Source organism: Grimontia sedimenti (assembly GCF_011045095.1).
GTDB classification, from domain to species: Bacteria; Pseudomonadota; Gammaproteobacteria; order Enterobacterales; family Vibrionaceae; genus Enterovibrio; species Enterovibrio sedimenti.
In genome coordinates this window covers 1-115,343 of the sequence record NZ_JAALDL010000010.1, presented here as the reverse complement: position 1 = coordinate 115,343, position 115,343 = coordinate 1, and the positions used below count along the sequence as shown (strand labels likewise).

At 49.0% G+C, this 115,343-nt stretch carries 94 protein-coding genes, 4 tRNA genes and 3 pseudogenes (1 of these 101 running past the window's edge); 46 read left to right on the top strand and 55 right to left on the bottom strand.

Features of this window, described 5'->3' with window-relative positions:
* On the top strand, window positions 1-2,329 hold the 3' portion of the coding sequence (locus G5S52_RS14040) for a DUF4238 domain-containing protein (RefSeq protein ID WP_165014865.1). The gene continues 38 nt to the left of window position 1, outside the view; only the last 2,329 of its 2,367 coding nucleotides appear in the window; its start codon lies off the left edge, out of view; its stop codon occupies window positions 2,327-2,329.
* 232 nt (window positions 2,330-2,561) lie between these two features.
* Here the strand turns inward: G5S52_RS14040 and G5S52_RS14035 are convergent, their stop codons facing one another.
* Window positions 2,562-4,292 (bottom strand): hypothetical protein, encoded by a 1,731-nt coding sequence (locus tag G5S52_RS14035; protein WP_165014862.1) that lies wholly within the window; start codon window positions 4,290-4,292, stop codon window positions 2,562-2,564.
* Window positions 4,293-4,541: 249 nt separating this feature from the next.
* Window positions 4,542-5,522 (bottom strand): oxygen-dependent tRNA uridine(34) hydroxylase TrhO, encoded by a 981-nt coding sequence (trhO, locus tag G5S52_RS14030; RefSeq protein ID WP_165014860.1) that lies wholly within the window; start codon window positions 5,520-5,522, stop codon window positions 4,542-4,544.
* A gap of 309 nt (window positions 5,523-5,831) precedes the next feature.
* Between trhO and G5S52_RS14025 the strand changes: the two genes are divergently transcribed.
* The 3 genes from G5S52_RS14025 to G5S52_RS14015 all read left to right on the top strand — a co-directional run bounded on the left by G5S52_RS14025 (window position 5,832) and on the right by G5S52_RS14015 (window position 9,187).
* Complete coding sequence (locus tag G5S52_RS14025; RefSeq protein WP_165014857.1) at window positions 5,832-6,431, top strand: hypothetical protein; 600 nt, start codon at window positions 5,832-5,834, stop codon at window positions 6,429-6,431.
* A 177-nt stretch (window positions 6,432-6,608) separates the two neighbouring features.
* Entirely contained in the window at window positions 6,609-8,582 is a 1,974-nt protein-coding gene (locus tag G5S52_RS14020) for a RecQ family ATP-dependent DNA helicase (RefSeq protein WP_165014854.1), read from the top strand.
* A gap of 83 nt (window positions 8,583-8,665) precedes the next feature.
* Window positions 8,666-9,187, top strand: coding sequence for a DUF2058 domain-containing protein (locus G5S52_RS14015; protein ID WP_002540911.1), 522 nt, complete (start codon window positions 8,666-8,668; stop codon window positions 9,185-9,187).
* Window positions 9,188-9,287: 100 nt separating this feature from the next.
* On the opposite strand, the gene G5S52_RS14010 is transcribed toward G5S52_RS14015, so the two are convergent.
* From G5S52_RS14010 to G5S52_RS13990, 5 genes are read right to left on the bottom strand one after another with little or no spacing between them, the layout of a single operon-like run.
* The gene (locus tag G5S52_RS14010; RefSeq protein WP_165014851.1) at window positions 9,288-10,115 is read right to left on the bottom strand and encodes an ABC transporter ATP-binding protein; all 828 of its coding nucleotides are present in this window, start codon (window positions 10,113-10,115) and stop codon (window positions 9,288-9,290) included.
* Window positions 10,116-10,117: 2 nt separating this feature from the next.
* A complete protein-coding gene (locus G5S52_RS14005) occupies window positions 10,118-10,981 on the bottom strand; it encodes an ABC transporter ATP-binding protein (RefSeq protein WP_165014848.1) in 864 nt (287 codons plus the stop codon).
* 10 nt (window positions 10,982-10,991) lie between these two features.
* Window positions 10,992-12,818: an extracellular solute-binding protein gene (locus tag G5S52_RS14000; RefSeq protein WP_165014844.1), complete on the bottom strand. Its 1,827-nt coding sequence runs from the start codon at window positions 12,816-12,818 to the stop codon at window positions 10,992-10,994.
* 15 nt (window positions 12,819-12,833) lie between these two features.
* Entirely contained in the window at window positions 12,834-13,880 is a 1,047-nt protein-coding gene (locus tag G5S52_RS13995) for an ABC transporter permease (protein ID WP_062663089.1), read from the bottom strand.
* Window positions 13,880-14,905, bottom strand: coding sequence for an ABC transporter permease subunit (locus tag G5S52_RS13990; protein ID WP_063856835.1), 1,026 nt, complete (start codon window positions 14,903-14,905; stop codon window positions 13,880-13,882). Before G5S52_RS13990 ends, G5S52_RS13995 begins: the two co-directional genes overlap by 1 nt.
* Before the next feature lie 426 nt (window positions 14,906-15,331).
* On the opposite strand from G5S52_RS13990, the gene focA reads away from it, so the two are divergent.
* A complete protein-coding gene (gene focA, locus G5S52_RS13985) occupies window positions 15,332-16,174 on the top strand; it encodes a formate transporter FocA (protein WP_002540903.1) in 843 nt (280 codons plus the stop codon).
* 57 nt (window positions 16,175-16,231) lie between these two features.
* Here focA and G5S52_RS13980 read toward each other — a convergent pair whose 3' ends face one another.
* A complete protein-coding gene (locus G5S52_RS13980) occupies window positions 16,232-17,122 on the bottom strand; it encodes a LysR family transcriptional regulator (RefSeq protein ID WP_165014841.1) in 891 nt (296 codons plus the stop codon).
* Between the two features lie 99 nt (window positions 17,123-17,221).
* On the opposite strand from G5S52_RS13980, the gene G5S52_RS13975 reads away from it, so the two are divergent.
* On the top strand, window positions 17,222-17,644 hold the full coding sequence (locus tag G5S52_RS13975; protein ID WP_062660746.1) for a VOC family protein: 423 nt from the start codon (window positions 17,222-17,224) through the stop codon (window positions 17,642-17,644).
* A 13-nt stretch (window positions 17,645-17,657) separates the two neighbouring features.
* Window positions 17,658-18,746 carry an alkene reductase gene (locus G5S52_RS13970; protein ID WP_165014838.1) on the top strand — a complete coding sequence of 363 codons (1,089 nt, stop codon included), beginning with the start codon at window positions 17,658-17,660 and terminating at the stop codon, window positions 18,744-18,746.
* Window positions 18,747-18,824: 78 nt separating this feature from the next.
* On the opposite strand, the gene G5S52_RS13965 is transcribed toward G5S52_RS13970, so the two are convergent.
* The 4 genes from G5S52_RS13965 to G5S52_RS24225 all read right to left on the bottom strand — a co-directional run bounded on the left by G5S52_RS13965 (window position 18,825) and on the right by G5S52_RS24225 (window position 21,833).
* Complete coding sequence (locus tag G5S52_RS13965; protein ID WP_002540901.1) at window positions 18,825-18,965, bottom strand: hypothetical protein; 141 nt, start codon at window positions 18,963-18,965, stop codon at window positions 18,825-18,827.
* Window positions 18,966-19,215: 250 nt separating this feature from the next.
* Window positions 19,216-20,331 (bottom strand): glycine betaine monooxygenase reductase subunit, encoded by a 1,116-nt coding sequence (gene gbcB, locus G5S52_RS13960; RefSeq protein WP_165014836.1) that lies wholly within the window; start codon window positions 20,329-20,331, stop codon window positions 19,216-19,218.
* A 133-nt stretch (window positions 20,332-20,464) separates the two neighbouring features.
* Window positions 20,465-21,718 (bottom strand): glycine betaine monooxygenase oxygenase subunit, encoded by a 1,254-nt coding sequence (gbca, locus tag G5S52_RS13955; protein WP_165014833.1) that lies wholly within the window; start codon window positions 21,716-21,718, stop codon window positions 20,465-20,467.
* Entirely contained in the window at window positions 21,711-21,833 is a 123-nt protein-coding gene (locus G5S52_RS24225; protein WP_256481756.1) for a hypothetical protein, read from the bottom strand. The genes gbca and G5S52_RS24225 overlap by 8 nt, the downstream gene beginning before the upstream one ends.
* A 418-nt stretch (window positions 21,834-22,251) precedes the next feature.
* Between G5S52_RS24225 and G5S52_RS13950 the strand changes: the two genes are divergently transcribed.
* The 5 genes from G5S52_RS13950 to G5S52_RS13935 all read left to right on the top strand — a co-directional run bounded on the left by G5S52_RS13950 (window position 22,252) and on the right by G5S52_RS13935 (window position 27,285).
* Window positions 22,252-23,301: a hypothetical protein gene (locus G5S52_RS13950; RefSeq protein WP_165014830.1), complete on the top strand. Its 1,050-nt coding sequence runs from the start codon at window positions 22,252-22,254 to the stop codon at window positions 23,299-23,301.
* 77 nt (window positions 23,302-23,378) lie between these two features.
* On the top strand, window positions 23,379-24,449 hold the full coding sequence (locus tag G5S52_RS13945) for a hypothetical protein (RefSeq protein ID WP_165014827.1): 1,071 nt from the start codon (window positions 23,379-23,381) through the stop codon (window positions 24,447-24,449).
* A 276-nt stretch (window positions 24,450-24,725) separates the two neighbouring features.
* Complete coding sequence (locus G5S52_RS24220) at window positions 24,726-25,721, top strand: EAL domain-containing protein (protein ID WP_268895527.1); 996 nt, start codon at window positions 24,726-24,728, stop codon at window positions 25,719-25,721.
* A gap of 23 nt (window positions 25,722-25,744) precedes the next feature.
* Window positions 25,745-26,197, top strand: a complete 453-nt coding sequence (locus G5S52_RS23975; protein WP_268895526.1) for an EAL domain-containing protein — start codon at window positions 25,745-25,747, stop codon at window positions 26,195-26,197.
* Between the two features lie 113 nt (window positions 26,198-26,310).
* The gene (locus G5S52_RS13935) at window positions 26,311-27,285 is read left to right on the top strand and encodes a hypothetical protein (RefSeq protein ID WP_235956249.1); all 975 of its coding nucleotides are present in this window, start codon (window positions 26,311-26,313) and stop codon (window positions 27,283-27,285) included.
* 26 nt (window positions 27,286-27,311) lie between these two features.
* Here G5S52_RS13935 and G5S52_RS13930 read toward each other — a convergent pair whose 3' ends face one another.
* A complete protein-coding gene (locus G5S52_RS13930; protein ID WP_165014824.1) occupies window positions 27,312-28,517 on the bottom strand; it encodes a pyridoxal-phosphate-dependent aminotransferase family protein in 1,206 nt (401 codons plus the stop codon).
* Window positions 28,518-28,622: 105 nt separating this feature from the next.
* Between G5S52_RS13930 and G5S52_RS24215 the strand changes: the two genes are divergently transcribed.
* The 12 genes from G5S52_RS24215 (at window position 28,623) to G5S52_RS13875 (ending at window position 44,197) form a co-directional block, all read left to right on the top strand.
* A complete protein-coding gene (locus tag G5S52_RS24215; RefSeq protein ID WP_268895525.1) occupies window positions 28,623-28,757 on the top strand; it encodes a hypothetical protein in 135 nt (44 codons plus the stop codon).
* Window positions 28,758-28,864: 107 nt separating this feature from the next.
* Window positions 28,865-29,188 carry a hypothetical protein gene (locus tag G5S52_RS13925; RefSeq protein WP_165014821.1) on the top strand — a complete coding sequence of 108 codons (324 nt, stop codon included), beginning with the start codon at window positions 28,865-28,867 and terminating at the stop codon, window positions 29,186-29,188.
* A 133-nt stretch (window positions 29,189-29,321) separates the two neighbouring features.
* The gene (gene hdfR / locus G5S52_RS13920) at window positions 29,322-30,170 is read left to right on the top strand and encodes an HTH-type transcriptional regulator HdfR (protein ID WP_165014818.1); all 849 of its coding nucleotides are present in this window, start codon (window positions 29,322-29,324) and stop codon (window positions 30,168-30,170) included.
* Between the two features lie 285 nt (window positions 30,171-30,455).
* Entirely contained in the window at window positions 30,456-32,081 is a 1,626-nt protein-coding gene (locus G5S52_RS13915) for a methyl-accepting chemotaxis protein (protein ID WP_165014815.1), read from the top strand.
* A 229-nt stretch (window positions 32,082-32,310) separates the two neighbouring features.
* The gene (locus G5S52_RS13910) at window positions 32,311-33,501 is read left to right on the top strand and encodes a putative manganese transporter (RefSeq protein WP_165014813.1); all 1,191 of its coding nucleotides are present in this window, start codon (window positions 32,311-32,313) and stop codon (window positions 33,499-33,501) included.
* Window positions 33,502-33,891: 390 nt separating this feature from the next.
* Window positions 33,892-35,199 carry a dicarboxylate/amino acid:cation symporter gene (locus G5S52_RS13905; protein ID WP_002540886.1) on the top strand — a complete coding sequence of 436 codons (1,308 nt, stop codon included), beginning with the start codon at window positions 33,892-33,894 and terminating at the stop codon, window positions 35,197-35,199.
* A gap of 109 nt (window positions 35,200-35,308) precedes the next feature.
* Window positions 35,309-36,862, top strand: coding sequence for a cryptochrome/photolyase family protein (locus G5S52_RS13900; RefSeq protein ID WP_165014810.1), 1,554 nt, complete (start codon window positions 35,309-35,311; stop codon window positions 36,860-36,862).
* A gap of 207 nt (window positions 36,863-37,069) precedes the next feature.
* Window positions 37,070-38,701 carry a BCCT family transporter gene (locus G5S52_RS13895; RefSeq protein ID WP_165014807.1) on the top strand — a complete coding sequence of 544 codons (1,632 nt, stop codon included), beginning with the start codon at window positions 37,070-37,072 and terminating at the stop codon, window positions 38,699-38,701.
* 441 nt (window positions 38,702-39,142) lie between these two features.
* Window positions 39,143-40,777, top strand: a complete 1,635-nt coding sequence (locus tag G5S52_RS13890; protein WP_165014803.1) for a BCCT family transporter — start codon at window positions 39,143-39,145, stop codon at window positions 40,775-40,777.
* 111 nt (window positions 40,778-40,888) lie between these two features.
* The gene (locus G5S52_RS13885) at window positions 40,889-42,772 is read left to right on the top strand and encodes a DUF294 nucleotidyltransferase-like domain-containing protein (RefSeq protein ID WP_165014800.1); all 1,884 of its coding nucleotides are present in this window, start codon (window positions 40,889-40,891) and stop codon (window positions 42,770-42,772) included.
* Between the two features lie 9 nt (window positions 42,773-42,781).
* Window positions 42,782-43,519: a 3'-5' exonuclease gene (locus G5S52_RS13880; RefSeq protein WP_046307202.1), complete on the top strand. Its 738-nt coding sequence runs from the start codon at window positions 42,782-42,784 to the stop codon at window positions 43,517-43,519.
* A gap of 219 nt (window positions 43,520-43,738) precedes the next feature.
* Window positions 43,739-44,197: an FKBP-type peptidyl-prolyl cis-trans isomerase gene (locus G5S52_RS13875; protein WP_002540880.1), complete on the top strand. Its 459-nt coding sequence runs from the start codon at window positions 43,739-43,741 to the stop codon at window positions 44,195-44,197.
* Window positions 44,198-44,405: 208 nt separating this feature from the next.
* Here G5S52_RS13875 and G5S52_RS13870 read toward each other — a convergent pair whose 3' ends face one another.
* On the bottom strand, window positions 44,406-45,824 hold the full coding sequence (locus G5S52_RS13870; protein ID WP_165014798.1) for a hypothetical protein: 1,419 nt from the start codon (window positions 45,822-45,824) through the stop codon (window positions 44,406-44,408).
* A gap of 58 nt (window positions 45,825-45,882) precedes the next feature.
* Between G5S52_RS13870 and G5S52_RS13865 the strand changes: the two genes are divergently transcribed.
* Window positions 45,883-46,464 (top strand): sugar O-acetyltransferase, encoded by a 582-nt coding sequence (locus G5S52_RS13865; protein ID WP_165014796.1) that lies wholly within the window; start codon window positions 45,883-45,885, stop codon window positions 46,462-46,464.
* Here G5S52_RS13865 and G5S52_RS13860 read toward each other — a convergent pair.
* Both G5S52_RS13860 and G5S52_RS13855 read right to left on the bottom strand, forming a co-directional pair.
* Window positions 46,461-46,724 (bottom strand): YkgJ family cysteine cluster protein, encoded by a 264-nt coding sequence (locus G5S52_RS13860; RefSeq protein ID WP_002541050.1) that lies wholly within the window; start codon window positions 46,722-46,724, stop codon window positions 46,461-46,463. The two genes, G5S52_RS13865 and G5S52_RS13860, sit on opposite strands and share 4 nt — an antisense overlap.
* 58 nt (window positions 46,725-46,782) lie before the next feature.
* Window positions 46,783-47,037 carry a hypothetical protein gene (locus G5S52_RS13855; RefSeq protein WP_165014680.1) on the bottom strand — a complete coding sequence of 85 codons (255 nt, stop codon included), beginning with the start codon at window positions 47,035-47,037 and terminating at the stop codon, window positions 46,783-46,785.
* On the opposite strand from G5S52_RS13855, the pseudogene G5S52_RS13850 reads away from it, so the two are divergent.
* A pseudogene (locus G5S52_RS13850) lies at window positions 46,942-47,384 on the top strand (YcgN family cysteine cluster protein). The gene G5S52_RS13855 and the pseudogene G5S52_RS13850 overlap by 96 nt on opposite strands.
* Window positions 47,385-47,389: 5 nt before the next feature.
* Complete coding sequence (dusC, locus tag G5S52_RS13845; RefSeq protein ID WP_165014793.1) at window positions 47,390-48,364, top strand: tRNA dihydrouridine(16) synthase DusC; 975 nt, start codon at window positions 47,390-47,392, stop codon at window positions 48,362-48,364.
* A gap of 78 nt (window positions 48,365-48,442) precedes the next feature.
* Here the strand turns inward: dusC and G5S52_RS13840 are convergent, their stop codons facing one another.
* Complete coding sequence (locus G5S52_RS13840; protein WP_165014790.1) at window positions 48,443-49,117, bottom strand: Rossmann-fold NAD(P)-binding domain-containing protein; 675 nt, start codon at window positions 49,115-49,117, stop codon at window positions 48,443-48,445.
* 202 nt (window positions 49,118-49,319) lie between these two features.
* Between G5S52_RS13840 and G5S52_RS13835 the strand changes: the two genes are divergently transcribed.
* The gene (locus tag G5S52_RS13835; protein WP_165014787.1) at window positions 49,320-49,964 is read left to right on the top strand and encodes a YecA family protein; all 645 of its coding nucleotides are present in this window, start codon (window positions 49,320-49,322) and stop codon (window positions 49,962-49,964) included.
* On the top strand, window positions 49,964-50,350 hold the full coding sequence (locus G5S52_RS13830; RefSeq protein WP_165014784.1) for a (deoxy)nucleoside triphosphate pyrophosphohydrolase: 387 nt from the start codon (window positions 49,964-49,966) through the stop codon (window positions 50,348-50,350). The genes G5S52_RS13835 and G5S52_RS13830 overlap by 1 nt, the downstream gene beginning before the upstream one ends.
* A 57-nt stretch (window positions 50,351-50,407) precedes the next feature.
* Here G5S52_RS13830 and dsbB read toward each other — a convergent pair whose 3' ends face one another.
* Together dsbB and nhaB are read right to left on the bottom strand one after the other, a co-directional pair.
* Entirely contained in the window at window positions 50,408-50,944 is a 537-nt protein-coding gene (dsbB, locus tag G5S52_RS13825; RefSeq protein WP_165014781.1) for a disulfide bond formation protein DsbB, read from the bottom strand.
* Between the two features lie 85 nt (window positions 50,945-51,029).
* Window positions 51,030-52,616 (bottom strand): Na(+)/H(+) antiporter NhaB, encoded by a 1,587-nt coding sequence (gene nhaB / locus G5S52_RS13820; protein ID WP_165014778.1) that lies wholly within the window; start codon window positions 52,614-52,616, stop codon window positions 51,030-51,032.
* Between the two features lie 667 nt (window positions 52,617-53,283).
* Between nhaB and fadR the strand changes: the two genes are divergently transcribed.
* Entirely contained in the window at window positions 53,284-54,135 is an 852-nt protein-coding gene (gene fadR, locus G5S52_RS13815; protein ID WP_165014775.1) for a fatty acid metabolism transcriptional regulator FadR, read from the top strand.
* Window positions 54,136-54,195: 60 nt separating this feature from the next.
* Here fadR and G5S52_RS13810 read toward each other — a convergent pair whose 3' ends face one another.
* The 5 genes from G5S52_RS13810 to gap form a co-directional block, all read right to left on the bottom strand.
* A complete protein-coding gene (locus tag G5S52_RS13810; protein ID WP_165014772.1) occupies window positions 54,196-55,740 on the bottom strand; it encodes a SpoVR family protein in 1,545 nt (514 codons plus the stop codon).
* 43 nt (window positions 55,741-55,783) lie between these two features.
* On the bottom strand, window positions 55,784-57,055 hold the full coding sequence (locus G5S52_RS13805; RefSeq protein ID WP_165014769.1) for a YeaH/YhbH family protein: 1,272 nt from the start codon (window positions 57,053-57,055) through the stop codon (window positions 55,784-55,786).
* 36 nt (window positions 57,056-57,091) lie between these two features.
* Window positions 57,092-59,026, bottom strand: coding sequence for a PrkA family serine protein kinase (locus G5S52_RS13800; protein ID WP_165014766.1), 1,935 nt, complete (start codon window positions 59,024-59,026; stop codon window positions 57,092-57,094).
* A gap of 445 nt (window positions 59,027-59,471) precedes the next feature.
* On the bottom strand, window positions 59,472-60,335 hold the full coding sequence (locus tag G5S52_RS13795) for a D-hexose-6-phosphate mutarotase (RefSeq protein WP_165014763.1): 864 nt from the start codon (window positions 60,333-60,335) through the stop codon (window positions 59,472-59,474).
* A 100-nt stretch (window positions 60,336-60,435) separates the two neighbouring features.
* A complete protein-coding gene (gene gap, locus G5S52_RS13790; protein WP_002541068.1) occupies window positions 60,436-61,431 on the bottom strand; it encodes a type I glyceraldehyde-3-phosphate dehydrogenase in 996 nt (331 codons plus the stop codon).
* Window positions 61,432-61,920: 489 nt separating this feature from the next.
* Here gap and msrB point away from each other — a divergent pair, with 489 nt between their 5' ends.
* Window positions 61,921-62,316 carry a peptide-methionine (R)-S-oxide reductase MsrB gene (msrB, locus tag G5S52_RS13785; RefSeq protein WP_165014760.1) on the top strand — a complete coding sequence of 132 codons (396 nt, stop codon included), beginning with the start codon at window positions 61,921-61,923 and terminating at the stop codon, window positions 62,314-62,316.
* Between the two features lie 72 nt (window positions 62,317-62,388).
* On the opposite strand, the gene G5S52_RS13780 is transcribed toward msrB, so the two are convergent.
* Window positions 62,389-63,255, bottom strand: coding sequence for a DUF2989 domain-containing protein (locus G5S52_RS13780; RefSeq protein WP_165015041.1), 867 nt, complete (start codon window positions 63,253-63,255; stop codon window positions 62,389-62,391).
* Between the two features lie 155 nt (window positions 63,256-63,410).
* Window positions 63,411-65,177: a calcium-binding protein gene (locus tag G5S52_RS13775; protein ID WP_165014757.1), complete on the bottom strand. Its 1,767-nt coding sequence runs from the start codon at window positions 65,175-65,177 to the stop codon at window positions 63,411-63,413.
* A gap of 439 nt (window positions 65,178-65,616) precedes the next feature.
* Here G5S52_RS13775 and G5S52_RS13770 point away from each other — a divergent pair, with 439 nt between their 5' ends.
* On the top strand, window positions 65,617-65,901 hold the full coding sequence (locus G5S52_RS13770; RefSeq protein ID WP_165014754.1) for a YeaC family protein: 285 nt from the start codon (window positions 65,617-65,619) through the stop codon (window positions 65,899-65,901).
* A 72-nt stretch (window positions 65,902-65,973) separates the two neighbouring features.
* Here the strand turns inward: G5S52_RS13770 and ansA are convergent, their stop codons facing one another.
* Complete coding sequence (gene ansA / locus G5S52_RS13765; RefSeq protein ID WP_002541077.1) at window positions 65,974-66,984, bottom strand: asparaginase; 1,011 nt, start codon at window positions 66,982-66,984, stop codon at window positions 65,974-65,976.
* Window positions 66,985-67,080: 96 nt separating this feature from the next.
* On the bottom strand, window positions 67,081-68,937 hold the full coding sequence (gene sppA, locus G5S52_RS13760) for a signal peptide peptidase SppA (protein ID WP_165014752.1): 1,857 nt from the start codon (window positions 68,935-68,937) through the stop codon (window positions 67,081-67,083).
* 161 nt (window positions 68,938-69,098) lie between these two features.
* Here sppA and G5S52_RS13755 point away from each other — a divergent pair, with 161 nt between their 5' ends.
* From G5S52_RS13755 to G5S52_RS13745, 3 genes are all read left to right on the top strand, one after another.
* The gene (locus tag G5S52_RS13755) at window positions 69,099-71,108 is read left to right on the top strand and encodes an NADPH-dependent 2,4-dienoyl-CoA reductase (protein ID WP_165014749.1); all 2,010 of its coding nucleotides are present in this window, start codon (window positions 69,099-69,101) and stop codon (window positions 71,106-71,108) included.
* 97 nt (window positions 71,109-71,205) lie between these two features.
* Window positions 71,206-71,754, top strand: a complete 549-nt coding sequence (locus tag G5S52_RS13750) for an NAD(P)H nitroreductase (RefSeq protein WP_165014746.1) — start codon at window positions 71,206-71,208, stop codon at window positions 71,752-71,754.
* 111 nt (window positions 71,755-71,865) lie between these two features.
* Complete coding sequence (locus G5S52_RS13745; protein ID WP_165014743.1) at window positions 71,866-73,809, top strand: DNA topoisomerase III; 1,944 nt, start codon at window positions 71,866-71,868, stop codon at window positions 73,807-73,809.
* Here the strand turns inward: G5S52_RS13745 and G5S52_RS13740 are convergent.
* The 5 genes from G5S52_RS13740 to G5S52_RS13720 form a co-directional block, all read right to left on the bottom strand.
* Entirely contained in the window at window positions 73,791-75,386 is a 1,596-nt protein-coding gene (locus G5S52_RS13740; RefSeq protein WP_165014739.1) for a GGDEF domain-containing protein, read from the bottom strand. The genes G5S52_RS13745 and G5S52_RS13740 overlap by 19 nt on opposite strands.
* A gap of 218 nt (window positions 75,387-75,604) precedes the next feature.
* Complete coding sequence (locus G5S52_RS13735) at window positions 75,605-76,363, bottom strand: sulfite exporter TauE/SafE family protein (protein WP_165014736.1); 759 nt, start codon at window positions 76,361-76,363, stop codon at window positions 75,605-75,607.
* 95 nt (window positions 76,364-76,458) lie between these two features.
* Window positions 76,459-76,535, bottom strand: a tRNA-Pro gene (locus G5S52_RS13730).
* Window positions 76,536-76,652: 117 nt separating this feature from the next.
* Entirely contained in the window at window positions 76,653-78,527 is a 1,875-nt protein-coding gene (locus G5S52_RS13725; protein ID WP_165014733.1) for a DUF3413 domain-containing protein, read from the bottom strand.
* 53 nt (window positions 78,528-78,580) lie between these two features.
* Window positions 78,581-78,799 (bottom strand): YejL family protein, encoded by a 219-nt coding sequence (locus tag G5S52_RS13720; protein WP_002541087.1) that lies wholly within the window; start codon window positions 78,797-78,799, stop codon window positions 78,581-78,583.
* A gap of 76 nt (window positions 78,800-78,875) precedes the next feature.
* Here G5S52_RS13720 and yejK point away from each other — a divergent pair, with 76 nt between their 5' ends.
* The 8 genes from yejK to G5S52_RS13685 all read left to right on the top strand — a co-directional run bounded on the left by yejK (window position 78,876) and on the right by G5S52_RS13685 (window position 87,622).
* Window positions 78,876-79,889: a nucleoid-associated protein YejK gene (yejK, locus tag G5S52_RS13715; protein WP_165014730.1), complete on the top strand. Its 1,014-nt coding sequence runs from the start codon at window positions 78,876-78,878 to the stop codon at window positions 79,887-79,889.
* 184 nt (window positions 79,890-80,073) lie between these two features.
* Window positions 80,074-81,372, top strand: coding sequence for an Hpt domain-containing protein (locus G5S52_RS13710; RefSeq protein WP_368737474.1), 1,299 nt, complete (start codon window positions 80,074-80,076; stop codon window positions 81,370-81,372).
* 42 nt (window positions 81,373-81,414) lie between these two features.
* Complete coding sequence (locus G5S52_RS23970) at window positions 81,415-82,695, top strand: cache domain-containing protein (protein ID WP_235956247.1); 1,281 nt, start codon at window positions 81,415-81,417, stop codon at window positions 82,693-82,695.
* Window positions 82,668-83,876, top strand: coding sequence for an ATP-binding protein (locus tag G5S52_RS23965; protein WP_235956245.1), 1,209 nt, complete (start codon window positions 82,668-82,670; stop codon window positions 83,874-83,876). Before G5S52_RS23970 ends, G5S52_RS23965 begins: the two co-directional genes overlap by 28 nt.
* Before the next feature lie 133 nt (window positions 83,877-84,009).
* Window positions 84,010-84,333, top strand: a complete 324-nt coding sequence (locus tag G5S52_RS13700) for a nitrous oxide-stimulated promoter family protein (protein WP_165014727.1) — start codon at window positions 84,010-84,012, stop codon at window positions 84,331-84,333.
* Window positions 84,334-84,622: 289 nt separating this feature from the next.
* The gene (locus tag G5S52_RS13695; RefSeq protein ID WP_165014723.1) at window positions 84,623-85,609 is read left to right on the top strand and encodes a TRAP transporter substrate-binding protein; all 987 of its coding nucleotides are present in this window, start codon (window positions 84,623-84,625) and stop codon (window positions 85,607-85,609) included.
* A 55-nt stretch (window positions 85,610-85,664) separates the two neighbouring features.
* Window positions 85,665-86,222 (top strand): TRAP transporter small permease, encoded by a 558-nt coding sequence (locus tag G5S52_RS13690; RefSeq protein WP_165014720.1) that lies wholly within the window; start codon window positions 85,665-85,667, stop codon window positions 86,220-86,222.
* Window positions 86,219-87,622, top strand: a complete 1,404-nt coding sequence (locus tag G5S52_RS13685; RefSeq protein ID WP_165014717.1) for a TRAP transporter large permease — start codon at window positions 86,219-86,221, stop codon at window positions 87,620-87,622. Before G5S52_RS13690 ends, G5S52_RS13685 begins: the two co-directional genes overlap by 4 nt.
* A 74-nt stretch (window positions 87,623-87,696) precedes the next feature.
* On the opposite strand, the gene G5S52_RS13680 is transcribed toward G5S52_RS13685, so the two are convergent.
* The 4 genes from G5S52_RS13680 to nhaC all read right to left on the bottom strand — a co-directional run bounded on the left by G5S52_RS13680 (window position 87,697) and on the right by nhaC (window position 91,823).
* On the bottom strand, window positions 87,697-88,821 hold the full coding sequence (locus G5S52_RS13680; RefSeq protein ID WP_165014714.1) for a M20 family metallopeptidase: 1,125 nt from the start codon (window positions 88,819-88,821) through the stop codon (window positions 87,697-87,699).
* 73 nt (window positions 88,822-88,894) lie between these two features.
* Complete coding sequence (locus G5S52_RS13675) at window positions 88,895-89,356, bottom strand: YjiG family protein (RefSeq protein WP_002541098.1); 462 nt, start codon at window positions 89,354-89,356, stop codon at window positions 88,895-88,897.
* On the bottom strand, window positions 89,356-90,081 hold the full coding sequence (locus G5S52_RS13670; RefSeq protein WP_046302829.1) for a nucleoside recognition domain-containing protein: 726 nt from the start codon (window positions 90,079-90,081) through the stop codon (window positions 89,356-89,358). Before G5S52_RS13670 ends, G5S52_RS13675 begins: the two co-directional genes overlap by 1 nt.
* A 299-nt stretch (window positions 90,082-90,380) precedes the next feature.
* Window positions 90,381-91,823: a Na+/H+ antiporter NhaC gene (gene nhaC, locus G5S52_RS13665; protein WP_165014712.1), complete on the bottom strand. Its 1,443-nt coding sequence runs from the start codon at window positions 91,821-91,823 to the stop codon at window positions 90,381-90,383.
* Window positions 91,824-92,400: 577 nt separating this feature from the next.
* On the opposite strand from nhaC, the gene asd reads away from it, so the two are divergent.
* Window positions 92,401-93,519, top strand: a complete 1,119-nt coding sequence (gene asd, locus G5S52_RS13660; protein ID WP_039850385.1) for an aspartate-semialdehyde dehydrogenase — start codon at window positions 92,401-92,403, stop codon at window positions 93,517-93,519.
* 403 nt (window positions 93,520-93,922) lie between these two features.
* Here the strand turns inward: asd and sodB are convergent, their stop codons facing one another.
* Window positions 93,923-94,507: a superoxide dismutase [Fe] gene (gene sodB / locus G5S52_RS13655; protein ID WP_002541102.1), complete on the bottom strand. Its 585-nt coding sequence runs from the start codon at window positions 94,505-94,507 to the stop codon at window positions 93,923-93,925.
* A 260-nt stretch (window positions 94,508-94,767) separates the two neighbouring features.
* Here sodB and G5S52_RS13650 point away from each other — a divergent pair.
* A pseudogene (locus G5S52_RS13650) lies at window positions 94,768-95,105 on the top strand (Grx4 family monothiol glutaredoxin).
* A gap of 64 nt (window positions 95,106-95,169) precedes the next feature.
* Here the strand turns inward: G5S52_RS13650 and G5S52_RS13645 are convergent.
* From G5S52_RS13645 to rnt, 5 genes are all read right to left on the bottom strand, one after another.
* Complete coding sequence (locus G5S52_RS13645; protein WP_165014709.1) at window positions 95,170-96,492, bottom strand: Na+/H+ antiporter family protein; 1,323 nt, start codon at window positions 96,490-96,492, stop codon at window positions 95,170-95,172.
* 153 nt (window positions 96,493-96,645) lie between these two features.
* Window positions 96,646-98,973, bottom strand: a complete 2,328-nt coding sequence (locus G5S52_RS13640; RefSeq protein ID WP_165015035.1) for a VolA/Pla-1 family phospholipase — start codon at window positions 98,971-98,973, stop codon at window positions 96,646-96,648.
* A gap of 41 nt (window positions 98,974-99,014) precedes the next feature.
* Entirely contained in the window at window positions 99,015-100,271 is a 1,257-nt protein-coding gene (locus G5S52_RS13635) for an outer membrane protein transport protein (RefSeq protein ID WP_165014706.1), read from the bottom strand.
* 443 nt (window positions 100,272-100,714) lie between these two features.
* The gene (locus tag G5S52_RS13630) at window positions 100,715-102,019 is read right to left on the bottom strand and encodes an outer membrane protein transport protein (protein ID WP_165014703.1); all 1,305 of its coding nucleotides are present in this window, start codon (window positions 102,017-102,019) and stop codon (window positions 100,715-100,717) included.
* Between the two features lie 291 nt (window positions 102,020-102,310).
* The gene (gene rnt / locus G5S52_RS13625) at window positions 102,311-102,979 is read right to left on the bottom strand and encodes a ribonuclease T (RefSeq protein WP_165014700.1); all 669 of its coding nucleotides are present in this window, start codon (window positions 102,977-102,979) and stop codon (window positions 102,311-102,313) included.
* Between the two features lie 164 nt (window positions 102,980-103,143).
* Here rnt and motY point away from each other — a divergent pair, with 164 nt between their 5' ends.
* Window positions 103,144-104,022 carry a flagellar protein MotY gene (gene motY / locus G5S52_RS13620; protein ID WP_165014697.1) on the top strand — a complete coding sequence of 293 codons (879 nt, stop codon included), beginning with the start codon at window positions 103,144-103,146 and terminating at the stop codon, window positions 104,020-104,022.
* A gap of 60 nt (window positions 104,023-104,082) precedes the next feature.
* Here the strand turns inward: motY and G5S52_RS13615 are convergent, their stop codons facing one another.
* The 12 genes and pseudogenes from G5S52_RS13615 to G5S52_RS13560 form a co-directional block, all read right to left on the bottom strand.
* Window positions 104,083-106,980 (bottom strand): HD domain-containing phosphohydrolase, encoded by a 2,898-nt coding sequence (locus tag G5S52_RS13615; protein ID WP_165014694.1) that lies wholly within the window; start codon window positions 106,978-106,980, stop codon window positions 104,083-104,085.
* 200 nt (window positions 106,981-107,180) lie between these two features.
* A complete protein-coding gene (gene gloA / locus G5S52_RS13610; RefSeq protein ID WP_165014691.1) occupies window positions 107,181-107,597 on the bottom strand; it encodes a lactoylglutathione lyase in 417 nt (138 codons plus the stop codon).
* A gap of 58 nt (window positions 107,598-107,655) precedes the next feature.
* Window positions 107,656-108,297 (bottom strand): endonuclease III, encoded by a 642-nt coding sequence (gene nth / locus G5S52_RS13605; RefSeq protein ID WP_165014688.1) that lies wholly within the window; start codon window positions 108,295-108,297, stop codon window positions 107,656-107,658.
* A gap of 25 nt (window positions 108,298-108,322) precedes the next feature.
* Window positions 108,323-109,015 (bottom strand): electron transport complex subunit E, encoded by a 693-nt coding sequence (locus tag G5S52_RS13600; RefSeq protein WP_002541120.1) that lies wholly within the window; start codon window positions 109,013-109,015, stop codon window positions 108,323-108,325.
* Window positions 109,012-109,644 (bottom strand): electron transport complex subunit RsxG, encoded by a 633-nt coding sequence (rsxG, locus tag G5S52_RS13595; RefSeq protein ID WP_165014686.1) that lies wholly within the window; start codon window positions 109,642-109,644, stop codon window positions 109,012-109,014. The genes G5S52_RS13600 and rsxG overlap by 4 nt, the downstream gene beginning before the upstream one ends.
* The gene (gene rsxD / locus G5S52_RS13590; RefSeq protein ID WP_165014683.1) at window positions 109,641-110,702 is read right to left on the bottom strand and encodes an electron transport complex subunit RsxD; all 1,062 of its coding nucleotides are present in this window, start codon (window positions 110,700-110,702) and stop codon (window positions 109,641-109,643) included. The genes rsxG and rsxD overlap by 4 nt, the downstream gene beginning before the upstream one ends.
* 2 nt (window positions 110,703-110,704) lie before the next feature.
* Window positions 110,705-113,268 (bottom strand): annotated as a pseudogene (gene rsxC, locus G5S52_RS13585) (electron transport complex subunit RsxC).
* Window positions 113,265-113,849 carry an electron transport complex subunit RsxB gene (gene rsxB, locus G5S52_RS13580; RefSeq protein ID WP_046302845.1) on the bottom strand — a complete coding sequence of 195 codons (585 nt, stop codon included), beginning with the start codon at window positions 113,847-113,849 and terminating at the stop codon, window positions 113,265-113,267. Before rsxB ends, rsxC begins: the two are co-directional and overlap by 4 nt.
* Window positions 113,849-114,430 carry an electron transport complex subunit RsxA gene (rsxA, locus tag G5S52_RS13575; protein ID WP_002541126.1) on the bottom strand — a complete coding sequence of 194 codons (582 nt, stop codon included), beginning with the start codon at window positions 114,428-114,430 and terminating at the stop codon, window positions 113,849-113,851. Before rsxA ends, rsxB begins: the two co-directional genes overlap by 1 nt.
* Window positions 114,431-114,656: 226 nt before the next feature.
* Window positions 114,657-114,732: transfer RNA gene (locus G5S52_RS13570), tRNA-Asn, on the bottom strand.
* Window positions 114,733-114,875: 143 nt separating this feature from the next.
* Window positions 114,876-114,951: transfer RNA gene (locus G5S52_RS13565), tRNA-Asn, on the bottom strand.
* Window positions 114,952-115,095: 144 nt separating this feature from the next.
* A tRNA-Asn gene (locus G5S52_RS13560) sits at window positions 115,096-115,171 on the bottom strand.
* Between the last annotated feature and the right edge of the window lie 172 nt (window positions 115,172-115,343).

The window sequence follows — 115,343 nt, the reverse complement described above, 5'->3', positions numbered from 1 at the left end:
GCATCAAAGGGGCTTCTTTAGTGAAAGAGAAAATGAGCTTTGTCATCTCAAGGAAAAATCAATTGTATTGCCTAATGGGGACGTCAAAATTATCCCTCCATCTAAAAAGTGGCAGACTCCGACCCAACGTTTTTATCAAAAAGACCTATACACGACTTTCTTTGGAGATGAAATCAACGATGAAATTGAGAAGAAACTGTTTGGGTATATTGATGACAATGGCTCACATGCTGTAAGGGCGTTTCTAACTGATGACCCAGCTTTGTGGCATCAGCATTTTGAAAGTTTCTTTTCGTATTTAGATGCGCAGAAAATCAGAACTCCAAAGGGCTTAGATTGGATAAAAAGCCATTACCCAGAGCTTAGCCAAAATGACCTGATGAAAGAAATGCAGTCAGTAAGGTCGTTGCATTGCACTCTGTGGGCTGAGGGAGTACGAGAACTCGTTTCTGCCGAAGATTCAGCGGTTAAATTTATCGTTTCAGACCATCCCGTAACGGTATACAACTGTGCGTGCCCACCTGACTCAAAGTTATGTGAATACCCCAACGATCCAGATATTTCCCTAAAGGGCTCACAAACTATTTTTCCATTGGATAAAAATAGATGCTTAATTTTGACCAATCTTGAATATGCAAAAGCCCCTGAATCAGTAAACCCTTTAGAGCCTCGCACTAACGCTGTAAAGATGCGTCAAAGCATGGTTAATACAATAGAGTTTATCAATACTCGAAAGTTGTCAGATGAAGAAGTAACCAAGATTAACTATATAATCAAAAGTCGTTCAAATGAGTCTGTAGCTGCTGGCTCTGATGCTTGGCTACATCCTGATAAAGAAGTTGATTGCGATTGGGCTGATTTAAAACACGTATTGTTACCACCATCTAGGGAACTTTATCGTTATGGTGGGGAGATGTTTGCAAAATTTGATGATGGCCATGTTCATTATCAAGACGCATTTGGCCGAAAGAATCCCGAAAGTAGTTGTCTCAAAAAGACAATTGATGAAAAAATGCTAGGCCCCAATGAAAATTGTGGGTGCGGTAGTGGTAAAAAGTACAAGAAGTGCTGTAGAGATATACCTATAGAGAAGCGTTCAACTTGGTCGGTGCTAAGTATTAGGGAACGAAATCTAGCATTGTGTAATGCAATCAGAGGTGTGCTCGGGCTCAATAAAGGAAAGTCGTGGGATGATGTTAGGCGCGAATTGTCAGATGAGCAGGTGTCAGAAATCTATAGATTCTATTCCGTACTATGGCCTACCGATACTGATATATATTCTATGTTGCCTAAACCTGATGGTAAGTTTCGTGGACTTTATACTGGTCCACTAGATGTTAGAAGAATAGGCATACACGCACTTACTATTGCTCCTCATTTTGAGGAGTTTCTCATTCAACATCCACTTATTAATCCTAACAATGTAAACCCTAAATTTAGTCCTGTTGAAACACCTAGTAGTTACAAATATCAGGCCCTGAAAGATTTTCACTTTATGTTAATGATTGAACCATATATTGGTTTTGGATTAGTAAATCTCATTCCTGATCCTTGTTGCTTCGACTATGGTTTGCGTCATGAAGTATTAGGTATGGCGACTTCTAGAAAAGGAGTTTTCATTAGTCCGTTAGACCGTCAGGTACATTTGCATTTGATGACAGAAGACCTTTTAAACTCTACATATATGAAGCCTCGAGAAGTGCGAAAGAGAATGCTATTGAATGAGTTTCCTCATTTGACAGACAGGCAAGTTGAAGACGTGAATGATACTTTAGATGATAAATCCAAAATTGATCCCTTAATCCCCCTACAAGAATTAGGAGATCAGTTTATGCCCTTTAGCATAGCTCCAAACTATGAGATGGGTTTATTTCTAGCTCAAGTAACAGGTTCGGTAATTGTAACAGACAGTGAATCTAGATGGGTCGAATTTCATGGCGCTCAACATCGGAACCAAGGAATAGCTAATTATCCTTGGAGTGAAGTTTACGATACAGTCACGATGGTTCCAGTAGACTCTCACGCATCAAATTCGTTTTGTAAATCAACAAGTACGAATTTTGCTATGTACCGAGATTGGCTGAAGTCTTCCCATGAGTTAGTAGCTTCAAATAACTCAGAGCAAAACTCACTATCAGTGAGGAAGATGCAGGCGGTTGAACTAGATAAAAAAATAAAAGCTCATGATCTTGGGGGTGATTCAATTAACTTTAAAGCTTTAGTCCCCGAAGGAGGGTTTTATGACAAAAATGTGCAGCGATTACTTCTAAAATCAAACTGTACTGATTATAACGATAAGGCATTAGCTGTGTATTACTTGTCTTCGTAGCATTTCATTTTTAAGGTATGAATTGCCACCCACTTTGTAGACCTTAACAAGTCGATTTCGCTCAAACTCAGCTTATCAATATCTAACAGTTTAGAGCGACAGATCTAAACTATTTCTGTCCCAAAACTCATTTCGGCACGACGTCTTCAATGCTTGAACAAAAAATCCCCTCGCGTTTCCGCTGAGGGGATTTTAGTTCTGGCCAATCAAACGTAGGCATTACCTTGTTCAATTAGGGTTTAGGCCCGGTGACTCGCGCATAATCTACATTCAAGTCAGTGCTTTCAACGCAGCATGATACAGACGTGTTTGTGATCTGTATTCGAAGGTAGCTTAAGTTAGAAGGTACGGTAAAGTTGAAGTTGATGTTCGTTGAATTACCTTCAGTTAACGAGAAACTTCTGGAGTAGATATTGCTGTTGTTACTACCGTTGGAGATTCTTACTTCACCACCGTGTGTGCCACCCGTACCGCTTCTTTGCGCCCAGAACCTGGTTTGAACGGAATATTGTTGACCCGGAACGACATTGAAGTATTGATAGACTGCTGCCCCTTGGCCTTGACCACCCGTATTGAAATTATACGAGCCGTAACTGTGGTCCAGATTTCTTCCATTCAATCCGTTTTCGATTTCACTCCAAACGCCACGATAATTCATCTCGGGGTTACCGAGTAACTGGGTAATTTGGTAGTCATCGTTCGTTATTGTCGATGAAGCCGATTTCGCATCACTCTCATTGTCGCGGAACCATGCTCTGAGTGAGAAATTCTCGTTACTTTCAAACACGGTATCTTCGATGGTGTTGACCTTGACTTTCAGCCAACCATTGCCGGGTGGTACGCTTACACTTGTAGCGCTATTACTCAGGTTTGCACTGACCGACGAACCATCTTCGAACTCGATAGTCACCGCCCCACTAAAATCACTGTTAATGACAGCGCTGCCGTTATTGAGTGTAAGATTAATATCTGTCGCTGCTGCCGTCTCTTGATCAAAATTGACGGTAAAGGTGGCTGTATTGCCTTCTTCTACCGTGCTACCGAGGACACTATCAACGTCATTTTCACGCTGACTTGGGAATACCGTTGCAGGGTAGCAGGTGTAATCTTCTTGCGTATTTGTTGCCATAGCGCTGAGTCTGGCTGGTATAAGTCCGACTTTCACGACTTCGCCTGTCTCGGGGTGTAAACGCCAGAGGAATGTACTGTTGATATTCCCTGTCACATTCTGATTCTTAGCCGCAATGAGCATTTGGCCATTTTGGTCGAGTGTGGCGCTGGTGATGAAACCAATACTGTGGAAGGCTTTTAGCGTCGCAGCGCCTGTAGAAGTGTTGATAGAGAACGTACGTGTGTTGGTGACAAACAGTAATTCACCTTTGTAAAACACAAAGTCGCCCCAAGAAGTAAAACCACTGCTGCGCAGATTTACATCGAAATCTGCTATCGGCGTTGTGGTGCCATTCGACGGGTCGATAGAGAAGATCTCATTGTTGTTAGAGGCGAAGATTTGGCCCGATGAACTATCAAAAGCCATGCGGAAAGTGTCTTTGACATTGCCAACGACAGTATGCTGCTTCGTAGAGGGATCATAATAGGCAAGTTGAGTGGATTCTGAGGCAGCCGCGTGGAAACTTATATTTTTCAACTCCTCAGCAGTGACAAGATCTTCCAGTCCCTCTACGAAGTATCTCGTAGGGCGTGGTGCACTGACATAATAAATGCGGTTGTTGATGCTGTCATAGGTCATGGCAGAGCTACTGAATGATGCTCTCGACACTGCAAGCGCTCGGCTGCCGTTATAAGAACCTGTTAGCTTTTCATTCTCTTGGATGTCTACCAAAATACCAACGTCTCCTCTGCCAGCATTAAGGGAGTAAACATTTCCAAGGCAGGCGGCGTGTATTGGTTTGGCAAATAAAGCAGTTATTACGAGTGAGGTGAGAATAGATTTTTTCATCATAGGCATCCTTCTCTTATTGCGTTGTTTACGGCGTCAATCATTGAATTTGACTTACCGACTTCGAGATTGTACGAATACCTCTTCGAGAGGAGCTTTCTCATTCGTGACGCTAAGCTATAAATCAGCTTAATTGATGGAATAAGTATGAGGTTGGTGTGTTGAAAGTCTGAGCAGATGCTGACTTAAACCATCAAAAAATCCCCTCGCGTTTCCACTGAGGGGATTTTTGTTTGGGGCAATCAAACAGCCTTACTTTGCTTTTCGTTGCTCTGCCTTCTTCGCCAGCTTTTCATTTCTGCGCTGGGTAATGATTTGGTTAGCTTCGCCGCCAACATGAATTTCGCCGCGCGCCCTTGAGAGCTGCACTTGCTTTTCACGTTCACGGAAACGGGCTTTTTGTTCGTCGGTGTGTTTGTCGATGCACTTAGGGCAGCTGACGCCTTGCTCGAACGCTTCAGACTGCATGTCTTCTTCGGTGATAGGCAAACGGCAGGCGTTACACATGGCGTAACCGCTCTTTTCAAGCTGATGGTTTACTGCCACACGGCCATCAAATACATAGCAGTCGCCTTCCCAAAGGCTTTCTTCCTGAGGTACTTCTTCCAGGTATTTCAGGATGCCGCCTTCAAGGTGGTAAACCTCTTCAAAGCCTTGCTCTTTCATGTAAGCGGTCGATTTTTCACAGCGAATTCCGCCTGTACAGAACATGGCGACTTTCTTGTGTTTGGCTGGGTCCATATTTTGGGCGACGTATTCTGGAAACTCGCGGAAAGTGTCGGTTTTTGGGTTCACTGCATTCTTGAAGGTGCCGATTTCGATTTCGTAATCGTTGCGGGTATCCACCACAAACACTTCTGGGTCAGAAATCAGATCGTTCCAATCTTCAGGTTTCACATAGGTGCCGACCACATGGCGCGGGTCGATGCCTTCTACCCCCAAGGTGACGATCTCTTTCTTAAGTTTCACTTTGGTGCGGTTGAATGGCTGGTTTTCGTCGAATGACTCTTTATAGACGGTATCAGCAAGGCGAGGGTCTTTCTTAAGCCATGCCAACAAGGTGTCGATACCTTCGCGCGTGGAGGCGACGGTGCCGTTAATCCCTTCGTTCGCCAGCAGTAAGGTGCCGCGAATGTCATTTTTCTCCATTAACGCCTTCAATGGCTCACGGAGTTCCACATAATCTTCAAGGCGCACAAATTTGTAGAGTGCGCATACAACGTATTGATTCATTTTATCTTCCATTTAGCGGGCTGGAGCGTAAATCCAGAGCTTCCTTAGTTGAGCGGTTGAAGTATAGCGAAGCAAGATAAGGCTAAATACGGATAGAAAGTGTGGTTACAGGTTTACGCCCATTTATGCTCTCTGTGTTGCGGATAGCCACAGAAATTCCTGGTGTGGCATATAGACAAGACAAAATCGGGCGTGGCGCATTGCTATTGTGTTGAGTCTTATACCCAAACAATCTGAAGATGCCGGATTCAGCCAGTATCTTCAGGTTGCTTTGGTATTACCTCATCGAATTTTCTGAAGGACAAGAAAATGGGCTTTGCACTTTCCTGGGTCGCGGTTAAAACCGAAAATCAAGATGCCGTGTTGGAAACGTTAGGACTCACTGCAACGACTAAAAATGACGAGTACTTTGAATCTGACTTAGCAGGTGTGGCTTTGCGGGATGACTGGTATCTTGTGGTTGGGCAAGGGTCGGACAACCTCATTATTGCCAAAGAGTCGTTGGCTGATCTTTCTCGAATCGGCATGGTCATCGCCTGTTCGGTAGAGGAGCATGTAATGGTGTCTTCCGCCGAGTGTTGGTTCGCTGGCGAGAAGCGTTGGCAGGTGATGCATAATGCACAGGAAAGCCGTATGAACCTTACTGCGGAAGGGCAATTGCCCGCGAGATTTGAAACGTTGAAAGTGCAGTATCTGGCCGATCAGGAAGAAGATGGTGGAGAGTCGGCAGATGTCGACCATGTCTTTGAAGTCCCTTTGGCGTTAGCCAGTACGCTGGTGGGCTTTAAGCACGATGAAGATTGCAGTGATGTGTTTACTAATGGTCTGCCTGTGGTGCTTTCGGGCAACCAAGAGTCAGAAGCGACTTTCACTTTCGAAATCAAAAAGCCATGGTGGAAGTTTTGGTGATAGTTTCCTCAGTCTTGGCATGATTTTTATGCGTTTTTCTGGCAAGTGGATGATGCTGCTTGATTGGGTTTCACCCGAAACCGGAGCGTGCTCGGTCTAAAAGGTGTTTGCACTCGAAGCATAGGGTTGCGCAGTGTAGACTGCTGGCAGAACTGACCCAATGACATGAGGCAAACGATGCACGTACCTTCGCAAGCTAAGAATGCGTACTTGAACACACTCCAAACGGTTTTTGGCTTTGAGAGCTTACGCGGTGGTCAGCAGAATGTGGTCGAAAGGGTGCTGGCTGGGCATTCTGCCGCGGCCATCTTTCCAACAGGTTCGGGTAAATCTCTCTGTTACCAGCTTCCCGCGCTTCATCTTCCTCACCTGACTTTGGTGATTTCTCCGCTGCTGGCGCTGATGAAAGATCAGCTCGATTTTCTGCGTGGAAAGGGCATTGCCGCCGCCTCGATTGACTCTTCCCTGACTTATGACGAATCGCGCGAAGTGATGCGTTCGGTGAAAGCAGGTGAAACCAAAATCCTGATGATTTCTGTCGAGCGTTTGAAGAACGAGCGCTTCCGCCAGTTTATTTCCTCGGTGCCGATTTCTTTGCTGGTGGTGGACGAAGCACACTGTATTTCAGAGTGGGGGCATAACTTCCGCCCTGATTACTTAAAGCTGCCGGCTTACCGCACCCAGCTCAATATTCCTCAAGTACTGCTTCTCACCGCGACGGCAACACCGCAGGTTATCGAAGACATGCGCAATAAGTTCGGCATCGCCCCTGAGAATGTCGAAGTAACGGGCTTCTATCGTCAGAATTTGGATCTCAACGTACTTCCTTGTTCGGAACAAGAGAAAGACGGAGCACTACTGAGCTTGATGCAGAGCGTGCCGCTTCCTCAGCCCACTATTGTTTACGTTACCTTGCAGCAAACCGCCGAGAGTGTGGCAGGAAAACTCAGAGCCGCAGGTGTGGCTGCACAGGCTTATCACGCTGGCATGGCAAGTGATGATCGTCAGCGGATTCAAAACGCGTTTATGCGTGGGGAGATCAACTGCATTGTGGCGACCATTGCATTCGGTATGGGCGTGGATAAAGCCGATATCCGTGCGGTGATTCACTACGATTTGCCAAAATCGGTGGAGAACTACAGTCAGGAAATCGGACGGGCAGGGCGTGATGGTTTGCCGTCGGTCTGTTCTGTGCTGGCTAACCGCGAATCGGTCAGTGTGTTGGAAAACTTTGTGTACGGTGACACGCCGGATTTGATGGCCATTCGCGCCGTGATTGATGAGATTGGTTCGACACCTGCGGGTAGACCATGGGAAGTGATGCTGACCCGCCTTTCCAAAGAATCCAATGTGCGCCAGTTGCCGCTCAAAACCTTACTGGTTTACCTCGAGCTTGCAGGCATCATCGAGCCGCAGTTCAGTTACTTCGCTGATTACCGCTTCAAAATGCTGGTGGAGCCTGAACAAATATTGAACCAGTTTGAAGGCGAGAGAAGACAATTTGTGGAAGCGATTTTCCAATGCTCGCCAAAATCGCGCACCTGGCATAGCGTGGATTTTGATGCGCTTTGGCAGGGCTACAGCGCGGAAAGAAAGCGTGCTGTTACCGCGCTGGATTACTTTGCTGACAAAGGCTGGATTGAGCTTGAAAGCAAGCAGATGATGGACGTTTACCGCGTTACTCAGCTTGAGGCGTGTCAGGGTGAGCAGGCAGCGCAACTGAGCGAGCAGATGCATCAACTCTTCCTCACCAAAGAAGCGTCGGAAATCAACCGCGTGGAAGCCATGCTGTCGCTGTTTGAAACTGACACCTGTTTGAGTCATCGCTTGGCAGCGTATTTCGCTGACCAACATGCGCCAGCGCAGTGTGGGCATTGCTCTGTCTGTCGTGGCAATGTTGCATTGTTGCCAAAAGCCAGCGCTCAGGCAGAATTGGATGCCGCGGAGTTACAGCGTTTGCTCCAGCCTTTGCTTGATGCCGCTGCCAAAGACGGCACGCAAGTCTCGGTAGAGGCGGCGACGAGATTCCTGTGTGGCATTGCTACGCCACTGACCGGACGCTTACGCGCCGGGAAAATCGAAGGGTTCGGAAAGCTGGCTGCCTATCCGTTTGCTCAGGTGAAAGCGCAGGTGTCAGCAATGGGTGTTTAACCCGTTTGGAGGTGCGCCGAATCTGGCTTAAATGGTATGATTCGGCCAACAATTCGGGAAATAGCGCCCGCTACGGAGTCAACATGGCAAAACTATCCCTACAAGAGCAGATGCTTCAAGCTGGTCTTATCGACAAAAAGAAAATGAAGAAGGCCGGTAAGAGCTCGAAGAAATCGCGCACACTGGCAAAAGAAGCCAAAGCCGCCGTTGAAGAAAAGCGCGCTGCGCAGGTTGCGCAAGATCAGGAGCTGAACCGCCAGAAGCAGCAGGAAGCCGAGAAAAAGGCGATTGCCGCGCAGGTGAAGCAATTGGTCGAGATGAACAAGATTGACCGCAAAGACGGCGATATCGGGTACAACTTCACTGACGGCACGCTGGTAAAGAAGATTTACGTCGACAAAGCGACGCAAGACCAACTGGTGAATGGCCGCTTGGCGATTGCCCGCGACGGTGAAGGCTACGCGATCGTTCCTGGTGTGGTGGCGGACAAAATTGTTCAGCGAGATGAAAACACGATCGTGTTGAACAACACGGTGGATGAACAGGCGATGGACGAGGACGATCCATACGCAGACTTCAAGATCCCTGATGACCTGATGTGGTAAGCGTAGCCTGTTGATGAATAAGAAAAAGCCCTGTCTCCGGACAGGGCTTTTTGCTTTTATACCAATCACAGTAGGTAGCAGATACTTACTACGATTGGTATTAGCTGGTGGCTTCCGCAGGCCGTTTTTTCCTGCGTTTTCTCGGGTGATTCACCGGCACTGCCGACAGCAGTGTTTGGGTGTATTCATGTTGCGGGTCGGCATAGAGGGCTTTTGCATTGCCGTATTCCACCATGTTGCCGAAATACATCACCGCGACGTTATCCGACACCTGACGCACAACGGAAAGGTCGTGGGAGATGAAAATCATCGCCAGGTTCATTTCCTGTTGCAGTTTTAACAGCAGGTTCAGGATTTGCGCCTGCACAGATACATCCAGTGCGGAGACGGATTCGTCACAAATCAGTAGCTTGGGCTTGAGCGCAATCGCCCGTGCAATGCCAATGCGCTGACGCTGACCGCCGGAGAACTCGTGAGGGTAGCGACTGGCAGCTTCTACGGGCAAGCCAACTTTTACTAAGAGTTCTTCGACCCACTGTTTACGCTCTGCACGGGTGCCGATGTTATGGATCTCGAAAGGCTCTTCCAAAATCATGCCGACGGTGTGGCGCTGATTAAGGGATTCCAGCGGATCCTGAAACACGATTTGCATCTCTTTACGAAGCGGACGCATGGCGCGCGGGCTGAGGTCTGTGATGTCTTTGCCTTCAAAGAATATCTTTCCACCTGTTGGCTCATAAAGCTTTAGGATGGTGCGCCCAAGGGTGCTTTTTCCACAGCCAGATTCGCCGACCAAACCTAGGGTTTCGCCACGTTTCACGCTGAAGGAAACGCCATCCACCGCTTTGATGGTGTAGCCCTTTTTGAAAATACCTTTGCCGGAAACGAAGTGTTTGCAAAGGTTGTCGATTCTTAGCAACTCTTCCATGTTTAACCTCGAAATTCCGGAAACAGCGCAGGGTCGATCTCAGGGATATCGATCAACTGCTTTGGTTCGGTGGTCAGATCCGGCATCAGGCCGAGCAAGCGCTTGGTGTACGGGTGCTGAGGGTGGTCGAATAGATCGAACACGTCAGCATTCTCGACGATTTTCCCGCCATACATTACCGCCACGTCGTCACAGATTTCCGCGACTACGCCCAAATCGTGGGTGATGAATATCATCGCCATACCGGTTTCTTCCTGCAGGTCATTCATCAGGTCGAGAATGGAGGCTTGAACCGTCACATCCAGCGCGGTGGTTGGCTCGTCACAGATCAGAATGTCGGGTCTGCAGGCCAATGCCATCGCAATCATCACACGCTGTCGCATGCCGCCAGAAAGATTATGCGGGTATTCATTGAGCCGTTTTTCCGGCATCGGAATTTTGACTTTTTCCAGCATTTCAAGCGCGGCAGCCTGCTGCGCTTTCTTGCTCATCTCCGGGTTGTGGAGTGCCAGCACTTCGGTTAGCTGTTTGCCAATGGAATGCACAGGATTCAGTGCGGTCATCGGGTCCTGAAATATCATGGAAATCCGGTTGCCGCGCATTTGGTACATCTCTTCCGGCGGCAAGCTGACTAAGTCGGTGCCACGATAGAGGATCTCGCCAGAGGTGACCTGCCCATAGGGCTTGGGAAGCAAGCCCATGATGGACATGGCGGTGACACTTTTACCGCTGCCCGATTCGCCGACCAAACCCAGGGTTCGGCCTGCCATGACATCGAAATTCACGCCGTGGAGGATTTTCACCACCCCGTCATCAGTAGTGAATTCTGTTTCTAATCCGCGGACGCTGAGAACCGGTTCCGTCATCTTTCCTGCCTTATCGCTTGTAGCGATCGTCAATCACTGTCACGGGTTCAAATGCTTTGCCTTCGTCCATGGCTTCGAGCGTTTCTTTTTTCACATCTGCATCAATCCAGAAGGTGCTCAAGCCATAAATGCGGCCAACGGTGAACAGGTAATCCATTCTTTTTTGCATCGGGTTTTCTGGGTACTGCATCCAGCGCCAGTAGCCCTGACGACTCCATGGCAGAATGTAGCTTGGCACGACGACAGACGCATCTTGGATAATGCGTTGGATTTCATGAGCCAGTTGCTGTTTTTTGGTCAGGTCAAACTCAGATCGGTATTGGGTGATCAATTCATCCAGCTCTGGTGTGCTGAAATTATTGAAGTTATTGGTTTGTGGCTTATTCGCGTTATCAGAGTGAAAGTATTCCCAGTACCCAGGGATCTCTTTTGCGCCCATGTTGATGAAGGCTAGTTGGTGCTTTTTCTCCGACATGTATTTGAAGCCGGTAGCGCCATCAATCAGTTTGAGTTGGAAGTCGAGTCCGGCCAGTTTCGCTTGCTCTTTGAGATAAGCCATGCGTGGTGTCCAGGATGGGTATGGGTAGACCAACTCGAAAGACAGGCGTTCTCCTTTGTCATTGACGCGCACACCGTCACCTCCCACGCTGCCAAAGCCCGCTTTCGTGAAGTGGGAAATCGCTAGCTCCGCATCGAAGGCTGGCGGCGTTGCGCCCTCCCAAGAGTATTTTCCATTACCTGACCCTGTGGCGTGCGGCTTACGGGAATAGTCTCCGCGGATCAGCTTTGCGATCAAGCCGTCCATGTCCGTAGCATGCATGATGCCGCGTCGGATATTGATGTCACCCAATAGCGGCTGAGCGGTGTTGAGCCACAATCCCCCGGCACCTTGAGGCACTTCGTTGTAGCCCCAGAAACGATGAACATAGCCTTTTTGGTAGACTTCGCCATCTGTCTTTTCATGCCAGACTTCTGGCAAGGTCAGCTCGAACACATCCAGCTTGCCTTTTTCAAAGTGTTGGCGGGCAAGATCTTGGTCTCTGATCACTGTGAAGCGTATTTTGTCGACGTTATAGCGGTTCTGATAGTACTTGTTTTCGTAACCCCACCAATCGTCACCGACGTGTTTCAGCGTCAGGCTCTTACCCTTCTTAATCTTGTCAACAAAGTATGGGCTTGCTGTCGGCTCTGCTTTGAAGTTGTATTTACGGACATAGTTGTCGTCCATGCCGTCGCCGTTTTTGTCTTTCCCTCGGCTGAAAAAGTGCGCTGGCTTGGGGTTCAGACCACCAACTGTCAGCATTAACTCTTCCTGATTTTTCTCTTCTACTGTGCTAACAGCAAGCGTGTGGTCGTCGATTTTTACCACATCGGCAATGGTGTTAGTGAAGTAGTCGTTGTAGTAGGGCGCAACAATGTCTTTGGAGCGGTAGAACGTGAGCATGAATTCGAAATCGCTTGCCGTGATGGCTTTGCCGTCGTTCCACTTTGCATCTGGATTGAGTTTGAAATAGACCGTTTTGTTGTCGCCAGCAAATGCCCATTCGGTGGCAATGTCAGGTATCCAGTTCAAGGTATCAGGGTGGCGCGTGACGAGTCCCGGCACTTCATCGAGGAAGTAAGTGCGTAAGCCTGAGTTTGAATCTGGCCCCACGGTGCGAAGCGTGAGTGGGAAGCTGGCGAGGTGAGTACGCAATGTCCCGCCACGCTTGGCTTTGTCAGATGCAAATACCGGATCGTCCCAGTTTGTCTGCCAGTCAAGGTTGGCAGGAAGTTCGGCGGCTTGCGCGGTGAAAGCGAGTGCGCCTAAAGCGGCGAGTGTGGTCAATTTCAACATGGTCACTTCCTTTTGTCAGACATAACGGGTGAATTTTTTCGGGTCAAATGCAGCGCGGACCGCATCGCCAATAAAGGTCACCATGGTCAGTACCAGCACAGTGGCGGTGACCACTGAGGTAACAATCCATGGACTGTCGAGATTCGATTTACCTTGCTGTAGCAGCTCGCCCCAGCTCGGTGTTGGTGGCGCGAGGCCAAGGCCAAGGTAATCCAGAGCCGTCAGCGCAGTGATGTTCGCCACAATGGTAAAAGGTGCCAGAGTGATCACCATGACCATGGTGTTAGGCAGAATATGTTTCAGCAGGATACGTGTGGTAGACGCGCCGAGTGCTCTCGCGGCCATCACGTATTCCCGTGCGGATTCTTTATAGGTCATGGTCCGCATGTACCAGGTTATCCCCATCCAGCCGAATATGACGTTGATGGCGACAAAGAGGGTAAAGGTGGGCTTGGTGATCGAAACCAATATCATGATGACGTAGAGGAAAGGGATCATCGACCAGACCTCAATAAAGCGCTGGCTGATAAGGTCGAACTTGCCACCGAAAAAGCCCATGGCACAGCCAATCACGGTACCAATCGCAAAACAGATGGTCATTGTAGTGAGGGCATACATCATGGCAATTCGGAAGCCATAGAACAGACGTGCTAACACGTCACGGCCAATCACATCGGTGCCGAGGTAGTGCTGTGATTCAATGCTTGGTGCGTAAGGTGGGAATTCCCCTTCGATAAAGTCCTGCTCATAAGGGTTCCAAGGCACCAACGGCATGATCACGAAGTTACCCTTATCTTCTTCCTCAAACAGGGCTTGAAGCTCGCGGTAGTTGGCTTCACTTTGGTAATCCTGTCCAAACTCGGTGCCGAGGCGAACATCGCTCACCACAGGGAAGAACAGCTCGCCGTTATAGCGCACCATCAGGGCCTTGCTGTTAATGAAAAACTCGGCAAACAGGGAAAGCAGCAACAGGGTAGAGAGGACAATGAAAGACCAGTAACCCGGTTTGATTTCCTTGAAGCGTTTGATCTTCTTTTGCGTCAGTGGGCTGAGAGTCATCATCATTCACCAAACCTTACCCGCGGATCCACGAGTGCCACACAGATATCTGAAACGATGTTACCCACCAGAAGCATGGCAGCGTTCAGTGCCACAATGGCCATGACTACCGGATAATCCCTTTCCATAATGGCTTCATAGCCAAGCAGGCCAATCCCGTCGATGTTGAACACCACTTCGATCAGGAAGGAGCCCGTCAGGAAGAACAACAGCGAGTTACCGAAATGGCTCGCCAGAGGAATCAAACTGTTCTGCATCGCGTGTTTGCGCACCGCATCTTTAAAAGGCAGGCCCTTGGCAATGGCTGTGCGGATGTAGTCAGCGGAAAGGTTCTCCATGAGGTTGTTCTTCATGGTGATGGTCAGGGTGGCGAAATCCCCGATGATGTAACAAATCAGTGGCAGCACTGCATGCCAGAGCACGTCTTTAATCATCTCGCCTTTGGATTCTAAATCGTCAAAGTCATCAGAGGTAAACCCACCCATGGGGAACCAGTCGAGATGGAAGGAGAAAACACTCAATAGCAGGATGCCGACCACGTAACCCGGAAGGGCATAGCCGACGAAAATCAGCACGGAAGAAGCGTTATCAAAGGCGGTGTTGTGCTTAACAGCTTTGTAGTAGCCGAGAGGGATAGAGACCAAATAGGCAATCAGGAAAGTCATACCGCCGTAGAACATGGAGACGGGGAGCCGTTCGATAATCATATCCAGTACGGGTTCGTAGTAGCGGGTAGATTCACCAAAGTCCAGCACCAACAGGCGGTTCAGCCACTCCCAATATGCTTCCATCACCGGCTTGTCGAGACCATAGAAGGCGTTCAGCTCTTCCAGCTGATATTCATCGAGCGAGGAGTTGTCCTGAAAGCTCTGGGTTTGCGCAGACCCTTCCTCCATAAACTGGGATTGGGCGAGCATGCGCTCAACGGGCCCACCCGGCACAAATCGGGTGATGGCAAAGATCACTAATGTGATGCCAAGAAATGTTGGAACGACGAGCAATAACCGTCGCAATAAATAGGCTAACACTGAATGACTCTCTCCCTGTCTACGCTGGTCACTTGACCTTCTCGCCCGAAAATGATGGCAAATCTTTAAAATTCAGAGTGATATATACAGAATGTTATGTTTTTTCCAGCAGATTTGTTGATGACTCAAACCCTGATAGTGAATTGTGTTATGACTTTGTGATGATTTCATAGCTTGAAAGTCTTATTGCGAATTAACTCAAAGATTCACTCAATGGTTGATGCTAGGCGAACAAAGGGTTTGACACCCAGTGCTTCAACAAAAAACAGGCATCAATTGTCATTAAATCGAGACATTCTCGAACAAAATACCGACAGAAAGACGCCAAATATTTTGATGGTATTTGGTATGAAATTTCCCCTTGAAAAAATGCGGAAATGGAGAGATTATCCGCGCCCTCCCTGTTCACACTAAGTGCTATTAACCATGAACTTTACTCAGTTTGACTCTCTGCCACCGCCGCAGATCGCGGAGCGTGCTGCAGAAATTGGTGTAGCGAAAGCAACCAAAGACCCATTCAAATCGTTCCTTCTGGCGATATCCGCCGGTATTCATATCGGTATTGCATTCATTTTCTATACGACAGTAACCACAGGTGCTGGTGACATGCCTTGGGGTATGACACGCTTTGTTGGTGGTCTGGCATTCAGTCTGGGGTTAATCCTGGTGATCATTACCGGTGGCGAGCTATTCACGAGTTCAGTACTCACTTTGGTGGCGCGAGCCAGTGGTAAGATTACCTGGGGCGCGTTGTTTAAAAACTGGCTGGTGGTTTACGGCGGCAACCTGATTGGCGCGATTTTGCTGGTGATCTGTATGTTGATCGCTCAGCAATACATGTTCGGCAACGGACAAGTGGGCATTAACGCCATGAACATCGCGCAGCACAAATTGCACCATGGTTTTTTCCAGGCGGTGGCACTCGGCATTATGTGTAACGTGCTGGTGTGCATCGCGGTATGGATGACCTACTCAGGCCGCACTCTGACAGACAAGATCCTGGTGATGATTCTGCCCGTGGCGATGTTTGTGTCAGCAGGTTTTGAGCACTGTATTGCGAACATGTTCCAGGTGCCGATGGCGATTGGTATCAAGTACTTTGCGCCTGAGTCTTTCTGGGCAATGACAGGCATGAACGTGGCAGACTTTGCAGATCTGACCTTTACCAATTTCTTCATCAACAACCTGGTGCCAGTGACCTTGGGTAATATCATAGGCGGTGGCCTGTTTGTGGGCATGTGGTATTGGATGATTTACCTGCGCGACTGAGTTTCTGCTCGCTAAACCAAGTTCTAGTAAGGCCGTAGGTGAAAACCTCCGGCCTTTTTATTGCTGACATTTTTCTGTGAGAAACACTTGGAGTGCTTTCACAGCGGGGCTGAGTAATCGCCTGTCTGCGCAAATCAGATTGAGCGGCGCATGTTGTCCTTTCCACTCAGGACACACATGAACGAGCTCTTTACTGTCCAACTGCGCCTTTATGTCTAACTTGGATTTATAGGCAATACCATGTCCCGCCAGCGCCCAGCGGGTGACGGCTTCACCGTCGTCTGAGGTTCTGTTTCCTTTTACTCCAACGCTCACATAAACGTCATCTTTCCAAAACGGCCACTGGCTTTGAATGGTTTCACCGACCATAAACCGTAAGCATTGATGATGCTTCAAATCTTCCGGAGAGTCTGGCGTGCCGTGCTGCTCTAAATACGCTGGCGAAGCACAGAGTACGCGGCAATTCTCGCTGTAAATGGGAAGCGCAATCAAGCTCGAATCAGGCGGCTCACCGTATCTCAGCGCCAAATCAACCGGTTGGTTATAGATGTTGGCGATGCGATCAGAGAGTTGCAGGCGAATTTCTATTTCAGGGTGGATAGCCATAAATTCATCCATCCAACCCAGCAAGGCATTTCTACCCAGATCCGAGGGTGCAGAAAGCATCAAGGTTCCCCTGATCACTGAAGCGCCTGAACGAATGGCCTCTGCAGAATCTTCAATAAGGGCAACAGCCTGCTCGCAATGTTTGAGGAAGGCTTCACCGTCTTGCGTGAGGCGAAGGTGCCTTGTCGAGCGCACAAACAGTGGCGCACCAATTTCTGCTTCCAATCGTTTTACTGCCGCGCTGGTGGCGGCCGGGGTCATGTCCATCTGCCTTGCAACTTCTGACAGGCTGCCATGACGGGCGGTTTCCATAAATATTCGAAAGTCCTGAAGCGTCTTCATTTTCAAAAATAATTTTAAAGAGGTTAAAGATCAGGCTAGTTTTTCAACGCCAAGAGGTCAAATAAGCTTTTTCCTACCAATGAGCAGAGAGGGTAAAGCATGAAGGACATAACGACGACCTGGCAGTTTGACCACCTGAGTGTGTTTAGCCGCGAAGAGGACGAGACATTACTGAAACTGGCAACTGTGTTGGGCTTGCATCAAGGAAAGCGTCCGGCCTTTCCGTTTCCGGGACGCTGGTTTTATCAAGGGAAAGACGCCTTGCTACATGTGGTGGATGTGGAAGATGAAGCGCAGGTGAAGCTCAATCATGTGGCGTTTCGTTCTGAGATTCCCGCGAACCGTTTGATGGCAAAGCTTGATGCGGCGGGTTTTGACTTCACGCTTGCCCGGGTGCCGGAAGAGGGCGTGGTTCAGGTGTTTCTTGCGGTCGGCACCTTACTGATCGAACTCGATGTGCCTGATACCGACATGCCGGAGGACATTCCTGTTGTCCGCTCTGCCAATCAACTGAAGCATTGAAAGGAGAAAGACAATGACCTTGTTTGACGATTACTTAACAGGTGGATTAGCACTGAAAAACCGGATAGTGATGGCACCAATGACCCGCTGTCGCACCACGCAGCCCGGCAATATCCCGAATGCTATGATGGCAGATTACTATGCGCAGCGAGCAGGCGCGGGGCTTATCATCACCGAAGCGACGCAGATTTCTCCGCAAGGGCAGGGCTACAGTTTTACGCCGGGCATTCACACAGCCAAACAGATTGAAGGGTGGCGATTAGTGACGGATGCGGTTCATCAAAAGGGCGGGAAAATATTCCTGCAGCTTTGGCATGTGGGAAGAATGTCCCATGAAAGCTTTCACCATGGCGAGCCACCGGTTGCGCCTTCGGCAATCAAGCCAGATGCGCAGGTCTGGGTTGCCGACGAAAACGGGCAGGGAAGTATGGTGGATTGCCCAAGGCCTAGAGCATTGGAAATTGATGAGATTGGGAAAATTGTTGAGGATTACAGAAAAGCCGCAGCCAATGCGATGAAAGCTGGATTTGACGGTGTCGAAATCCATGCGGCTAACGGGTACTTGCTAGATCAGTTTCTGCGCTCTACCTCAAATATCCGAAACGATATATATGGCGGCAGTATTGAAAACCGTGCGCGATTGCTTCTGGAAGTGGTTGAGGCAGTGAGTGATGAAGTAGGTGCAAGCCGTGTTGGTGTGCGTTTGGCGCCTTTTATCACCGCGCGTGGCATGCATTGTCCTGACATAATCAACACGATTCTGTATGTGGCGGGTGAGGTGGACGACCTGAATGTGGCTTACCTTCATTTGTCCGAAGCGGATTGGGATGATGCGCCACAGGTGTCTGAAGGGTTTCGTCAGCAGCTTCGAGCGCGTTACAAGGGCTCTGTGATCGTGGCAGGGAAATACGATCAAATCCGGGCAACGGAGATCGTGAATAAAGGGTATGCGGATCTGGTGGCGTTTGGACGTCCGTTTATTGCCAACCCTGATTTTCCGACGCGGCTTCAGCATGGTTGGAGACTGGCGGAGTTTGATTCCACGACCCTGTTTGGGGGGAGTGAAAAAGGATACGTGGATTACCCCAACTACAGTCAATAAATACGACCAATAAACGGACGGGTTTTGATGGCGCTTCAACAGTTGTATGGAAAACTGGAAGCGCCTTTCAAATGACAGTTAGTTAGTGCTGCTGTCATCCTTTACCTGACACTCTGGGGCTTCAGAACCTTCCGAGCAGTCAGTCGCGGTGTCGCTGGCGAGTGCCAAGCCTGAGAAAAATACTGCGAAGGTTAACATCAGTGTTTTGAACATAGTCATTTCTCTATCTCCTATTTCCATTGGAGTTATTAATTGGGTGTTTGCTGCAGCAGTTGTTCCAAGCCACCTCGTTAATATGGCGTCTTGGTAAGTACACTTTGGTTTATAACCTACTGAGTTTTGTTAGCGTTCGGTAATGGTTGTGTTAGGCAGGCTTTTTGTCTGAAATCTTGTACGAATGGTGATAAAACCAAAGAAGCTCCGTAAAGGAGCTTCTTTGGTATCAATCAGTTGGCGGGATATTAGGGTTTCAGGTCTCAATCGACACATCATCAAGGGGCTTGCTACAACAGCTGAGAATGTAGCCTTCTTCAATTTCTTCGTCGCTGATCCCGCCGTTGTGCTCCATATTGACATTCCCTGACAGTAACCTCACTTTGCACGAACCGCAGATCCCCATGCCGCAAGCTTTGGGAATTTGTACGCCCAACTTGGTACTGGCAGCATGCACGGTTTCGTTTTCGGTCACCGTGACAGACATGCCTTCATCAATAAATTCCACACTGAACCCGGCTTGCGGCAACTCTTCCGCAATTTGCGCCAGTTCTGCAGACTCTTCTGCATCTTCAATGGCTTCCGGTGGCGTCTCACCAAAGCTTTCTTCGTGGTAACGCGACATGTCGTAGCCGATGTCTTTAAGCATGGCGCGCACGGCTCTCATGTAAGGCTCGGGGCCACAACAGTAGACTTCGCGCTGAAGGACATCCGGTGCGATGAGTTCGAGTATTTGCTGGGTCAGAAAGCCGCGATAGCCGTGCCAGCTTTCGCCGATGTCGTAGCGTTCACAGATGATGCTGAGCTCGAAATTGTCGATACGTGACGCAATCAGTTCGAGCTCTTTCTTGAAGATGATGTCTTTTGGGGTTTGAGCACTATGGACAAATTTCATGTCGACCAAGCTGTTGGTGTCGTACCACCACCTTGCCATCGACATGACAGGCGTAATGCCAACGCCGCCAGAAAGGAATAGCGCTTTGTCGGTAGAGAAGTCGATGCAGTTGAAGTTGCCAACCGGGCCATGAACGGCAATCTCATCTTCTACCCGAAGGTTGTCGTGAAGCCAGTTAGAGACCAACCCATTTTTGACCCGTTTCACCGTAATCGAAAAGCTGTACGGAACAGAAGGGGAGGACGACATGGTGTAGCTTCGCATCACCTGCTCGCCACCAATCTCCAGCTCAAGCGTCACAAACTGGCCGGGTTTGAAGAAAAACATGATGGGTGTCTGGCTCATAAAGCAGAAAGTTTTTACATCATGTGTTTCCTGAATCACCTTAACACAGCGCACAACATGACGGCCATTTGCCCAGGTCTGCGTATTAACCGGGTTTAAGCTGTCTTCGGGTAAGGGTTCCAGTTCGTTCATAGTGATTTTCCCTGAGATTTTTCGCGGTTTCCTGCTGCGATTGTGGGGTGGATTCAGGGTTTTAGATTACACAGGCACGACATACACATACCTGAATACACCACCCTGACTTACCCCCAATTTTCCACTGGTTCTAACCCAGATTTTCTTTCATGCGCTCGCAGTACCAATTGACGAAGTTGATCACCCCGAATTCATAGGTTTTGGAATAGGGCCCCGGTTGATAGCCCATGGAATTTACGCCCAGCTGGTTATTTTCAGACAAGGTTCTGTCCTGCGCATTGGTCGCATCCCAGACATGGCGAAGGTTTTCAGGGTCATAATCGACGCCTTCGACAGCATCTTTGTGCACCAACCAGCGGGTGATGACTTTGGTTTCCTGTGGGCTGATTGGCAGGATCTGAAACGCGATGTGATGATCGCCCATACCATGGTTCCAGGAATTTGGCAGGTGAAGAATACGTAGTGCACCAAGATCCGGTGAGGTGATACGGCCGAGAAGCTTTTTACTGGCAGCCTGACCATCCATCGTCATGGAGTGGGTACCCTCTTTTAGCGGGGTACGAACAATGCGGTTACGGTTGTCGTAACGCATTTGGTATTGATAAGGGATATCCATGCCAGACCAGAAATTTTGCTGCTTCTCGACTAACGCTTTGAACTCTGGTGTGGCGCGGGGATCATTGTTATCGTCCCATTCTAACAATGAGTTTAGAAGCTCTGGGTGGGAGCCATCGCAGTGATAGCATTCGCGGTTGTTTTCCACCACCAGTTTCCAGTTGGCTTTCTCAATGATTTCGCTCTGTACCGCGACTTTTGCATTGTAGAGATCGTGCGGTTCCAGGTAGTACTCCATGTCTTTCACGAAGTCTTCAATGGGCGGTGCTGTTTCGGCAAGGCAAACAAAGATATAGCCCCCAGCTACCTGACAATGTACAGACGCCAATCCATGGGTGGATCGATCAAAGCTATCATCCATGTCCTGACCGTTGTAGACCAGTGAACCGTCCAAATCGTAAGCCCATTGGTGATATGGACAGACGAGTTTGGGTGTTTTGCCTTTAGCGGCCAGACAGATCTTCGAGCCGCGGTGACGACAGGTATTATGGAAAGCACGGATTTCATCTTTGTTATCCCGCAGGATGATGACAGGGCTCAGACCAATATCGACCGTGATGTAGCTGCCGCGTTTTGGCAGCTCACAACTCATGCCAGCGAAAATCCATTCTTTGTGGAAGATCTCTTCCATATCTATCTGGAACAGGGCTTCGCTATTGTAAAACGGCTGTTCCAACGTGTGATCGGGGATACGTCTTTCCAGCATGGTTTTCACGGCGTTGCGGTCAATAAGCGCATTATCAATGCGTTGTGCGGGCACTTTAGTCATCTTCTTTCCCTAGTGAAGTACCAGTCATATCGAGGCTCTCTTGAACGTCAGTCCAAGCAATTAGCATCCAACCCGCCCACACTGCTGCCAGCAGTTTGCTTGGGTATACCTGCATAATGACCCTGTTTCTATGTGGAAAATTATTTAATTACGACTTCGGGATTGCTTGTATACGACCAAGAAGGAACAGACCGCGGCGTCACTGGTCATCGCTAAGAAATTGGCATGAGAATTGGTGAGGCTACTGCGGTTTGACTATATCAATCGAAATAATTTGGCCATTTTATGCAATTGATTTTATTTAATTCTAGTGGGTGAAAATAGAGTTAGTTTTCGAAACTCCTAATGTAATAGCTGTTATGTAAGTCGAATATCTTGTCGCATTTATACAAACAATGTCGCTGACTTTTACATTAAAAATAAATTTATCAATTAGATTTTCAAATAACGAGAGCGAGATCTATGTTAATGAATTGTTATATTTTTGAATCTACCCTACGCTGAGCGAAACCAATACAAAAGGGTGGTTTAAAATGAAAAAAACGATAGCAATGCTCTCACTTTCAACAGCAGCTCTTTCTTTTTCAGCAACAGCCGCCATAGGCCAGCATCCTGTCGTGCTGGTTCATGGCTTGCAACCCTCTCAACTCGCCGCCAGGCCTGGTCCAGCAGAGGTTAGTGCTGATGGTGAACACTACTGGGAGCAGTATTGGAACAGTCGTGCAGATGTGCGTATCGACTGGCCTTCCCACGAACGTGTAGCGGGGAAAATTGCCAGTGACTATGCATGGCCGAAATTAAAACAACTTGCGCAAAGTAATACCTGTGCCAACGGATGTATTTTTGTTACGCACTCTACCGGTGACCTGGTTACACGCTATATTTTAGATAATCAAGAAAATTGGCTTTTAAACGAAGGCTTACCACCGTTAAATATTATTTCTACGTTTGACTTTGCGGGTGCCGGCGGTGGCTCTGAACTGGCAGACATGGCAGTAAATATTGCTGAAGGTGGTGGTGTTTTAAACACAACCTTACAATTTGCTATATCACTTTGGTTGGGTGAAATGCCAAACAGCAGCAACACTGGCGTGTTAAATGACCTGAAAGTGGCAAACGCTCGACAAATCGCGCCTTTCCCGGATGGCAGGGTTCCCCGCATTCGTTTCACCGGTGATTCGAGCGAGTATCTTGGTGTGACATCGCCATTTTTACCGGGTCATGATGATGGTGTTGTCGCATCGCATTCGACCTGTGGTTCAAGCACTGTGGGCAATTTCAGCAGTTGTTCCCGCACTGTCGCCTATGATGGCAAGGTGTCGAGTCAATCCCGCGGTGTATCGAGCTTTATGCCGCAGCACTATCCGATGCTGATGGGCAGTGGCTACACCCATGGTGGGGTGATCGGCGATGTTCACCAAGGAAAAGTGACTGCAGCGAACAGTCGTGTGTCTTTAGGAGATGGCACGCAGGTTTCTGTCAGCACGTCTGACTCCTGGTCATGGTGGAGCTGGGCGTATTTTCGTTACGTGAATGGCTCCGAAAACCACACCATGTCTGAGCTGGTGGCTAACCTGCGATAAGTGATAACCGGAGGAGCAAGTCTCCTCCGGGACTGATTTCCGCTCTGCATGGGGTGGTGTTTAACAAGGAAGAGTCAATGAGAAAAGCGGGTACGGTGCTGATAACCTTGGCACTCGCAGGAATGGGTGTTTGGCTACTTGGAGATACGGGAACAGAAACGCCCGCGCAGGACCCTGCGACGATGGTGCCCGAGAAAGAGACGGCGTCTTCATCAGAATCAGAGCCTCAACCGTTGCCCCTTGCCAAGCAAATTGAGCCTGAACCAATGCCAGATGAACCCTTGCCGGTGATGGAGATTCCGGAAGCGATGACCGCGCAGTTTTCTATGGTGGCACAAACCTTCGAGCAAGAACTGCATTACCCACCTTATTCCCAACCTATTCTGTCGTCAGACAGCCCTTATCTGAACCCAAACCGTTTTGCTGAAGTGGAAATGCCGGTTCTTGATGGGAAGGAGTCTGCTGTCTTGTCTCTTGATAAATATCGCTTTTTCTACCCAGAGACTGTGCCTTTTAAAGTGAAAAGTTCACTTCCTGTGCTTGGTATGCGTTACTCGTTATTAGACATTGGCAGTCGTGAAGAAGTCGCAAGTGGAAGCAGTGAAAATGCTGATGGGGAAATGCAGCCTGATGAGTCGACATCTTCACAGCTAAGGCTGAAGGTCACGGTGCGCTTTGAAGGTGGCAGTGATGTGTTAACGGCTGACATTAGCTATGCCAATCCCGTAGCGTTTGTCATGAGAGCTGAGCCTACGTACACCCGACAAGCCGACTGGATGATACCTGTTACCATCGATGCCAAAAAAGCGGGGCTTTACCGTCTTCGCGCCAACTTATATCGAGAAGATGGTACGCCTGTTGCCGTGCTAACGGAAAAGCAAAAGCTGGGTGAAGGGCAGGGTGAGATTGTATTGAAAGCTCATCAATCCGTTTTCTCGGGTGAAAGCGGAGCGTATTCGTTAAAGGATATTCAGTTGGAACGAATGTCTGGTCGACCAGGTGAAGAAACACAGTATGGTGTGAGTCAGGTTGGGCAAATTGAACTTGGCGAGTTGAGTGCAGATTCGCTGAGCGACGCACCCTATCAACCCTCAGATCAGGAGCGCCAACAGCTTCGTTTTCTAAAGCATTTGGCGGGTGAAGCCTGATTGAACAGCGTCCTCTTCATTTAATCCAGACGCGGTTTTCTGCCGCACATCAAAAATTTGAGCTTTCACTCTAAAATCTCTATGACAGTCTCAGAATCCTTGTGATATACATCGCACTCCTGTTCGTGGTGTCCACTTTTCTCGACGGATTGATGGCTGGCTAGTTGCTCTCAATCAACAATCATTCAGCTATAAAGCGTATGATGTTCGGAAAAGTAGGCAGGTCATCTCCAAGATCCCACGGCCTCACATCTTTACTGAACAAGGTTTTCGAGCATGAAACGCAATGGGCAAGATTTGGTGTACTACCTGACGCTGGTATGTGTGCCGATGTTTTTTGTTGTGTTGCTGGGGCTGTATCTGTCCAAGTTGTCCATTGATAAACATGTCGATGACTTTGGAGGGATATACCTAAAAACCCTTGAAAGAAAGATAGAGTCGCTGACCAATCAGGCGCAGGTGATCATGAGTCATACCTCTAATTGCCGCTCTATCAAGAGCCGACTGAAACTCTGGCCAAGCGTGCATGATTTCGTGACCGTGAAAAATGGTCAGGTCATGTGTCAGTCTGACACTGTCTTTGACTGGGTCGACCCGTCTTTGATCACCGCAAATCTGACGCCAGGTATTCACAGCTATCCTAAGGCAGGAGCAGTGGGTCATGAACGGGTGTTGGTGATTGTTTCGCAGAATAAAAAGGATCTCGATACCCGAGGTATGGCTGTTGTCTCTTTAGACGAGTTTATCAGCCACATGGATATTTCAGACTCGCTGCAATATGAAAAGCTGGCGATTTGGATTGGTGACAAGTGTTTGTTTAACCGAAGCCAGTATGACCTTGAAAGCATGCATTACTTCAAATCGCAGCGTTTTCACATTGAGCTCGGCGTTGAACCCACGGAAAGTTATGTGCGTTACTCCATGCTGATGTTCACGTTGGCGAGTATTCCTCTTGGGCTGCTGATTTCCCTGTTTTCCCACCTGATTATCATGCGTCTGAAGCCCCGCTTTTCTCTCATCGAAGAAATTAAAACCGGCATGAAACGCGGAGAGTTCTATTTGATGTATCAACCGGTTTACGACGCAATGGGTGAGCTTTATGGCTTCGAAGCGTTAGCGCGTTGGCAACATTCAAAGATGGGCGCAGTGGGGCCGGATATTTTTATTCCAGCCATCGAGCAGAATGGCTTGGGTGTTGAATTTACCCACTATGTCTTTTCCCGCGCAGCCCAGGACATGGCATTGCTGCCTACAGGAAAAACCTACCATTAGGCATCAATGTCCCGCCGGAGTTTATGACCTGTCCAAGCTTTGAATCGGAGTTGGCCTATGTGCTGGGGCTGTTCGATGCGTTGCCCGTTTCCATTACGCTTGAGATCACTGAACGTCAGTTGTTGGACGACTCAGCGCTTACCCAGATTGACGCGGCGCGTCGCCTTGGCGTATCAGTGGCGATCGATGATTTCGGGGTAGGGCATACTTCATTGTCCATGCTGCAGCGACTTAACCTCGACTATCTGAAAATCGACAAATGTTTTGTCGATACTGTGGGGGTAGATTCGGTGAATGCGCCAGTGTTGGAGTCCATCATTGAACTTGCTCATCGTCTGAACATCGCAATTGTCGCAGAGGGGGTAGAAAACGGAGAACAGGTTGATTTTCTTATTCACCGTGGCTGTCAGTATCAGCAAGGATATTTCTACTCAAAGCCTTTGATGGTAGGCGATCTACTGAACCAGCTTAGTTAAGGTTAACAGAACCAAGTGGCATTGCTCTCAATCCGGCAAATTTGATGTGCGACGACCGTGAGATCCACTACGCTTAAAAAAAGCTTCGTAAACATGAGCATAAGGATCCTGGTTTGGTCGCAACACTTCGTCTTATCGAGAATCCGGCACTGGTCAGTTGTCACTCCGAACTGACGGACACGGATATTTTGTGGTGCGACCTACTTCAAGACGAACGCTTTTCGCAAGAAATCCGCAAACTTAGCCAATACGTGGTCGATTACCGCGCCAACCTGAAGAATCATCTCGACCACAAGCTGGCAGAGCCCCATCTGTTTCTGCTTTGTAGCCGCGAGAAAGTGCGTTTTAATATCTTTAAACGCCCTCGCTACAATTTCCTGACCAAAAAAACCACGTTCCACTTTCTGGTTGGCAAGGAACAGCGCAAAGTTTCGGCGGCTGTGAAACTGGGGGATCACTTTTTCGAAAACACACCGCACCCTAAAGTCCTGCTCGAACCTAAATTTGTCACCTTACTGACAAATAAAAACGAAGACATTACCCTCTCTGTTCATGATTTCCTGTTCGGGACAGGTATTGATGTTGAGGTGGAAAGCAAAGTCGTGGCGACCGGCAGTTCACCTTCACCTTATTGGGAGGGGGCGCAATCTCTGGTATCTGCGCTGAGTCATGAAGCGTCAAAACATATGTCTTCTGATACTGACCTGCTGGTGTATCTGGGGGGATTTGATTGCAATGTATTAGCGATCAAGGATGACAGAGAAGTCGAGCCAGAGAGCCTTGGCATGCCGAATGGTGAGGGTGCTAAAACGCTGGCCTTGATGCTGGCCCGCGCTTACAGCATTTATTTTCTTGGTGAAAGTGAAAACAAACCGGCGCTGCGAAGTGCCTACGGTAACTTGCTGCGCTATATGAGAAATCGCAATCTGGTTCGGATAACGTTAACCCACTTCTATGAGTTTGATAGCGAGTACTTACATCTTGGCTCTGATTCCAGAGAGTACGCGCTGAATCATGAGTTTGTTATCACCCTTGAAGACGGCGTAATGCATATCGATGGCGAGCCGTTCCAACCCAGCTTCACTTAACCCTGAACCTGCCGATTTGTTTTCTGTCAGCCAAACTGTGGCTGGTACTCCTGCAACGTTTTTTCCAACATCGCTACACCTAACGGTAAGTTCGCTTCGCCACCGAGTCTTTGGATGGTCGACCCTAAAGCGTGGATAGTACGGAAGATATTATGCACGCGGCATTGCTCGCCCATCTGTCCGATTCGAACGATATTCAAACCAAATGAACCTGAAATCTCCACTTTAAAATCTCGTGAAATCGCCGCCAGAATCTCTTTCTGATTCAACCCGTCCGGCACATTGATGCCTACGACGGAATTCAGTCGTGAGGCTTTGTCGGCATAAAGCGAAAGCCCGAGACCTTGAATACCAGCTTGAAGGGCAAGGGAGCATTTCAGGTGACGGTCAAAGCGCTTTTCAAGGGTTTCATCGCAAATCAGTCGCAGCGCTTCATGAATGGCCATAATGCCGGAAACGGGCGCGGTATAGTGATATGAGCTTTGGTACCAGAATTTGTCTGCCAGTTTCGCATCCAGACACCAGTGTCGCAGTGTGTCTTCGCGGGTGGTGATTTTGTCCCATGCCTGCTCAGAAAAAGCGACCAGAGAAACACCGGGAATACAGCTCAACCCCTTCTGGCCACCAGTGATCACGGCATCCACGCCCCATTCATCCATGTTGAGTGGCATGGTGCTGAGGGTACAGACGGCATCGACAATCACCAGGCATCCCGCAGATTTGGCGGCACTACAGATTTCTGGCAACGCACCGTTGCAAACCGTGTTGGAAGTTTCTCCCTGCACGATAGTGAGCACTTTGGGCTGTACTTCCGCAATGGCTTTGGCAATCTCCTCAGGGCTTGCAGCTTGTCCTTCAGCAATGGTGTAGCGGGTGACTTCTCCGCCCACACGTTCAGACATTTCCGCCAAGCGGCCACTGAAAAAGCCATTACTCACAGACAGCACTCTGTCGCCCGGTGCAACCAGGTTTGCTACCGCCATTTCCATCGCCGCAGACCCTGGGCCTGCCACACCGAGAATGTGTGAAGACTCGGTCTGGAAAACGTAGCGGGACATGGATTTCACCTGCTCAATGATACGTGACATGGTCTCACCGAGGTGGTTAATCACAATACCGTTGGCGGCGGCGACTTTGGCAGGAATTGGCACAGGGCCAGCGCCCATCATCAACAAAGGTTCTTCGGGAAGGATGGTATCCAGTGATTCGACGATGGGGGCAGATATGCGCACGTATAACTCCTGTATTGATTCTGTGCTTGGGCGACTTCCAGTCGGAGGTGCTGCTTGTTTTTCAAGCAGAAAGGCATGGTCGCACAGTGACACAGGGATTTCCATTTGGATAACGGGATATTCCGTCGCATTTCTGCACTACTTGGCGGCGTGCGTCGCATCGACAAAAAGCAGTCAGATGTTGATACCAAGTTTGGGATGGTATGTGGTAAGCAATGCGACACCTATTTGTCTCCATAGTGGTACATGTAACTGATTGCGTAAGGCTTACACTGAGTAAGTCGAACCACCTGAGACAACCATTTAGATGGGGCAGGGTGGACACCGTTTTATGGTTCGGAGGCTCGATGTTTGAGACCTGGCTCGATATAGCAGTGGGCACACTGTGGGGATTCTGGCTAGCCATGTACCTCGACAGGTATTACCGTCGACAAGTTGCAGCGGTGAATCTGTGTGTGTTTGTGTTTTGGGGAAAAAGCTTTAAGGCGAATCGTTATCTCGCAACTTGCATTAATGTGTTGCTGGTGGTGATATTCCTGTTGCTTGCATCCGCTTTGATTGGACATTTGGTGGATAACTGGGGAGCGTTTATTGGTGCATGGTGTTTAGGGTTGGCGGTGTATGCGCTTTGCTTTTCCCTTCCCAAGCCGATATCCAGCCGCAAAGTCTAATTATTCCTCCTTACTTTGACGTACGCGTTCAATTGATCCGCAATCGCGCTGAATTGTGCGCTTTACCCTTGACCCGGTAGGGCTTTTCCGTGATAACGCAAGCTGACGAAACTATTTTGATTTATTGCTGATTATGGATACTGATCTACTACGCACGTTCCTGGAAGTGAACAAAACCCGACATTTTGGTAAAGCGGCAACCAACCTGTATTTAACACAGTCGGCCGTCAGCTTCCGTATCCGCCAATTGGAAATAAAACTCGGTACGCCGGTGTTTACCCGTAAGCGCGGTGATTTGCGCTTAACCGCTGCGGGAGAGCGTTTTGTCCCCTATGCAGAAAGCATTTTGCAGACCTGGGGCCGCGCACGTCAGGATGTGGCGCTAACTGACAGCTACCAGCAGCAACTCACGGTCGGGGCGACGTCACTGATCTGGGAAATGGACAGCTGCAGTGACTGGTTGGAGCAAGTTGAAGCCAATCAACCGGATTGGGCACTTCGCACGGAATCTTTGAGCCGTCAGCAAATCTCGAATGCGCTGCTTGAGAAGCAGGTCGATGTGGTGCTGACCAGTGAACCACCAAAACTGGCAGATCTGCAGCAGCAACGTATTACAGCATTTGAACTTCTGCTGGTATGCAGTGAACCGGATCAGGATTTGGAGTCAGTGAGTGAACTGCCGATGGTGTATCTGGACTGGGGAACCCGTTTTGGCCTTGAACATGGCCGTATTGCATCGTTACAGCGCACTCCTGTGCTGCACAGCCATGCATGCCAGCCAGCGTTGAAATTCCTGCTTAACCGTGGCGGCGTTGGATTCTTGCCGTCTACTGTCGCACAGCCTTGGATTGAAGCCGGAGCATTGCATGTGGTGAAAGACAGCCCTGCGATGGCGAATGAATTGTATCTGGTTTGGCTTTCCACCAGTGACAAGCATGAAGATATCGAAGCCTTGGTCTCCAACTTAGAAAACGACGCTTAACGATATCCAAGTGACTGGAGGTGATATTTAGCCTCCGGTCTGCCTTTATTTCACTCGTATAGTAATCCAGACTTTTTCTACTCTGAGCGTCCGTCCCTCTCTCATCTCTACTAACGTCTAAAACCATTTCACACACGCAGTTTTTTGACACTCCCGACGGGAATTTGGCGTTCAAACTGATTGCCAAAATAAATGTTTCTAAAAGAAAATTCACGGTTGGCAAATGTTGATCTAAGTCTCATAATGCGCGCAATTTCAGCAATACGACTCAGGTTTAAGCGATAAATGTCACTCAAAAATATCTCTATCCGATATCAAATTCTGATCCCTATCTTTCTTTTGGTGATAAGCACTTTCGCAGTGATGGTCTTTGCCAAGAGTGAAGTTGAATCAGCGGTTTATTCGGTCAGTAATACAGCACGACAGGCAGCGAATGACAAAGATCGCGTGTCTAAACTGGCAGACATTGCCTGGGCAATGCGTGTGGAAGCCATTTACGGTATTTACGATTCGCAACGCACCAAGCAAATGGCTGACAACGTTGCCAAGTTGGGTAACGAAGCGTTGACCATTTCCCGTGAACTGGCAAAAACGCCAGTGCTACGTGATATGGCACTTGATATCGAGAACAGCGTGAGCGACTACGTTCGCTATACCAACGCCCACGCACAACCAACGATTGAAGCTTACTTCAAGCAACAAATCGCCACGCCGCGCTATAACGCTATGGTGAACGAATATCGTGAAATGGGCGCGGAAATGATGAAAGACATCAGCGCGCTGTCTGCCTTTATCAATCCTTTGGTTGAACAAGACCTGAAAAAATCTGACGACGATGCAGATCAGATGATGGTGACAACCGGCCTGGTGATGGGCAGTGCATTGACGATTGCGATGTTGTTTGGCTGGTGGCTTTCGGGTGTGATCGTGAAACCATTGGAAGCGCTTCAGGACGTCATGCGTCGTCTGGCGACCGGTGATCTGAACGTACAGGCGGATGAGTCCGGTGAAAACGAACTGGCGCGTTTAGGTCGTGACACCAACCAGACCATCAGCCAACTGCGTCATACCGTGACCACACTGTTCAGTATCAGCGATGAAGTGGCAGCGGCTTCCACTGAACTTGCAGCGGTCATGAACCAGTCTGCAGTGAACGCACAGCAAGAGCAGGCAGAAATCGAACAGGTTGCTTCTGCAGTGACCGAGCTTTCAAGTACTGCAGATAACGTGTCTGACAACGCGGTGAATGCTGACCATGCGGCTCGTCAAACTGATGAACTGGCAGCACAAGGTCTGGCAGTGTTCGAGCAAAGTACACAGGCCGCAGTGCAAATGGCGGAGTCGATTGAAAACACCGCAAGTGTGGTGAGCACTCTGCGTGAGCAATCTGAGCGCATCAGTCATGTTGTGGAAGTGATCCGCGGCATTTCGGAGCAAACTAATTTGCTGGCACTGAATGCGGCAATTGAAGCGGCGCGTGCAGGCCATTCTGGTCGTGGTTTTGCAGTGGTCGCGGATGAAGTGCGTATGCTGGCAGCGCGTACTGAAGAGTCGACCAAAGAGATCCAGCAAATCATCGAAGGCTTGCAGCTTCAGGCTTCTCAGGCGGGTGACAGCATGGGAATGTGTATGGACGTGCTTGCGCGTACTCAGGAGCTGAGCCAACAGGCGAATGATGCCCTGAACGGCATCACCCAGTCTGTCGCACAAATCACTGACATGAATACGCTGGTGGCGACCGCCGCTGAACAGCAATCGGCAGTGACGCAGGACATCAACCGTAACATCACTAATATGTCTGGCATCATTACCCAAAATGTTACGGGTATCAGCCAAAGCGCGTCGGCAAGTCAGGAGCTTTCTCAGCTGGCTGAAAGCCAGAAGCAGGAGCTTGCTTTCTTCCGCGTTTAATTGCCAGATGTAAGCTTCAACCAAAACCGCCTTTCGGGGCGGTTTTCTCTTATCTCTCACCCGTACTTCATGCTTATACCAATCGTAGTAAATATCTGCTCAACCTAGCATTTTTCCTGCGCTATCTCTGATCACCTATCTACTGTGATTGGTATTATCAAACTTCCTGTTGCAATTCGTCACCTACGATCTATTATTGATAATAATTCTCATTATCAAAAGTAAAACGATGACAGGATTACTTTCCCGACTCTTCGCACAGGTTTCAAAACGGCATTTATGGGCGATGAAAAAACGTCGTCTTTTAGTACCAGTGTTGTTACTTGCGCTGATTTTCGCTGAACCAACGCGTGCGGTGACACTTGCAGTGCTGTCTGATGCTTTCTGGCAAGTGGCTGCTTATGTGGCTGCGACACTGGCGCTTTTTCACTATTTGACGAACAAGTTCGAACGTCATGGCGCTTGGGTATCGCGTTTAGCAAAAAAGAAAAATCTGCAGGTGGTGTTTTCAGCGGTATTGGGCGCTTTACCGGGATGTGGTGGTGCTATTGTTGTTATCACCCAGTTTGTACGTGGCAACCTTAGCTTTGGCAGTGTGGTTGCCGTGCTTACAGCAACGATGGGCGATGCTGCGTTCTTGTTGCTAGCCACTAAGCCTTCGGATGGCATCTTTATGATTGGGTTAGGTTTTGCCGTCGGTGTGGTTTCCGGACAGATTGTCGATGCGCTGCATCGTGATGACTTTATGCGACCCAAACACTCCCCGGCAAAACCTAACGCATGTTCCAATCAAGCCGACAGCCAAACTGTTATCGGTGTGCAGGGACGTTTTTGGCAATGGGTATTGCTTCCATCGCTGGTGATGGCACTGCTTGGCTCAATGCAGTTTGATACCGATGGGCTGCTTCGTCTTCCTGTTGGCACTTCCGAGCTAATTGGCGCGGTTCTCGCGATAACGACGGTGACTTTCTGGGCGCTGGCGCGAGAAGCGGAAAATTATGAGTCTTTGGTGGGAGAAGATCCCAAAGACAGTGGATCGCACCTTTTCGAGCGGGTCGCTCAGGACACAAACTTTGTGATGGTCTGGGTGATTGCGGCGTTTCTGGTGTTTGAGCTTTGCGTACTTTGGCTGGGGATGGATCTCAGTGAACTGTTTACTGGCTGGGGTGCTTTGGTGCCATTAATGGGGGTCGTTGTGGGCATATTGCCCGGCTGCGGGCCTCAGATTCTAGTTACCAGTTTGTACATCAGCGGTGCTGTGCCAATTTCTGCCCAAATTGGCAATGCTATTTCCAATGATGGTGATGCGCTTTTTCCTGCGATTGCGCTGGCACCAAAGGCTGCCATTGTTGCCACCCTTTATTCAACCTTGCCAGCATTGATCGCTGCTTACAGTTTCTTCTGGCTGGTAGAAAGCTGACCCCTCAGGTTGGGTATGCGCCTGACTGTTGTTAATAGCACTGATGGTTTTTCGAACAGGTCAGGTATTTTCTGTTGGTCAAAAAGACATCTAATGGTTTTTTATTTTGTTAATCAGATGTTTGTTAGATTTAAAATTCCGTTCTGGATGTGTGATTTGTCGCATAAAAGTGACTCGATGTTGTAAAAAGGGAATGTATTTAGTTGGGATTCCGCTGCTAATCTCATCGCGCTTGATTGTGAAGAGCAAGTTAACCAATCAGATTAAAATTCGGTTCATTGAGTTCTGTTGAAACGATGCTTTGCCCGAGGGCAGTTCGTATTCTTCTGGTCAATATAAATCACCAGTTTAATCTCCTTGGCGTTGAGTTTTGAAAAGGAGTTTTCAATCATGAATGCGGAAGCTAACAAGATGTCTTTGACCACCCGTGTCCTGCTGGGCATGGTGATGGGTATTGTGACTGGTTTTGCTATTCGGTTTTTGTTCGGCGAAGAAGGTTTCGTCAACGAGTATATCGTCAACGGCTTGTTTGACGTTGGTGGCCAAATTTTTGTAGCCAGCTTGAAGATGCTGGTGGTTCCTTTGGTATTCGTTTCATTGGTGTGTGGCACCAGCGCACTGAAAGATATCGCAACGCTGGGTCGTTTGGGTGGCAAAACCCTGATGTTCTATCTGGGTACCACGGCGCTGGCGATCACCCTGGCAATGAGCCTCGCGCTACTGTTTGGCCCAGGTAAAGGTGCAGACCTTTCTGCGGCATCGTCTTTCCAAGCTTCTGAAGCGCCATCGCTGGGCGATGTGATTGTGGGCATGTTCCCAACGAACCCAATCAGCTCAATGGCGGAAGGCAACACGCTGCAAATCATCATTTTTGCGCTGCTGTTCGGTATTGCTATCAGTGCGTCTGGCAAACCGGGTGAGCGCGTGGCGGCCTTCTTCCGTGATCTGAACGAAGTGATTCTTAAGCTGGTTGCGTTGTTGATGAATCTGGCACCGTTTGGTGTGTTCTGTCTGATGGCGAAGTTGTTTACCTCGCTGGGTCTGTCCGCCATTGTCAGTCTGGCAGAATACTTCTTCGTGTTGGCGGGTGGTCTAGTGCTGCATGCGCTGGTGACTTACACCACACTGCTTAAGGTATTCAGCGGCCTGAGTCCGGTAACATTCCTCAAGAAGATGGAAGATGCCATCATGTTCGCGTTCTCGACGGCGTCGTCGAATGCGACCATTCCCGTGTCGATGGAAACCACCACTCGCCGCATGGGTGCTGACAACAAGATTGCGTCTTTCACCATCCCGCTGGGTGCGACCATTAACATGGACGGCACAGCGATGATGCAGGGTGTAGCGACGGTATTTATCGCGCAGGCTTTCAATGTTGACCTGACCATGATGGACTACATGACGGTTATCCTGACGGCAACACTGGCGTCTATCGGTACCGCGGGTGTGCCGGGCGTGGGTCTGGTGATGCTGGCGATGGTATTGAATCAGGTAGGTTTGCCGCTGGAAGGTATTGCACTGATCATGGGTGTTGACCGTCTGCTGGACATGATTCGTACCGCGGTGAACATTACTGGTGACTGTGCGGTAACCTGTATTGTTGCGAAAAGCGAAGACGCGTTGGATGAGAAACGCTTCAACGACATGAAAGCGGCGGAAGAAGACGAGAAAATCGTGTTTCGACCTCACGCGCAGTAACTCATTGCTACTAATAAAAAAACGCCAGCTTGTCTGGCGTTTTTTGATCTCTCGTCTTTCCACAACGTAATCCATACTGTTGAAAAATTGCAGAAATGGCAGCAGACCAATGACCCGAATCCATACCCTCAGACTCATTCTCGGCGACCAGCTCAATGCCAGCCATTCGTGGTACAGCGAACACGACGACGGTGTGTTGTACCTGATCGCAGAGTTGCGTCAAGAGACCGACTACGCCCCTCATCATGTTCAAAAGGTCTGTGCGTTTTTCGCTGCCATGAAAGGTTTTGCGACTGCCTTAGAGAAAGCGGGTCATCATGTGAAACACATGACGCTGGATGAAACACAACCCTTCGATTCGCTGAACGCACTGCTAAAAGCGTTGATTGAGAAACACAGTGTCACGCGTTTTGAGTATCAGCTTCCGGATGAGTACCGTTTGCGCGAACAGCTTCGCCTGTTTAGCGCTTTTTTAGATATTGAGACCACCCCGACAGGTTGCGAGCATTTTCTGGTACCTGATGATGCCTTGAACCAACATTTCACTGCGGGTAAACATCACCTGATGGAGTCTTTCTACCGAAAAATGCGTAAGCAGTTTGACGTGATGATGGAAGGCGACAAACCTGAAGGGGGAAAGTGGAATTACGACAAAGATAACCGCGCCAAGCTGACCAAAGCTGAGCTTGAATGCATCCCTGAGCCTTTGGTGTTTGCCAATGATGTGTCTACTATTCTCGAGCGTTTGGAGCGTCATGGTGTGGAAACCATTGGGTTTGCTAGTGCACAGCTTCTCTGGCCTGTCACACGCAAACAATCGCTGGAACTGCTCGATTACTTCTGTCAGTACCTGCTACCAAAATTCGGCAGTTTTCAGGACGCGATGACATCCGAGAGCCCACACCGATGGAGCGTTTATCATTCCCGTCTTTCCTTTGCACTCAACAGCAAAATGCTTCATCCAATGCAGGTGATTCAAGCTGCGATAGAGGCGTATCGCCAGCCTGACTCCGGCATTAGCATCAATCAGGTAGAGGGCTTTGTCAGACAGATTCTTGGCTGGCGTGAGTTTGTTCGCGGGCTTTACTGGGCAAACATGCCGGAGTATTCAACCATGAACGCATTGGGTGGCACACGGAAATTACCGAACTTCTTTTGGACAGGCGAGACCAAGATGCAATGCCTGAAACAGGCTATCCAGCAGTCGCTGGATTATGGTTATGCGCATCACATCCAACGCTTGATGGTTACCGGTAACTTCACCCTGCTCACGGGCATTGCACCGGAAGAAGTCGATGCCTGGTATCTGGGGATCTATGTCGATGCCATTGAGTGGGTAGAATTACCGAACGTTCGGGGAATGGCGCTGTTTGCAGATGGCGGTCTGTTTGCCACCAAGCCTTACAGTGCCAGCGGTAACTACATCAACAAGATGAGCGACTATTGCGCGGGTTGCCACTACAAAGTCAAAGAAAAAGTGGGAGAGGGGGCGTGTCCTCTAAACAGTCTTTACTGGCATTTTATGGAACGCCATCGCGCTAAAATTGCGGTGAATCCGCGCGCCGGCATGGTCTATCGCGGCTGGGATGGAAAATCCGACGAAGAGCGTAGTGCGGTACTAGATCAAGCTGCGCATTATTTGGGCAATCTCAATAATCTCTAACTGTTTAATTTATCGTGATATTTGCATTTTTGGCATTCCCTTTGTGAATGAGCTGGTCTCCTTTTATTCTCTTGGTAATTAATATCGAAAAATCATGCTAATACGACAAGTTTTATTTGTTTTACCTCACTGACGTAAACGGTAATAGTTTGCGTTTATTCAGGCAATTTGGCCTGGATGTTGTGAATGTAAAATGGAGTTGTCGTTGTGAGTGATAAAAGCCACGATGAATTAATGTCACCGGATGGTGCGGTGACGCCTATCGATACTGACTACCAAGTAGGTCAGGATAATATCGCCCTGAAAATCGGTCCTTTGGGTCTTGATATCCATAACCGCGTGTTTTTGGTTTCAGGCGGTATGATTGCACTGTTCGTGTTAGTCACTCTGCTGTTTCGTAACTCTGTTGGGCCTTTGTTCAACGAAATGCGTAACACACTTACTGCCCAAATGGACTGGTTCTTCATCGGCGCAGGTAACCTTTTCGTTATTCTCTGTCTGATCCTTATCTTCAGCCCATTGGGACGCGTGCGTCTCGGCGGCACAGAAGCTACCCCTGATTACACCTATGTCGGTTGGTTTTCCATGCTGTTTGCTGCAGGTATGGGTATCGGCTTGATGTTCTACGGCGTGTCTGAACCACTTTCACACTATGCATCTTCTTTTGGCGGTGTGGTTGAGGCAAATGGCGTTCGTACTGACTGGGCACCATTGGGTGGTGCTGCCGGCGATATGGCTGCTGCAAAAGATCTGGGTATGGCGGCGACGATTTACCACTGGGGTTTGCACCCATGGGCAATCTACGCATTGCTGGCTCTGTCTCTGGCACTGTTCTCGTTTAACAAAGGCCTACCACTGACTATCCGTTCTGTGTTCTACCCAATCTTTGGTGAGCGCATCTGGGGTTGGCCGGGTCATATTATTGATATCACTGCGGTAGTGGCGACACTGTTCGGTCTTGCTACGTCACTGGGCTTTGGTGCGTCGCAGGCGGCTGCAGGTTTGGACTTCCTGTTCAACATTCCAAGCGGCATTACCACTCAGGTTATTCTGATCATCGGTATCACGGGTCTGGCACTGATGTCTGTGGTAGCGGGTCTGGACTCTGGTGTGAAACGTCTTTCTGAGTTCAACATGGCGATGGCCACCTTGCTGATGGTGTTTGTGATTGTGGTAGGGCCTACCCTGTCAATTTTCACCAGCCTGGGTACCAATATGGTGGCGTACTTCGAGAACCTGCCTGCACTGTCGAACCCACTTGGCCGCGAAGATGCTAACTACTCACAAGGTTGGACCGCGTTCTACTGGGCATGGTGGATGTCCTGGTCGCCATTCGTAGGTATGTTTATCGCGCGTGTTTCGCGTGGCCGCACGGTTCGCGAATTCATCATTTGTGTACTGCTGATCCCAACGTCTGTCTGTGTGTTGTGGATGACAGCATTCGGTACCACGGCGATTGAGCAGCTGCAGGATGGTTACCGCGCAGTGGTTGATGCAGATCTGCCACTACAGCTGTTCAACATGCTGGATGGCCTGCCTCTGTCGAGCATTACCTCTCTGCTGGGTATCATTCTGGTGGTGGTGTTCTTCGTCACCTCTTCAGATTCCGGTTCACTGGTTATCGATACCATTTCTGCAGGTGGTAAGGTGGATGCACCTGTACCACAGCGTATCTTCTGGTGTTCGTTTGTTGGTCTGGTAGCGATTTCTCTATTGCTGGGTGGTGGCCTTGGGGCGCTGCAGGCAATGGTGGTGTCGACAGGTCTGCCATTCTGTATCGTTCTGTTGCTTTGTGCATTCTCCCTGGTGAAGGGATTGATGTCTGAGCCACGCAAATAAGCGAAAGAAATAAATCCGGGTTCGCGCCCGGATTTTTCTTTTTTATGCAAAAAACCAAACTCAAAACGTAACTGACACATTGGCCGAAACTGGATCCAGCACGGCGCATTTGCGTAATTCAAGCACCCTATGCAGGGATAGAAATAGAGGGTTAGTGCGCGAATCCAATGTTTAGAGCTCAATAGTTATTAGCGTTGGCTGTCTGCCTGATTAACACGATATTGTGGCTAATTTTTGTGCAATTACAGCAATTAATTCGACCCATTTCTCACTATTGAAGCATTGAACACTAAGGATATGTTAGAGTGTTTAGGTCATTAGACCTTAAGTTAGTGAGCGTTCAATATGCCTGATGATAGAAAACCTCGTTTTCTGTTGTTTCACCCTGCATATTCAACGCCATTGACTGCTTAACTCGCTAAACGGATTAAGGAGTTTACTGTGAGCGATAAAAGTCATGAAGAGTTGATGAAACCGGATGGTGACGTCAACCCCATAGACACAGATTATCAGGTTGGGCAAGACAACATTGCCATGAAGATCGGGCCATTAGGGCTGGATATTCACAACCGCGTATTCTTGATTTCAGGCCTTGCTGTCGTATTGTTCGTCTTCGTCACCCTCGCTTTTCAAAAAGATGTTGCCCCAGTTTTTGGTGATATTCGAAGCTGGCTGACATCAAACCTGGATTGGTTCTTTCTTTCTGCGGGCGACATTTTCGTGATCGTCTGTTTGGTACTCGTGGTGAGCCCTTTAGGTAAAGTGCGCTTGGGCGGTACTGAAGCCACGCCAGATTACACTTATGCCGGTTGGTTCTCCATGCTGTTTGCAGCAGGTATGGGTATCGGCCTGATGTTCTACGGTGTATCTGAGCCGCTTTCACACTACGCATCTGCATTTGGCGGTACTTCTGTTGAAAACGGCGTGCGTACAGACTGGGCGCCGCTTGGTGCTGCAGCCGGTGATGCGGCAGCAGCGAAAGATTTGGCGATGGCGGCCACTATCTATCACTGGGGTCTCCATCCTTGGGCGATTTATGCGATTCTGGCATTAGGCTTGGCACTGTTCTCATTCAACAAGGGCCTGCCTCTAACCATGCGTTCTGTGTTCTATCCGTTGTTCGGGGAGCGCGTATGGGGCTGGGTCGGTCACGTGATTGATATCCTCGCTGTGGTAGCTACCCTGTTTGGTTTGGCAACTTCTCTTGGTTTTGGTGCGTCTCAGGCAGCAGCAGGTCTTAACTTCCTGTTTGGTGTTCCACTGGGCACTACCACTGAAATTGTGCTCGTGATCTTGATTACCGCGCTGGCGTTGGTGTCTGTCATGGCGGGTCTGGACGCAGGTGTGAAGCGCTTGTCTGAAATCAACATGATGCTGGCGATTGCACTGCTTCTTTTCGTGATCGTGATGGGGCCGACGCTGGCGATTGTCACTGGTTTCTTTGGCAACATCGCGTCATACGTTGAGCACCTACCTGCGCTGGCGAATCCGTTTGGGCGGGAAGACGCTAACTTCTCGCAAGGTTGGACGGCATTCTACTGGGCGTGGTGGATTTCATGGTCCCCATTCGTTGGTATGTTCATTGCGCGTGTTTCCCGCGGCCGCTCGGTGCGTGAATTTATCGTCTGTGTACTGCTGATCCCATCACTGGCGTGTGTGCTTTGGATGACCGCATTCGGCGGAACTGCCATCAGCCAGCTGGTGAATGATGGCTACACCGCGGTTACGGAAGCGGCACTACCGCTGCAATTGTTCGCTATGCTGGATGCATTGCCATTGGCGTCGATCACATCATTTATCGGTATCGTTCTGGTGGTGGTTTTCTTTGTGACCTCATCAGATTCAGGATCACTGGTTATCGATACTATCGCTGCTGGTGGTAAGGTAGATGCACCTGTACCACAGCGAGTTTTCTGGTGTACGTTTGAAGGACTGGTTGCCATTGTGCTTCTGCTGGGTGGTGGTCTCGTTGCCTTGCAGGCGATGGCGGTATCAACCGGATTCCCGTTCACCATAGTTTTGCTGGTTGCCTGTGTCTCGGTCATCAAAGGCTTGATGTCTGAACCGAGAAGCTAGGTGATTCAATAGCTAACTGAAACGGGGCAGACACTCAACGTCTGCCCCGTTTTGTCTGGTTTGTAGTTAGAGTGATTCGAATAAGAACGCTCACTGAGAGATTGAGAAGTAATGGAAGCGGAACAAATAGAAATCGCAGCGTTTCTCAAACAACATGCCCCGTTTGATGAACTGCCTGAAGAGGAAGTGGACGAAGTTGCCAAGCAGGTAGAAATCTCCTATTTCCGTGCAGATACCCAGATTTACGAATACGGCCAGCCGATTCAGGACCTGTGTATTGTCAGAAGTGGTGTGGTTGAAATTTATCGCCGTAAAGGGGAGCTATTCAACCGTTTGTCTGAAGGAGGAACCTTTGGGCAGTGGGGGTTGATGATGAATCGCAGAGTTCGTTTCCCGGCCAAAGCGATAGAAGACAGCCTGGTCTATTTCATTCCCGATACGGTTTTCGATGACCTCAGTGAACGTTACGAGGCTTTCTCTGACTTTATGGAAGTGGAAGATGGTACCCGTTTGCGTCAGGCGGTGGAGAGCCATCGTGACAGCAATGACCTGACCACCTCCAAAGTGACTAACCTGATTCTGCGCGACCCAGTCACTGTGGATTGTGAGTCTTCCGTTCGTCATGCTGCGCAAATCATGACTGATGAAGGCGTGTCTTCACTGCTGGTGATGACCGTAGAAGAGGACGATGAAGGTGTTGATCAGGAGCGCATTGCAGGCATCATTACCGACAGGGATTTGCGCTCCCGCGTGGTGGCTCCTGGCTTACCTTATGAGACGCAGATTACTGAGATTCTGACTCCACAAATTATCACGCTCGATCACAATGCCTATGTATTCGAAGCCATGCTGACCATGCTTCGTAACAACCTGCATCACTTGCCCATCCTTAAAAATCAAAAGCCGGTGGGGGTGGTTGCACTGTCTGATATCGTGCGTTACGAATCCCAGAGCAGTTTGGTGATTGTGAGTAGTATCTTCCGTCAGCAAACCGTTGAGGATCTGGCGGCTTTATCCAAAGATGTACCCGCCTGTTTCTCCCGTATGGTTTCAGAAGATGCCAACTCACATATGATTGGTTCTGCGATGGCGGTGATAGGCAGAAGCTTTAAGCAGCGCCTCCTTGAATTGTTTGAAGAAGAGTATGGCCCACCACCTATTGGTTATTGTTTCCTTGCACTGGGGTCAATGGCACGTGATGAACAACTGATTGTGACCGATCAGGACAACGCACTGATTCTGGATGACAAGTACGATCCTGCAGAGCATGAAGAATACTTCGTGAGCCTTGCAAAGTTTGTGAGTGATGGCCTTGCGCAATGCGGTTACAGCTACTGTACCGGTAACATCATGGCGACTAACCCTGAGTGGCGTAAAACCCGCGCAGAATGGGAAGAGACCTTTGCTGACTGGATTGATCATCCTAACCCTCAGTCGTTATTGAACAGCAATATTTTCTTCGATCTTGATGGTGTTTACGGCGCAACGAATTGGGCGGAAACACTCAAAGCATTTGTTTCCCGACGTGCGAAGCGTAATAACCGATTCCTTGCCTGTATGGCCCGCAATGCTCTTAACCGAACGCCACCTCTTGGTTTCTTCAAGAGCTTTGTGATGGAGCAGGACGGTCGACACAAAAACTCAATGAACCTGAAACGCCGTGGCACCGCACCACTGGCAGATCTGATCCGTGTTCACGCATTGGCGGTGGGTTCCCGCTCACAGAACTCGTTTGAGCGTCTGGACGACATCATCGAAGCGGGCATTTTGCCGAAAGGCCGTGGTGAAGATATCCGTGATGCGATGGAGTTCATCTCCATGGTTCGTATTCGCCATCAGGCTATTGATGTGGAGCAGGAGATTGAGCCTGATAACAACATCGAGCCGGAGAATCTCTCTGAATTCGAGCGCCGCAACCTCAAAGATGCTTTCCAGATCATGAGTAACGCGCAGAAGTTCCTCAAGTACCGTTACCAGCCAAATCGCAGTAATTAGGGGCATGTAGTGTTAATTCTTGAACCTAAAAACGGTGCAAAAGACGTCAAGGTGGGTCCTGACTGGTCAACGCTCAATGAACGATTGAAGCAAAAAGCCAAGGTGCCTCTGCTGAAGCGTTTTTACGAAGCAGGTGTCGTAAATGGTGACACCCCAGTGTCTGAGGTTGAGTTCGTTGCGCTGGATCTGGAAACCACGGGGTTGGATCCCAGTAAAAACGACATTGTCAGCATTGGTTTGGTGCCTTTTACGCTTAACCGTATTCATTGCCGCGAAGCCAAGCATTGGATTGTGAAACCGAGAAAACCGCTGGAAGACGATTCTGTGGTTTTCCACGGTATTACCCACTCGGATGTGAGTGATGCGCCGGACTTACGCCGTATTCTGGAAGAAGTACTGGCTTCTTTGGAAGGGAAGATTGTGGTGGTGCATTACCGTCGCATCGAGCGTGATTTTATCGAGGCAGCAGTCAAAAGCCGTTTGGGTGAAACCTTGTTGTTTCCAGTGGTGGATACTCTGGAGATTGAATCCTGGTATTACCGTAAACCTTTCCAGAAGTTCTGGTCCTGTCTAATGAAAAAGCCACTGACATCTATTCGGTTGGCAGACAGCCGTCGTCGTTACAACTTACCTTTTTATCAAGGACATAACGCGCTGACGGATGCGATTGCAACTGCCGAGTTGCTTCAGGCGCAAATCGCACACCGTTTTGGTCGTGACCATCCCATCAAGGCGCTGTGGCGTTAATTTTCGGCTATTAAAATCAATGATATCGGCCTAAGTTCACGTTTTTAGTAATCAAAACGCTGTAACCGGGTCGATTTTTTTAGTGCTTTGCTCTCTGTGTTACAGTCAAAGGGATGAGCTGGTATCTGTCTTTGACGTTTCGTCCTTGACAACTCTTTGCGCCGATTGCCCGACGTAAAGGTACGATACGTAAATTCGCTGCCGACAAAGGATGGCAAGATGATTGAAGAAAACAAAGTCGTAAAAATCGACTACACGGTAAAAGACGAAGAAGGACAGCTGATTGATACGTCGGAAGGCAAAGATCCTTTAGCGTATCTGCACGGTGCAGGAAACATCATTCCGGGTTTGGAAAAAGCACTGGAAGGTCGCTCTGAAGGTGAGGAGTTTGCCGTTCAAATTCAACCAGACGATGCATACGGCCAGCGTAACGAAGCGTTGATTCAAGTAGTTGAGCGCGGTGTATTCCAGGGCGTAGATCAATTGGACGTGGGTATGGTGTTCAATGCCCAAGGCCCACAAGGCAATATCCAAGTGACGATTATCGCGATTGAAGGCGATGAAGTGACGATTGACGGCAACCATCCATTGGCGGGTGTCGTACTCCAATTTGAAGGCGTTATCCGCGAAGTGCGTGAAGCAACTGCCGAAGAAATCGAACACGGCCACGTTCATTAATACTGATGAACGAACCTTGAAAAGCGAGCCATTGGGCTCGCTTTTTTGTTAGTGCTTATCTAATACCAATCGTAGTAAATATCTGCTCATCCTAGCTTGTTAAAATGCTCGATAACTGTGTTGAAAAATTTGATTGTAGAATAACTACTTATCGAAATTTTCCGCCTTGTTCTCGAGCATTTTTCCTGCTCTATTTCTGATCAGCTACCTACTGTGATTGGTATAACAGGGTTTCTAGGATGAAAGCATCATCGAAGTGGCGCTCTCCAATGAAGGCGATAGCGTGTTGACCATGTTGTCGCATTGCACCGGGTGAGCGCACGCCAAATGGCCACAGGAACCAACGCTCACCGCGAAGACTTTGTTCCAGAATGCCGAATTCATCAAAAGGGCTTTGCCTCATTCCTGTGCTATCCGAAAGCATCAGTGTCTCTTTGATTTCTCTCGCCTGAAGCGTGATATCGGGTTGAATGTTATCAGTAACATGAATCGCGCTTATCATGTGTTCTCCGCCAGTTAAACTGATTTCAAAACGACCGTTGTCTGTAGTTGGGAACAGGTAGTTCTGGATTGGCTTTTCGTCATCGCGCTCTGTAAACCATAGTGTTGGGCTCAATGCATACACCATGTGATAGCAACCGCATTGGTGAATGGAATCCAGAATCAGTGGAGCACCATCTTCACCCAGCGTGATGCGCACATTCACCGCATCAAACTCTCCTGCATACGGGTCGATGTGGCCTTTTGCGGTTCTGGCTGGGAACCACAATGCGTAATTGAGTTGAGGGAGCACTTTCCCATGAAAACGGGTGTAGGTGACGGAGCGGTAAATAACGGGCGTTTGGGTATTGATCAATATCCTGTCTTGGCCATCAAGCGTCAGCGCGCCGGGGATGTCATTGGGTGATAAGGTTTCGACGACAAACAGAGGTGAGAACCTATCGAGTAACGCCTCAGATTCATCGCTGGTGAGCAAAGGCCATTGCAGTGAGGAATAGCGACTTGCTTCTTCGAACATGGCTTTCACTTTTTGCGGCGTCAAATGTGTTGGTGGCTCGCCATAACGGAAAGGGTGTTTCAGCGTTCTGCCAAAATCTGCCTTGATGCGCTCCTGTTCATCTTCGATTTGTCCTTCGGCGACAAGAGTGGCAACTGGGTAAACGCCTACCACTCGCTTCCAATGCTCGTAAGCTGTCGGTACAGAAGGGGGGGAATTCTCCAATTCTCCCCAAAAGCGGGAATTTTCGATGGTTTCCTCGAGCAACTGCTGCTGACATTGCTTCAACTCAATCTGATGGCGTGTATCGACGGGTGTTAAAGCCAATGCGACATCAAGTTGCTCTTTCCCTTTATGTCCCACATAGGCGAGCCATTGAGCTTGCGCAGAAGCGCTAGATAGCTCTCCAACAAAGGAAGTGCTGAAACGGTCAAAAGCCAGATGAGGGAAGCGTAAATCCTGATGGTAAGGCAGTTTGAAATCACGCTCATGTTCTACTTTCTTGTAATACGCAGAGAGGCGGTTTTCGCACGTTGCCCCATTTTGAGTGAACAGGGTAGTTTGGTGTGGTGTAGTACACCCAACTAGCAAGGCAGCAAATAGTAAGAAAAAGAACCGGGATCTCAGCATTGTGCTCTATCTATAAGTTACTGTTCGGCTTTAACAGTGTCGGTACAAAGGACAAAAAATGAAAACCGAGAAGCAAAAAATGCTAAGTGGTGAGCTTTATCGCGCGAGTGATGAAGAGCTGGTGGCAGATAAAATGCGATGCCGTGAAGCCATGCGTCGCTTTAACCAAAGTGTGCCTGAGAGTGACGATTGGAAAAGGGCTAAGCGTGATTTGCTGCCAAACGCGCCCGACTCAGTGTATATCGAGCCGCCATTTTTCTGCGATTACGGCATTCATGTGACCTTTGGTGAGAATGTTTTTATCAACTTTAACTGCACCATTTTGGATGTCGCGCCTGTGACTATTGGTCATCGTGTGATGATGGCGAACAATGTGCAGCTTTTGACGGCAACACATCCATTGGATGTTCAACGCCGTGTCTATGATTTGGTTGAATACGGTTTGCCCATCAGCATCGGTGACAATGCGTGGTTAGGTGGCGGTGTGATTGTTCTGCCGGGTGTGACGATTGGTAAGAACTGTGTCATTGGCGCGGGCAGTGTGGTGACCAAAGATGTTCCTGACAACTCTATTGCTGTTGGCAATCCCGCGAAGGTTGTTCGAGAGCTAACCCCTGAGGAGATCGCCGAACGCGGTTAAGTTAATGATTCCAACTCTGTGAGCACGTCAATCGCATATTGATTGGTACTGCCACAAATATCCCGGTCAGCTTTGAATTGCCCACACACGGCAGGGCGCTCAGGCTGGCCGAAAATCTTACAAAGATTCTCTTCATTCAATTGGATACAACGGACCCCGGCCGGTTTTCCATTGGGCATACCTGGAATAGGCGAAGAAATGCTTGGCGCGATGCAGCAAGCACCACAGCCTAAACGACAGCTTACAGCGGTATCAGTCATCTCTCTGCCTCAATGAACGGGTTATTTGGTTATAATCCAATCGTGGGCGCGCACAGTATCACTCACGCTGAGTAAACGCAAAGTGTTGATGGTCATCGCCCATAAGCCCTTGATTGACAGTCGCTGAGCGCAGGTATTTCGCCTTGCGCTTGCAGTTTCTGCTCTGGGTGGTATAACGAGCGCCTTTATCAAGATTGACTGGCAGGAACGGGTAAGCATGACAACGCCTTTCTGGGAACAAAAAACACTGACTGAAATGACTGACGCAGAGTGGGAATCGCTGTGCGACGGTTGCGGTAAGTGCTGTCTTCATAAACTGATCGATGAAGACACCGAGGAGTTGTACTACACCAATATTGCTTGCAGTCTGTTGGATGATAAAACTTGTTCGTGCAAAGACTACCCGAACCGTTTCAGCTATGACGAAGACTGCCTGAAGCTTCTCGCGAGAAGATTGAAGAGTTCTATTGGCTTCCGGATACCTGTGCTTACCGTTTGCTGGCAGAAGATAAACCACTCCCAGCCTGGCACCCACTCATTACCGGGTCGAAAGAGGCCATGCATGCTGCTAACGAATCAGTACGCGAGAAAGTGGTTTACGAAATCGACGTGATTGATTGGGAAGACCACATCATCAATCACCCTAGCCGTCGAGGTTAACTCCTGTGAAGTTGACCCTTGGCCCAATGGAGGGCGTGCTTGACCCTCTGATGCGTCAAATGCTGACAGAGATTAACCCTTACGATCTTTGCGTGACCGAATTTGTGCGTGTCGTCGATGCGAAACTGCCTCCCCGTGTCTACTACAAGCTAAGTCCTGAACTGGAAAATGGTGGCAAGACACCGTCAGGCACACCTGTACGTGTTCAGCTGCTGGGTCAGTCTCCGCAATACATGGGTGAAAACGCCGCACTGGTGGCGGAACTCGGCTCGTCTGGGGTTGATATTAACTTTGGGTGCCCATCCAAGACGGTAAACGGCAACAAAGGTGGGGCGGCTCTTCTGAAAGAACCTGAGCTGATGTATCAGGTGGTGAAAGCCGTTCGCGAAGCGGTGCCTTCCGATCAAGTGGTCAGCGCCAAAGTGCGTCTGGGCTTTGATGATGTCTCTGCCTATCGTGAAATTGCCGATGCGGTGCAATCTGGCGGCGCTAATGAAATTGTCGTTCATGGTCGCAGCAAAGCAGATGCTTACAAGGCGGGGACTATTCGTTGGGATTTGATCGGTGATTTGGCAAAGAGCTTATCGATTCCAGTGATTGCCAATGGTGATATTTGGTGTCGAGATGACGCGCTAAAATGTGCGGAAGTGTCGGGATGTGAAACCTTGATGGTTTGCCGTGGCGCGCTGAATATGCCGAATCTTGCGGCACACATTAAAGCCGATAATGCACCGATGTCTTGGCATCAAGTGCTGATGCTCTTGGTTCGTTATTCAGAATTTGAAATTCGTGGTGACAAGGGTATGTACTACCCGAACCGAGTAAAACAATGGTTCCGCTATCTGCAGGCTGAATATCCAGAAGCGAAAGAGCTGTTTGTACGTATTCGCCAGCTTAAAGACAAACAACAAATTCTGGGTGAAATCATCAGCACCCTCAACAATGTGGAGCGTCAGGCTGCTGTTGAGAGCTTTGCCTAATTAAAAATTGATTTCAAGAAACATAAAAAAGGCAGACCGAAGTCTGCCTTTTCTCTTTGGATTCTCTGTTCCAAAAATCTAATACTGATTCAACACCCGGCCCGGCAAAATACGGTAGTCGATGCGTCCAGGCCAATTCTGTTCGGACAGCGCTGAGATCATGGCGCGCGCAACACGCACGGCTTCTACAGGCTCAAAATCTGCCAAAGGACCCGCAAGGAATGGGTTCAGCAGCGGCATGATTCGCTGCAGGAATTGTTCATCCTTTCTTGGTTCTTCACGTTCCCCAACCAAAGGTCCGGGACGTGCCACCAAAAGGCGTTCATAACCCATCTCTGAAAGAGCACGCTCCATTTTACCTTTGCAGCGGAGGTAATGGGATGGTGACCAAGGGTGAGCCAACATACTGGAAACCACGGCCAGATGCTTTACGCCGACGACGGCCATCATACGTGCGACTTTGACCACAAGGTGATAATCCACCTCTTCCAGTGCCGCTCTCGAGCCTGCCTGCTTCTTGGTTGTACCTAAGGAAATATACCCTTGAAGTGGCACTGGCCAATGAGGTTGCCAGTGAGTGACTGAAAGGTCAGGACTTTGATGGACAATGATTTTTTCAGAGACCACAGCGACAGGGTGTCGCGTTACAACGTGGATGTGGGAGACATCAGGATCCCCCAGTAATTGATGTAATAACTCGTCACCTACCAAGCCGGTCGCACCGGCGATAATGACACTTCGAGACGATGGCACTGACAGAAAGTCCTCTAAAATCAATTGTGGCTAGACTACCACGGTTTGCGCAAAACTATTCAACGCCTTAGACCAATTATTCGATTTGTCGCGTAGTTCTACCGGTCAAAAAATGACCTTGTTTTCATAAGGAGAAGTCGAAAATCAGCGGTGATGGGCGTTTTGGGTTATGATCCGTTTTTTACATCTTTAGAGAACCACAATGACGTCGATGGTCGAATTACAAAGTGACTGGGAAGGTATGCCAGCCACTTTTATTGAAGGTGCGCTTTTGGCTGCGAACCTGTCTCCGGCACCTTTGGATCCAGAAAATAGCTGGTTGCCTATTCTGGTGACAGGTGGAATGGACGAAGACGATGTAGAGCCAATGACCACTGAGCAGAAAAAGGCGGTGATGCTGCGATTTGAGCAGCAGTATGTGGCACTGATGAAGCACACCTACGAACTGCCTGTAGAGTTGTCACTCGACGCATCACGTAATGAGAATCATCAGGCTTTTGCCGAAGGCTTTCTCGCTGTTTGGCCTCACATTGAACCGGCATGGCAAGAGATCAAAGTGTCTGACGGCAGTCGTCGTATGCTTTCGGCGCTGATGACGACCATGCTTTTCCTTCATGACGAGCAAGGTACGCTGGACCAAATGAAAGAAGCAGGACTGGCTGCACTGCCATCGCCAGAAAAGTACTACCAGCAACTACCTCTGATGATTAACGAAGTGGCGCTGGCGGCGGATGAAGTGCAGCAGGGTTCCGGTGCTCGTGCTGTGAACCCGTACAAAACTGTTGGTCGTAATGACCCATGCCCTTGTGGTAGCGGAAAGAAATTCAAAAAGTGCTGCGGTAAGTGATGACGATTTCTCCAATTTTGGTTGTCGCCGGTGTACTCACTGACGGTGATAGCATTCTCATTACCCAGCGCTTTGATCATGAAGGCGGTCTTTGGGAGTTTCCTGGTGGCAAAGTAGAGCGCGGAGAAACTGAGCCAGAGGCTTTAGCCAGAGAACTATTGGAAGAGTTGTCTATTAAGGTAGAGGTTGGTGAGTATCTCACCGAAACACTCCACCATTATCCGACCAAATCGATACTACTCAAAAGCTACCGCTGTAAGCTGGTAGAAGGTGAGTTGACCCTGCATTGCCATCAGGCAAAGGCATGGGTAAGCCAATCAGAGTTGGATGCTTATACCTTTAGTGATGCAGATAAGCCCTTGGTAGCACTACTGAAAAGCAAATAACAAAAATCCCAGCCAAGGCTGGGATTTTTTATGATTCTATCGACGTGATGGTTTCAACTAGAAGAGGCGGCGCTCGCGCTTGCCAAACAGCTGAGACAACACAACAACCGCCAACACAACCAGCATGGCTGCGAAAATCACGACCAGCCATTGAGGCATAGACAGTGTCAGGAATTGCCAAACAATCTTGCTGCAATCGCCACTGGCTTCAAACATCCATGGAACCCATTGGTTCAATGGCGCCCAAGAAGGGAAAGAAACAAAGATATCGCAGGTCGCACCAAACAGGTCGTTCGGATCCGGGAATTGGTAGCCGACATGTTCGATGGAAAGTTTAAGCCCCCAACCTGTCGCAACACCCCAGGCAATCAGTCCTGACCAGCGCACCAGTGCGTTTTGCGGAGCAATCATACCGATGAGACCAGCACCAACCACTCCCAGCATGGCGACACGCTCATAGATACACATGACACAAGGCGCCAAGTCCATCACGTGTTGGAAAAACAGCGCGCAGCCTTCGAGGATTAAACCCGACAGCATCAGCAGAAACCAAGCGCCACGCCCACGGGATATTTCGTTGAAATACGACAACATAGAATACGAATCCGTTGTAAAAGACAAAGCCCCACCGAAGGCGGGACTTTGCTATTCAAAAAGTTACGGAGCTGGAAATCAAGCCTTAATGGCCTGTACTCACTGCACCAGCCGCTTCAACCGTGCCAAGTGTGATCCAACCCGCGTCATAGAACCACTCCGTCATTGGAAGCAGCAGCAATTCGATACCTGCGAGACCTACCAGACCCATGACGACGGTGTATGGCAGCGCCATGTAAACCATCTTGCCGTACGACAAGCGCAGGAGCGGAGCCAGGGTTGATGTCAGCAGGAACAGGAACGCAGCCTGACCATTAGGTGTTGCCACAGACGGAAGGTTAGTACCGGTATTGATTGCGACAGCGAGAAGCTCAAATTGTTCACGAGTAATGATGCCATCCATCAGAGCTGCTTTAACTTCGTTGATGTAAACCGTACCAACGAATACGTTATCTGACACCATAGAGAGCAAGCCGTTCGCTATGTAGAACATAGTGAGCTGCGCACCACCTTCCAGTTGCAGAACGGCACTGATCACTGGAGTAAACAGACCTTGGTCGACGATAACAGCAACTACTGAGAAGAAAACCGCCAATAGTGCAGTAAACGGCAGAGCCTCCTCGAAAGCTTTACCAATGTGGTGCTCGTCAATAACGCCGGTGAAAGAGGTCGCCAGAATGATAACGCTCAAGCCAATCAAACCAACCGCAGCCAAGTGCATGGCTAGTGCTATCACCAGCCAAACTGCAATGATCGCCTGAACAACAAGCTTCGCCACGTCATAGTTGGTGCGCTTCGCACGCTCGGCGTTGTTAAACTCAACCAGGATTTGGCGAACGTTTTCAGGCAGTTTTGCACCGTAATCAAACAGGCCAAATTTTTCGACAAATGCACAGGTCGCCAAGCCACAGAACAGAACCGGCAAGGTAACAGGCAACATGCGGACGATGAACTCACCGAATTGCCAACCTGCCTTTTCAGCGATGATCAGGTTTTGAGGTTCACCTACCATGGTCATTACACCACCCAGTGCGGTACCGACACCAGCATGCATCAGCAGGCTGCGCAGGAATGCACGGTAATTCTCAAGGTCATCGCGGCTTAGGTCATCGCGAACAGACTCGTCTGAGGTATGGTCATGGTTGGATTGAAAGTCTTTACCTGATGCAACACGGTGGTAAATAGAGTAGAAGCCAACTGCCACACTGATAACAACAGCTATCACGGTCAGCGCATCAAGGAATGCAGAAAGTAATGCGGCTGCAGAACAGAAGGCTAGAGACAACAGCGTTTTCGACTGAATACCGAGCAAGATTTTGGTAAAGATGAACAGCAGTAGCTGCTTCATGAAGTAGATGCCCGCCACCATAAAGATAAGCAGCAACAGAACTTCGAAGTTCGCAACCAGCTCGTGTTTCACCGTGGCTGGGCTGGTCATCCCAATGGCTACGGCTTCGATAGCCAGTAAGCCGCCCGGCTGAAGTGGGTAACATTTAAGTGCCATCGCCAGAGTGAAAATAAATTCCACTACAAGCAACCAACCCGCGATAAACGGATCGATAGCGAAAACAATTGGGTTGATAATCAAGAACGCAATAATCGCCGCTTTGTACCAGTCGGGCGCCTTACCGAGAAAGTTCTTGATGAAAGCATTCCTTAGCGTAATGGCCATGTATATGTCTCTGTTTCTTATAAAAGCAAGTTCTATGGAGGCTTGAAATGAAGATGTAAACGCTCTGTTGCGACAGGCGGCGGTAAAATTACACAATTTCAATTTTTGTTGAAATGTTTGGAATCTGACCCCTAAACGTCGATTTATCGACGAAAAGTACCGCTGAAACCCATCGCATAGGCAAACTCGGAGCACACAATACAGCGACTTTTCAAACAGTCAACAATCCGTTGCATGTTAATTAAATTACTGGAGTATGTTACGAAAAAACGCGACTCCAACCCAGGGCTTTTGAAATATCCTGTAACATTTGGGCGCCGTTATTCTATGCATGGGATTGGTTGTATACAGTGATGGTGATCAAGGATAACGCGCAGCAGAAAACAATCGTCTTTCTTTTCATCAATGCCGCGCGTGAAGAGTTGGAAAAATTGGTAGCTGGTCAGTTTTTGTGGTTTAAAACGCGCATAAAAGTGCATGTTGTGACAATGAAACCCCACTGTGACCTTGTTTAGCTGCGACGCAAATTTAACTAACTGTGATGTGCGCCCGTCAAATCGAGGTCAAATGGGCGCAAACGATACCCTTCTTAGGTTTCTAGGTGGCGAGGATAAGTGGTATGATGAGTTATTAATCAAGATAAGAAGCAACCTGGAAACAACACTCAATGGTTATTAAGGCGGATAGCCCGGCAACTTTTGCTGAGAAATATATCATCGAGAGCATTTGGAATAATCACTTTCCTCAAGGCTCTATTCTTCCCGCAGAGCGCGAGTTGTCAGAACTGATTGGTGTCACACGTACAACCCTTCGAGAGGTGCTACAGCGCCTGGCTCGTGATGGCTGGTTGACCATCCAACATGGTAAGCCGACGCGCGTGAATGACTACATGAACACATCAGGTCTCAACATCCTTGATACGCTGGTTACCCTAGAGGGTGAAGACGTTCACGGTGTGTTGGAAAACCTGCTGTCAGCACGCACGGACATCAGTGGCGTTTACATGCGTTATGCGGTGAAAAATGACCCGCAAATCTGTGCAGATCTGATAGAGAAAGTGATTGGTCGCTGTGAAGCCCTGCTGGCAAGTGACAGCTTTGCGAGCTTCATTGAAGCCGCTGAAGAAAAAGACGCCATCCTGCAGGACGTGAAGAAAATTTACGATACCTTCGGTAAGGTTGATCAAGACACCTGTGAAGCAGTTTGCCGTGGTCGTGCATTCAACCACTTTGACTACATGTTATTCCAAGGCATGGCGCAACGCTCAGGCAACAAAGTTTACGTACTGACCATGAATGGCATGCGTAAAATCTACTCCCGCGTAGGTGGTTACTACTTCATGGACAAGCGTGCTTGTGAGCTGGCGATTCAGTTCTACCGTGATTTGCTGGTTATCACGAATGAGGGCCGTCATTTGGATGTGGCAGATCGCATCAAGCAATATGGTCGTGAAAGCGGCGCGATTTGGTTCTCTAACCGTGACACGATTGCAAAATTGATGGAGCAGGAAGAAGCTTAATCCTGTTTTTCCTGAAAAAAACCGCCATTTCTGGCGGTTTTTTTGTGCGTGAGAGTCTCGTTAGCTTCCCGGTATCAAGTCAGGATCAAACTGAGGACGCTTTGGGCAGGTTGAGATGATCTTACTCTTACCATCCGGCAGTTCTTCCTCCAGTACCACCTCAAATCCCCACAAACGGTGAACGTGCTTGAGCACTTCTTCGTAGGAATCGTTCAGCGGGATGCGGTTATGCGGCACGTAACGTAAGGTCAGCGAGCGATTGCCTCGTAGATCCACATCAAATACCTGGATATTAGGCTCATGATTGCTGAGGTTGTATTGCGCAGATAACCTCTCCCTGATCTGGCGGTAACCTTCCTCGTTATGAATGCTGGTCACTTCGATGAAGTTTTGTCTGTCATCGTCATTTATGGCAAAGAACTTCATGTCTCGCATCACTTTGGGTGACAGGAACTGGCTGATAAAGCTCTCATCCTTAAAGTTCTGCATCGCGAAATGTAAGGTTTCCAGCCAATCACTGCCTGCGATTTCAGGGAACCAGTATTTGTCTTCTTCAGTGGGATCTTCACAGATACGGCGAATATCCTGAAACATCGCAAAGCCCAGCGCATATGGATTGATGCCACTGTAAAAACGACTGTTATAGGGCGGCTGTGCAACCACATTGGTGTGACTGTGCAGGAACTCCATAATGAAACGGTCTGTGACCAGTCCTTCATCGTAAAGGTGGTTAAGTATGGTGTAGTGCCAGTATGTCGCCCAGCCTTCGTTCATCACCTGCGTTTGCTTCTGCGGGTAAAAATACTGGCTGACCTTCCTGACAATACGAATCACTTCACGCTGCCAAGACTCCAGCAGAGGTGCATGCTTTTCGAAGAAATAGAGAATGTTTTCCTGTGGCTCAGAGGGGAAACGATCAACGGCTTTCTCACGCACCTTTTCACTGGTTGGAATAGTCCGCCAAAGCGCGTTGACCTGACTTTGCAGATAGTCCTCGCGGGATTTCTGACGCGCCACTTCCTCGGCAATCGAAATCTTCTGTGGTCGTTTATAGCGATCCACGCCGTAGTTCATCAGTGCGTGACAGGAGTCGAGGAGCTTCTCTACTTCATCCACGCCGTATTTCTCTTCGCACTCGCTGATGTAGTTTTTGGCAAAAAGCAGATAATCGATGATGGAGCCTGCATCCGTCCATGTCTGGAACAGGTAGTTGCCTTTGAAGAAAGAGTTGTGACCATAGCAGGCGTGCGCCATGACAAGTGCCTGCATTGTGATGGTGTTTTCTTCCATCAGATAGGCAATACAAGGGTCGGAGTTAATGACGATTTCATAGGCAAGGCCCATATGACCATGCTTGTAACCGCGCTCTGTTTCGATGAATTTTTTGCCGAAAGACCAATGGTTGTAGTTGATAGGCATGCCCACACTTGAGTAGGCATCCATCATTTGCTCGGCAGTGATGATTTCAATTTGGTTCACATAGGTGTCGAGGCGGTAGTGTTCCGCCACACGTTTGATTTCCGTGTGGTAGTTCTCTAGCAGCTCAAACGTCCAGTCAGGACCATCACTGAGCGTCTTCTTTTTCTTTTTTGCTGCGACTGCCATCGCGTCCTCCTTGGATCTCAAACCCGGAAAGAGAGGTGAGGGGTTAGCTCACCTGTTTCTTAAACAACTCCCGGAAGACTGGGAAAATGTCGTCGGCAGAGCGAATGTTCTGCATGGCAAAGTTTTCGTAGCTCTCTGCCACTGATTCATACTCTCGCCACAGTGTCTGGTGTGCTCGACGGGTAATTTCAATGTAAGCGTAGTAACGTGTTACCGGCAGCAATTGCTTTTCCAACAACTCGCGACAACCCGGTGAATCATCCGCCCAGTTATCGCCATCTGATGCTTGTGCGGCGTAGATATTCCACTCATTAGACGGATAACGCTCTTTCACAATGTCATTCATCAGTCGAAGTGCACTGGACACTATGGTGCCACCCGTTTCCTGTGAGTAGAAAAACTCATGTTCGTCGACTTCCTTCGCCTGCGTGTGGTGGCGGATAAACACCACTTCCACGTTTTTGTAGGTTCGGGTCAGGAAGAGATAGAGCAAAATGTAGAAGCGCTTGGCGATGTCTTTGGTGGCCTGATCCATTGAACCTGACACATCCATCAGACAGAACATAACTGCTTGGCTACTCGGTTGTGGGCGCTTCTCGTAGTTCTTGTAACGTAGGTCGAAAGTGTCGATGAAAGGTACGGCCGCAATCTTAGCCTTGAGTTCATCAATTTCTTCCAGCAGACGTTTCTCTTCGAGCGGCTGCCCTGGCTCGGTGCTTTTCAGCGCTTCGAGTTCCGCTTCAAGCTCACGAAGTTTGCGGCGTTTGCCTGCTGACATAGCGGTTCGACGTGCCAAAGAGTTCTGAAGCGAACGCACAATCGCAATGTTGGCCGGCACACCAGTTGCTTTGAAACCGGAGCGGTGGGTTTTCCACTCAACCAGCTTGTTCATCTGGTTCTTTTTAAGGTTTGGCAGTTCCAGATCTTCGAACAGTAAATCCAGGTACTCGTCTTTCGAAATCTGGAAAACGAAATCGTCCTGACCTTCGCCATCTGGGCTTGCCTGACCTTCTCCCGCGCCACCGCCTTGTCCACCGCCAGGTGGGCGTTCAATACGGTCGCCGGGGATAAATTGGTCGTTGCCAGGGTGGACAGCGTCACGCTGTCCGCCTTTGCCTTGTCGGAATACTGGCTCTCGAATGTCCCGGGAAGGGATAGTGATGCTTTCACCACTATCCACATCAGTGATAGAACGTTTGTTTACAGCATCAGCAATAGACTCTTTAATCTGTCGCTTGTGACGTCGCAAAAAACGCTGACGGTTCACCGTGCTTTTGTTTTTCCCGTTGAGCCTTCGATCAATAAAATGCGCCATAAGCCCCCCGTAATTTCAATACATCCCTAGACAGTCTTACGAGGATTTACGCACACGCAAGTACCACTCAGACAGCAAGCGTACTTGTTTGCGGGTATATCCTTTCTCCATCATACGGGCGACGAAGTCGTCGTGTTTCTTCTGCTCTTCGGTCGACGTTTTAGCATTGAAGGAAATGACCGGGAGCAGCTCTTCGGTGTTCGAGAACATTTTCTTCTCGATAACAGTGCGAAGTTTTTCGTAGCTGGTCCAAACCGGGTTTTTACCTTCGTTGTTAGCACGTGCGCGAAGGACAAAGTTCACGATTTCATTACGGAAGTCTTTAGGGTTACTAATGCCCGCAGGCTTCTCTATTTTCTCCAACTCGCTGTTGAGTGCAGAGCGGTCGAACAGTTGGCCTGTATCTGGATCGCGGTATTCCTGATCCTGAATCCAGAAGTCTGCATAGGTCACGTAGCGGTCAAAGATGTTCTGGCCGTACTCAGAGTAGGACTCGAGATAAGCGGTCTGAATTTCCTTGCCGATAAACTCGACGTATTTCGGAATCAGGTAACCTTTGAGATTTTCCAGGTACCTTTCAGCAATTTCCTGTGGGAACTGCTCACGCTCGATTTGTTGCTCGAGCACGTAGAACAGGTGCACAGGGTTTGCCGCCACTTCAGAATGATCGAAGTTAAACACGCGGGAGAGGATCTTGAACGCAAAGCGGGTAGAAAGACCGTTCATGCCTTCATCAACGCCCGCATAGTCACGGTACTCCTGGTAAGATTTGGCTTTCGGATCCGTATCTTTCAGCGTTTCACCGTCATAGACGCGCATTTTCGAGAAGATGCTGGAGTTTTCAGGCTCTTTCAGGCGCGACAGCACACTGAAACGGGCGAGAATATCGAGCGTGCTGGGCGAACAAGGTGCGTTAGCCAGCTCACTTCCTTCCAGCAGTTTGTCGTAGATTTTGATTTCTTCAGAAACACGAAGACAGTAAGGCACTTTGACAATGTATACACGGTCGAGGAATGCCTCGTTGTTTTTATTGTTACGGAAGGTTTGCCATTCTGACTCGTTCGAGTGGGCGAGGATCATGCCGTCGAACGGCAGGGCTGAAAGGCCTTCAGTACCGTTGTAGTTACCTTCCTGCGTCGCTGTCAGCAATGGGTGAAGCACTTTGATGGGGGCTTTGAACATCTCAACGAATTCCATCAGACCCTGATTCGCTTTACACAGCGCACCGGAGTAGCTGTAAGCATCTGGGTCATCTTGCGCAAAATGCTCAAGCTGACGGATGTCGACTTTACCGACCAGTGAGGAGATGTCCTGGTTGTTTTCATCACCTGGCTCTGTTTTCGCAACTGCAACCTGGTCAAGAATGGAAGGACGAACTTTAACAACCTTGAACTTGGTAATGTCGCCACCGAACTCATGCAAGCGCTTAGCAATCCAAGGTGACATGATGGTACGCAGGTAGCGTTGAGGAACGCCGTATTCACTTTCCAACAATGCGCCGTCTTCCGCGGCATCAAACAGGCAGAAAGGGTGATCGTTGGTTGGGCTGCGTTCACCGTTTGCAGTCAGCACGTAAACCGGCACTTTCTGCATCAGGCTTTTGAGTTTTTCAGCCAGTGAAGACTTACCACCGCCCACTGGGCCAAGTAAGTAGAGAATCTGTTTGCGTTCTTCCAAACCCTGAGCAGCATGCTTGAGGTAGGAAACGATTTGCTCGATGGCATCTTCCATGCCGTAAAAGTCTTCAAAAGTCTTGTAGCGCGAGATGACGCGGTTGGAGAATAAACGGCTCAAGCGAGGATCGAGCGCGGTGTCGATCATTTCAGGTTCGCCGATGGCCATTAACAGCCTCTCAGCCGCATTTGCATAAGCGCTGCGGTCTTCCCGGCAAAGGTCCAGAAATTCTTGAAGGCTCAGCTCTTCGTCTTTTGCTTGTTCGTAGCGCTGACGATAGTGGTCGAAAATACTCATGGTCCTGCCCCCTAAATCGTGCTGTTATCAATTAGAAAGGATATCGGCGCAGTTGCTTTCATATCCTCACTCTTTTAAGACTAGTCGCAACTGATCAATTTGCTTGGTTGAATTACTTGTTTTTTCAATATTTTTCCCTTTTGTGATAAGGCTTTGTATTCAGCCTTTCAGGATTGGGTTGTGTGAATATCGCTACTTAACCGTATATACACAGGGAATTGTTCTACCGATCCCTTCCCAAGAGCGAATTCTCACCAACGAGACGCCACTTTCTGGGTTTCCAACGTCCGTCACAGTTAGGACTTCCACAAACGCTCACTTTGGCACCTGTTTGATGAATGCCTCTTCGTGAACGTGAAGAAGAACTTGCATTGCACGTGCCAGAAAATAAAAAAGCCGGAACCCCAAGGTTCCGGCTTCAATGAAATCGCTGTTAGTTAACGATTTATTTACAAATAACTTCGGTTGAGAGCGTGTGTTTTTCGCCAGGTTGGAGCGTCACACTTCTGTCGTAAACAGCAGATTCTGCACAAACCATGGTCAAAAATCCGTCGTCTTCCATGTCAGCCATGCCTTCGGCAAGCGTTTGCCACGGGTTCCAGACGACAACACCGTTGTTACCTTGGTTACTGACCTCTATACGGCGCTGATTCGCAGCATCTTCAATTATCACAGTGTCAGCTGCTTGAGGGTAAATACGGTCAACTTCGCCTTCGAACGTCGTTTTGCCTGTGCTTGGCTTACGCTCACCCGCTTCAATGTACTCATTGCCAAGTTCGGAAACCGTGGTTTGGTGAATGTCACCTATGTTGAAGTAGGTATGCAGTGCACCGCCAATTTGCATGGCGCTTTCGCCAGTATTGGTTGAGACCAAACTGACTTTGAGTGTGTCACTGACTTCCATCAGAAGTTCTGCATGGAAAGCATGAGGCCAGATAACGCGGGTTTCGGCGGTGTCAGACAGCGTCAGACTGATGATCACGCCTTCATCATTCTCGCGGTGCTCGTTGAGCGTCCATTCGCTGGTGCGTGCAAAACCGTGAGAAGGTTCTGCGGCTTTGCCGAACCAAGGCCAGCAAACAGGAATGCCACCACGAATAGCTTTGTTACCGGTAAAGTCTGCTTTCCCACTCATCCAAATGGTTTCTTTTTTGCCGGTCGGCGTGAAACTCAGCACGTGGCCGCCAAACAAGGAAATCGCAGCGGTGGCTTTCGGATGAATAACACGAACGACTTTTAAACCGTCCAGTTCGCAGACAGTGACATAGTCAGAGAGAACAGCAAGGGTAGGGAGCTGTTTTACGTCCATCAAGGTGCCTTTTGAAAATTTGCTACAAAAATTCAGGTACAAAAAAGGCGGCCATCAGCCGCCTTTTTGTCACTCATGCCTTAACGGCAATCCGGAATGATTACTTAGAGATGTGAGCAATCAGGTCCAGAACTTTGTTTGAGTAACCGATTTCGTTGTCGTACCAAGATACAACTTTAACGAATTTGTCAGTCAGAGCAACGCCAGCTTTTGCGTCGAATACTGAAGTTTGAACTTCACCGATGAAGTCTTGAGAAACAACTTCGTCTTCAGTGTAACCCAGAACGCCAGCCATCTCGCCTTCTGAAGCAGCTTTCATTGCCGCACAGATTTCTGCGTAAGAAGCAGCTTCTTTCAGGTTAACAGTCAGGTCAACAACAGAAACGTTTGCAGTTGGTACGCGGAAAGCCATACCAGTCAGTTTGCCGTTCAGTTCTGGAAGAACTACGCCAACTGCTTTAGCTGCACCAGTTGATGATGGGATGATGTTCTGAGAAGCACCACGACCGCCACGCCAGTCTTTCGCAGAAGGACCGTCAACAGTTTTCTGAGTTGCAGTAGTCGCGTGAACAGTAGTCATCAGGCCAGACTCGATGCCCCACTTGTCGTTCAGTACTTTCGCGATTGGCGCAAGACAGTTAGTAGTACAAGAAGCGTTAGAAACGATGTCTTGACCTGCGTAAGTCTCGTGGTTAACACCCATAACGAACATTGGAGTTGCGTCTTTAGATGGACCAGTCAGAACAACTTTCTTCGCACCAGCAGTGATGTGTTGACGTGCAGTTTCGTCAGTCAGGAAGATACCAGTTGCTTCAGCAACAACGTCAACGCCTACTGCGTCCCACTGAAGTTCAGTTGGGTTACGCTCAGCTGTTACGCGAACAGTCTTACCGTTAACAACCAGGTTACCGTCTACAACTTCAACAGTACCGTTGAAACGACCGTGAGTTGAATCGTACTTCAGCATGTATGCCATGTAGTCAACGTCGATCAGGTCGTTGATTGCTACAACTTCGATGTCGTTACGCTCAACAGATGCACGGAAAACGAAACGGCCGATACGGCCAAAACCGTTAATACCTACTTTGATAGTCATTATGTTGCTCCACAACTTAATATCTAGTGAAAGGAAATTGGTAGTAAAATTACAGAATCGGTACCACCCATGCAAGCAAAAAACCCATCTAAATTGCTTAAAGTCAAAAATTAGTACGGATTATTTTTACATCGCCCAAACAATATTTGAATGTGCTACAAAATATTTGAAATATTCCCGTAAAACACCCTAGCTTGATATTTGTACAACGCCATCTGTCATACTCTTTAAGGCGCATATCTGCTTCGCTAAACAAGTATGGTGACAATATGCCGTTCGGTAAGTGCGAAAACTGAGAATCGAAAACGAGTTTGTTGACGCTGCGCGTAAGCCATTGTTGATGAGGTGAAAGTCAGCAGACCGCTGAAGCTGTGACCTGACGGGCGAAGCTTATTATCCGGGGTGGTACTCAGAGTAATAAGCAGGTAAAAAATCTTTTGCCAAATTCCGGTTTGCCGTAAAGAGAAATTTCCCGCACAAGAGGAAGTCATGACATCAGATAATAAGTGGAAAGCGTCTCTGTCTGAAGAGGCATATAAGGTCTGTCGGTTGGGACATACAGAAGCGCCATATACTGGTGCTTTATTACACAATCATAAGAAAGGAACATATCACTGCGTCTGCTGTGATGCTCTTTTATTTGATTCGAGTACAAAATTTGACTCTGGATGCGGCTGGCCAAGCTTTGATTTGGCGGTAGAAGGTGCGGTTCGTTATCTGGAAGACCAAAGCCATGGAATGGTAAGAACCGAGATCCGATGTGCCGCCTGTGACAGCCATCTGGGGCATGTGTTTGACGACGGCCCCACAGAAACAGGGCAACGCTACTGTGTGAATTCTGTGGCGATGACTTTTTCTGAGCAGAGCGACGAAAGCAAAAGATGAAATTCATTGCGTATCAGAAAATAAAAAGTGCGCTCTCGGCGCACTTTTTCGGTTGTAAGAGGTGGCATTTTATCAGGTCGGGTCACCCAATGTCGCAAGCTGCATCAGTAGCCCTTTTTCAAAATCTCCATCTTCGATTTCAGACGCAATATCTTTTGCAATGTCAGCAATGGTTGCACGTCTTGAATCTGCCATTGGGTATAGCAATTTAAGCTGTGCTTCTTTAGCGATTGGCAGTCCCAACTCTCCGCCAACCAGTGCCCAAAGGTAGGCTTCATCGAGCTTTCCAATAGAATGGTTGGCCGTTGCGAGAGATTTAACCACATCTGGAATCGCCTTTTCACGTGTTTCGCCAGCGCGGCCATCATAATAGGAGAGGGCTTTCAATAGCAGTTTGATCGTGTGTTCTTTGTCTTTATCGACGTAGTAAGTCGCAAGTCCAAGCTGTAACTCTGGGGTGTTGAGGTATTCGGTTTCTTCCAACTTCAAGAATTGTTCGAGTGCTTCGTTGTCACCCTGTGTCCAACGGTAGTAAATAATGGAAGGCTGGTAAGAAGATTTAAGTTGCTGTTCAAGTTTGTCGATAGCGTCATAGGCGTGGAAGAGAGCTTCCGTGCGCAGTGTCTTTTTCGATTTCAGCGTGGTGGTTTCAATCTGTGCGGCCAGCTCCATACACTTGGCGTACTTCTTGGTTAGCAGCAGTTCATCAAATTTGTTCAGGTCAGAATCTTTTTTGACGACGTCATAGCGCTTCCAGATGAGGTCAGTACGCTCGTGACGACACTGACCATCACGAACATTGAGCTTTTGGCAGATCTGAGGGTAATTTTCACAAAGCTGAGCGGTACTGCGGTTGCTCTCAAAACAGCCCGCAAGTAAAAGGGGAATCATGGCGGCTATCGCCAGCTTCATCGGATTATTCAACAAGCCTTTCTTCATCATATTCGTGGCTCTTATCGTCTCTATTGATACACAAATGACTTATAACATAAACGCTACTTTTCAGTTTAAGTTCATTTCACGACTTTTGCGTGAGTCCACAGAGATAAAAAAGACCAGCACGTTGGCTGGCCCTTTAATAAAGCTGGCTGATATCAGACGATATCCGTACCAAGATAAGTGATGTTTTCAGCATCAGTCCAAATAGTCACTTGATCACCATCGCGGATATCGGTGAAGACATAAGCTTGTAAATCTGCGGCTTGGGCTGTTGTTATACCCATTTTCTCTATCATCGCGGGGGTGATGTCAGCGTTGGACGTGCCGGAGGCTTCGTATTGCCATAGCACACCGGTAAGATTCAGGGTGTCGTCACCCTCTCCCAGCCAAGCCACAAAACCCTGCCAATCGTCCCGGTCGATGGTGTCTGACTGCGCGTCAATCTCATGGATGTTAATGGTAACGGTTTGGTCACCATTGCCACCAATCGTGGCTTCAACACCTGCAATGACGTTACCGGTCACACCGGGCGTAGTCTGATAAGTCGCACCCGTGAAATCAGCATGCACGGTGCCTGAAATTTTCATGACATCAAAGCCTGTTGCTGCATCATAGATGTGCTTGTTGACTTCTTTTCCGTTGGAAAGTGTGCGGATTTGCCCTTGGAAATCATTAACATCGAAAATCAGGGTGTCGGAATTGGTTCCGCCCATCAGAATATCTTCGCCGACGCCGCCATCCAGTACATTGTCAAAGCTGTTCCAGCCAGAGAACAGATAGTCGTTGCCTTCACGGCCGAGTAAGGTGTTACTCCCCAAGTTGCCGTAGAGGGTGTCATTACCGACGCCGCCGTCTAGATAGTCATTCCCACGATTACCGCGCAGGAAATCATCGCCCTCTTCTCCGTAGATGACATCATTGCCGCCATTTCCTCGAAGGTCATCATCGCCTGTGGCACCATAGATTTCATCGTCACCGTTACCGCCAAAAATCTGGTCGTCACCGGTTCCGCCATCGATGTAATCGGCACCTTCATCGGCACGAATAGCGTCGTTGCCGGCATCGCCCCAAATTTCGTCGTCACCACTGCCGCCGCGGATATAGTCGTCACCATCTTCACCAAAGACGAGGTCAGCACCTTCACCTGCCAGTAACTCATCATTACCCTGGCCACCGTACAGCGTGTCATCACCTGCGCCGCCTTCCAGTTTGTCGGTGCCATTTTGTCCGCGCAACGTATCGTCACCATTGCCACCATGAAGGTGGTCATCATCATTTCCACCCCACAGGGTATCGTTGCCATCGCCACCGGAAAGCACGTCATTGCCGTCTGCGCCAACGAGAAAATCATCGCCACCTTCGCCAAACAGGCGATCATCACCTTCATAGCCATACAGGCTGTCATTGCCATGTGTACTGGTGTCGCTGCTGATTTCTTCAACTTCGATGGTGACACTTGATGACGGAATATTGGTGTCGACGTCATTAAGATCGAGTGGGCGCCATTCAAAGTTGGTTAATTGGCTGGCAGGCATGGTGAAGAAAACCAGCTTTGCGCCACCAGGTACGTTGATATCGAGCGCCGAGCCGCGCTCCGCCAAGCTGACATAATCTACAATGATGTCACGGCTGATGATAGTTCCGGTTGCGTCCAAAATGGCGTAGCCCAAGCTTTTCTCTTCACCAGCGGGGAAGCTAAATTGTGACAAAGTCACGCTTATGAATGTCTCTTCTTGAATGGCATATGAACCATTAGCGTCTGGAGATAAGGTGGCTATACCTTCAGGCGATGAGTCGCCATAAGCCTTATCGTTACCCTCATAACCACGCAGGGTGTCGTTACCTAGTAGACCGTATATTTCGTCATCGTCGCTGGTGCCGATGACATTGTCATTTGTATTTGTGCCAGAAATGGATGCCATGTGGCGTACCTTGCTCGAAATTAAGTATTTTCTTGCGACCACGGATACGGCTTCGTGTGTCGGTGTATTAAACGGGCGGGACAGATTTCACGACATGGTGTCTGGTTTTTTGTTCAATTGGTTTTAGTGAAACCAGTTTCTGTTGGCCGGGCGTCGTCACATAAAGTGGCAAAAGGTCTACGATCTCTCAAGCTGCGAGGTGCGTATTCAGATTAAAATCAGTACTATTGCGGGCGTAGTAAAATAGGAATTCGCACTAAAGTGCTACAAAAAACTGAAAATCAGTATGGGAAATGACTGATTTCTTGGCTTGTTTGCCTTTTTAGTCAAGGTGTCTCAGTTTGTTAGATACATGGGCATCTTGGGTCGAAAACCGCCGTTTTACACTCTCTGATTGTGTTGTGGCCCCTTTGGGTAGCCTAGGAAGAAAGGAAGTATCATGGATATCGAGCAGTTGCTGTCCACTATCACCCCAGACGCTTATGAACGCTTGTTGTATGCGGTAGAAACCGGTAAATGGCCTGAAGGCACGACACTGACACCAGAGCAACGCGACAATGCTATTCAGGTTGTCATGCTCTATCAGTCTCGCCACAACACGGAGCCGCAACATATGACGGTTGCGGCAGGTGGTGACATTACAATGAAGTCGAAAGCGCAGTTAAAACGAGAGTTTGCGCCGAATCAGGAAACGATTGTTCAGACCAAAATCAATGATGAATAATCGGCGATTGAAAACATATTGTTGAAAAGGCCAGCAATCATGCTGGCCTTTTTACTTTCTGATAATTGAATATCAGAGCGACAATTCGCCGCGAAGGTCTTGTTGAAGTTGGGTGCGAATGGCATCCATTGGCAAGTCCTGACTCAGAAGAAAGTGCAGTTTCGCCAGTGCTGCTTCCGGTGTCATGTCATAACCGCTAAGAACGCCTGCTTCTGCCAGCGCACAACCTGTAGCGTAACCGCCCATATTGACTTTACCTGCCAGACATTGGGTCAGATTCAACACCACAACGCCACGATCAGTCGCTTCGCGAAGCAGGCCTAGCAGCTCTTGATTCTGAGGTGCGTTGCCCACACCAAAGGTCAGCAGGATCATCGCATTCACTGGTTGTTTCAGCGCATTGCGTATCACTTCCGGCGAAATCCCCGGATACATCATGATAATGGCAACAGGCTGTTCGGTAATCGTGTGAACTTTGAAAGCACCTTCCGGCTTCTTATCGATTTCTGCACCGTGGAGCTGGATGTTAATACCCGCTTCCAACAGAGGCGGCAGGTTTGGCGACGTAAAGGCGTTGAAGCCATCCGCATGGGATTTGGTGCTTCGGTTACCGCGCAGAAGTTGGTTGTTGAAGAACAAGGTCACTTCATTGATAGGGTAATTCGCAGCGATATGCAGTGCGTTTAGCAGATTCGCCTGACCGTCAGAGCGCAGTTCTGCCAACGGGATTTGTGATCCTGTCACGATAACGGGTTTATCCAGGTTCTCCAGCATGAAGGAGAGCGCAGAAGCGGTGTATGCCATGGTGTCTGTACCATGGAGAATCACGAAGCCATCGTACTTATCGTAGTTGTCACGAATATCGTCAGCAATGCGTTGCCACTCTGCAGGGGTCATGTCGGCGGAGTCGATCAGTGGACTGTATTCGTGAATAGTGAATTCAGGCATCTCAGGGCGATGGAATTCCGGCATTTGTTGGAGTTGTTGTTGCATAAAGCCAGACACAGGAATGTAGCCCTGCTCTGATTTCAGCATGCCGATTGTGCCGCCAGTGTAGGCGATATAAATGTGTTTTCTTTCCATCTTCACAACTTAAATGTAGCCGAGGTAGTGCGCGCATTATACGGAGTGGATGCACGAAAAAAACCCCCGGATTTCGCCAGGGGTTGTTGAGAGGTCTCAGTTTTCGTAATAACTACAATTCGGACAGAGCGCGTATTGTCCGTTTGGATCATTGAAGTTATTCAGGTTGTTTATTTCAGTAACGGCGTGGTTAGCAAACTGTTGAACTGCATCAGGCAGTTTTACGGTTTCGTTCAATCCCAGCGTTACCATCGCTTGGTTCATGAATTCATAGATGAATTGCTGTGCTGGGGTGAGCGGCTCTTCCATCCAGTTCAATGAATAATCGGTTACCTGAGCCAGTTCTGCTGCAACGGTAATGGCATCGTCAAAGTCGCCCATTTGGTCAACCAAGCCACGTTTCATCGCATCGTAACCCGTCCATACACGGCCTTGTGCCACTTGATCGACATCTTGGAGTGATAGGTTACGTTGGCTGGCGACCAGGCCAATAAAGCGCTGGTAACCATTTTCAATCCCAAGCTGCATGATGTTGCTGATTTCTTCTGGCAATGCTCGTGTGACCCCAACACCCGCAAATGGTGTGGTGCCGATACCGTCGTTATAAACACCGTATTTCGCTAGTACATCTTCGAAGGTGGTCAGAATACCGAAGATACCGATAGAGCCTGTGATGGTAGTTGGCTGCGCCAGAATGCGGTCAGCACTTGAGGAAATCCAGTAACCACCGGATGCAGCCACGCTAGACATGGATACGACGACGGGCTTGCCCGCTTGTTTCAGCGCATCCACTTCGTTGCGGATGACTTCAGAGGCAAAGGCGCTGCCTCCTGGGCTGTCTACACGCAAAACCACTGCTTTAATTGCATCGTTCAGGCGTGCATCACGAAGAAGTGCAGCTGTGGTATCACCACCGATAGTGCCTTCAGATTCAAAACCATCCACAATGGCACCGCTTGCGACAACAACGGCGATTTGGTCTGCCTTAGGCAATTCAAAGTTCAGCGGTGCGTAATCATAGAAGCTCACGTAGTTGAAGCTGTCTTCCCCATCGCTGCCAAATACTTCCGCCAGACGGGTACGGATTTGTTGGCGGGTCATCAGTTCATCGACCAAGCCCATGTTGTAGGCTAATTTCGCGAAATCACCGTTTGCTGCCTTGAGGTTAGCAATCAGGGTATCTGCTTCTGGTGAGAGTGCTGAAACCTCGATATTACGGTTGGTGGCAATGTCATCGACAAAAGCGCCCCAAAGCTGATTCAGCCAAACAGAGTTTGCTTCGCGCGCTTCTTCAGACATGCCCGTTCGGGTGTAAGGTTCAACAAATGATTTGTAAGTCCCGACGCGGAAAACGTGCGTGGTGATATCGAGATTTTCCAACAGATCTTTGAAGTAAAGGTTATAGGTGCCGTAGCCGCGCAACAGCACTGCGCCATCCGGTGCCATGAAAATCTCGTCGGCATAGCTGGCGAGGTAATATTGGCTCTGGTTGTAGTGCCCACCAATAGCAACAACAGGTTTGCCAGTGGCTTTGAATTCATTAATTGCTTTAGCGATGTAGCGAAGCTTGGTCAGGCTGGTTTCCGACATGTCGGACAGGCTGAGTACCATGCCGTTGATTTTGTCGTCTTTTGCGCCAGCACGGATTTGTTCGACGATATCGTAAAGCACGTTTTCAAACTGCATTTGCTGACCGAAAAGATTGCGTGTCGCGAAATCATAAGGATCGACGCGGCGTTGCTTTTCAACGATTGGCCCTGAAATATCGACCAGAAGTGCTCGCTCTGGTTGCTCAACCGGTTTAGCCGGTGCGGCATGCTCCATCGTAAACAGAAAATAGATCCCCACCAACATGGCAATGAACAGAATATTCAGGATCAACTGACGGGTAAAACTGAGGGCTTTCCAAAACCACTTCAGTACGGTGCCGATAAATTTAAAAAGCGTTTTCATTTGGTTATCCAGCTTCTTTTATTACTGGTAATCGTAACGAATCCTGTCCGATTAGAATAGAGGTGATTAATGTTGTAAAAATGTAAACAAACGTTTGAAACTTTTGTTTGAGTGGCTTATCTTGGTCTGACCAGAACTAATAACAACCATGGAAGCGCATCATGAATTCGCCTTACCCACACCTACTCGCGCCGTTGGATCTTGGCTTTACGCAGTTGAAAAACCGCGTACTGATGGGGTCTATGCATACTGGACTGGAAGAATCGAATGACGGGTTTAAGAAGCTCGCTGCTTTCTACGCCGAAAGGGCAAAGGGTGGTGTCGGCCTGATCGTGACAGGCGGCTTTTCTCCGAACTTCCGTGGTCGACTTCACCCCTTAAGTGCGCAATTCAGCAGCGGTCGGGCGGCCCGTGCGCACCGTACAATCACAGATGCAGTGCATGAAAATGGCGGTAAAATTGCGCTACAGCTTTTGCACGCAGGCCGTTACGCCATGCACCCTTTTGCGGTGAGCGCTTCTGATATGCGTTCGCCTATTTCCAAGTTCGCACCCTCAGCAATGAGTGAACGCCAAATCCTGAATACCATCAAAGATTTTGGGAAGAGTGCGGAACTTGCGCGTGAAGCGGGATACGATGGCGTCGAAATCATGGGTTCAGAAGGTTATCTGATTAACCAGTTTATCTGTGCGCGCTCCAATACCCGTTATGACCGCTGGGGTGGTAGCTATGAGAACCGTGTTCGTCTGGCGGTGGAAATTGTTAAATCAGTGCGTGAACGTGCGGGTCAAGATTTCATCATCATTTTCCGGTTGTCGATGCTGGATCTGGTGGAGCAGGGCAGCACGCATGATGAAGTGGTCGAGCTTGCGAAAGCACTGGAACAAGCCGGTGTAACCATCATTAATACTGGTATTGGCTGGCATGAAGCCCGTATTCCGACCATCGCCACTCAGGTTCCACGCGCAGCATTCGCGTGGGTTACCGAGCGTCTAAAAGGTGAGGTCAATGTGCCTTTGGTCACCTGTAACCGCATCAATACGCCGGAAATCGCCGAGGATATCCTGTCGTCGGGACAAGCTGATATGGTTTCTATGGCACGTCCATTTCTGGCAGATGCGGAATTTGTGGCGAAGGCCGAGCAAGATCGCTCAGACGACATCAACACCTGTATTGCCTGTAATCAGGCCTGCCTTGACCATGTGTTCAAAGGGAAACGCGCCAGCTGTTTGGTGAACCCGCAGGCGTGTTACGAAACAGAATTGGTCGTCACCCCTGCTTCCAACAAACGCCGTGTTGCGGTTATCGGTGGCGGTATGGCAGGCATGTCTTTCGCGACGACAGCTGCAGAGCGTGGCTTTGATGTGGTGTTGTTTGAGAAGCGCGATACCCTTGGCGGCCAATTCAATCTCGCCATGCAAATTCCCGGTAAGGAAGAATTCAAAGAATCTATCCGTTACTTCACCCGTAAGGTGGAGCAATCCGGCATTGAAGTCCGTCTGAATACGGAAGTTGATGCGGATACCCTGAAAGATTTTGATGAAGTGGTAGTGGCAACGGGTGTTAAACCTCGCATTCCATCCATTTCGGGTATCGACCATCCAAAAGCCATTGATTACCAGACGTTCATCCGTGAGCAACCTGAACTTGGCGGGCGAGTGGCCATTATTGGTGCCGGTGGTATCGGCATTGATGTCGCTACCATGATTACTGAGCCAGAAAATCACACGCTGGATGACTGGCTAAAAGACTGGGGTATCGACAAAACTATCTCGTATGAAGGCGGCTTACACCCTCAGCCTCACTATGTCGCACAGCGTCAGGTATGGTTACTGCAACGTAAAGCAGGTCGTGTAGGCAAAGGACCGGGTAAAACAACGGGCTGGATCCATAAGAAAACACTTGAAAAACGAGGTGTAGAGCTCCTTGGTGGTGTGGCATACGAGAAGATCGATGACGCAGGTTTGCATATCACCCTTGAAGGTCAGCACCACATTCTGCCAGCAGATCATGTGATCGTTTGTGCCGGTCAGGAATCAGTGAATGGTTTGGTATCTACACTCGAAGCGCAAGGCATCAAAGCCCATGTGATTGGCGGTGCTGAGCATGCCGGCGAGTTGGATGCTAAACGCGCGATTCGCCAAGGGGTGAAGTTAGCCATATCACTTTAAGCCAGTAGTTTGAAAAACCACAAAACCCGAGTGGAGTCGCCTCTCGGGTTTTGTGTTATTTTGGAAAAGTGATTTTTAATTCTTTTCGGGACGATATATGGACGCGATAACTCTTCTTACCCAGCGCCGCTCAATTCCTCGTTTACTGGCTCCGGCTCCGACTGGTGAAGCATTGGACAACATGCTGGCAGCCGGCCTCAGGGCACCGGATCATGGCGCGTTGACGCCTTGGGAGTTTGTCGTCGCGACAGGGGAAGGACTGGATAAGCTTTCTGCCATTTTGAAAAGCGCGGCAGAAGCCGGCAACGAAGAAGACGCGGTGGTTGAGAAAGCAACCAAGTCACCTTATCGCGCACCTATGGTCATCACTGTGATTGCTCGCACCAAGCAACATGACAAAGTACCTGTGATTGAGCAGCACATCTCTGCAGGCTGCGCGGCACAAGCAATGCAGATGGCAGCAGTTGCGCAAGGTTTTCAGGGCTTCTGGCGTACCGGGAAATGGGCCTATCATCCTGTTGTTCGTGAAGCGTTTAACGTGTCAGGTGACGACGAGATCGTAGGGTTCCTCTACGTAGGCACACCGGATTGCACACCGGCTGGTGTGCCAAAGCGTGATACTGCAAAGTACGTAACGTACCTGTAAAACCTGACTTCGCTCCATTTGACAATTAACTGGATGTATATCCAGTTAATTGTTGTTAACTTCCCTGAATTTCGATAAATTGTGGCTTCATCGTCCGAGACTTCTAACGATATGACCAGACTCTTTATCGCCGAAAAACCCAGCCTAGGCCGCGCGATTGTCGCAGCACTTCCCAAGCCCCACAAAAATCATGAAGGCTATGTTGTTGCCGGAAATGGCGACACAGTGACATGGTGTATCGGCCATTTGCTCGAACAGGCAGAGCCTGAGGCTTATGACGAAAAATATAAAACCTGGCGACTCGACGATCTTCCTATTCTTCCGCAGCAATGGATTTTAAAACCGCGTAAATCTGCCGCCAAACAATTAGGCGTGGTGAAAAAACTGCTCAAGCAGTTTGATGATATCGTGCATGCAGGTGACCCGGATCGCGAAGGTCAGTTGCTGGTGGATGAAGTGTTCAGCCACGCCAAGCTTTCTGAAGCCAAGAAAAAACGAATCCAGCGTCTGTTGATCAATGACCTGAACACCTCGGCGGTGAAAAAGGCATTGTCAGCCCTGCGCAGCAACATGGACTTTGTGCCGCTTTCAGTGTCAGCACTGGCGCGCTCAAGAGCGGATTGGCTCTACGGCATGAACATGTCCCGGGCTTATACTTTGCTTGGAAAGCAGGCGGGGTATCAGGGGGTGCTCTCCGTCGGTCGCGTGCAAACACCGGTGTTGGGGCTGGTAGTTCGTCGTGACCGCGAAATTGAAGCCTTTATCCCCAAGCCTTTCTTTCAATTGGACGCAGTTATTCCTTACCAAGGTAGCGATATTTTTGCGCGTTGGCAGCCGAGTGAAGCCTGCCAGCCATGGCAGGATGAAGAAGGGCGGGTATTGGCGAGGAATCTGGTCGAAAACGTCGCGCGTCGTATTGAAGGCCAGCCTGCAACGGTGACTAAATCAGAGCGCAAGACCACCAAGCAATCGCCGCCGCTACCTTATAGCCTGTCTGCATTGCAGATTGATGCGGCCAAGCGTTTTAATATGAGCGCCGCCGATGTACTGGCCTGTTGTCAGGCCTTGTACGAGAAGCATAAGGTGATCACCTATCCGCGCTCAGATTGCCGCTATCTCCCTAAAGGCCATTTCAAAGAAGCACAAAGCGTCTCCACCGCGATTGCGAAAACGACTGATGCGTTATCTACTGCGGTCAGCAAGGCCAATCTTTCCCTTAAATCGAAGGCTTGGAATGACAGCAAAGTGGAAGCTCACCACGCGATTATTCCTACGTCGAAAAGCAGTAGCGCATTGAGTGGGCGCGAGCGTGATGTTTATGAGCTCATCGCCCGACAGTATCTGATGCAGTTCTATCCTGCCGCAGAGTACGCCGAAGCCAAACTGGACTTTGAGATTGCGGGAGGACTTTTCATCGCAAAAGGGAAAAAGCTAATGTCTCCGGGGTGGCGAGCACTGCTGTCCCGAGATAAATCAGCGCAAAATGAGGATATCGAAAGCCTAGTACCACCGCTGGATAAAGGCACTGTATTGACCTGTGCGCGCGGCAATATTAAAGATTGCATGACGGAGCCTCCGCGTTATTTCACAGAAGCGACGTTGCTGCAGGCGATGACAGGTATTGCCCGATTTGTAAAAGACCCATCGCTTAAGAAAATCCTGCGAGATACAGACGGGTTGGGAACAGAAGCAACCCGGGCTGGGATTCTAGATTTGCTGTTCAAGCGGAGTCTTCTGTCCCGAGAAGGAAAGCAGATCCGTTCGACTGCTTCTGGAAAAGGCTTGATTGATGCACTGCCTGAGAAAGCAGCCTATCCCGATATGACGGCGCAATGGGAACGCCAACTTCATGACATGGCAGAAAAGAAAGGGGCTTATCAACCTTTTATGACTGCACTAGAGTCTGAGTTAAATGTGTTGATGCAAACCGTCAGACAAGGACCTGTGCCGGATAGCCTTCGCTCGCTGCCAGCACAGCCTAACCGGTTCAAGAAAGGAAGAGGTGGGAAAAGTAGGGCACCTGCTAAGAAGCGCCGTTATAAAACAAAGGCCTGATTTTTCCCTGCATTCTTTGCCTCATAGAGCGCGACATCGGCGTCAATGAACAGCTGTTGCTGATTGTTGGGCTTTTCTGGAATGGTGGTTTTGCCGCCCGCGCTGATGGTGACTATCGGCGCGACGGGTGAATCACCGTGCGGTATCTCTAGTTTGCGCACGGCTTCCAGTGCGCGATTAGCGACAGAGATTGCATTCTCTCGGTTACTGCCCGGTAACAGGAATACGAACTCTTCTCCACCGAATCGTGCCAACAGCGCACCTGCGCGTCTCTCGACCTGACTGAGCGCTTCAGCCACTCTGGTCAAACACTGATCGCCCAAGGCATGGCCGTATTTGTCGTTGTATTGCTTAAAGTGGTCGATATCGACAATCAAAATGGTCAATGGGGTTTGGTAGCGAAGGGCGCGACGCCATTCCTCTTCCAGTCGCTCATCCAGCATCCGGCGATTTGGTACCTGTGTCAGACTGTCTTCTCGAGAGATCTGATTCAAGCGCTTATTGGCTTCTTCTAGCTGCGCTGTGCGCTCTGCCACGCGGTGTTCCAGTGACAGATTGAGGGCTTTCAGATCATCTTGTGCACGACGTTGGATAAGGTGCTGTGACATAGTGACCCCAAGGAGCTTCAGAAGCTCGCTGTGGTAACTTTTCAGTGGCGTTCCAGAGATTAGGTTGTCACAGGCAATCCAACCAATTGGATCGTCACCATCCCATAGCGAAATGGTGGCATTCCAACCCGTCCCAACGACTTTGTTGTCATGATAGAGCTCACAGCCTTCATTGATGGTGATATGGCGCTTCTTATCAAGTGTGGTTTTGGCGTGGTAGTGCTCATGAATCGCCGTGCAATACCATTGCTCATTGGTCACGGTTCCGTTGATATCTGTTCCATAGGTCCCGCGCAACAAACCGGTATGGCTATTGAGAAGGAAAATCGCCATGCGGTCAAAATCGAGAGCATGAATACACTCATAAACCGCAGTATGAAGCATGTTATCCAGAGAATGGGCGTGCCAGAGTCGTAACGAGATTTTATGTAGGATATGGAGTTGTTCTAAAAGTCCCTTTTGTGAGCAGACTTCTTGCACCAGTTTCTTTTCGGTTTTTTTATGATTGGCTTTTTCAAAAGCTAGGAACTGGTGTTGCAGGTGACTGTCGAGTACACCTGAAAGCATCAATGCCAATAGCGTTTTAGCTTTGGCATCAACATGAATTTCTTTTTTGGTTGAAAGCAGCAAACCAGCCGATTGTATGCCACGAATATTGAGTGGGAGTACCCAGTGATACTGCCCCTGATGCTGCAAAGGCGCGTCAGTGTCTAATAGGTTGAAGAGAAGGGATTGATCCTCTTCGTTTAAAGCCATGGCAGGTGAAGAGACTTGATGGTGATCGGCGCGAATATCTGCGATCTGGCTCCAGTTTGCGCTTTCAGTGTCTTTGAGAAGAACTTGGCAGCGGACATCGTCAGCAAGGAGTGATAAAGTCTGGCCTAGGGCTGCACAGAATGCATCCAGATTTTCTTGCGGACAAATCGCTTCGCCTGCTTTCAGGCAGAATGCGTAATCCAAAGCAATCATGCCCATGACTCCCTTATGACTGGCTACTGACGAAAAATGTGATTTTAGTTCTAATCTTTAGATGGCCAGTATGACAGTAATCGCCATTAGCAATGTCTAAATTTCCCTCATCTTCGACAGACTTCACAAGGGAGTTTAAGGGTCTGTGATGCCCGTAATATGTTTGTTCGCTGTATGGTTATTTGTTTGATATGACGGTAAAAATTCATGGTTTGTTGTTAGCTCGAGTACGCAAAAATAACGCCAGCAAGTGTCATCAAAAACAGGAACCACTTTAGGAGTTTAGGGTCTGCTTTAATGGCAAACTTCACGGCCAACCAAGCACCAAACATGGATCCCAACGCCAGCAGCAAGCCGGGTAACCAGAGAATTAAATCCTGCCAGATGAAGATAGCGAGCGACACGGAAGTAAACGCTAACGTACAGACGAGCTTTAAGGCGTTACCGCGCACGAGATCATAACGAAGCGTCCCACACAGCGCAGCTATCAGCACAAACCCGACACCAGCTTGAACAAATCCACCGTAGAAACCTGCAATGGCAAGTCCAACCCAGGCTGTTGGAGTGTCCTTCACTTTACGTGCAAGCTCTCCTTCATCGGGCATAACTGCCTGAGGTTTTACCAGCATGATAAATGCCATTAAGAGCATGGTGCCGAGAAGGAGTGGTTTGATGATTGAAGAGGGCAGCCAGGCCGCTGCTCCAGCACCCACTGCGCCACCAATCAGGGTTGGGATAAGAATAGGCAGCAGGTCATGGCTATCCAGACGCTTATGATGACGAAACCCTGCAACGCCAGAAACACTTTGCATAAAAACGCCGACGCGGTTAGTGGCATTGGCCACTTCCGCTGGCATGCCCAGCACGATTAACGCAGGTATGGTGAGGTTTGAGCCACCGCCAGCCAGTGTATTGATAATGCCTGCAACAAAGCCAAGCAAAACCAGCAAAGCGCCAAACTCGATAGAGACGTCCATTTCGCTATCCAGATAATTTCAATAGGGAAAAGAATACTAACCAAGAACATGGCTACGAAAAAGCCCGCAGCTAAAAAGCTGCGGGCTCATATAGATGGTCGGTCTGAGAGGATTTGAACCTCCGACCCCTGACACCCCATGACAGTGCGCTACCAAGCTGCGCTACAGACCGACACTATGGATTCATGGTACGAACACAGTATTTAGCTGTCAATCGCCTTTCTTTATTAAATCCGCGAATTTCAATCGTTTGGCTAAAAAGAAGCCAGCTTGTCGCTGGCTGCTCTAGCTAGTTTTCTTCGGGATGATAGAAGCGCTTCAACTCGTGCATCACCTGCATCAGTACAGAAAGCTGAGGTTTGCCTTCCGGTTGCAGCTTGTAGTTGCTGTCGTACACGCGATAGTTTCCGAACTTGTCCACCACCGTGGTTTTGTCAGGCTGAACCACGACGATGTCACGACTGTCACCAGCGATGACCCATTTTCTTGGCTTATCGGAAAGCTCGAACAGGTTCATACCACTGGTGTAGTTGGTCGAAGGGCTGTCAACCGCCAGCATGGACTCCATCAATGTTGGAACGATATCCAAATGCGAGCTGTAAACATCAACTTGGCGGGGTGCCTGATTTGGCCAGTGCATGACCAAAGGAACCTGCAGCTGATACTTACTGTAGTTGGTGTTTGCACCCCAGCTGTTGGATCCGGTTTCGTTAAATTCTGTGCCGTGGTTAGACGTAATGATCACCACGGTGTTATCGAGCTGGCCGTTCGCTTCCAGCGTGTCGAGCATTTCACCCAACAAGGTATCCACGTAATAAGCGGCATTGTTATAGCTGTTTTTCAGCACCAGCGAGGTTTGCTCGCCCACGCTTGCCATATCATTGTCGAGTGATGGCTGGAATGGACGCTCATAGTCACCACCTTGTTCGTAATCAGTGACACTCTTGAGTTCCAGATAAGCGAACCAAGGTTGTTTTACATCGCCGCCTTTGATCCACTCGTCGAGATTGTCTGCGGCAATATGGTCAGCCACCCAGGTTTCCGAGGCTTTGACATTTGACGCTTGCTCAAGGTGCTTACCGAAAATGCTCTGATAATAGATCGGGTTGTCGAAGTTATCGGCGCTGAAAAGACCGAAACGGTAGTTGCGCTTATCCAGCGTATCAATCAGCAATGGACTTAAACCTTCCGTTCGCGCGCTTTGTGCATAGCTGCCAGGCAAGCCGTAAAACAGGCCAAAAATTCCTGCCATCGCATCATTACTGGAACTGTAGTGATGGGTATATTTCAGATTGCTGTTAGCAAACTGATTCAGGTTTGGCATCACAACCGGGTCAAGCATGTCTGCTCGCAAGCTTTCCACCATCACCACAAGCAGGTTAGGGCTAAAGCTTTGTGCGTTGGCGGAAAATGAAAGTTTTTCTAAAGGATAACGAATCACTTCGCTTTCCTGATCGCCAATGGCATCTTTGCGGCGTTGGTATTCCTGACGGTCAAGCAGCCCGTATTTCTCCATGAAGGTTTTCGCCGTCATCGGATAGGAAACCGGGAAATTGGAGCGTTGCGCAGTCACCGGGCTGTAAATGAAAGCATCTGCCCAGATGTGGATGAGGTGGCTGCCGATAAAGCAGATCGCGAACACGCTGGCGATAGGTACACCGACGCGCTTACGGGAAAGTTTACGGAGTTTTCGCCAAACCCATTCCGAAATAATGAGTTCCAGCAGGAAGATAGCGGGCACGACCACAAACAGGTATTGCCAGTGGGCGTTCATGTCCGTTTTTTCGCCACTGAGCAATAACTCCCACACCAAAGGATTCAGGTGAAGGTGCATTGTCTCGTAGGCGTAGATGTCCAACAGCAGGACGGTCATGCCTGCAGTGGCAACCAAAACAGCAAATAGCCTCATCAACCGCTGGGAAGGGATAATGAAGCTAGCTGGGAAGATAACCAGTATGTAAAGGGCGAAAACCAGAAAACCGAAGTGACCGATCCATGTCAGCAATTGATAGGTTTGGCCTAGCAAAGTCTCTGGCCAGCCAGACTGAGCGATATAGCGAGTGCCCAGCAACATGGCTGCGATAATGTTGAAAAAGCTGAACCAGTGCCCCCAGCTCACGAGCTGGGAGACTTTATCCCTGTAGGTGTTTCCGCTGTCTACCATATATGGTTAATTCTTCTCTTTATTCTACTGCGCGTCATTTTTGACGCGGCTTATTACTCTGTATCGATAGAAGACAGCAGAGCTTGAGCAAATTTTTCAGCGATCAGTTGACGCTGAGCCGCTGGCAAGTTGTTGTTAATGATGTTGGTAGCAATATTACCAACAACCATCAGCGACAGATCAGTAGATACTTTGTGCTTTTCAAGAACATTGACCACATCGTTCAGGATCTGTTCAACGTTTTTATCTTGATATTTAGAAGTAACAGGCATAGAAACTCTTGTCTTGTGTCAGGAGAAGCCGCGTATAATACCCCACACTCTAGTCCGACGAAAAATGTTTTCAATTATGAGCCTCACGCTTTCAAACGTTATTCTTCATCAAATTAAAAAAGAGAGTGAAGACACGCTGGTTGTTCAACTGAGAGATCAACTGTTAACTCATTCACCTTCCACGGAAAATCTTATCAGCGAAATCCATCGTGTGTATAACGCGAAAGCTGGAAAAGGCTTCGGTCAATTTGCTGAAGAAAGTGAGTTTTGTGGGTGGTTGAAGGCCAGTCGCAAGCAAGAAATGGACTTTTTGGCGTTTTCTTCCCAATCTGCCGAGCGCCTCAAGACCGAATTGTCGAAGTATCCTTTTGCTGATGAAGGTGTCTTGGTCATAGCGGAGTACCGTTCTCTGGCAACTGAATATCTCTTCATTGGATTGTTAGAATCCAAGTCGAGCATGAAAGTCACTGATGACCTGGAAATCAGCAGTACTGATTATCTGGATGTTGCCAAGATGGATATCGCTGCACGTATTGATCTTTCTACTTGGGAGAGCGACGCAGAATCCAATCGCTATCTGACTTATGTTAAAGGTCGCGTAGGGCGCAAAGTCGCAGACTTCTTCCTGGATTTTATGCAGGCAGAAGTGGGCATGGACTCTAAACAGCAAAACCTGGTATTGATGCAGGCTGTCGAGGATTACTGTGCAGATTCGCGCCTCGACAAAGAAGAGAAGCAGCAATATCGTAAGCAGGTTTATGACTACTGTAACGGCCAGCTGCAATCTGGCGATGAAGTGGTGGTAAAAGAGTTGGCGGGTGAACTGCCACAAAACGATCAAGGTGTGGATTTCTACCAGTTTGCCTCTGAACAAGGCTATGAACTGGAAGAGAGTTTTCCAGCAGACCGTGCGTCGATGCGCAAACTGACCAAGTTTGTGGGCGGCGGCGGCGGCTTGTCGATCAACTTTGACAGCATGCTTTTAGGCGAGCGTGTTTTCTACGATCAAGAAACCGACACGCTGACGATTAAAGGAACGCCACCGAATCTGCGTGACCAGTTAACCCGCCGACTGAATGTCGACGAGTAAGCCAGATGAGCGTCATGGTGCAATGGAATTTGCGCCATGGCGTTTTTGGCACTGCAAGTTTGCAAGTCTTTGTTTGCAAACCAAGACAAATTGCCTAACTTATAAGAAACTGCAGTAAATACTTAAAATGACATGACTTTCGTTCCTGCTGTTGGGAAACGCATTGCAAGACAAAGGATTGATTGTGACATCACTGCCCGAAAGGCTTCTGCAAACTAAATCGTCTCTATTCTCAGGCAACCTTTTCGCTGGTCATAAATGGCTGTCGATGCTACTTTGGATTGGTTTCGGAGTGTCTTTGGCCTATGCCTTGCTCTCTTATTCAGACATGAACCACACCCGGGACCACGCAGGACATGTGGTTAAGCTTAATAATGCGGCCCAGCAACTGAGACAAACCGTTTCTGCCTCAATGATCAACCAAAGCGATGAGTTGGTTCAGTTGGAAAAAGAGGTTCAGCACTTTCGTTATCTGTTGCTTCGCACTAAATCCCACACCATTGAAGACAGCTGGGAAGATATTCAAAACACCTTGCTTGAAGCTGATGCGTTTGTTGAAGATGTCGATAACCTGCTCGCCTCGATTTACTCGATTTCTTCTGTCACCAAACAACTCAAACAACTTCACGACGATGCAAGAACGCCAGAGTTAAAGCGCCTGCTCCAAAGGATCAGCAGCTACTTATTGTTTGAACTCCACGGCCTGAATGATTCACCGGAGCGCAATCGAATCGCCCGTTTCAATGGATACATCAGACAGTTGGAGTCAGAGTTTTCGAAAATGCCAGAGGGGATGACGCGTAGCGAACTGTTCACGCTGTACACGGGTCTTGAACGACTGAACCGTCAGCTTGAGAGTGTGGATGCGGTGATCAATCACAAGTTTGTGCGCTCCATTACCCAGCTGCAAAGTTACTGGACGACCCGCACGCTCTTGCTTCTGGACAAAACGATGACGGCGATGTTCGTCGGGTTTGGTTTTCTCGTCGGACTCATTTTGCTCAGTGCGCGAAAAGAAGAGAGCAGCATCGCGAATGGAGCGGAGAATCCATCTAAATCTAAAAAAATGAAGGCCGAGAAGAAGCCATCTGACGGCGCTGGCGTATTCACCTTTGTTGAGCCGGATGAGCCACTTTTCGAACCTGCAGTGTTGAAAGAACAACTGGATGAAGACGAAGACGCCATTGAAGCCGTACTCACCATGTTTGTTGCCGAGCACCAAAACGACGGAAAAACCTTACGCAAGCACTTTGAAGCCAAAGAACTGGCCCGAGCCCGCACTCTTGTTCATAACGTGAAAGGGGTGTCAGGCAATATTGGTGCTTTAGCGCTGCAGGCATTCTGTACTCATGCTGATTCCCGTCTGCGCAAGGGCGAGTGGATTGATGAGAACGAAGTGAAGCATTTTGAAAAGCTCCTGAGTGTCACCATTCAATCGGTTCTTAAAGAGATGGAAAACGCTCACCGAACCACGGCATCTTGAGGAAGCAGCGTGTTTACAAAGGACGTACCCTGGTACAAAACTATGAGCTTCAAAGCCCTGGGCATTTTGGGCATGATGCTGACCGTCGTGGTCATTACCATCGTATATGTGCTCGATACCACAGGTAACAGCATGGTGCGCGACAGTGCTAACCAGCGTGTAGAGGCGCAGGTTGAAACCGTCGCGCAAAGTCTGGGGCAACTTTCAAACAGCGTCGGCACTGTCGCCCTCTCTCTGGCAAATACGCTCTCGCTGCAAGATTCAGATACTGTCATTGAGCAGAAGCTCGCCAATATGTTCAGAAACCCTCATATCCGCGATATGGTCGCCAGTGGCGGCTTTTGGCCTGAACCTTATCTCTATGATCCGGATAAGGTGAAATCGTCAGTGTTTATCGTGATCGAAGATGACGGTTCTTTCCGCCGAATCAACGACTACAACGAAGTGGACGCGACGCCGTACCAACTCTCGGAATGGTACGCGCCGGCAAGATACGCCAAAGAGAAGGCGTATTGGTCGAGAGCGTATATCGATCCCTACACCAATGAGCCCATGGTGACCTGTACGGTACCGATTTTTAGCGAAAATTTGTTCGTTGGTGTCGTGACGATTGATGTCAGATTGGAGCGGCTTCAAGCGTTTCTGACCCGAAGTGGTGAGAAGCTCGGGGGGTATATGCTCATGTTTGACCGTGGCGGTGCCATGATGTCATTCCCGGATGCAAAATATTCGCATGACCCGTCGTTGACACCTTTGCCTAGTGTGAAAGAGATTGCCAGCCATGAACCCGATTTTGCGGAACTGGCTTTGGTGATTAGTCAGGCAACACAAGGTGAGCGTTTACTTCGCCAAAGTAATCCCAATGTTATGGATTTGGCCAAAGCGATTGTTGCCTCATCACCGGAAGTTGATTTGGGCTACGCAGTCTCTGTCGCTTCAGATTTGATGCCAGATCTTTCTCTGTTCAGCAGCACTGAGCGCTTGTTCATCCACCGTCTTGAGACAGACCCAATTCTAGATGAAACAACGTTAGTATTTGGCCGAACCTTGCCTGAAACCAACTGGACCTTGGTTGGGGCATTACCGGAACGGTTGCTGCTGGTGGAAGCCACTCAACTGAAAAACGATCTTTTCTTCGCGATGGCGTTGGTGTCTATTCTGTTGGTGTGTATTACCTATGTCACGATTCACCTACAGATTGTTCGCCCGATGGCGAGAGTCAGGAATGCGCTGGTTCAGCAAAAAGGTGATACACCATTTGCTCCGATTGATTATCCAGAAAAAGATGAGCTCGTATGTTGGTCTCAGAGTTTAACCAGCTGAGCTCAAATCTTGTGGAAACCCGTGAGCGAGCAATTGAAGCCGCCCGGACGAAACAGCTTTTCCTTGCCAATATCAGCCATGAAATCCGTACGCCAATGAACGGGATATTGGGTGCTGCCTCTTTGATGCAGGATGAGCCTATGTCTGGCAAGCAGGCGGAATACTTGTCAGTGATCGCTCATTCTTCCCGTGGCTTGATGTCTTTGATCAACAATATTCTCGATTTCAGCAAGATGGAATCCAATCACCTGAAACTGGAAGAAGCACCGTTCGACCTCGAAAAGCTCGGGCGATATGTCCGTGACCTCATGCTGCCAACCATTAAAAATAAACCGCAGTTAGCGTTTGAATTCAGCTATCAGGAAGCTTGCCCAAGACGGTTTGTGGGTGATGCCCACCGCATTGAGCAGGTGATGTTGAACCTAGTTTCCAATGCGTTGAAGTTTACCGAAAACGGTCTCGTCCGCCTCAGTGTATCGATGAAGACAGAGAATGGTGGCTACACAGGCGTATGCATCAGGGTTAAAGACACCGGTGTCGGTATTCCAGCTGAAAAACACAGAGTCATCTTTGATGAATTTCAACAGGCCGATACCTCGACGACCAGAAAGTTTGGTGGCTCGGGGCTGGGACTGGCTATCACCAAACAGTTGATAGATTTGATGGGCGGCTCTATTTCTGTTTTAAGCGAGCCAGGACATGGCGCAGAGTTTGAAGTCTTCCTTCCCCTTCAAATTGAAAAAGATGGCAGCGATGTGAAGGGAAGGGAGCTTCTCAGACAAAACAATGGTGCATTCAGAGGCAAGCATTGCTTATTGGTGGAAGACAATGCCATCAACCTGATGATTGCGGAGAAGATGCTGGCGAAGTTTGGTTTCACGGTGGATAAGGCAACAGACGGCATTTCCGCGGTCGATAAAGCCACGATTCAGGGCTATGACATCATCTTTATGGATATTCAGATGCCAATGATGGATGGGCTTGAAGCCACACGCCAAATTCGGGGGTCCAACAACTTCAACCAGCAGACCCCAATTGTTGCGATGACAGCGAATGTGTTGAAAGACGATATCTGGCGTTGCATCAGCAATGGCATGCAAGGCCACATTGGTAAACCATTGCGAGAAAACGACATTTACACCGCATGTGTGAAGGCGTTATCTGCAGAAATCGAAGCGTGAGTGTGTTATCCAAACGTGCTGAAACCGGATATCAGCGATTTGTTTAAGTGAAAATGTAACAGCGGTTGGTTCTTCATCAAAGCTTGATCTTGGTCAAGGGATTTTAGATCTGGCTGAGGAAAATAGCGCGGCTATGAAAACTCAACCCACACAGTCTGCGCCAACACGACAGCCGCTATGGCTTGTTCGCGCCATGACAACGCTATATTGCAAACACATTCATCGCGGCAGCCAACTCTGCACGCAATGTTCAGACTTAATTGCGTTCGAAACACAACGTGCACAGCGGTGTTGTCGTGACAGTGGTACCTTGTCATGCCGCGAGTGCCACCGACAGTGTTATCCGGATGCCAAGCGTTTGGAGATCAACCATATTGTCCGCTGGGCAGAGCCTAAAATGCGCTGGCGCAAGCCTATCTTGATTGCGCGCTATTATGTCCAATCTCTATTAAATTGAATCGTGTAGCTACTTCTCTCTACATCAATACAAACGTTTCTCCCGCTTCTCCCCGCACTTGAGTGTGGGGATTCACATTTCTTCCGGGTTACTTCATCATCACACTTTTTTGAACCATGGGTGGATTCATACCCATTTGCTTCTCTATAACTCTCACTTTTGTTGGATAGTTGTTAAATAATTGTTTTCCATCCGCGGCTTTTCTTTTTCCTCAACTAGACCTTAAAAGGCAAATGTTCCCAATGATGTGTTTGGGACATAACGACACAAGGAATGAAGAGGAAAAGCGATGAAAAAGCTAACAACGATGTTTTCAATGTTGGCGCTTTGCGCAGGCATGAGTGCGGGTGTACAAGCGGCACCGGATACCATCAAGTTTTCACATGTGGTGGCTGAGAATACGCCTAAAGGTCAAATGGCGCTGAAATTCCGCGACTTGGTGGCAGAGCGTATCGGCGACAAATATGTGGTTGAGGTTTACCCAAACTCCCAGCTTTTCGGCGACGGTAAAGAAATGGAAGCGCTTTTGCTTGGAGATGTTCAGTTTATTGCCCCTTCTCTCTCCAAGTTCTCAAAATACACCAAAAAACTGCAGGTTTACGATCTGCCTTTCCTGTTTAAGGATATGGAAGCGGTTGACCGTTTCCAACAAAGCCCAGCGGGTCAAGCGCTGCTTTCTTCTGTTAACAGCAAGGGTCTGATTGGTCTTGGCTATCTGCACAACGGTTTGAAGCAACTGTCAGCTAACGATCCTCTGCGCGTGCCTGCGGATGCAGACGGTAAGAAATTCCGCATCATGAGCTCAGATGTTTTGGCTGCACAGTTTGAAGCGGTAGAAGCCGTGCCACTGAAGAAACCATTCTCTGAAGTCTTTACTCTGCTTCAAACCCGTGCGATTGATGGTCAGGAAAACACTTGGTCAAACATCTACTCCAAGAAATTCTTCGAAGTGCAGCCATACATCACTGAATCAAATCACGGCGTGCTGGACTACATGGTGACGACCTCCATGGAGTTTTGGAATGATTTGCCAGATGGCGACCGAGCGGTACTGAAAAAAGCACTGGACGAAGCGGTTGCACACGGTAATGCCATTGCCAACGATAAAGCGATGAAAGACCGCCAGAATATTCTGGATTCAGGCCGTAGCGAAATCATTACCCTGACAGATGCTGAACGTCAGCAGTGGGTTGAAGTCATGAAGCCTGTATGGACCGAATTCCAGGATGAAATTGGTCCAGAGGTGATTGAAGCCGCTGTTGCTTCAAACCAGTAAATTGCAGTAGCCCGGTCGTTTAAGCGCTCCGGGCTTTTTTATTCGGGAGTTCCAAATGGTTAAGTTGTTACACCGTTTCGAAGAAGGAGCGATTGGCCTGCTTCTGGTGACAATGACACTGCTTGTGTTTTTTGAAGTGATTCTTCGCTTCTTTTTCAACGAGGGTTTGCTCTGGGCTCAAGAGCTGACGCTTTATCTGTCTGCTTGGCTGGTTCTGATGGGCGCATCCTGGGGATTGCGTGAAGGCGCACATATTGGTGTGGATGCTGCCATCAAACACCTTTCACCTAACAAGCAAAAAATGGTCACGCTGGTGGCACTGGCGTTTTGCTTGGTTTACTGCGGACTGTTTATTTATGGGTCGTGGGTTTATCTCAGCAAAATGAAAATGATTGGCATTGAAATGGAAGACTTGCCGATTGAGAAATGGAAAGCCATGTCTTGCTTGATGTTGGGCTTTGGTCTGCTGACGTTACGTGTCCTGACCATTGGCTATGAAGTGATGACAGGTACTCGTGCGGGATTTGGTTTGGTCGACGAAGCCAAAGAAAGCATGCACCTCGCTGAAGAGGTGACGAGGGATATGGAAAGCCGGGAGGAGCAAAACAAATGACCATCGCAGTATTATTTGGGTTGCTATTCCTTTGCATGTTCATGGGCATGCCTATCGCGATTGCGCTGGGCTTGTCGAGCGTTGCAACCATTCTGATGTTTTCCAATGACTCGCTGGCTTCAATTGCGCTCAAGCTGTTTGAAGCTACCAGTGAACACTACACCCTGTTGGCCATCCCATTTTTCATCCTTTCTTCTGCGTTCCTGTCGACAGGTGGTGTCGCACGCAGACTGATTAACTTTGCGATTGATTCTGTCGGTCATATCCGTGGTGGCTTGGCAATGGCATCAGTCATGGCTTGTATGCTGTTTGCGGCGGTATCCGGCAGTTCTCCTGCTACGGTAGCTGCGATTGGTTCGATCGTTATCGTGGGTATGGTGAAAGCGGGCTATCCAAAAGCGTTCGCGGCAGGTGTTATTGCCAACGCGGGTACGCTAGGTATTTTGATCCCGCCTTCAATCGTGATGCTGGTTTATGCGGCGGCGACTGAGGTGTCGGCGTCTCGCATGTTTATGGCAGGTTTTATTCCTGGCCTGATGATGGGCGGCATTTTGATGATTGCGATTTATATCGTCGCGCGCATCAAAGGGTTGCCAGCACAACCATTCCCCGGCGTGTTTGCACTCTCACGCTCTTTCCTGCATGCACTGGGCGGACTGATGCTGATCATCATCGTGCTGGGGTCAATATACGGCGGTGTCGCGAGTCCGACCGAAGCGGCATCTGTGGCTGCGGTATACGCCTGGTTGGTGAGTGTTTGGGGCTATCGTGACATTGGTCCACTGAAAAACACGCCTTGGCGTAAGGAAGGTGAAAGCTCCGTTTCCATGTTGGTGCGTAACTTTGTTGCATTGCCTTTGGTGATGGTGAAATCATTCACCGACAAGGAAGTGAACCATGTGGTGCGCGATGCGGCGAAAGTCAGCATTATGCTGCTGTTTATCATTGCCAATGCCATGTTGTTTGCCCATGTGCTGACGACGGAGCGCATTCCGCACACGATTGCAGAAACTATCGTGGCGTGGGGGTTACCAGCTTGGGGGTTCCTGATTGTGGTAAATATCCTGCTGCTGATTGCGGGTAACTTCATGGAGCCTTCAGCCATCTTGCTGATCATGGCACCTATCCTGTTCCCAATTGCCACTCAGTTAGGCATTGATCCTATCCATCTTGGCATCATTATGGTGGTGAATATGGAGATCGGAATGCTGACGCCACCTGTTGGACTGAACCTGTTCGTGACAGCGGGTATCACTGGAGAAAGCATGGGCTGGGCAATCAAGGCTGCTCTACCTTGGTTAGGTCTGTTGCTGTTCTTCCTGATATTGATCACCTACATTCCACAAATATCGCTGTTCCTGCCGGATTATCTCGATTCGCTCAGGGGCTATAAATCCTGACAATCGATACCATATGAAAAGGGGCGTTAACGCCCCTTTCTTCTTTCCAGAATTTGTTGATTCTAAAACGCGTATCAGCCAGCCAGTTTGGTGATCACACACTTAAGCAGTTCGATACGTGGTGCGATAGACTCCAGTACCAGATATTCTTCGTCGCTGTGGAAACCCGCGCCAATTGGGCCCAGACCATCCAGTGTAGGAACACCGAGCACTGCGGTCAGGTTGGCATCTGAACCGCCGCCGACCGCTTGCCAGGTAATGTCCATGCCCAGTTCACGGCCGGTTTCCTCAACCATTGCCATTAGGCTTTCCGTTTTTTCGCTTGGCACCATAGAAGGCTTGTAAGCTTGGCGATCAAGTTCAACCGACACGCCTTCAATAAAAGGTGTTTCAGTCAGAGTTCGGATTTTCTGGTCGACATCGGCGTACTCATCGTTATCCCAGAAACGGACGTCGACAATCGCTTCTGCGTGTTCTGGAACTATGTTTGCCCCAGCGCCACCGTTGACCACACCTACGTTCAGTGTGGTACCAGATTCAAAATTGGTCATCGCATTGATAGCCAGAATCCAGTGCGCCATTTCTGAAATCGCGCTACGGCCGTTTTGCGGTTCGTTACCCGCGTGTGCCGCTTTGCCTTTGAAGGTCATTTTGTAGCGCGCCATGCCTTTGCGTGCTTTTACCAACGAGCCATCAGCGCGGGCAGCTTCTGCAACCAGCACGGTGCGCGCATCTTTCGCGACCGACTTGAGCCAGGTTTCAGAGTGCAGTGAACCGATTTCTTCATCAGGGTTCATGCACACGCAAATCGACATCTTGTCGAGAACGGCTTTATCGAGCGAGCGCAGGGCATAAACCACATTGAGCAAACCGGATTTCATGTCAGACACGCCAGGGCCGTAAGCGCGTTGTTCATCAACACTCATTGGGCGGGCAGCGGCGGTGCCAACTGGAAATACCGTGTCCATGTGGCCAATCAGCATCAGATCAATCATATCGTTTTCTGGCTTGTTACGGATTTCCAGGCCAGAGCCTGCTTTTCCGCAATCAACACGTTTGATGTGCCAGCCACCCATTTCTTCGTATTTTGTGGCCATCATGTCAGCCACTTTTTCGATGCCTTCGACCGTTAAAGTACCGCAATCCAGATTGATCAGTGGGCGCAGCTCTTCCAGATACGCATTCAAATCGAAACTCATAAAATCTCCCGCTTTCCTGGGGGCAAAAGACCCAAATGAAAAAGGCACTGCGAATGCAGTGCCTGAAAAGTCGTTAAACCAGAATGTTCATCACGAACATTGCGCCGAATGCGTTGATCACAGAGATGAAAATCATCACTGGAATGTAGCGACCTTCGGTACCGATTGGGCCAAGGATACGGCCGAGGTACTGAACCTGTGAACCCATCAGGTAGATCGCCGGTGCCAGAATCGCGATGTGTTCGCCGTTCAAGATACCTTGATCAAAGAGGGTGATAACCACACCCACAGCGCCGCCCATCGACATCCATGCACCAATCAGCACCGCGGCGGCCTCACCCGGCAGACCGAAAATTGCCATGATGGGTGAAAACAGGGTACCCATGGCATCCAGCGCACCGGTAATTTGCAACGCTTTGATGATCACGAAAGCCATCAGAACGTTTGGCACGGTGGACATGGTCGCGATGGTCCAGCCTTTCTTTGCGCCTTCAACGAAAATGTCAGTTACCATCGGCTTCTTTGCAACGCTCATTATGCTTTCTCCTCGGTCATCGCTTGTTCTGCTTTATCTTCTTTGCCTTCAGTGATGTTCAGGTAAACGCGGAACAGGTTTGCGCCAACGATTTTGAAGATGAACATCACGCCGACAGCCAGACCAATTGAAGAGGTGACGGCCATAGAGCCATCAGCCAGCGTTAAGGTGAAGAGAACGGCGCCGGACGAGAAAAAGTTAACGATGGTGGCACCCGCCGAGAACTGGAACATGGTGAAGATATCGGTTTCGCGTTTGGTGAGCTGGCCTTCATCTTTGAGCTGACGGGTCATGGCTGCACCCGCGTCAGTACTTTGCAGGGAAGCAATCAGTGCCAGACCAGTATTGCCTGGAATATTCATGAGTGGGCGGAGAAGTGGGGTTAAGAGCTTGCGTGCTGCATCCAGTGCACCGTAGTGCTCAAGCACGTTAATCATGCCCAGTGCGAACATCACGGTTGGGATCAGCGTCAACGCGAACAGGAAACCATCACGTGCACCGCTACCGCCTTTACCACGTAGCGATGTGGTCGCTGCTTCCACGCCTTCAGCAGTTTCACTCACATCATAAACCACACTACCGAATGAGCCATTCAGCGTGGTGAAATCAAAGATGCCATACCATTGGTTGGACTGAAGCAGACCCGAAAAGAATACGACGGCAAAGGCGAGGGCAATGTAGCTGCCGACGGTGACTTTGCGCGCCTGTTGCGCAGGAGTGGACATGATGTTTCCCCAAAAAATTTGAAATAAAAGAACAAATTGATTTTGCTTATGCTGCGGTGGGGAAAGTTGACGGGAATCAATCCGTGCTACAGAAACTGAAGGATGCTGGTGGTTTTGCAGTGATATGAGATCTAGGTCTTATTTTGGTGTTGCTGGCCTGTTCCAAGGGCGTTATCGATAGATTTCTGTTTTGGAAAAACATTCATCATCAATATGAAATGTGGTGGAAAAAATGTTTTACATGAGTGATGAAACGTAAAAGAGGCGCCTCGGAAGGCGCCTCTTTAAATCACATTGAATCAGGCTTTCTGCGCAACAGCGTCAAGACTGTCTTCGCTTGCTGGTTCTGATGCTTCAGCGGTTGGAGGGCAGCGGTCAACGAACCACCCCATATAAGAAGTCAGAATAGTGACGATAATGCACACGAAGCTCAGCCACATGAACGGCGCGTAGGAAAGCGTCGCTACACCCAGAATGCTAGCCATGTAGATACCGTTGTCGCTCCAAGGCACCATGCCCGAGGTCAGCGTGCCGCCGAACTCGGCGTTACGTGACAGATTCTTGCGTTGGTAACCGAGGCGATCGTAGTTCTTGGCGCAAATTTTAGGGGTCAGGATGAGTGAGACATACATGGCAGAGCCAAACACGTTACCGAGGAAGGCAGTACCGATAGTGGACGTTGCTAAGCTGCCCGCAGATTCAACCTTACGCTCGAACAGTTTGGCGATGGTTTCCAACACGCCCACTTTATCCAGAAGACCACCGAAACCTAAACCAAACACAATCACCGCTACAGAACCCAGCATGGATTCCATACCACCGCGGTTCAAAATCGCATCAATGAAAGAGACGCCAGACTCAATCGAGAAAGGTGCCCAGGCGGTATTCATCGCTGTCAGTGGGTTCATGTTCTGAACCACGATGGCCCAGACAATACCAAGTACAGAGCCCAGAGAAATCACGGGGAATGAGGGTAAACGCATCGCCAGCAATACCAGTACGATCGCTACAGGCACAAAACTCAACGGGGTGATCACGAACTGCTGTTCCATCGCTAGAATCACATCGTTCACCTGAGCCATATCGACATTACCCGCATAGTGCAGACCCAGCGCAGTAAAGAGAATGCCAGTAATGATGTAGCTGATAAGCGCGATAGGCAGCATGCCTTTGATGTGCTCGACGATTTCAACGCCTGACATGGAAGACGCGAGGATCACGGAATCAGAAAGTGGTGACAGCTTGTCACCAAAGTAACAGCCTGAAAGCACAGCGCCTGCTGTCACTGGTGCGGGAACGCCCAAGCCCTGTCCAATCCCCATCATCGCAATGCCTGCGGTACCTGCAGCGCCCCAGGATGTGCCCGTTGCCAATGCAGTCAGCGAACAGATAATCATGGTCGCGGCGAGGAAAATAGAAGGGTGAATCGCCTTTAAACCGTAGTAAATGATAGTTGGAACGATACCGCCAGCTATCCAGGTGCCGACCAGAGCGCCAACTGCCAACAAGATCAAAACAGCACCGAGACCATTAGCGATGCCTTGGGTGGCAGCTTGTTCTAACTCTTTGTAGCTGTGTCCCAGCTTAATGCCGAGTCCGATGATCACGAACCAGCCAATGTAGAGAGCAAGCTGGATAGGCAGGTCTAGTTGGGCGGTAAAAGAAAACGCCATTAACAGGAACAGACCTAACGCTGCGAATACTTGGAATACAGAAGGAAGTCGCACCGGGTGTCTTTGCATAGTTCAAACCTTTTTTGAGTTTGGCCCTGTGGCTCCTGCCTGAGATACCTATTGCCTGTCGGCAGAGGGTAGTGAAGTGAACACTGTCTATGGGCTTGAAAGCTACCTTCCTGGCGGCGGCGGGTACTTTATCGAAAGAGGGTGAGTACGGGGAACAAGTATTTTAGTTTCTGTGACCTTTGCGCGCGGGATGTTATCGCACGTGATGGGACGTTATTTAGGTGTGATTTTTCTGTTGGCGGGATTGGCGTGCTACTGTTTGCTTCTCGTTTTACTGATGTTTGTATATTTGTTACATTGATCACCTTGGCATGACGCGATAGCGTTAATATTCCGTCACGGCGAGATGCCCTCACTGAAGACACATTGTTCTGATCCCTCCGATGCTTGAAAACGCCTTAAGGATCTCTCTGTACGCTTGCAGTGCGTCGCATTATCGTGGCCCGTTGTGCCCTTTGTCCGTTACGATTTATTTTTAGTTCTTGGCCGATACAAATATGCGCAGTTTTTGCTTGTTATTTGTGTTGTGACTTTTCAATATAGGCTGAGAATTTTATTACAAGGAGTGTGAGTGCGAATGAAAAGAGTAGGTTTAGTCGGCTGGCGCGGTATGGTTGGATCCGTACTGATGCAACGCATGGTAGAAGAAGGCGATTTCGACGTTATCGAGCCAGTATTCTACAGTACCTCTCAAGTAGGCATCCCTGCGCCAAATTACGGCAAAGATGCGGGAATGCTGCAAGATGCATTCGATATCGAAAGCCTGAAAACGCTGGATATCGTCATTACCTGTCAGGGTGGCAGCTACACCGAAGCGGTATATCCAAAACTGCTGGCGGCGGGCTGGAAAGGTTTCTGGATTGATGCAGCCTCTACGCTGCGTATGAAAGATGATGCGATCATCACACTGGATCCAGTGAACTTCAAACAAATTCAAGAAGGCATTCACAAAGGCACCAAAGCCTATGTGGGTGGTAACTGTACTGTCAGCCTGATGCTGATGGCAGTAGGTGGTCTGTACCAAGAAGGCTTGGTTGAGTGGATGACTGCGCAAACGTATCAAGCGGCATCGGGTGCAGGCGCGAAAAACATGCGTGAGCTTATCTCCCAGATGGGCACCATCAACGACGCTGTCAGCATGGATCTGGCAAACCCTGCGACATCTATTCTGGATATCGACCGCAAGGTTGCTGAAACCATGCGTTCTGGTGATTTCCCAACGTCTGAGTTCGGCGCTCCGCTGGCAGGTTCACTGATCCCTTGGATTGACGTGAAACGTGAAAACGGTCAGAGCAAAGAAGAGTGGAAAGGGACGGTTGAGACCAACAAGATCCTTGGTATTCAAGACAGCCCAGTACCTATCGACGGTACTTGTGTGCGTATCGGTGCGATGCGCTGCCACAGCCAGGCGCTGACACTGAAGCTGAAGAAAGATGTACCAATGGATGAAATTGAAAGCATCATCGCATCACACAACGATTGGGTGAAAGTGATCCCTAACGAGCGTGACATCACGGTGCAAGAGCTTTCTCCAACCAAAGTGACCGGTACACTGTCTGTTCCTGTTGGTCGTCTGCGTAAGATGGCGATGGGCAACGACTTCCTCAATGCATTCACCGTGGGTGACCAATTGCTTTGGGGGGCAGCTGAGCCGCTGCGTCGTACACTGCGCATCATCCTTTCTGAAGTGGCGTAAACGCGACTTTCAGATTGAACAAAAGCCGCTAACTACAGCGGCTTTTTTGTGCCCCTAAGGTCTGTTGACCTTTGGTGGTTAAATTTTGTTCTCGCTATAAGCGTTTTAGGCGCGGCGAGGTGTGTGCCGCCTAGTCATTCTAAGCAAATACACCTCAACAAAGCATAAAACGTTTAGAGTACGGGACGCGCAGTCGAACCCTTCGGACAGCGTTTGTGGGAAATTTCTGCTGCGTTATCAGCTTCTCATGTAGGCTAGCTACACATCGAAGCCTCTGCCTTGCATAAAATCCCCACAAACTGCTGCAAAAATCATCACCTAAGGTCAACAGACCCTAGTAAACACGCAAAAAATACCCCGCCGAGGCGAGGTATCTATCAATGCGTTAGCGTTTAACTTGGAATTAAGCAGCCAGGTTCTGTGCTACGAATTCCCAGTTAACCAGTGCCCAGAATGCATTCATGTAGTCTGGACGCAGGTTGCGGTAATCGATGTAGTAAGCGTGTTCCCACAGGTCAACAGTCAGCAGTGGAGTTACACCGTCTTCAGTCAGTGGGGTTGCTGCGTTTGAAGTGTTAACGATGTCCAGAGAACCGTCAGCTTTCTTCACCAGCCAAGTCCAAGAAGAACCGAAGTTGTTGATTGCTGAATCAGTGAACTTCGCTTTGAATTCTTCGAAAGAACCGAAAGATTTAGCGATTGCGTCTGCAACATCACCAGTAGGCTCGCCGCCACCATTTGGGCTCAGGCAGTGCCAGTAGAAAGTGTGGTTCCAGATTTGTGCTGCGTTGTTGAACACACCGCCAGTAGAAGTCTTAACGATCTCTTCCAGAGATTTGTTCTCAAGCTCAGTACCTTCGATCAGGCCGTTCAGCTTAACAACATAGGTGTTGTGGTGTTTACCGTGGTGGAATTCCAGAGTCTCTTGAGAGATGTGTGGCTCAAGCGCGTTTTTCTCGTAAGGAAGAGCTGGTAGTTGAAATGCCATTACTCGATTCTCCATGATAGGCGGGTCGCCCCCTGACATTATTGCTTCCTGTAGATTTGTCGTACACTCTAGGTAGTACCCATAAGTGAACGAATCTACTTATAGACCGACTGCGAAACAGTTTAGCAAGTTTTTACTTTATTAAAAGAATAATTTTAAAAAAAGCGGCGGAATTTGACCCTAGAGATTTTAGGCGTTTTTTTCCTTCGCTAACACAGTTAGAATCGTTGTCATCATCACACTTGGTGTTCGAGGAAGTAATGGAAACTATTGATAAAATCAAACAGCAGATTGAAGAGAACGCAATCCTGCTTTACATGAAAGGCTCGCCGAAGCTGCCTAGCTGTGGCTTTTCTTCTCAGGCTAGCCAAGCGCTGATGGCGTGTGGTGAGAAATTTGCGTACGTCGACATCCTGCAAATCCGGATATCCGTGCTGAGCTGCCAATCTACGCGCAGTGGCCAACTTTCCCACAACTGTGGATTGATGGTGAGCTGATCGGTGGTTGTGACATCATTCTGGAAATGTTCCAGAAGGGTGAGCTTCAGCCTTTGATCAAAAACGCAGCAGCGCGCCGCGACGCAGAAGAAAACAGCTAAGCGTTTCCTTCTCATAAAAAAGCCGCTGACAAAAACAGCGGCTTTTTTGTATCTGTCACTTGGGTTACAGCGTCATTGCTGCAATCCAACCAAACGCAATCAGCGGCAGGTTGTAGTGGATAAAGGTTGGCACCACTGTATCCCAGATGTGCTCGTGCTGACCATCGGCGTTCAGACCTGAAGTTGGGCCCAAGGTCGAATCGGAAGCGGGAGAGCCTGCATCCCCCAAGGCTGCAGCAGTACCTACCAAGGCAATGGTCGCCATCGGTGAAAAACCAAACGCCAACGCTAGTGGCACATAAATGGTGGCAATAATCGGAATCGTTGAGAACGAAGAACCGATACCCATAGTCACCAGAAGACCAACGACCAACATCAACAGTGCTGCAAGCGGTTTGTTGTCACCAATAGTGGATGCCAGAGAAGCAACCAGTGTTTCTACACCGCCCGTCGCTTTCATCACTGCTGCAAAACCTGCTGCAGAAATCATGATAAAGCCTATCATCGCCATCATGTGAACGCCGCGGGTGAATACGTCTTGCGTGTCTTTCCACTTAATGACACCGCCAAAGGTAAACACCATAAAGCCAGCCAGTGCGCCGACAATCATAGAACCAGTGGTGAGCTGAACACCCAGTGCGGCGGCGATAGCAATCACAGCAACCACAATATTCTGCGGTTTGAACTCTGCTTTTTCCGGCTCTGCAGCCAGAATTTTCTCCTCAGAATACTGGCGAGGCTTGCGATAGCTGATAAAGGCTGCAACCAACACACCAAACAACATACCAGCCGCTGGTAGCAACATAGCTTGAGGCACCTGACTGCCCACGACATCCAAGCCGTTATCGTGCAAATTCTTAAGCAGAATGTTGTTCAGGAAAATGCCACCGAAACCTACTGGCAACACCATGTAAGGTGTGATCAAACCAAAGGTCAGCACACAGGCCACCAATCGGCGATCAAGGTTGAGCTGGGCAAACACATGCAGCAAAGGTGGAATCACAATAGGGATAAATGCGATGTGTACGGGAATCACGTTCTGGGACGAGATTGCCAACAGGCCAAGAGCCACAAGCACCATGTATTTCAGCGCTGCAGAAGCATTGTGATTTTCTTTGCCATTCAGTTTCTTCACAACGGATTGCGCCAAAAGATCCGTGATACCTGAGCGGCTAATCGCTACTGCAAAGGTACCCAACATAGCGTAACTCAGTGCGATGGTTGCACCACCACCTAAGCCACCTTCAAACGCAGAAATGGTTTCGGACAGTGTTAGACCACTGACCATGCCGCCCAAGACGGCACTAAATGTTAGCGCAACTACCACGTTGACTCTTAAAAGTGCCAACGCCAGCATCACGCAAACCGCAATAACAACTGGATTCATTACTTCCTATCCCTACAAATACCCAACGGGGCAAAATCTATCCCAAAAAGACGAAGATCACAGTTTGCTGATATTTTTTACATTGTCGAGGGGAATTTGAAAGGAATTAGCTTGGAGAGAAAAAAGGCCAGCGGGTGCTGGCCTTTTAGGGGGTTATTCTAGAACAGATGCATTGCTGACTGTGAAATCTTCAGCAGCACCGCTCAGGAATTGTACCAATTGACCTTGCATCTCCGCTGTATGGCCAGCATCGCTTAGATCTTCTTTCTGTGGAGCGATGACCGAGCTGTGCTCTCCAACGTCGCTGAACTTCGTAAAGTTTCTGCCGCCACTGGTTGTGGTAGAAGCTTGTGTAACTTCATTCAGACCAAGGATGGTTGCCAGAGGAATGGTGCCTGCAAACGGCGCGCTAGCGACAGAGTTAGGCACTGTGTCGTCATTTTTCACTTGCTGCATGTAGATAGGCAGACCATTCAATACGTTAGTATCAGTCGCATCATTCAGGCTCACAAGATTCAACGGATCCACAGTATCAAGAACAGTTTGAGCTGCGTAGGCAAACTGGTTTAGAACACCCTCTTTCTCAGCATCAGGTACGCCAGCAGTCACAGTATCCGTAATCAAGGGACCGAAAGAGTCTGAACCAATCAACAGATTGACGATTTGCCCGCCAGTGTTGGCTGCTGCGATGCGTGTAAATTTAAACAGTGCATCTCCAGTTGGGCTACCCAAAGTGTTGTTTGCCGTTGAAATGGTACCAAAACCAGTTATGCCCCCTAAAGAGTGCCCGAATAACGAAGGGTTATTTGTTGCAGTGTTATCAAGCGTTGCGAGTGGCGTATTGGCAAACAAGCCAGCGCCCTGAGAGATAGTAACTGCTGCTCTTAAGCCTAAATTATCAAGAACACTCTGGCGAAGGTTATCACGCCCAACTGGAAGGTAGGACAGGTTAAGATAATTAGTTGCATCTAAATTAGCTGAGCGGGTTGAATCAAGGCTACGTTCACCGTGAATAGGTTGGTCTATGGCCAACACAGCAAGGTTTTTCCCCACACCTTGCGCACCATTGATTAGGTTCGCAGCGAAGGCATAGGCATTCTCTTTCGCAGAGGTGATACCGTGTTGGTAGATCACCAATTCCAAAGCGCCGGTAGGTGTAGTTGGTGTAAACAGGATGAATGGCACATCATCCAGAGATTTAACCTGAGGAACCGGGCTGTATCTGGTAATGATACGTTCTGAATCCAGTTGTGCTCCAGCACTGTTCTCTAGTGTCAAACCAACAAGTTTAAGTTGCTCGGTAGTGTCATCAGTTAGCTTTGAAACATCAATTCCTGCTTCTACCAACTGTTGGGTGACTGTGCTCGCCTCGCTGCTGTCACCTAATGCACTGGAAATGATTGCAAGGCTTGGCATTCCGGATTCGAACGGCGTGCTATTCCACGTCGAGGCACCTTTTTCCAGGAAGTAAGGCAGCTTCACAGTCCCTTTCGTTACAGTGACTGTGTTTGCAGTGTATGAACCAACGAGCAAAGGTGTTGCCGTTCCATTGGGGTCAATGTAAGTGGCAAAGTTCGAATCAGCCTGAATGGCAGCCGCGTAGTCTTGACCAGAAGCCGGTACAGACATCAGATATGCCTGAGACATATCGACATTGTTAGGGTTTGCTGAGCCTTTCCACACAGCATTGAAACTACCCGCATCAGCACCAGTGGCAATAGCCCCTTTCGTTGCGTACAAAGTGTCACCAACAGATTGGGTTGAGAACCAAGAACTGTAAACGATATCTTCAGGTTGAATACCAGTCGCTGCAAAGATCGCATTAATCCCTTGGGTGACAGCACTTGCTGGTTTTAGTGAGTCTACAACCGTTGGATTGGTTTGCGATATCAAAGTGGCGTATGAACTTGTCATGCCCACGGCTTCGCCATTGGTGTCAGTGAATGCATTGGTGATTGCAAACGCATACTCTGAAGAAGCCTCTAATGGTTGTGTGAATACCACCACAGCACTATCTGATTCGGCGTTCGTCAAAACGTTGAAGTCCACACCGATCTGGAGAACACGTTCGACGCTAGGGTTTTCTGCGGTCAGACCTTCGGTCAATTTCACAATATTAATGCCGGTTGTGGCAAAACCGTCTGCTAAGCCTGCTCCCTTAAATGACAAAACCATCGGCATGGATACTGGCCAACCATCCATGGTTCCCATCGCCGCAGCGGGGTTGGAGAGTGCGTTGTCACCTCCAGTCGGAATATCTAATGTTCCGTCAGTTTGGTTCATCAAGATAAAGCTCGGTCCTGGGACATTAGAACCCGCACCGGCAAGCTGAAAATCAACTTGCGTTGGTGATTTCAGGCTTTCCTGAATGTAGTCTTCGTAACTATTGTTGGTTGTTCCGCCACTTAATTCAGCGTCGCCACCACAAGCGGTTACGCCCAAAGTGGATGCTACAGCAAGCACAACGAGCTTTTTGTTCACAATTAGTCCTTTATACATCTTTAAGTCTCCTGCAATTGTGCTTAGAACGTGTAGTTGGCTTGAAGTGCGCCAATATATGCTGCACCTTTTGAGTCAAATTCTCGTTCTCCGATGCGTGTGCTCTCGGTAAATGTGCCTGACTTACTCGCAATGTAAGTGACGCCAGCATCAAATGTGAGCGAGGGAGAATAGCGGTAAGTTGCACCAGCGGAGTACCAATATCTGTCCGAGTCCGGGATGCTTAGAGTAGATTTGCCAGCTTTCTCGTCATAGGCAAATCCTGCACGAAGTGTCCACGTATCAGAGATGTCATATGTTGTACCAATCGACCAACGGAATACACTTTTGTAGTCTTCATCTTTCTGGAAACACACGCCTTGAACGTCGTCTGCGGCACATTCACTTCCGGTTGCTCTAAGTTCAGTAAATGAGCTCCATTGGCTCCACATCATGCTGTAATGAACGGCTAGATCATCACGTATCTGATGGAAACCGGACAGCTCTGCAATTGCAGGAAGAGGGACGGACAAATTACCAGTCACCTTATTTCCAACGGTCCCTGTCACTGAGCCTCGATGGTCTGTGAAATCGCCTTCAAAATCGAGTTCAACTTCTGAGCGGTAAGCAACGCCGAATCGGTTATTCTCATCGAGTTCAAATAGCGCGCCGACATTCCAACCAAATCCCCACGTGTCGCCTTCCATACTGATCAATTTGTCACTGGCAGTGAAGGAGTCACCAAACAGGGGAGCAGTACCGCCAAGGTGGCGGTTCAATTCAGCGATGGCGTACACAATGTTTGCGCCTACACCCAAACTCAATTGGTCATTAACTCGGTATGCGATTGAAGGGTTGAGATTGACGCTTGCGAGAGAGGTGTCACCGGCAGCATCACCGACTTGGAAAGCATCTGGATAATCCGTTGCAACGCCGTACACGGTGTAAAGACCAACACCCCATGCCCATTTGTCATTGATTGGGCTGACGTAATAAGAAGCAGGAACAAGCTGCATAGGCGCAACATCAGACGCTTTTTGGCCGCTATTGGTGTCGGTTACATCAATTTCGGGATTAACAATGTGAATGGCACCGGAGGCTTGGCTTTCTTCGAACATTGTCATTTGAGCGGGATTTCGGCCGATGATCGATGCATTGTCGGCAATGGCGGCCTCACCTGCATAAGCTCTGCCTAATCCGCTGGCAGAATGTTCTGATACCTGAAAACCCGCGCTCCAAGCACTTGGGGCGGTGAGAGCAATGGCGACCGCAAGGGCGCTTCTTGATAGTTTTTTTGACATACTGCCTCTCGTCCTAATTGAGTTGTCGGTCATTAAGTGACCAATTTCCAATGCTTTCAATAAGTTGGAAAAACGTTGCAGCCTATAATAAATGTGTATGGCTACTGGTCGGATCTTTACGATGCTTAATATGTCACGATGTGCGGGAATGTTAAACAGGTGTTAAAATCGAGGTGAGTGTCTGAAATTTCGGTATTTTATGCCTAGTTTTAAAACTGTTGTTTTAAGTAAATACACTAATTAAAGATGATTCATTCAGAAGTGCCTGTAATTGTTCATTAACGATTAGAAACAACCTGGTTGTGATTTGAGCGACTGTTTGAATTTTGTAGGTAAGATACTGAATAGCAGGTCACAGCTGCTTCGATTGAATTTCACTTTTGTGACTGGAAACAAAAAAGCCGATTGTAAAAATCGGCTTTTCTCATTCTTGAAACAGTAACTTAGAAGGTGTAGTTTGCGCCAACAGCGATGATGTAAGCGTCGCCGCCTGCTTCGAATGTAAACGTTGTGCCACCTTCGGTTTCACTTCCTGTAACAGAATCTCCGTTTAGGTAAGCAAAACCACCATCAAATGACAGATTTTCAGATGGCTGATAGGTTGCACCTAGTGTATACCAAGTTCGTTCCGTATCTGGGATGCTGAGTGTTCTATGAGAGTCAGGCACAGGACTTTCATCAAGTGCTACACCAGCCCGTAGCGTCCATTCATTGTTTAAGTAATGTGTTGCTCCGAGAGCATACCGCCAGCTGTCTTCCCATTTTTCGTCTTTTTGTAAACAGATACCGTCAAATGAACCAGGAGAGCTACCACAATTTGTGTTAGAGCTCGTTGCCCGCAGCTCTTGGAATGAACTCCACCCGATCATCATTGCGCTGTAGTGTACTGCCCATTTTGACGCAACTTTGTGATAACCAGAGAATTCAAAAATATCGGGCAGATTAAGTTCTAACTCTCCGGGAACTGTTTGTCCTGGCTTTGAAACATAAGTAGTTGCTAGGCCTCGGTATTCCCCATCAAGAGTGATATCTACTTTTGAGCGATAGGAAGCTCCTAATCTGTGGTCTTCATTTATTTCCCACAAGGCTCCAATGTTCCAGCCGTAACCCCAGCCATCACCTTCAAGGTGAGCGACTTCAGTAGTTGGCGCTGCGAGTATTGCTGCACCAGCATTTCTGGTTAAAGATGCGTCGGCGTATACAGCATTTAGACCCGCACCTAAGCTCAACTGCTCATTTATGCGATGTGCATAATTGAGGTTGAAATCAATTGTGAGAAGCTCGGTCTGACCAGCAATTGCACCGGCTACTGAATTGGATGGATATTCTGTAGCAAGGCCAAAATTTGAGAAGGTCGAGAAGCCCAGTGCAGACGTCTCGTTTATTGGTCTTACATAGTGGAAATACGGAACAATAGCGTCTGGTGCAACATCTTCATGTTGTGAAGTGGTTGTTGCAGAGAAGACAGGTGCATCAGCAGGACTAGCACCGACCGTATTCACCTTTGCATCAACATCTGGCTGAATGAAAGACAAACCACCTGACACTTGTGCCGAATCAAACATCGTCATCGCTGCTGGGTTACGGACAGCGACTGCGGCGTTGTCTGCAATGGCAGCCTCACCAGCAAATGCGCGACCTAGACCGCTGGTTGAATGTTCGCTGATTTGGAAGCCTGCGCCGTGGGCCTGAAAAGCGGCCAGCGCAATCGCTGTGGAAAGTAGGGTACGCTGTGTTACACGTTTCATATTAATTTGCCTCTCTGTCACTGCCTTTTATTATTGTCGTCTTCAACGTGAAGTGTCCGAATCTAAGCGGCACGAGTGTTGAATCGTTCTAAGTCAGTATAAGTAGCAAATTGAGATTTGTTGTGGTTTTGTTATCAATAGTTTGCGCAGGATCTATGCAACGAAACCTTCGTTTTTGAGGGAGATTTCAATCTAGTGTTTAAAACTATTTGGCGTTTGTGAAAAGAAAACGGCCGCAGGCCTTGTTTTATAAGGCGTGCAGCCGTTTCTTTTGCCAAGGTTCTGATTTTATTAATCAGAATCTTGTTCGGATTCTTCCTCGGCTGCCATGACTGGCCAGCCACCTAATTTCTTCCATTTGTTAACGATCTCACAGAACAGTTCTGCGGTGCGCTCGGTATCGTAGAGCGCTGAGTGCGCTTCACGGTTATCGAAAGGGATCCCGGCGGTTTGGCATGCTTTTGCGAGAACGGTTTGTCCAAGCGCCAGACCACTCAGTGCTGCCGTGTCGAAAGTGGCAAACGGATGGAAAGGATTGCGTTTTAGATGACTGCGCTCCGAGGCTTCCATGACGAAGCTGTGGTCGAAATTGGCATTATGAGCCACCATGATTGAGCGCTGACAGCCTGCCGCTTTTTGTTCTTTGCGGATAAGTTTAAAGATCTCTTTCAGTGCGTGCTCTTCTTCTACCGCACCACGCAGTGGGCTGAAAGGGTCTTTAATGCCGTTGAATTCCAACGCTTCTTTAACCAGGTTAGCGCCTTCGAACGGTGAAACATGAAAGTGAATGGTTTTATCAGGGGAAAGCCAACCGTCTTCATCCATCTTCAGAGTGACCGCACAGATTTCAAGCAGTGCATCAGTCTTTGAGTTAAAACCTGCCGTTTCTACATCGACAACAACAGGAAAATAGCCGCGGAATCTTGCTTTTAGCGTATTCAGGTTGGTTTCTTGGGTCATGTCTCGGATAACTTGTAAAAATGAGGCGTGCATTATGTCAGATGCTGGCTGGATTTTCATTTTCTAGTTTTGGCAGGAAGAATTAAAATAAGACTAAAGATACGGGACTGGCTTCCGATAAGATAAGCAATACCTTTCCACTGATTCACAGGAACCGGCACAGTATGAAGAAAGCATCGCTGTTGACATTATGCATTGCTGCAAGCCTTGCACCGCTCTCGGTGTCTGCGAGCAAGTATTACGGAGCGAAGCCGACAGAATCTTTGTGGAAGGTGACGGTAGATACACCGATCGAGTGTCGTATTGAACATATGATCCCGAACTATGGTATGGCGACATTTACCTCCCGTGCCAGCAAGAAAATTAACTTGGATTTCGAGCTGGAAATGCGTCGCCCGATGGGTGAAACGCAGAATGTCTCTCTCGTATCCATGCCGCCAGTATGGTTCGCCGGTGAGCCTGCAGAATATATCGACCGTCTGCGTTTCTACAAACAGTTTAACGGTTATGTTGACGGGCAAACGGCTTGGAGTATGTTATCTGAGCTGGAAAATGGCCGCTATCCGACTTTTAGCTTTAAAGAATGGCAAAGCAAAGGAAAACGTGTCGATATCGCGTTGTCCTCTGTGTCGTTCCAACAGCCTTACAATGAATTCAGCAGCTGTGTTGCACGCTTATTGCCTTACGCTTTTGATGATATCGCCTTCACCGTGCTCCATTACAATGAGAATGGTGATGAGTTAAACAAGGCATCCATGGCGAGGTTGGCACAAATCGCAGAGTTCGTGCGATATAGCCCAGACATCGATTTGGTGTTGATGGCAACTTACACAGATGGTCGTGGTGCGAAGGCGGCGAACCAGAGAATGTCTGAAATCCGCGCTGAAAAACTGGAACAGTACTTTATGTCGCTCGGCTTGCCGAAAGACAGGATTCAGGTTGAGGCTTATGGCGAGCGTCGTCCAATCGCAGAAAATGAAAGCCCGATAGGTCGTAACAAGAACCGTCGTGTGGTGATCTCTTTGGGTAGAACGATTATCTAACCGGACACGTATCGCTGAAAGATAAAGAAAGCCCCGCTCGTGTTGCGGGGCTTTTCAGTTTTAGGCGGTTTCGGTTTCTTTTTCGGACTTAGGCGTGATGATTGCCAACAGGGCGTCTTCATTGACCTCATCATGTTGCTCTTTAGGAAGGAACTGTTCGGCGTATCGAAGATAGATTTTCTCTTCGATAAAGAGCCGGAACAGTTGCTCATCGACATGTTTGTCTTTCGCCATAAAGGCGAGAATTTTAAGCGCTTCGCTGAGTGTCTTCGCTTTCTTATAGGGACGATCGCTGGCGGTGAGTGCTTCGAAAATATCCGCTACTGCCATGATACGTGCATCGACAGACAACGAGCTTTCATCCAACCCATAAGGGTACCCTTTGCCGTCCAACTTCTCGTGGTGTCCCCCGGCGATTTCCGGCACACGTTTCAGATGCTTAGGATAAGGCAGCTTACGAAGCATATTAATAGTTTGGATGATGTGGTCATTGATGATGAAGCGCTCTTCATCCGTCAGCGTACCGCGCTGGATGGACAGGTTATAGAGTTCGCCGCGATTATATTGAAGCGGTGGAACCGACAGTTTGAACTCCCAGTTTTCAAAGGTTTTCAGCTGTTGAGGGAGCCAAGGGATCATCTGATCGACGGTATCAGAAAGGACTTGTTCTTTGCAGGGGAGGAGGAAACTGCCACGCGCTGAACGTCTTGCTTCTTCTTCCCAAGATAACCCTTGGACATCGTCGATTGTGCGCATCCAGGTTCGCTGCGCTATCTTCTCAAGCTTTTCGATATTGCTGGCATCCATAAACTCCCCACCCACATTGCACTTAGCCACAAAAGCGAACTCCTGATCGAGTGTTTCGTGCTCTTCCGCTAACCAAGCATCAAGTTCCTCGATCTTTTCGCCTTCAAGCCGTTTTTGCCAATACGTAATTTCTGCATCGCGTTTCAATACTTCAAAGCGGGTGCGAACTTCGTGGATGCGGTTGTAAATGGTTTCGAGTTTGGTGGCTTTATCCACCACGAATTCTGGCGTGGTGACTTTTCCGCAATCATGTAACCAAGCCGCGAAATAGAGGGCTTCACGAGATTGATCGTTGAGCGAGAACTCCGGGAAGCGTTTTTCATCATTACTGGCTGCTTCTGCCAGCATAAAGGTCAATTCCGGTACACGTTGGCAATGACCGCCCGTATAGGGTGATTTGGTATCGATGGCGGATGCCATCATCTCGATGAATGATTTAAATAGCTGCTTTTGCGCTGCCACACGGTCCCAGTTCTCTTTTATAAGGGAAGCGAAGCCCAGGAACTGGCGGATAAACTGCAGCTTGTCATTCTGATCGTTCCCCGGACACGCATTAAATCCCATAAAGACGTAGCCCACGCACTCTTTTTCACGGTTGTAGAGAGGCACGAGCCAAGCGTGTTTAAGTGATTGAGGAAGCAGTCCACGTTCAATATCGGTCGAACAGGGTTTAAAGCTGAAGAAATGCTGACCTTGGAGTGCCTTCTTCATCTGTGGGGAGTCGGCCAATAACTTCTGCAGATCTACCTGCTTGCCTTCTGTTTGAAGGGGATATTGAGCGGTCAGCGTGAGTTTTTCCCTGTCTTCTGCTGAATTGGTCCAGAGCATCACGTATTCCGCACCGGAAGTTTGCTGGCAGTGAAGCGCGATGTCGGCCATCAAAGAGTCGAAATTTGAACTGTTGGAGACCCGGTGAAGTGTCTGAAGAAAGTTCTGAATCGTCTCAGACATCATGTGGACGGATTCTGAAAGCTCCCTGACTTCGACAATTTTAGAGCTTGGCGTTGAGACACTTGAGAAATCCAGGCGGCGGATTTTTTGGGTTTCCTCTACCAGCACTTTCAGTGGATTGGCGATACGCTTAGAAGCCCAAAGTACCATCAATGTGCCAATCAAAAGACCAAAGATACTGATGGTAATCTGGTTGTTTCTGGCTTCTATCGCGCTTTGGATCAGCAGCCTCTCAGGCACAGCTTTAGCCAGCCATAACCCTCGTTCTCCCCCGAAGCTGATCCTGACAAGGTTGAGAGACCAGTTTTCACCCTGATGGAGGATGGTTTTGTTCGATTCGTGCCAATCACTGGTCTTGAAAAGATGATTGAACGGAGACGCAGACATCGCTTCAAGGTACATCCGCTGGTTAACACCCGAGGATGATTCTGGAAGGAAACCAGTATGTGCGAAAACACTTTTGTTATCGTCCAAGAGCATCAACTGGGTTTCTTCTGTATCAACCAGTGAGTAGAGAAACTTGTTCAACGAGTCGAGAGTGATGTCGACTGCCAGCACGCCATTAATATCTTTAAACTGCCGGGTGAGGGTGATGCCCATCCGCTGAATAAACATGTAGAAATACGGGTCTGTGACATGAATACTGCCGTCATCCGGCGCGGCTTTGTACCAAGGACGCTGAGTGGGCTTATAGCTAATGATGTCTGTGTCGATACGGACGTTTTTAAGGTTTTCATCGTAATGAGTGCGAATTTGATGACCGACTTTGCTATTGATATCCACCATGACGTGGCTGTTCTCTGGTGTGGAGAATTGCTCTTTCATGAAGTCGAGTTTTGTCGATCGAATGAATGCTGAGCTCTCGTTCGGATATCCAACATAAACAGATAACACATCGGGATTGCGTTCAAGTATGGCGTTGATGCTTGATAGCCATTCATCGTTATATGAAGAATAGAGACTGTGCCCAAAATCGGAGGCGGCAAGCGCATCCATGGCAGTGATGACTGGGGATGTCAAGTTCTGAAAGGAGAGCTTAATACGTTCTGCACTTTGTTGTGTTCGTTCGGACGCGAGTTGTTGATTGAGCTCTTTTGAGTTTTGATAACTCAATACAATGAGAAGGACTGAAAGCAGGGATACAACAATAAAAAAGATACCTGCGATATGAATTTGAAGTGTATATCGGCGTCTTGCCATGATAATCCATTATCTTAATTATGAGACACTCGATTAAGACTACCAGACAGTGATACTGTAAGAGGGGTTTTGGTGAAGCCTTTGAATTGAGTCACGAATATATATCAAGACTCAATGTGTATTTCATTCAAACTCGTCGGAGAAAGGGGAGCGAATAGGGAAGAAATACCGCGCCCAAGAGAGGCGCGGAAAGAGAGTACTCAGTTGCCTAGGCCAACTGAAGCACTTTTATTTTGGATCAGCTCGATTTTGTAGCCGTCTGGGTCTTCAACAAATGCAATCTCAGTGGTGCCGCCTTTTACAGGACCTGGCTCACGGGTGATGTTTGCGCCCGCTTCACGCAGTTTGTCACAAGTCGCGTAGATATCGTCTACACCAATCGCGATATGGCCGAAAGCAGAGCCGTGTTCATATTCAGATGTGCCCCAGTTATAGGTCAGCTCAATCACTGCGCCCTGTGATTCATCACCATAGCCAACAAAAGCCAGTGTGTACTCGTACTGCTCATTTTCGCTTTTACGCAAAAGCTGCATGCCCATCACGTCGGTATAGAAGGCAATTGAACGATCCAAATCGCCAACGCGGATCATGGTATGCAGAATACGACCAGTGCTCATGACATTCTCCTTAATTGTATTGTCGCGCCCAGTTTACCCAAACGGTACGACAAGAGCATTACTCTTCCGGATAAACCTTTTCTTTAAACTCGCAAAGATCTTCAATGATACAACTGCCACAACGCGGTTTCCGAGCCACACAGGTGTAGCGGCCGTGCAGAATAAGCCAGTGGTGAACATCGACCTTGAATTCCTTTGGCACGACTTTCAGTAGCTTTTCTTCTACCTGATCGACGTTTTTCCCCATCGCAAACTTAGTGCGGTTTGATACGCGAAAAATATGAGTGTCTACCGCAATGGTTGGCCAACCAAAGGCGGTGTTGAGAACCACATTGGCTGTCTTTCTTCCCACGCCTGGCAGAGCTTCCAGTGCTTCGCGGTTTTCAGGCACTTCACCACCGTGTTGTTCAACGATAATGCGACAGGTCTTGATGACATTTTCTGCCTTGGAATTAAACAGGCCAATGGTTTTGATGTATTCCTTTACGCCATCAACCCCAAGGTCCAACAACGCCTGTGGCGTATTAGCCACCGGATAGAGTTTATCCGTCGCCTTGTTCACGCTTACATCCGTTGCCTGCGCTGATAGCAATACTGCAATCAGCAACTCAAACGGTGTGCTCCAGTTCAGTTCAGTTTCCGGGTGAGGGTTTTCTGCTCTTAATCGCTCCAGTATCTGAACACGTTTTTCGTTATTCATTGCTCATCCATTGAAAGCTTAACTTTTAATCTGTGGACGTGATTCGAACGCGTTCGATCACGGCTTTCTCTTTTGGTTGTTTCTTCGCTTGTTTTTCGTCAATCACGTTCTTTATAGCGATGAGGAAACCTACAGCCAGGAAAGCACCCGGCGGCAGCATCGCCAATAGGAATGGGCTATCAAACTGGAACACTTCTATACGAAGTCCCGCAGCCCAATCACCAAGCAGTCGGTCAGCACCGTCAAACAAAGTACCATTACCCAGTACTTCGCGAATAGCACCCAATACGACCAGTGCCGCAGTCATGCCCATGCCCATCCAGAAGCCATCCAACACCGAAGGTAATGGCGTATTCTTGGAGGCGAACGCCTCTGCGCGGCCGATGATGATGCAGTTGGTGACGATCAGGGGAATAAAGATACCCAGTGACTGATAAAGGCCGAATGCATAGGCGTTCATCAGTAGCTGAACACAGGTTACCAGTGACGCGATGATCATAACGAAGATGGGAATACGCACTTCTTTTGGTACATATTCGCGCACCAGTGAAACGGTCAGGTTCGAGCCCACCAAAACCAGCAGCGTTGCGATGCCAAGCCCTAATGCGTTGGTCACTGTCGCGGAAACTGCAAGCAGGGGACAAAGACCCAGAAGCTGCACTAGCGCAGGGTTATTGGCCCACATTCCGTTTGTCATTAACTCTTTATTCTGGCTCATGATGCAGCTCCACAATTCAGAGGTTGGCGGACAATAGTGTCTTTGTTCTGCATGGCATACCAAGCAGCATTTCTCGCTGCGCTAACGACGGCACGCGGTGTGATGGTGGCACCGGTGAACTGGTCAAACTGACCGCCATCTTTGTAAACTGCCCAACGCTTATCGTCTTCACTTTCAATATTTTTACCATTGAAAGACAGCACCCAATCAGAGACATTCAGATCGATTTTATCGCCAAGACCCGGGGTTTCGTTGTGGCTCAGCACACGAACACCGAGCACAGTGTTATTAGTATCGACGCCGACCAAGACTTTGATGGCGCCGTTATAACCGTCCGGTGCAATGGCTTCAACTGCCATGGCTGTCGGCTCACCGTTTTTGGTGGCAATGTAGATCGGCATTGGCTCACTAGTGCCAAGGTTTGGGCTGGTCACCAAAGTACAGGTTTTCGCCAACGCATTGTCATGCATGTCCTCTGGGATCACTTGATTTAGAACCCGTAAAAGCTGGATGCGTTGCTGCTCTGCGATAGTGTCTTTCGTCAGTGTATTAGTGACGGCGACTAAGCCCGTTGAAAGCAGTGCCGCCAGCGCTAGGATTGCGCCATTATTTCGCATCGCGCGGATCATTTGCTTTCCTTCCTGTAACCGTAAGTGGTTGGTTTGGTGTAGTAGTCAATCAGGGGTACGCACATGTTTGCGATAAGCACGGCAAACGCTACGCCATCTGGGAAGCCGCCAAAGGTACGGATCAAATAAACCAACGCGCCTATCATTGCACCAAAGATCAGTCGGCCTCGCGTAGTGGTTGAAGCAGAAACTGGGTCAGTGGCAATGAAGAATGCACCCAACATGGTGGCACCGGAGAACAGGTGCATCAATGGCGAAGCCACGCCATCTGGGCTGATTGCATAGCCTACCAAGCTGAACACAAAAAGAGATGCCAGCATAGCAACGGGGATTTGCCACTGGATAATCTTCTTCTTCAGCAGAATGAGACCACCAGCAAGGAAGGCGACATTCACCCAGCCCCAACCGATACCTGCAAAACTACCAAACACTGACTTCTCAACCGCCTCAGAGACGGTTTCACCGGCCAGCAAAGAGGTCTTAATGGTATCCAGCGGCGTCGCCATGGTTGAGCCATCTACAGCAATACGCAGTTGGTTCACGCTAAAGCCATCAGTGGTGAGGCCAGTAAAGATAGCGGCGAAGCTGTCAGTAAAGCCAAGTGGCTGAACCAACAATTCGCTTGGTGGCAGCCAGGTGGTCATTTGAACCGGGAACGAAATCAGCAGGACGACATAAGCGACCATGGCGGGGTTAAACAGGTTTTGACCCAGCCCACCATAGAGATGTTTAGCAATGACGATGGCGAAAAGTATACCGATAATCACAATCCACCATGGTGCGAACGGTGGAATGGCGATACCCAGAAGCACACCCGTCAGCAGGGCAGAGTGGTCTTTGAGATAGCGTTTAACAGGGCGGCCACGCAGAGCCACAACCGCTGCCTCTGCAGCTACCGCAGTCAGTGCTGCCATGACGACCTGCAGTAAAACACCCCAACCGAAAAAGTAACAAAGCGCAGCGATGCCGGGCAAGGTACACAGTATCACTGTCATCATGATGTCGCTGGTGCTCTTGCGACTGTGACTATGCGGGCTACTGGCGATAAAAAAGGCCACGATTACTCTTCCTCATTCTTATTCTTCATTTGCGCTGCCTTTCTCGCTTTTGCGCGCGCAACGGCAGCAGCAACCGCTGCTTTCTTGGGATCTTCTTCAACGGGAGTTTCTTCCGAAGGTGCTGGCTCATCTGAGAGTGCTTCCGCCTCTGCCTGTTGTGCGGCTTTGCGCGCTTTCGCACGTGCAACGGCAGCAGCAACAGCGGCTTTCTTCGGATCGTCTTCAACAGGTGCTTCGTCTACCGGCGCAACATCAACAGCAGGCGCTTCAGCTTCTGCCTGTTGTGCGGCTTTGCGTGCTTTGGCACGGGCAATGGCAGCAGCAACAGCAGCTTTCTTCGGATCGTCTTCGGCGGGAGCGTCTTCTAGTGGAGCAGAATCAGCAGCAGGCGCTTCAGCTTCCGCCTGTTGTGCGGCTTTGCGTGCTTTGGCACGGGCAACGGCAGCAGCGACAGCAGCTTTCTTTGGATCGTCTTCAGCGGGAGCTTCTTCTGCCGGATTAGCATCAACAGCAGGCGTTTCAGCTTCCGCCTGTTGTGCGGCTTTGCGTGCTTTGGCACGGGCAACGGCAGCAGCGACAGCGGCTTTCTTCGGATCGTCTTCTGCGGGAGCTTCTTCTGCCGGATTAGCATCAACAGCAGGCGTTTCAGCTTCCACCTGTTGTGCGGCTTTGCGTGCTTTGGCTCGGGCAATGGCAGCAGCAACAGCGGCTTTCTTCGGATCTTCTCCTGCGGCGTTGTTATCAGAAGTGGATTCAGACTCGCTTTGCTGAGCAGCTTTACGTGCTTTAGCACGGGCTATCGCCGCCGCAACAGCGTCTTTCTTGTCGTCTGTAGCGTTTTCAGTTTCTGATTCCGACGCCTTTTGTGCTTTACGTTCACGAGCCTGACGCTTGCGTTCTTCGCGCAGCTTCGCCATTTCACTGTTATCTGGCTCTGCCTGACCTTGTGCGGCGGCCTCTGCCTGTTTGGCTTTTGCTTTGGCAATAGCAGCAGCCACAGCTGGTTTCATTGCCGTAGCTGCAGATTCGTTTTCTGATTTGGCTTTCACGCGTGCGATGGCAGCAGCAATCGCATCACCATCACCGGACTTCTCCATCGCTTTACGACGGTTTTCCGCGGCTTGCTTATGGCGTTCTTCACGTGCTTTTTTGTCACGCTCCATACGCGCTTTTTTGGCTTCGAAACGCTCTTTAGCGCGCTCGGCGGCTTGCTGCTCCGCATCGCGTGCTCGGATTTCAGATTTAGCCTGACGGTAGTATTGCACCAGTGGAATTTCACTTGGGCAGACGAAGGCACAAGCACCACATTCGATACAATCGAACAGGTTATACTCTTCGCACTTGTCGTAATCCTGATCTTTGGCGTACCACTGAAGTTGTTGTGGCAGCAGCGAAGCAGGGCAGGCCTCTGCACAGGCGCTGCATCGGATGCAGGCCATCTCGCCCTCCGACGGCGTAATTTCGCGACGTGAAGGCACTAACACGCAGTTAGTGACCTTGGTGACGGGCACGTTCGGGTGTGGAATGGTGTACCCCATCATTGGGCCACCGATGATCACGCGCTCTACTTTTTGTCTGCTTCATAGCCGTGCTTATCGAGCAAGAAACTGACTGGCGTACCAAGCAGCGCCCAACGGTTACGCTGCTCTTTCAATGTGGTACCTGTCAGGGTGACGACGCGTTCAATCAGCGGCTCGCCATCAATGACAGCGCGTTTAATGGCGAAGATTGTACCGACGTTTTGCATCATCACGCCGATTGCTGCAGGGATGGCTTTTGCAGGTACTTCTTTACCGGTGATGAGTTTGATGAGCTGCTTTTCGCCGCCTGACGGGTATTTGGTCGGAACAACCTGAACAACAATGTCAGGTTTACCCTGTGTCGCCAGTTTCAGGGCGTCAATCGCTTCTGGTTTGTTGTCTTCCAGCGCCATGACGGTGAGTTTCGGGCTCACGATATGCTGAAGGATCTCAATACCTTGAACAATTTCATCTGCGCGCTCTTGCATCAAACGGTCATCAGCGGTGATGTAAGGCTCACATTCAGCACCATTGATGATCAGAATTTCTGTGCGCGCATGGCCAGTTTGCAGCTTGCGGGCTGCTGGGAAACCTGCGCCACCCATGCCCGCTATACCCATCATTCGAACATGATCGATCAACGCTTCGTCAGAGACTTCACGGAAATCAGCCAGTGCATTCTTCTCGCCCCAGGTGTCTTCGAAATCCGGTTTGATCACAATGCAGTTATCGGTCAGGCCAGATGCGTGGGCGATAGTGCGAGGCTCAATGGCAACCACTTCACCGGAAGTTGGTGCATGAACCGGACAGCATTGCAGAACGTCTGACTTGGTCAGTGGTTGCCCTTTCAGTACCTTATCGCCAACATTGACCAACAGTTGGCCTGCTGTGCCAATGTGCTGTTTGGTTGGCAACACAATTTCATTTGGGATATCGGCAGGCAAGATGGAAGTTTCGCTCGACTGGCGTTTGTTTTCAGGTGGGTGAATACCACCGTGAAAATCCCAGACATGTCCTTGTTTGATCTGTTCGATTAGGGTGATCATGCTTGTTTGACCCCTTTATCTTCATCGACAGAAAGCTGAACAACCGGAATTTGGTCAAGTTGCCATTTCCAGGTTTCAGGCGTGGTTTGAACAGGGATCATTTCAATACAGTCAGTCGGGCAAGGGGCGACACAGAGGTCACATCCGGTGCATTCATCTTTGATAATGGTGTGCATGGCTTTGGTGCTGCCAATGATGGCATCCACCGGACAAGCCTGAATACATTTGGTACAGCCAATACAGTCGTCTTCGTGAATGAAGGCGACTTTTTTTACGCTCTTTTCTTCATCGTGTGCAGATTCTGTGGCTTCCACCCCCATAAGGTCAGCAAGCTTCTCAATAGTCGGCTGACCACCTGGAGGGCATTTGTTTATGGCATCGCCATTGGCAATGGCTTCTGCATAAGGACGACAACCAGGGTAACCACATTGTCCGCACTGTGTTTGCGGAAGGATGGAGTCAATCTGATCGACGATCGGATCCGCTTCGACTTTAAAACGCACAGAAGCAAAGCCCAGCAAGATACCGAACACAGCTGCGAGGACAGCGATAGCAATAATCGCAATCAAAATTCCAGTCATTACAGTTTCACCAACCCTGTAAAGCCCATAAATGCCAATGACATCAGTCCTGCTGTGATCATAGCAATCGATGCACCGCGGAATGGCTGAGGAACATCAGCCGCGGCAATACGCTCGCGCATCGCCGCAAACAAAATCAATACGAGGGAGAAGCCAGCAGCAGCGCCAAATCCATAAATGATGGATTCGATAAAGTTGTGGCGTTCATTGATATTCAGCAGTGCGACACCCAACACGGCGCAGTTTGTTGTGATTAGCGGCAGGAAGATACCCAGCAGACGGTATAGCGTTGGGCTGGTTTTATGCACGACCATTTCAGTGAATTGCACGACGACCGCAATCACTAAGATAAAACTCAGTGTTCGCAGGTATTCAAGGCCCAATGGAGCCAAAATATAAGTCTCGACCAGGTAAGCACTCACTGATGCGAGTGTTAGTACGAAAGTGGTCGCAAGCCCCATCCCAATAGCGGTTTCAAGTTTTTTGGACACGCCCATAAATGGGCACAGGCCGAGGAACTTAACCAGCACAAAGTTGTTTACCAGGACGGTGCCGACAAGAAGCAATAAATACTCAGTCATGCCATTCTTCGAAAATTTTAAAGAGATCTTTGTATTATCGGCCTTTGAAGCGCCTATAACAACAGATAGGAGAAAGGGTTTTTCATCAAAATTGCTACAGCGGACAAACTTTGCCCGGATCTGGGCGATTGCTTACAGTCCAGATAATAGGTAGTAACAATTCCTGTGCGTCATATCCACAAAACAAATACAAAAAAAACCCAGCGCTAGGCTGGGTTTTAGAAAGTGGCTCCCCCTGCTGGACTTGAACCAGCGACATACGGATTAACAGTCCGCCGTTCTACCGACTGAACTAAGGGGGAACAGATTTTTGTGATTCACCGCCTTGGCGATGTATCTAGTGTGGCTTCCCTGATGGACTTGCAACGGGGCCGCCTAGGTCAGTGACATATCGCGAAGCGACAATCCTGACGGTCAACTCGTTCTTAAACAAGTTAACGAAAAGTGGCTCCCCCTGCTGGACTTGAACCAGCGACATACGGATTAACAGTCCGCCGTTCTACCGACTGAACTAAGGGGGAACAGATTTTGTGATTCACCGCCATGGCGATGTATCGAAAGTGGCTCCCCTGTAAGACTTAACGGGGCCGCCTAGGCTTGCGACAAATCGCGAAGCGATACTTCGACAAACCGATGACTCGTTCGAAAACCAATCACCTAAAAAGTGGCTCCCCCTGCAAGACTTGAACTTGCGACATACGGATTAACAGTCCGCCGTTCTACCGACTGAACTAAGGGGGAACAGATTTTTGTGATTCACCGCCGTGGCGATGTATCGAAAGTGGCTCCCCCTGCTGGACTTGCAACGGGGCCGCCTAGGTCAGCGACATATCGCGGAGCGACAATCCTGACGGTTAACTCGTTCTTAAACAAGTTAACGAAAAGTGGCTCCCCCTGCTGGACTTGCAACGGG

What these genes read in the sequence shown, in the direction of transcription:
- G5S52_RS13875 (WP_002540880.1), top strand. Translation starts at nt 43,739, where the DNA reads ATGATTGAAGAAAACAAAGTCGTAAAAATCGACTACACGGTAAAAGAC.
- G5S52_RS23965 (WP_235956245.1), top strand. Translation starts at nt 82,668, where the DNA reads ATGTTGGTCTCAGAGTTTAACCAGCTGAGCTCAAATCTTGTGGAAACC.
- G5S52_RS13865 (WP_165014796.1), top strand. Translation starts at nt 45,883, where the DNA reads ATGAAAACCGAGAAGCAAAAAATGCTAAGTGGTGAGCTTTATCGCGCG.
- G5S52_RS24220 (WP_268895527.1), top strand. Translation starts at nt 24,726, where the DNA reads ATGAAACGCAATGGGCAAGATTTGGTGTACTACCTGACGCTGGTATGT.
- gbcB (WP_165014836.1), bottom strand. Translation starts at nt 20,331, where the DNA reads ATGAACGAACTGGAACCCTTACCCGAAGACAGCTTAAACCCGGTTAAT.
- dsbB (WP_165014781.1), bottom strand. Translation starts at nt 50,944, where the DNA reads ATGTTGTCGTATTTCAACGAAATATCCCGTGGGCGTGGCGCTTGGTTT.
- G5S52_RS13860 (WP_002541050.1), bottom strand. Translation starts at nt 46,724, where the DNA reads ATGACTGATACCGCTGTAAGCTGTCGTTTAGGCTGTGGTGCTTGCTGC.
- G5S52_RS23970 (WP_235956247.1), top strand. Translation starts at nt 81,415, where the DNA reads ATGAGCTTCAAAGCCCTGGGCATTTTGGGCATGATGCTGACCGTCGTG.
- G5S52_RS13800 (WP_165014766.1), bottom strand. Translation starts at nt 59,026, where the DNA reads ATGAGTATTTTCGACCACTATCGTCAGCGCTACGAACAAGCAAAAGAC.
- motY (WP_165014697.1), top strand. Translation starts at nt 103,144, where the DNA reads ATGAAGAAAGCATCGCTGTTGACATTATGCATTGCTGCAAGCCTTGCA.
- G5S52_RS13630 (WP_165014703.1), bottom strand. Translation starts at nt 102,019, where the DNA reads ATGAAACGTGTAACACAGCGTACCCTACTTTCCACAGCGATTGCGCTG.
- focA (WP_002540903.1), top strand. Translation starts at nt 15,332, where the DNA reads ATGAACTTTACTCAGTTTGACTCTCTGCCACCGCCGCAGATCGCGGAG.
- G5S52_RS13635 (WP_165014706.1), bottom strand. Translation starts at nt 100,271, where the DNA reads ATGTCAAAAAAACTATCAAGAAGCGCCCTTGCGGTCGCCATTGCTCTC.
- G5S52_RS14020 (WP_165014854.1), top strand. Translation starts at nt 6,609, where the DNA reads ATGCACGTACCTTCGCAAGCTAAGAATGCGTACTTGAACACACTCCAA.
- G5S52_RS13830 (WP_165014784.1), top strand. Translation starts at nt 49,964, where the DNA reads ATGACGATTTCTCCAATTTTGGTTGTCGCCGGTGTACTCACTGACGGT.
- G5S52_RS13905 (WP_002540886.1), top strand. Translation starts at nt 33,892, where the DNA reads ATGAATGCGGAAGCTAACAAGATGTCTTTGACCACCCGTGTCCTGCTG.
- G5S52_RS13915 (WP_165014815.1), top strand. Translation starts at nt 30,456, where the DNA reads ATGTCACTCAAAAATATCTCTATCCGATATCAAATTCTGATCCCTATC.
- G5S52_RS13755 (WP_165014749.1), top strand. Translation starts at nt 69,099, where the DNA reads ATGAATTCGCCTTACCCACACCTACTCGCGCCGTTGGATCTTGGCTTT.
- G5S52_RS13900 (WP_165014810.1), top strand. Translation starts at nt 35,309, where the DNA reads ATGACCCGAATCCATACCCTCAGACTCATTCTCGGCGACCAGCTCAAT.
- G5S52_RS13685 (WP_165014717.1), top strand. Translation starts at nt 86,219, where the DNA reads ATGACCATCGCAGTATTATTTGGGTTGCTATTCCTTTGCATGTTCATG.
- fadR (WP_165014775.1), top strand. Translation starts at nt 53,284, where the DNA reads ATGGTTATTAAGGCGGATAGCCCGGCAACTTTTGCTGAGAAATATATC.
- G5S52_RS13855 (WP_165014680.1), bottom strand. Translation starts at nt 47,037, where the DNA reads ATGAAGACAGCACTTACCGCAACCGTCGCACAGCGATTCCCACTCTGC.
- G5S52_RS13910 (WP_165014813.1), top strand. Translation starts at nt 32,311, where the DNA reads ATGACAGGATTACTTTCCCGACTCTTCGCACAGGTTTCAAAACGGCAT.
- G5S52_RS13975 (WP_062660746.1), top strand. Translation starts at nt 17,222, where the DNA reads ATGAAGGACATAACGACGACCTGGCAGTTTGACCACCTGAGTGTGTTT.
- G5S52_RS13945 (WP_165014827.1), top strand. Translation starts at nt 23,379, where the DNA reads ATGAGAAAAGCGGGTACGGTGCTGATAACCTTGGCACTCGCAGGAATG.
- ansA (WP_002541077.1), bottom strand. Translation starts at nt 66,984, where the DNA reads ATGGAAAGAAAACACATTTATATCGCCTACACTGGCGGCACAATCGGC.
- G5S52_RS13835 (WP_165014787.1), top strand. Translation starts at nt 49,320, where the DNA reads ATGACGTCGATGGTCGAATTACAAAGTGACTGGGAAGGTATGCCAGCC.
- G5S52_RS14025 (WP_165014857.1), top strand. Translation starts at nt 5,832, where the DNA reads ATGGGCTTTGCACTTTCCTGGGTCGCGGTTAAAACCGAAAATCAAGAT.
- nhaB (WP_165014778.1), bottom strand. Translation starts at nt 52,616, where the DNA reads ATGGCCATTACGCTAAGGAATGCTTTCATCAAGAACTTTCTCGGTAAG.
- yejK (WP_165014730.1), top strand. Translation starts at nt 78,876, where the DNA reads ATGAGCCTCACGCTTTCAAACGTTATTCTTCATCAAATTAAAAAAGAG.
- G5S52_RS13995 (WP_062663089.1), bottom strand. Translation starts at nt 13,880, where the DNA reads ATGATGACTCTCAGCCCACTGACGCAAAAGAAGATCAAACGCTTCAAG.
- G5S52_RS13675 (WP_002541098.1), bottom strand. Translation starts at nt 89,356, where the DNA reads ATGAGCGTTGCAAAGAAGCCGATGGTAACTGACATTTTCGTTGAAGGC.
- G5S52_RS13805 (WP_165014769.1), bottom strand. Translation starts at nt 57,055, where the DNA reads ATGGCGCATTTTATTGATCGAAGGCTCAACGGGAAAAACAAAAGCACG.
- G5S52_RS13965 (WP_002540901.1), bottom strand. Translation starts at nt 18,965, where the DNA reads ATGACTATGTTCAAAACACTGATGTTAACCTTCGCAGTATTTTTCTCA.
- G5S52_RS13885 (WP_165014800.1), top strand. Translation starts at nt 40,889, where the DNA reads ATGGAAGCGGAACAAATAGAAATCGCAGCGTTTCTCAAACAACATGCC.
- G5S52_RS13750 (WP_165014746.1), top strand. Translation starts at nt 71,206, where the DNA reads ATGGACGCGATAACTCTTCTTACCCAGCGCCGCTCAATTCCTCGTTTA.
- gbca (WP_165014833.1), bottom strand. Translation starts at nt 21,718, where the DNA reads ATGACTAAAGTGCCCGCACAACGCATTGATAATGCGCTTATTGACCGC.
- G5S52_RS14015 (WP_002540911.1), top strand. Translation starts at nt 8,666, where the DNA reads ATGGCAAAACTATCCCTACAAGAGCAGATGCTTCAAGCTGGTCTTATC.
- nhaC (WP_165014712.1), bottom strand. Translation starts at nt 91,823, where the DNA reads ATGCAAAGACACCCGGTGCGACTTCCTTCTGTATTCCAAGTATTCGCA.
- rsxA (WP_002541126.1), bottom strand. Translation starts at nt 114,430, where the DNA reads ATGACTGAGTATTTATTGCTTCTTGTCGGCACCGTCCTGGTAAACAAC.
- G5S52_RS13680 (WP_165014714.1), bottom strand. Translation starts at nt 88,821, where the DNA reads ATGAGTTTCGATTTGAATGCGTATCTGGAAGAGCTGCGCCCACTGATC.
- G5S52_RS13600 (WP_002541120.1), bottom strand. Translation starts at nt 109,015, where the DNA reads ATGAGCCAGAATAAAGAGTTAATGACAAACGGAATGTGGGCCAATAAC.
- G5S52_RS13725 (WP_165014733.1), bottom strand. Translation starts at nt 78,527, where the DNA reads ATGGTAGACAGCGGAAACACCTACAGGGATAAAGTCTCCCAGCTCGTG.
- G5S52_RS14035 (WP_165014862.1), bottom strand. Translation starts at nt 4,292, where the DNA reads ATGATGAAAAAATCTATTCTCACCTCACTCGTAATAACTGCTTTATTT.
- G5S52_RS13695 (WP_165014723.1), top strand. Translation starts at nt 84,623, where the DNA reads ATGAAAAAGCTAACAACGATGTTTTCAATGTTGGCGCTTTGCGCAGGC.
- G5S52_RS13735 (WP_165014736.1), bottom strand. Translation starts at nt 76,363, where the DNA reads ATGGACGTCTCTATCGAGTTTGGCGCTTTGCTGGTTTTGCTTGGCTTT.
- gap (WP_002541068.1), bottom strand. Translation starts at nt 61,431, where the DNA reads ATGACTATCAAAGTAGGTATTAACGGTTTTGGCCGTATCGGCCGTTTC.
- G5S52_RS13970 (WP_165014838.1), top strand. Translation starts at nt 17,658, where the DNA reads ATGACCTTGTTTGACGATTACTTAACAGGTGGATTAGCACTGAAAAAC.
- G5S52_RS14000 (WP_165014844.1), bottom strand. Translation starts at nt 12,818, where the DNA reads ATGTTGAAATTGACCACACTCGCCGCTTTAGGCGCACTCGCTTTCACC.
- G5S52_RS13615 (WP_165014694.1), bottom strand. Translation starts at nt 106,980, where the DNA reads ATGGCAAGACGCCGATATACACTTCAAATTCATATCGCAGGTATCTTT.
- G5S52_RS13810 (WP_165014772.1), bottom strand. Translation starts at nt 55,740, where the DNA reads ATGGCAGTCGCAGCAAAAAAGAAAAAGAAGACGCTCAGTGATGGTCCT.
- trhO (WP_165014860.1), bottom strand. Translation starts at nt 5,522, where the DNA reads ATGAATCAATACGTTGTATGCGCACTCTACAAATTTGTGCGCCTTGAA.
- G5S52_RS13795 (WP_165014763.1), bottom strand. Translation starts at nt 60,335, where the DNA reads ATGGACGTAAAACAGCTCCCTACCCTTGCTGTTCTCTCTGACTATGTC.
- G5S52_RS14010 (WP_165014851.1), bottom strand. Translation starts at nt 10,115, where the DNA reads ATGGAAGAGTTGCTAAGAATCGACAACCTTTGCAAACACTTCGTTTCC.
- G5S52_RS13690 (WP_165014720.1), top strand. Translation starts at nt 85,665, where the DNA reads ATGGTTAAGTTGTTACACCGTTTCGAAGAAGGAGCGATTGGCCTGCTT.
- msrB (WP_165014760.1), top strand. Translation starts at nt 61,921, where the DNA reads ATGACATCAGATAATAAGTGGAAAGCGTCTCTGTCTGAAGAGGCATAT.
- G5S52_RS13740 (WP_165014739.1), bottom strand. Translation starts at nt 75,386, where the DNA reads ATGATTGCTTTGGATTACGCATTCTGCCTGAAAGCAGGCGAAGCGATT.
- G5S52_RS13745 (WP_165014743.1), top strand. Translation starts at nt 71,866, where the DNA reads ATGACCAGACTCTTTATCGCCGAAAAACCCAGCCTAGGCCGCGCGATT.
- G5S52_RS13645 (WP_165014709.1), bottom strand. Translation starts at nt 96,492, where the DNA reads ATGAATCCAGTTGTTATTGCGGTTTGCGTGATGCTGGCGTTGGCACTT.
- G5S52_RS13950 (WP_165014830.1), top strand. Translation starts at nt 22,252, where the DNA reads ATGAAAAAAACGATAGCAATGCTCTCACTTTCAACAGCAGCTCTTTCT.
- rsxG (WP_165014686.1), bottom strand. Translation starts at nt 109,644, where the DNA reads ATGATCCGCGCGATGCGAAATAATGGCGCAATCCTAGCGCTGGCGGCA.
- sppA (WP_165014752.1), bottom strand. Translation starts at nt 68,937, where the DNA reads ATGAAAACGCTTTTTAAATTTATCGGCACCGTACTGAAGTGGTTTTGG.
- G5S52_RS13780 (WP_165015041.1), bottom strand. Translation starts at nt 63,255, where the DNA reads ATGAAGAAAGGCTTGTTGAATAATCCGATGAAGCTGGCGATAGCCGCC.
- asd (WP_039850385.1), top strand. Translation starts at nt 92,401, where the DNA reads ATGAAAAGAGTAGGTTTAGTCGGCTGGCGCGGTATGGTTGGATCCGTA.
- G5S52_RS23975 (WP_268895526.1), top strand. Translation starts at nt 25,745, where the DNA reads ATGACCTGTCCAAGCTTTGAATCGGAGTTGGCCTATGTGCTGGGGCTG.
- G5S52_RS13770 (WP_165014754.1), top strand. Translation starts at nt 65,617, where the DNA reads ATGGATATCGAGCAGTTGCTGTCCACTATCACCCCAGACGCTTATGAA.
- G5S52_RS13720 (WP_002541087.1), bottom strand. Translation starts at nt 78,799, where the DNA reads ATGCCTGTTACTTCTAAATATCAAGATAAAAACGTTGAACAGATCCTG.
- G5S52_RS14005 (WP_165014848.1), bottom strand. Translation starts at nt 10,981, where the DNA reads ATGACGGAACCGGTTCTCAGCGTCCGCGGATTAGAAACAGAATTCACT.
- sodB (WP_002541102.1), bottom strand. Translation starts at nt 94,507, where the DNA reads ATGGCATTTCAACTACCAGCTCTTCCTTACGAGAAAAACGCGCTTGAG.
- G5S52_RS13700 (WP_165014727.1), top strand. Translation starts at nt 84,010, where the DNA reads ATGAAAACTCAACCCACACAGTCTGCGCCAACACGACAGCCGCTATGG.
- G5S52_RS13980 (WP_165014841.1), bottom strand. Translation starts at nt 17,122, where the DNA reads ATGAAGACGCTTCAGGACTTTCGAATATTTATGGAAACCGCCCGTCAT.
- gloA (WP_165014691.1), bottom strand. Translation starts at nt 107,597, where the DNA reads ATGAGCACTGGTCGTATTCTGCATACCATGATCCGCGTTGGCGATTTG.
- G5S52_RS13925 (WP_165014821.1), top strand. Translation starts at nt 28,865, where the DNA reads ATGTTTGAGACCTGGCTCGATATAGCAGTGGGCACACTGTGGGGATTC.
- G5S52_RS13775 (WP_165014757.1), bottom strand. Translation starts at nt 65,177, where the DNA reads ATGGCATCCATTTCTGGCACAAATACAAATGACAATGTCATCGGCACC.
- G5S52_RS13670 (WP_046302829.1), bottom strand. Translation starts at nt 90,081, where the DNA reads ATGTCCACTCCTGCGCAACAGGCGCGCAAAGTCACCGTCGGCAGCTAC.
- hdfR (WP_165014818.1), top strand. Translation starts at nt 29,322, where the DNA reads ATGGATACTGATCTACTACGCACGTTCCTGGAAGTGAACAAAACCCGA.
- nth (WP_165014688.1), bottom strand. Translation starts at nt 108,297, where the DNA reads ATGAATAACGAAAAACGTGTTCAGATACTGGAGCGATTAAGAGCAGAA.
- rnt (WP_165014700.1), bottom strand. Translation starts at nt 102,979, where the DNA reads ATGACCCAAGAAACCAACCTGAATACGCTAAAAGCAAGATTCCGCGGC.
- rsxB (WP_046302845.1), bottom strand. Translation starts at nt 113,849, where the DNA reads ATGACTGGAATTTTGATTGCGATTATTGCTATCGCTGTCCTCGCAGCT.
- G5S52_RS13870 (WP_165014798.1), bottom strand. Translation starts at nt 45,824, where the DNA reads ATGCTGAGATCCCGGTTCTTTTTCTTACTATTTGCTGCCTTGCTAGTT.
- G5S52_RS24225 (WP_256481756.1), bottom strand. Translation starts at nt 21,833, where the DNA reads ATGCAGGTATACCCAAGCAAACTGCTGGCAGCAGTGTGGGCGGGTTGG.